Below are 113128 nucleotides of genomic sequence, written 5' to 3'. Positions count from 1 at the left end.
CCGGCGCTCGAACTCCTCGCCGTCACCGGAGCCCATCTGGACGCCTACTGCGAGATGGCCCGGACCGGCGCGCTCACCCGCACGCCGTCCCGGAGGCCGCTGGCGAGCAGGACGGTGGCCAGGAAACGTTCCGTCCTGCTGTCCTTCTACACCTTCGCCTGGCAGTGCGGCGTGGTACGGCACAACCAGGTCCCCGGCCGGCGGGTGACCACGGACCGCCGGCTCGCCGGCACGCGTACGCTCACCCGGGAAGAACGCCGGCAGCTGCGCCAAGGCGTCGCGCGCCTGGCCGCCGACGGCCGCACGGCCGAGGCCACCGCGGTCGCGCTGCTGGAGTCCACCGGCGCCACCGTCGACGCGCTGGCCGGCCTGACCCGGCAGGACGTCCGCAGCGTGGGCGAAGGCGCCGGCAGCCGGCCCGCTGTGATCATCGTGCATCATGGCCGGGACGACGTCGTCGCCTTCCCCGTCTCGCCGCTGGCCCGCCCGCTGCTGCGCGTGTTGTGCGCCAGCCGCCCCGCGGGCGAGCCGCTGATCAGGCGATCGGATGGCCGTCCTGTTGACCTCGACTGGCTTAGGGGCGCGCTCGCCGACGCCGCACTGGCCGGCGGGGTCCCGGAGCAGCGGGCCCGCGACCTGCACCCGCACATGCTGCGCGCCGCCGCCGTCACCGACCTCCTGGAAGACGCCGAGGCCATGCCGTCCCCGCGACCACGGCCCTGACCTGCGCCGCCCTGTCCTGACCGCACCCCACGCCGGAGCGGGTGGGGCGGTTACGGCGTGGACCCAGGTCGTCCCGGAGCCGAGCAGCAGAGCGACCTAACTGCGTGGGGCATTCGTTTCGTGGCTCGGGGGGTTGGAGCCATTTGCACGCTCTTGCAGCCATGCCGGAACGTTGATGGCCCCTTTGAGTTCGGTGTTCGTCAGGGAAACCTGGTCGGGTTTCGCCGCCACGACGATCGGACCTGAGTGCGGGCACGTTGGATAAGTTGGCATGGGTCAGAATCGCGTCGATCAGATTCGGCAGAAGGTCGTGCAGGCGTTGGACGAGGCCGGGATCTGGTACGCGGTCGATCACGGGTTCACCCCGCACATGACGCTCACCTACGGCCAGCCCGGCGACCCCATGCCCGCGCCTGTCGAGCCGACGCCGGTCACGTTCGGCGCGCTGACGCTCGCGGTGGAGGACGACCACGAGGACTTCCCCCTCACCGGCCCGGCCGCCGCGCCCGCCACCCCCGGCATGCCGGGGGTGCCCGACCTGGAGATGCCGGAGGACGGTGACGGCCTGGCCGTCAAGCACTCCCCCGCCCTGGAGGTGAAGGCGGGCCGCGTCCTATCCGACCGCAACCTGAGGCGCATGCAGCAGGCCGCAGACATCCTCAAGGAGATCATGCGGGAGGTAGGCGTCGACGTCCCGGACGAACACGACCCGACCCGCCGCCAGCCGCCGGAGCTGCCGCCCGAGCCGATGATCCACCCCGACTCGACCGCGCCCTCGGCGCTGCCCGAAGAGGTAAAGACGCTCACCGTCGAGCAGTTGCACGCGGGCAAGGCGATCCTCGACTTTCTCGCGGAGGCGGGGTGAAACGTGCTGCGGCTGGTGCCTGTGACGCGGGCGCAGGCGTGCTCGTTCGTGGACGGCGAGCACCGGCACCTGGGGCACCGACCCGAGCGGAGGGCCTAGATCTCTGCGAGATACGACCCAAGAGCGTCCCGCCGGCACGTGGCTAGGGAGCCTGGAGGGCCCGCCCGGCCCATGCCAGCGGAAAGCCGGTCGATCTAACCGGCCTCGCGGTTAACCAGCAAGGTGGCGATCGGAGCTGGCAACCGCGACGGCGGCCACCATCGCGGATGCGGGAGCCTTATACGGGACCACAGTCCGATGCCGTGTAGATTCCTCGGCCGCGGGGGGCTCCGGTGCCAGCGTATCGAAACGATTTGTAGAGGTCCGCGCCGGAGATCGTGAAGGGGCCTTTATCGGGCCAGTTGTTAATGTCCACGCAGAAGGTCTTGGACGTGGTGCAGGTGTTCTTCACCTCAACGTAGCGGCTCTGCTTTTCCGAATACCACTTCGAGACGGACAGGCCACAGGCGGCCGTGGCATTCGTCTCCGACGAGACCCCCGCAGATGCCAGGGCGGGGGTCGTTCCGCCCATGAGCGCAGCCGCTGCGATGAGCCCACCTGCCAAGGTGCCGATCTTACGTCCTAGCAACTTGTTTCTCCTGTTCCGAGGCGCCCAGTCGGTCGTCGCTGGGATGGATCATGAACCTCAGACTAGGGATCGGCGGTATAAAGCCGGTATGCCGCCCACGCCGCCGGCGCGGCCTCGTCGGCCTGCTGTTCTGGTGGATCACTCACCGCTTAAGCCGCACATCACCACGGATGGTCTGGACGCCCGCTACGGCCGTGCAGACCATCCGCACATCCGTGCACTCGACTTCGGAATCTGACCTTCAGGTCATCGGATCGTTCCAACCCCCGAGCTTGATCACCCTAGCGGCCACGGTCGGCGCCTTGATCACGGGGGTCCCGGTGCTGACCGGGCGCGGATCGCACACAACCGCACACCGATGTCAGCCAAACCGGGGGGTAAGGCAGATGACTGCCGTCGCAGAGGATGCGCGGATCAGGGAGCTCAAGGGACTCCTGGCCGAAGAGGGCTCGAAGATCGAGCGCATCGAGGGTTGGGCGGGCCCGGGATTGTCGGGGGCGACCGGTAGTGTTTCGGCACATGGATCGGCAACTCACCCTCATGGTCGTGCACGCCCACCCCGACGACGAGTGCCTCAGCACCGGCGGCATCCTGGCCCGCTACACCGAAGAGGGCATCCGCACGGTCCTGGTCACCTGTACCAACGGCGAGCAGGGCGATGACCAGGACGGCATCAAACCGGGCGAGGCGGGGCACGATGACGCGGCGGTGGCCGCGCGCCGGCTCGCCGAGCTGCGCGAGTCGGTCGCTCACCTGGGCATCGACCACCTGGAGCTGCTCGGCTACCGCGACTCGGGCATGGAAGGCTGGACGGCCAACAGCCATCCCGACGCGTTCGCCAACGTGCCCGTCGAGGAGGCCGCGGGCAGGCTCGCCGCGCTGATGGAGCACTACCGCCCCCAGGTGGTGGTGACCTACGACGAGACGGGCGGCGGCGGATATGGCCACCCGGACCACGTCCAGGCCCACCGCATCACGGCCGCGGCGGTGGAGTCGACCGGCATCCCCGACAAGTTCTACTACACGGCCATCCCCCGGGCCGCCATCAAGCGCATGTTCGAGATGATGCGCGAGCACGGGATCGACCTCGGCTTCGAGCCGTCCGACGACTTCGGCACGCCGGACGAGCGCGTCACGAGCGTCGTCGACGTCACGCCCTACATCGACCGCAAGCTCAAGGCGATCAAGGCCCACGAAAGCCAGGGGGAAAACATCTTCCTGTTCCGCATGCCGCAGGAGGCCCAGGAGCAGGCGTTCTCGCACGAGGCGTTCGAGCGGGTGCTGAGCAAGGTGAGCGTCCCCGACCACGAGGAGGACCTGTTCGCGGGCCTGCGTGACAGCTAGGCCGCAAGCGTCCCGAATATTCTGACCGGCGGCGCCGCTCGGTGTGGCGGGGGGCGTATCAGATCCAGCCGCGGCGGGTGGCCTCCATCGCGACCTGGAAGCGGGTTCGCGCTCCGAGGCGGCGCATCAGCTTGGTGATGTGCCGCTGCACCGTGCGCTCGCTCCACCCCAACGCCCGCCCGGCGGCCTTGTCGGTCGCCCCCGACGCCAGCAGCGTGAGCAGCCGCTCCTCCTCCCGTGACAACTCCCCGCCCTCGGGCGCCGACTCCGCGCCCGACCCGGTCAGCCGGACCGGCACGCTGCGCTCCCACACCGCCTCGAGCAACGCGACCAGCGCGTCGAGCAGCGGCGATGCGTGGATCAGGTACGACGCGGCGACCACGCTGTCCCCGGCCCGCGGCAACGGGATGATCGCCAGCCGGTCGTCGGAGATGGCCAGCTTCATCGGCAGGTCCGCGGCGATCCTGGCCTGTTCACCGTGCCGCATCCCGGCGGTGACGTCCTCCGCCCAGCCGGGCAGCTCCAGCACGCTGGTGTCGTACACCACGCGATACTTCACGCCCCGTTTGAGCAGGTTGAGCTCGATCGGGTTGGACTCGGTGTGCTCCTGCGGGTCGGCGTACGGCGGTCGGTCGAACCCGCGCATCTGGACCCGCGTGTCCTGCTGCAGTTGCACCCACCGGTGGTTGACCTCGTCGCGCCCCGAGATGGCCTCGAGGCTGCTGTCGGGCGAGACCGCGATGTAGCGCACGGGCCGCCCGGTCGAGCGGGTGGCCAGGCCGAGCTCGACCAGGGACTGCAGGGTGCGCCTGGCGGCCGAGGCGGGGAGATGGCAGTCGTGGACGATCTCCGTGACCGTGGCCTGGGTGCGGCGGACGAGCGCGTCGTACACCTCCTCGTCCTGCGGTCCGAGACCGATCGCCTCCAGCACAGCCGCCGTCCCCTTCGTGTCGGGTTTACGTCACATGACAGGAAGTCATCACCAACCGATCTTGTCAGGAAACAGCCGGAAATGTCAGCGGTCATGAGCAGCAGCCGCCGTCGATCAGCGACGTGTTCCCGCACGACCGGGTCGTCGGCCGCGGTCATGCGGTAAGGCCGCCGAGTCATCAGGGGCGCGGGTGGCACACCCGCCCTTCGGGGGTAGCTGACCAGTACGGGGGGGTGGACATGGACTACGAGCAGTTCGTCAAGATCGTGGGCCGGAGGATCGGGCAAAGCGCCGAGTCCGCCGACCGCGCCGTGGAGGCCACGCTCCAGACCCTGTCCGAGCGGCTGTCGAAGGAGCAGAGTCACGATTTGATGGGCGAGGTCCCGCCGGAAGCGATGCGGCTGCTCTCTACCGAGGACGCCCCGGAGCCCTTCGACGCCGACGAGTTCCTCCACCGCGTAGCAGGCCGCGAAGGCGTGGACCTCGAAACGGCTGACCGGCACGCGCGGGCCGTCTTCTGGGCACTCGGGCAGACCGTGAGCCCCGACGAGATCGCCTACCTGGCGGCCGACCTCTCCCCCGACTTCGCACCCCTGCTCGAGGAGGCCAGGCGGCGGCACATCGACATCGTCCCCGCCGGGCGGTTCCTAGACGCGGTGGCCAGACGCGCCGCCCTCGACCGCGCAGGCGCGCACCGCGCCACCGAGGCGGTGCTGGAGACCCTCGCGGAACGCATCACCCCCGGCGAGGTCGAAGACCTGATCAGCCGCCTGCCCGTCCAGCTGCACGCGCCGCTGAAACGCGGCGTGACGGCGCGGGCGACCCGCATGCCGGTGGAGGAGTTCGTCCGCCGGATCGCCGAGCGCGAGAACGTCCCTCCACAGGCGGCCCGCGAACACGCCCTGGCCGTCTTCACCACGTTGCGCGAGTCCATCCCCAGCGAAGAATTCTCCGACCTGACGGCCCTGCTGCCCAGCGAGTACGCATCCCTGCTCCCCCGCTCCTGACGACCGCGCATCAGGCCCGCCGGGCCGTCAGCCGCCCTCGGCGCCCCGGCGCCGACCCCTGACGAGACCGAACCCCATGATCAGGACGAGCACGACGACAGCCGCCCTCGCCACGATCCACCCCCAGCCCAGGCCTGCTCCGCCCACAGCGGCCGACGGCGGGGTCTCGGCGACAAGCCCGAAGAACGCGAGCAGCCGAAGAATCATGCCCCTACCACGTGCGGCCGCCCACGGAGGGTTCACGGTGGCAAGGACTCAACACCACCATCAAACGCCGGATCATGCACGGGCCGCCGGTGTGTACGACCGGTCAGAAGGCGAAGCCGCCGGGGCGGCCGTTGCGGTCGGCGATCAGGCCGGCCAGGGTGGCGAGGGCGATCTCGGGAGGAGTACGTGAGCCGATGTTGAGCCCGATGGGCCGGTGCACCCGGGCGATCTCCTCCGGCGGCACACCCAGGTCGGTCAGCGCCTGCACGTGTGGCCCGGTATGGCGGGGACTGCCCATGATGCCGATCCACCGGGCGGGCGACTTGAGCAGGTCGCGAAGAACGGGGCCGATCTCCTCGCGGTGATGGTCGGTGAGCACCACATCGGCCGTGGCGTCGACGTAGTCGCCGATCTCGGTCTCCGCCGTGAACCCGCCGAGGCGGCGCCCGGGATCGGGCTCGAAAAGAACCGTGCGGTAGCCGAGCTCGGCACCGAACCTCAGCAGACAGTCGGCCACCGGAGAGGCGAAGACGGCGACCAGCGTCCGCCCGGCCTCCTCCGCGGGAGCCTCACTGTGGGCCACCTCACACGCCGGGTCTTCGTCATGGGTGTGGGTCATAACCGCAGTCTGACACGAAGCGGCGCATCTGCGCCGTAGCGCGTGCCGGGAAACCCGGCAGCCACCGCCTCGAAACAAGGTCGAAACTCTCTCTTCCCCCGTGCCGGATTCTTCTTTATCCTCATCCTCAAGAAAATCTGTGAACGTTCACAGTGCGGCCCTTGCCGCCCGCAGCGCCACTACATGCTGGACCCCTTGGCGCGGTTGCCGAAGGTGCGCCGGATGGTCGAGGAGGAGAAGTTCTTCGTCGTGCACGCGCCGAGGCAGTCGGGGAAGACGACCACGATCAAGGCATATGCGGAAACGCTGAGCGCCGAGGGCGAGTACGCCGCGGTCTACGCCTCATGCGAGACCGCCTCGACCGCCCACCGCGGCGCCGCGCCCGCGGAGGATCGGATTCTCACGAGGCTCAGCCAGATGGCCGCGTTGGCCGGGCTACCGGAGGAGTGTCGGCCACCGTCGCCGTGGCCGGATGCACCGGAGGGCAATCGAGTGCTGCACGGGTTGAGCGAGTGGGCGCGGCGCTCACCACGTCCGATCGTGCTCTTCCTCGATGAGATCGACGCGCTGCAGGGTGACGATCTGGTGAACGTGCTACGGCAGCTGCGCGACGGGCACAACAGCCGTCCGGCGCCGTTCCCGCAGAGCGTCGCGGTGTGTGGGATGCGCGATGTGCGGGACTACAAGGCCGCGTCGGGCGGCAACCCCGAGCGGCTGGTCTCCTCCTCCTTCAACATCAAGGTGTCGATGCGGCTCGCGGACTTCACCTATGATCAAGTGGCCGAGCTGTACGGCCAGCACACCGAGGCCACCGGCCAGGAGTTCGAGCCGGCGGCGGTGGGGCGCGCGTTCGAGGCGAGCCAGGGACAGCCGTGGCTGGTCAACGCCCTCGCCTACGACATCATCAGTGATCGGGGGATCACCGGCCTGATCACCGATGAGCTGATGGACGAGGCGGTCGAACGGCTGATCCGGCAGCGGGCCACCCACCTGGACTCCTTGGCGGCCCAGCTGCACGAGCCGCGGGTCAAGCGCATCATCGAGCCGATGCTCGCGGGCCTGACCGTGGCGACCGAGAATGTGGCCGTCTACCACGACGACGTCTCCTACGTGCGCGACCTCGGCCTGATCACTCGAAGCAGGCCGCTGCAGATCGCCAACCCGATCTACCAGGAGGTCATCACCCGGGCGCTCGCGGCACAGGTCGAGGACCGGCTCGTCGTGGAGCCGCGCGGCTTCGTCACGCCGGACGGGCGGCTGGACATGGCCAGGCTGGTGGAGGAGTTCGCGGCGTTCTGGCGCAAGGATGGGGAGATCCTCACAGGCGGCCAGGCCTATACCGAGGCCGCCGCCCAGCTGGTCTTCATGGGATTCCTGCACCGGGTCGTCAACGGCGGCGGGATCATCGACCGCGAGTACGCCCTGGGGCGGGGGCGGATCGACCTGTGCGTCCGCTGGCCGTACCGCGACGGCGACGGCAAGCGCGTGTGGCAGTGGGAAGCCGCCGAGCTCAAGGTCGACCGGCCTGGCCGCCCCGACCCCGTCTCCGAGGGCCTGGCCCAGTTGGACCGGTATCTCGACCATCTCGACCTGGACACCGGTGTCCTGATTGTCTTCGACACCCGGCCGGATGCCCCGCCCGTGGCCGAACGTACGGTTGTCACGACCGCCGGCACTCCCTCCGGCCGGCAGGTCACCTTGATGCACGCCTGACTGCGGGTGCGGAGGGGGTGCCGCGGAGATCGTTTCCGTTGCGCCGTGGCGGAACCACACGTCCCTGTGGGGAGATTGCTCGCGATCCTGGCTCAACACCAGCAGGTAACAGGGCAGCCTACTGGGATGCGGGGACTTCGCCCGAGCCGCGGACGATCAGGCGGGTGGGGACCAAGGACCTGCGGGCCTTGGACTTGTCGCCGTCCAGCCTGGCCAGCACCAGCTCCGCCGCCACCACCCCCATCCCCGCCGGGTCCTGGGCCACCACGGTCAGCGGCGGGTCCAGGCATTCGGCCAGGGGCAGGTCGTCGAAGCCGACCAGGGCCACGTCCTTCCGCCCCGATCGGGATAGGGCCACCACCGCGCCCATCGACGCCAGGTTGTTGCCGGCGAACAGGGCGGTCGGCGGGTTGGGGAGGGACAGCAGGCGCAGGGCGGCGAACTGGGCGGCCTCCTGGTCATGGCCGGTTTCCACCAAGGCACGGTCGAAGGGCAGGCCGGCGTGGTCGAGGGCGTCGCGGTAGCCCTGGAAGCGTTCGCGGCGGGTGTAGAGGGTGGAGGGGAGGTCGCCGATGAAGCCGATTCTGCGGTGGCCGTGGGTGATGAGGTGCGCGACTCCGGCCCTGGCGCCCTCTCTGTTGGCGCTCACAACGCAGTCCGCCGTCAGGCCGACGGCGGGGCGGTCGAGGAAGACAATGGGCAGGCCGGCGACGCGTTCGGTACGCAGGTGGCGGTGGTCGCTGGCGGCCGAGGGCACGACCACGAGGGCGCTCACCCGCCGGGCCAGGAACGCCGCGATCAGCGACTGCTCCAGGTCGGGCGTCTCGCTGGAGGAGCCGACGATGAGGGTGAGGCCGCGGGCGCGTACGACGCTCTCGACGCCGCCCGCGACCGTGCCGAAGAACGGGTTGCCCATTTCGGGGATGACCAGGCCGATCGCGGCGTCTCGCGCGCCGACCCGCATGTTGCGGGCCATCAGGTTGGGCTGGTAGCCCAGTTTCCTGACGGCTTCCATGACGCGTTCGCGGGTCTCGACGGCGACGGGGCCGTCGTCGTTGAGCACCCGCGAGACGGTCTTCGCCGTGACCCCGACCTCGCGGGCCACGTCTGTCATCGTCGGACGCCGCATTTGAGCCATGCTAGTGGCCGCCGATCATCCGTCAGGACAAGCCGATCGCCTCCGCCGCGCCCTTGTCCGCCACCACGGCCTTGCCCTCCGACACCTGGAGCGCCCCGGTCATGATGGCCACCACCTCGGCCATGCTGTGGTCGCCCGGCTTGATCTGGGCGACCCTGCGGCCGAGGCGCTGGACGTGGATGCGGTCGGCGATCTCGAAAACGTGCGGCATGTTATGGCTGATCAGCACGACCGGCGTGCCGCCGTCGCGGACCCGCCTGATCATGTCGAGGACCTGCCCGGACTCCTTGACGCCGAGGGCCGCGGTGGGCTCGTCCATGACGACGACGTGGGTGGCCCACGCCACCGCCCTGGCCACTGCCACGCCCTGCCGCTGCCCGCCGGACAGCGACTCGACCGGCTGGGTGAGCGAGCGCAGCCCGATCTTGAGCGAGGCCATGTGCTTGGCGGACTCCTCGCGCATGCGCTTCTTGTCGAGCATGCGGAAGACGCTGCCGAGGATGCCCGGTTTGCGGAGTTCCCTGCCCAGGAACATGTTCGTCGCGATGTCGAGGGAGGCCGCGACCGCGAGGTCCTGGTAGACGGTCTCGATGCCGTGCCGGCGCGCGTCGATCGGGGATCGCAGGCGCACCGGCTTGCCGTCGAGCATGATCTCGCCGGAGTCGGGCTGGAGCGCGCCGGTCAGGGCCTTGATCAGGCTGGACTTGCCGGCACCGTTGTCGCCGATGACCGCGAGCACCTCGCCGGGCATCAGGTCGAAGTCGGCGCCGTCGAGCGCGGTCACGTGGCCGTATCGCTTGACCAGGCCGCGGGCCTGGAGCACCGGGGTGGTCATCGGGTCCTCCTGCGGGAGAGCTGGTCGACGGCGACGGCGAGGATCACCAGGACGCCGGTGATGAGCGTCTGGTAAATCGACGGTACGCCCATCAGTTGCAGGCCGTTGCGGAACACCCCGACGATGAGGGCGCCCACCAGCGTGCCGATCACCAGGCCGCGCCCGCCGAACAGGCTCGTCCCGCCGAGCACGACCGCGGTGATGCTGTCGAGGTTGTCGGTCTGGCCGGCCTGCGGGTCGCCGACGCCGGTACGGGAGACGAGCAGCAGGGCCGCGACGCCGTACACGAGACCGGCGAGGGTGTAGACGCCCACGGTCAGCCGCCGCGTCCTGATGCCGGTCAGCCGGGCCACCTCGGGGCTGTTGCCGAGCGCGTACACGTGCCGGCCCCACGCCGTGGACCCGAGCAGGTACGCGAACAGCAGGAACAGCAGGATCGTCAGCAGCGACCCGTAGGTGACGTTGGTCTGCCCGACCTGGATCGTCTGCCCCAGGAGCGTCAGCACCGGCGGCAGATCCGTGATCGTCTGCTCGTTGGAGTAGATGTGGGTGAGTGCGAAGACCACGTTCAGCATGCCCAGCGTCACGATGAACGGTGGCAACGAGATCTTCATCACCAGCAGCCCGTTGACCAGCCCGAACCCGGCGCACACGGCGAGCCCGGCGGCCACCGCGAGCAGCGGCGGCAGGCCGCTGTCGACGGCCAGCTTGGTCATCACGATCCCGCCGAACGCCATGATCGCGCCACAGGCCAGGTCGATGCCCGCGGTGAGGATGATCAGGGTCTGCCCGATGGCGAGCGTGCCGACCACCATGACCTGCTGGATGATCAGCGAGAAGTTGGGACCGGTGAGGAATTGAGGGCTGTTCAGCGCGAAGAACAGGCAGGCCAGCACGAGGGCGATCGCCGGGCCGGCGATCGGTGTCGAGATCAGGCGACGCGGCAGCGTCGCTTCCATGACGGCCATGTCAGCCCCAGCAGTTGGCCAGGCCGAAGGCCGTGTCCTTGGCCTCGACGCCGGTGACGGACTTGTCGGTGATCAGGGTGACGCCGGTGTCGGTGTAGCCGGAGGCCTTCTTGCCGGCCTTGGCGAACTCGGCCACCGCCTTCACGCCGTCCTCGGCCATCTTGAGCGGGTACTGCTGGCTGGTGGCGGCGATCTGGCCCGACTGCACGGCCTTGACGCCGGCGCAGCCGCCGTCCACGGAGACGATCAGCACGTCCTTCTCGCGGCCCTTGGCCTTCAACGCGGTGTACGCGCCCATCGCGGCGGGCTCGTTGATGGTGTAGACGAGGTTGATGTCAGGGGCCTTCTGCAGGCAGTTCTCCATCGCGGTCTGGCCCTTGGACTGGTCGCCCTGGGTGTCCTGGGAGCAGACGACGGACGGGTCGCCCGCCGGGACGCCGAACCCCTTGAGGAAGCCGTCGTGCCTGAGCTGGCCGACCGTGACGCCTGGCGCCAGGTCCAGCGTGGCGATCTTGGCTGGCTTGCCGGCCATGGCCGCCTTGGCGTACTGGCCGATCAGCTCGCCGGCCTTGAAGTTGTCTGTGGCGAAAAGCGCGTCCGTGGCGTCCTGCGGCTCGGTGGGTGTGTCGAGGGCGATCACCAGGACGCCGGCGTCGCGGGCCTTCTTGATCGCCGGGACGATGGCCTTGGTGTCGCTCGGCGTGATGAGAATGCCCTTCACGCCGGCGGCGACCATGTTCTCGATCGCCGTGATCTGAGAGGCGTTGTCACCGTCGAACTTGCCCGCGGCGCTCATCAGCTCCAGACCGTTGGCCTGGGCGGACTTCTGCGCGCCCTCCTTCATCTTGACGAAGAACGGGTTCGTCTCGGTCTTGGTGATCAAGCCGACCTTGGGGGTGGTGGTGGCGGCGGTCTCGGTGCCGCCTCCGCCTCCGCAGCCGGTGACGAGGAGGGAGGTGATGAGCAGACCGGCCGACAGTTTTGCATTCATGAGCGGGTTCCTATCTCGGGGGATGCAATGTCAACGATGACATATGTCAACGTTGACATCCGCCGTGCTGCGATGATGGACTCCCGTCCGAGAAACGTCAATGCCCCCATGCCGTAACAAATCGGCAACGCGCTGGAAAGGCGGGCCTATGAAGGCAGGCCAGATGATCGCTGTCCTGGGCGAATGCGTCGCCGACGGCTTCACCGAACGGCACTCCGCCGGCGCGGATCCGGGTGGGCTGGCGTTGCGCGTGCTTCCCGGCGGCGGGCCCGCCAACACGGCCGTGGCCCTGGCCCGTCTCGGCACCCCCACGCGGTTCCTCGGCCGGATCTCGGGGGACGTGTTCGGCGGGCTGTTCCGGGAGCACCTCGCCTCCTCCGGCGTCGACCTGTCGGCATCCGTCGACGCCAAGGAGCCCAGCACGCTCGCCGTCGCCGCGCTGGACGCCGGGGGGCAGGCCGAATACACCTTCTACGCGGAGGGGACCGCCGACTGGCAGTGGACGCCGTACGAGCTGGACTCCTCCCTGCTCGGCGCGGCGGCATGCCTGCACACCGGCTCGCTCGCCCTGGCCAGGGAGCCCGGGCGGGCGGCGATCGAGGAGTTCGCGCGGGCCGCCGCCGGGCACGCCACGATCTCCCTCGACCCGAACGTCCGCCCCACGCTCGCCTCCCGGGACGACTACCCGGTGGCCCGGTGGTGCGAGTGGGCCGACATCCTCAAGCTCAGCGACGACGACCTGGGATTCCTGGTGCCGGGCGTACCTCTGGCACGTGCCTGCGACGACTGGCACGAGGCCGGCGCACGGCTCATCGTGATCACCAAGGGCGCGGCCGGCGCAGTGGTGTCGCTGGACGGCGAGCGCACGACTGTCCCGGCTCCCGAGGTCGACGTCGTGGACACGGTCGGCGCGGGCGACTCCTTCACGGCCGGCCTGCTGCACAGCCTCGGCTCCAAAGGGCTGCTCGGCGGCCGTCTCGACGATCTCACGCTTGGTGCGGCGGTCGAGGCGGCGGAGTTCGCGGTTCAGGTGTCAGCGATGACGTGCTCGGTTCCGGGCGCGAACCCACCGTGGGCGGACCAGCTCGCCACTCTTTGAGCACGTCAGGCGAGGTCGTCGAGCAGCTGTTCCGCGACCAGTTCCTCCGGGACGGCGAGGCCACGTGATCGCATGGCAGGGGCCAGCCCAGAATCCCAGGGCGCGTCCGTCACCCGACCAGGTGACAGGGTGCTGCCCTCCCCCAGAGCTCTCAGGTAGTCAGCCGTGGACATGCGCCACGGCTCGGCGCCCGTCTTGGCCATGGTGTAGGCGGCGATCCGCAGCCCTTCGCCGTCGAAATCGCCGTGGTAGTGCAGCCTGGTGCCGGGCAGGGAGCGGAGCAGGCGGATGGCGGCGCTGTTGGGCCATCCGGAAGTGCACACCAGGGGCGGGCACGACGTGCCGAAGCGCTGCTGGGCGAGCGCCAGGACGGACGGGTTCTCCACTACCCACACGTCGCGTTCCCGCAGCTCCAAGACGCCCTGCCGGAGCTGGGCGAGGGTGATGACGCTGGCCTGGCCGTCCCAGATCCGCAGGACTCTGGCCAGGGCGGAGTCACCGGCGGGTCGTAAGCCGGCGACCAGGACCGTCGTGGACAGGGCGTCGCAGGCCACGCCCGCCCGCTCCCACAACGCCCGCCGGGCCTCGGCACCCTCTGGCGCGGGCACGTCGTAGAGCGTCGACAGGGCCTTCAGCACCAGAGAGGACAGCCTGGTGCCGTCGTCCAGGGCGTGCGGGTCGCCGGTCACGTCGGCCGCGAGCGCCGCCAGCGGCCGTCCCGAGGCAGGTAGTGCGGCGAGCACGGCGAGGGTCTGATGGAGGAGGTCGGGGCCGGCGCGGACGGCGGACAGGGCCAGCAGCGCCGGCTCGGCGGTGACCACCGGGTGGGTGGTGAACCAGTCCAGCAGTGCTTCGCGCTCCTGCCGCCGCTCCGCCCGCCGGCGTCTGCGGTCGTCGAGCGGGCCGATCAATGCCTCGGTGACGGCACGGACGTCGAGCCCGCCCAGCGCGGCCTCCAGCCGGGCCACGTCGATGGTGGTCGACGGGCCCGGGTAGCGGTCGAGGCCGAGCAGGTCGGCCACGGCGGCCTGCTGCTCGTCCTCCAGGCCGGTGACTTTGACGCGGCTGACCTGGTGGCCGGAGGAGAGCCGCTCGTGCAGGGCCGCCCAGACCGGCCGCAGCGCCGCCGCCCGCAGCCGCTCCGGGACGGCGGGCACATCATCGGGCAACCGGTCGGCCGCGGTCCGACCCAAGGCCGCCTCCCTGGCCCCCGGCAGATCCGATGCGGTCGAATCGGGCGCGACCAGGTCGGAGGCGATCGGGTCGGACACGGCCGGACCGGACACGGCTGGGCCGGAGGCGATCAGGTGGTACGCGATCGGGCCGGAGGCGGCCGGGCCGGAGGCGGCCGGGCCGGAGGCGGCCGGGCCGGAGGCGGCCGGGCCGGAGGCGGCCGGGCCGGAGGCGGCCGGGCCGGAGGCGGCCGGGCCGGAGGCGGTCATTCGGTCGCCACCGTACGGTAGCCGTTCCAGACGAAGCGGGCCGTCGTCACCGCGTCGTCGCCATCCCCCGTGATGAGCTGATGGATCGCGATCCCGTCCAGCTCACGGTATTCGCACCACTCGTGGTCGGACGTGAGCACGAGATCCAGCCCCAGATCCACCAGCAGCTCGAACACCTGCCCCCGATTCGTCCGGTCCACTCCCACGAAGACCTCATCCAGCAGGATGAACCGCGGGCACCCAGGATCGGTCTGATAATGCGCGGCGACCGCGGCGAACAGCGGCAGGTGCAGCGCGATCGCCTTCTCCCCACCCGACAGCGCCCCGTGCAGCTTCCTGGTGAGATCCTGCCACCCCTGCCCGTCCCCGCGATCGAGCTTGACCATGAACCGGTGCCAGGCCGTGTAGTCGAGCACCTTCATCAGCTGGTCCTCCCAGCTCGCCGCGGAGTTGTCGGCCCGCGCCTCCTCCACCCGATCCCTGAAGAAGACGTAGAGGGCCTCCTTGTCGGCCTCGTTCAGCCCGGCCGGGTCGCGGAGCAGCAGGTCGCGGGCGGCCCGGGTGCCGGCGGACTGGGCCGGGTCCACCTGCCACACCAGCCGCACCGCCACCCGGGAGGCGGTGCGGACGCGTTCGAGGCGCTGGTTCATGCCCTCGACCAGCGCGGTGGCCTGCCTGATCCGGTCGGCGAGATGCCGCCGCGTGTCCCCGGCCAGCGTGCGATCGAACAGGTCCCGCTCCGCCTCCGTGATGTCCGAGCGCCGCTCGTCGCGCTCTTTGCGCAGCGCCGTGCTCAGCGCGGCCGCCCCGGCCCGGACACCGCCGACGGTGGCCGTCAGGACCTGGACGTCGTCGTCGGGCGCCAGCTCCAGATCCGCCCGGTCGGCGAGTGTCTCCCTGGCGTGGTGGAAGGCGTCCTGCAGCCGGGCCTCGGCTTCCCTGACGTTCTTGTTCTCGTACGGCACCGCCGCCAGCCGCTCGGCCACGGCCCTGGCCGCCTCGAGCACCGCCCGCACCCCGGCGTCCGGGGCCAGCTCGACGGGCACCCGCGCGTCGTCGGGCAGGTGCCCGGCCGCCAGGCGGCGGAAACGTTCGGACACCGCCTCCCGTGCCAGGCCCGCCTCGGCGTGCTTGTCCTCGGCCGTGCCCAGCTCGCCTTTGAGCCGGCCGAGCCGGGCGTTGAGCTGGGCCAGGTCGTCGTGGATCGACTTGATGAGGCGGCGGCAGGCCTGGTGGGCGGTCTGGGTCGCCTGGAGCTGCTCGAGCACGTGCAGGTGCTCGACGCCGACCGTGGACTCGATGGCGGCCAGCCGCTCGGCCAGCACGACGGCGGCGGCCGCGGCCTCCTCGGCGCGTTCGACGGCCCTCACGGCGAGCTCCTGGTATTCGCCGGCGGTCTCGGCGGCGGCGTCGGCGCGGTCGCGGGCGGCCCGGGCGTCGCCGCGGCGGTCGTGCCAGACGGCGCCCGTCGTCTCGGCGGTGCGGAGCGCCTCCTCCAGGTTGTCCAGCGCGGGCAGCGCGGTCGGGAGAGCGTGTCCCGCCGCCAGCTCGGTGAGCCGCCGCAGCGACCTGCCGGCCTCCTTCTCGCGCTCGTGCAGCCGGCCTTCCTGCGCCCGCAGCTGGTCCTCCAGCAGCGCCACCTTCTTCACCGCGCCGTCGAGGACCTGGAGAGCCTCGGCGTAGGGTCTCCGGTCCGGCCTGCGGCGCAGCTCGGCGGCCAGCGTGTCGCGGTCGCCCGCGAGCACGGCGAGCAGGTGGTCGCAGTCGGCGATCAGGCCCGCGAGCTCGCTCAGCCGCTCGTCCAGCTCGGCGATGCGGCGGCGCCTGGCGCGTTCGCGGGCGGCGGCGCCGATGTAGGAGGGCTCGGGCTTGACCCAGCGACCGGCGGCGGGGCCGAGCCGCCAGGTGCCGTCCGCGCCGATGACGGCGGGATGGTCGACGCCCATCGCGGTGGGCGCGAACGCGATGCCGGACAACACGGTGTCGGCCGGCGCCGGGGAGTCGGGCTCGGGGATCAGCACGTGGGCCAGGCTGTAGGCGGGCGCGGGCCGCGACAACGCGGCCACGGCGAAGGCGTCGTGCTCGCCCGCGTCGAACCCGCCGTCGGGCAGCAGCCACAGGTCGAGCAGGCCTGCGGCCTCGAGTGCGGCCTCCACCCCGGCCTGGGCGACGAGGTCGATGCCGGATCTGAAGGCCACCGCCCGCCACAGCGGCGCGCCCGCGCGTCCGTCCCTCGCGGCGGGGGTACGGGTGTGCGGGGCAGGCGGCTCCAGCACTCCCTGCCCGTCGAGCCCCTCGCGTTCCCCGGCCAGCTCGGCGCGTTCGGCCATGAGCCCTTCGCGGAACGTCGTCAGCTCCTGCTCCCTGGCCGCCAGCCGGACGGCGGCCGTGGTGCGGGCCGTGCCGACCAGCTCGTCGGCCTGCTCGAACCGGTCCACCAGGCCGGCCAGCTCATCGGGGTCGAGCCGGAGCTGGGTGCAGCCGCTCGCCCAGTCGGCCAGGGCGGCGGCCAGGTCGCGGGCGCGCTCGTCGCGGAGGCGTTCGGCCTGGTCGTGGGCCTGCTGGGCGGTGGCGAGGCCGTCTCTGGCCCGGTCACGGTCCTGCTCGGCGGCGGTGCGGCGGTTGATGGCCTCCTCGTGGGTCAGGGCCGCGGCCCTGACCTCCCTGATCTGGGCGGCACGGCTGGTCACGGCGGCCCGCAACAGCTCCCGCGCGCGGCGCACGGCTTCCTCGCCGTCGCGCACGCTCTCCAGGGCGACAGACGGCGGGGCGACGCCGAGTCGGTCGTCGCCGCCCGCCCCGGCACCGTCGCCGGATCGAGGCCGGCGCGCGGCGTCGGCATGAGGGCTTTCGGTCCCGGACATGGATCTCCCGGCGCCACCGCCCCGGCCACCTTCGTCACGAGAGGCGCCCTGCGTGGCGCGCTGGCCGGGAGACGCGTGCAGGTCAGCGCCCTCGTCGGGAGACGCGGCCCGGCCTGCGCGCTCGCTCTCCTCATGAACCGCGAGCAGCCCCGCGCGTTCGGCCGCGTGGCGGGCTTCGGTGCGGGCTCGGTCGGCGAGCGCTGCGGCCGTGCGGGCGGCCGCCTCGGCGTGCGCCGCCGCCTCCTGCTTGCCGGTGGCGGACCGGGCCGCCGTCCCCGCCTGGTCGCGGAGCCCGGCCGCCCTCTCGTGGGCGCTTTGCGCTTCGGTGCGGAGCCGGTGCAGGTCGCTGCCTGCCTTGTAAGCCTCGCTCTCCTTCAGCCCGTCGATCTGTGCGGCCAGCGCCAGTTCCTGGGCCTCCTCCTCCCCCAGCCTCGCCGTGGCGGCCAGCAGCTCGTCCTCGGCCTCCTTCAGAGCCTCTCGCTTGGCCTTGGCCTCGGCGGCGAGCGAGTCCATGGTGTAGCCGGCCGAGGTCACGGCGGCCGCCGCGGCGCGCAGCACGCGCTGGGCGTATCCGCACTGCCGGGCGGCGAGCCGGTCGGCCTCCTCCACGTCCCGGTCGAGCAGGCGCAGCTCCTCGCGCTGCCGGTCGAGCCGCTCGAACCCCTCGGCGATCTCGTGGATCTCACCCTCGCCGAGCGGCGGCAAGGCGCTGGACAGCAGGTCGGACAGCAGGCCGGGATCAAGGCGTTCGGACAGCTTGGGGGTGCGGAGCTGGCGCAGGGCGGTGAGCAGCGAGTCGTAGCGCTGCTCGTTGAGCCCCCGGTAGAGCGTCTGGCGGACGACGGTGCGATAGGCGTCGGCGGAGTCGTGAACCTTGCCGGTCGTGCCGAGCTCCTCGACGAGCTGCGCCTTGGTCAGGGGCTGGCCGCCGTCGCCGCTGACACGGATGCCGTCCGGCGTGTCGATGCGGGCTTCAGTCGTGAAATAGGTGACGGTGACGTTTTTGGTGTGGATGGTGGCCTGGAGGCGGGCGCCGCAGGTGAACCAGCGCCCGTCGGAGTGGCGGAACTCCAGCCACACGTAGCCGACCCGGGTGGTGCCGGTGGCGCCGTCGCCCATGAGGTTCCAGTGCATGGTGCGCTCGGTGCCGCCGAACGTGGACAGCCGGCTCGGCTTGAGGCTGGCGTCGAGCACGTAAGGGAGCAGCAGCTCCAGCACCTTCGACTTGCCGCTGCCGTTGGGCCCGCGCAGCAGCAGCCGGCCCCGGTGGAACTCGAAGACCTCGTCGTAGTAGCGCCAGACGTTGAGGATCCCGGCGCGTACGGGCGTCCAGCGGCCCTCTCCCCCGTGCCCGGCCCGGGCGGAGGTGAGTTCGGTGACTGTCATTCGTCCTCCACGAGGTCCGTGCCGCGATCGACCCGGTAGCGTGCGGCGGCCGGCAGGGCGGCGACCTGGTCACCGGTGCGGCGGGCCAGCCCGAACAGCATGAGCGCCTCCAGCGCGTCGGCGGCCAGCCGCGGCCCGCCGCCGTCCGACTGGTAGGCCTTGGCCCATTGGGGGAAGCGGCGCAGCAGGCCGGCGGCCTCGGCGTCGAGCCGGGCCGCGGTCACGGGGCCGGCGGAGACCAGCAGATCGAGCAGGAGGAGGGCGGCGACCTTGGCGTGGCTGGAGTCGTCGGGGAACCTGGCGTCCGTGGCGGTGGAGTCGGAGTCGACGAGCAGGAAACCCTCCGCGCGTTCCTCCAGCACGAAACCCGCCTCCTCGGCGGCGCGGCGGATGATCTGGCGGCCGGTGAGCGAGGCCGCGTACGCGGACTGGGCGGGCGTCAGCTCCTCGCGGTAGACGACGGGCTCGTCGAGCAGGCGGCGGATGATCGAGTGCCTGGCCCACAGGTTGCGCTGGGTCTCGGTGGGCTCGTCGCCGCCGTAGCGGGTCTCCGCGGTGAGCGCGGCGAGGTCGGCGCCCTGTCCCGCCGCCGCGATCCGGGACGGGGGCACCGGCGCGGCCAGCAGCCTGATCACGCGGGTGGTGTCGACCCGGTAGAGCACTTTGGCGTCCTCGTCGTTCAGGTAGGAGTCGGTCGTCCCGTCCATCGCCGTGACCGCCCCGTAGTGCTCGAGCAGTTTGAGCGCGTCCACGAAAGCCGCCCTCTCCTCGCCCCTGACCGGGTCGAACGCCGGCACTTCCGGCTCGACCCCGGCCGCCTGCACCACGCGCTGGGCCAGCATCCCGATCGTGGTGACCGGTGAGGTGAGCAGCTCGGCCGCGCACAGGCACAGCAGCGTGTAGCGGCGGCGGTCGAACGGCGCCCGCGTCGTGCGGCGCCGCCGGGCGGGCCGGGTCGCGCTCGCCTCGGACCTGACCTTGACCAGGCGGGCATAGCCCTGACGCGGCTCCACGACCAGCCGCCACCCGCAGAAGTAGTCGAACCACTGGGTGAGCGGCTGCCGCCGTTTCCTGATCAGGTCGAACGCAGCCGGATCGTCGTGCAGGGACACCAGCGGCCGGCCGAGGAGCGTCCTGATCGCCCGCGCGATCTCCTCCTTCTCGGCCCGGACGAGCTGGTTGGCGAGAGTGCTCACGCGCCCACCGCCCCGGCACGCGCGCCCAGCCTGAGCGAGCGGATGTCGATGAGGTAGTCGGGCCCCCTGAACCATCCCTCCGAGGTGCGCACAACGGCGACCGCCCCGTCCTCCGGGGCCCGGAGCACGATCTCCACCCGCCCGTCCGAGGTCACGGCCCGCCGGAACCCGGTCGAGTCCGGCCGCTCGGCCAGGGCCCGCCCCAGCAGGTCGAGCAGCCGCCCGAAGGTGTCGTGGTCGAGCTCCCCCAGCTGCGACAGCCGCATCGCCCCGGTCGTGGCGAGCGCCGACCAGGCGGCCTCCAGCTCGGCCCGTTCCTTCTCCGCCCTGGCCCGCCGCTCGGCCCGCAACGCCACCACGTCACGCACTCTCCCCGTGCGGCCCATCCGCTCGGTGCGTCCCCGCGACCGCAGCAATGCCGACACCTCGACCGGCTCGGCCTCCGCCCACGGCACTCCGGCCGGGATGAGCTCGGCATCGGCGTGACCGAGATGCGCGTGCCTGGCCGGCCCGAGCCCGAAGGCCGCGTCCCACAGCCGGTGCGCGTCCTCCTCGCCGGCCGCCGTGGCGAACCAGCGGGCCAGGGTGCGGAAGTCGGCCGCGGCGCTGGAGGAGCGCCGGCGCGAGTCGGTGATCCGGTCGAGCACCTGCAGCAACGACACGATGGCCCGCCGCGCCACATGGTGCAGCTGCCGCACCCGCGGAACGCCGCCGTCTTCGGGGGCGAACCAGAGCCGCAGCCCCTCCCACCGCGCCGCCCGGACCGCCAGCCACGGCGTGGCGTGATCGACCCCTGGCATCGCCGGCAGGTCGGCCCCGTCGAGCGCCCGCGCGTGCACCACGCTTACTCCGTGCCGGGCGACCCCGCTCAATGCGGCGGCGATGACGTCCGCCCGCTGCTCCAGATTGGTCACGAACTCCTGCAGATAAGCCACCGTGGCGGCCTTGACCTCGTGGAATGTCGTGAGATCCGTCCCCTCGACGCGCAGCAGCCGCTGCAGCTCCCCGTTGAACTGCTTGGTGTTGGTGCGCAGCCCGTCCAGATGCGCCTCGAGCTCCTGCAGGCTGGTGAAGATGCGCCGGTTACGGCTCGGGTCGGGGTCCCCAAGCAGCTCTTCGAGCTCCCCCAGCCGGTCGGCGATGGCATCGAGCACCGCGGTCTGCAGCGCCCCCGCCGAGGCCAGCATCGCCATCGCGTGCTGCACTCCGGCGAACGCCGCCTCGCCGCGCTTGGTCAGCGAATATTGCAGGTTTTTCCGCTCGTACTCCTCGGCCGTGGCGAAGCTGCCGGCGTGATTGAAGATCACGTCCAGCAGCCGCCATCCCACGAGCTGCTTGAGCGTGCCGGCCAGATCCTGCTCAGTGATCGGCGCGTACCACCCCACGCTCCGCAGCCGCTCCCGCACCTCGTCAAGGGTGAGCGCCGTCTCCAGCCGCTCGTTGGCCTCCCCGAAGGCGTAGAGCACGGCGGTATGCAGATCCGCCCTCTCCGTGGTGGTGAACCGGAACATCTCCGGCGGCACTCGCGGCAGCTCGGCCATCGCTCTGCTCCCCTCCTCATGCTTTCCGCCACCGCAAACCGTAGCGGGGAACGCCGACAGGACGGCCGCGGTTTGCGTTCAGATCACACGGGTACGGCGCCACCATTGGCCCGGGCCGGGCGATGAGAAGGGGGACGGACGTGGCTGAGTTCGAGGCGACGCGCGGGATGCCGGCCACCAGCACGATCGTGTACGGCGTCGCGTCCGACGTCGCGGTCATGGACCGCTGGCTGCCGCGGGGCCTGCACGTCACCGACGCCGGCCCCGGCACGGTCGAGGCGGACGGCGACCTGGTGCCCGGCGAGGGAACGCACGAGGGGCTGTTCCGCGCCTCGGAGGACCAGCTGCGGGTGGAGTGGGGCGGCCGTGACCACCCCGACTACGCCGGCTGGCTGCAGGTGGCGGACTCGGCGAGCGGGACCAGCGAGGTGACCGTCCACATCTCCCTGCTCGACGAACCGGACTCGGGACCCCGGGCGGACGAGGTCCGCGAGCTGCTCGACCGCTCCCTCGACCGTCTGGCCGACGAGGTGGCCCACCGCGTCCAGGGAGCCGGCTGACGCGCCGGCCGATCGAGCGGGATTCGGTAAGCCCCCACCGCCGCTCGTCCTGATTCGGTACCGTCGTCCCGTGCTCACCGGATCACAGGACACGACCCTCATCGTCATCCGCGGCAACTCCGGTTCGGGCAAATCCACCGTGGCACACGCCGTGCGGGAGGCCTACGGCCGCCGGGGCATGGCCGTGATCAGCCAGGACGTGGTCCGTCGCGACATACTCCGCGAGCTGGACCGGCCGGGCGGTGTGAACATCGGTCTCCTGGACGTGATGTGCCGGCACGCCCTGGACGCCGGCTACCACGTGATCCTGGAAGGCATCCTCGCCGGCAGCCGTTACGGGCAGACGCTGCAGGAGTTGTGCCGCGACCACCGCGGCAGGACGCTCTGCTACTACCTCGACGTCTCCTGGGAGGAGACGCTGCGCCGGCACGAGACCCGGCCGCAGCGCGCCCGGGTCGGCCCGGAGGAGATGCTGCAGTGGTATGTCAAGGGGGACGTCCTGCCGGACGTGCACGAGACGATCATCGGCGAGAGCAGCCCGCTGGAGGAGATCGTCCAGCTGATCCTGCAGGAGGGCGGGCTGCTGGTGGATGAGACGGTCCGGTCGGCGTCCGCGCAGGCGATGGCCACGCCCCAGGAGGGCCTGCCGGATCGGCCGGCCATCGGCAGGATGACCACCATGGGCGAGCAGCGGCAGCAACCCTTGGTCGACGAGTCGATCGCGATCGTCGCGCCGGCACGGGACGTGTGGCAGGCGCTCGTCATCGCCGAGATCCGTGCCGGCTGGTGGGGTCACCTCGACCTCGACGCGACCGCCGGCGGACGGTTCGAGGAGCGCTGGACCGACGACGACGGGCGGCAGGCGCGCACGAGCGGAAAGGTGATCGAGGTCGTCTCCGATCATCTGCTGGTGTTGTCATGGGCGGACGAGGGCTGGCCCGCCGCGACCCGGGCCGAGATCCAGCTCACGGAGATCGGCGGCTCCACGATGGTCCGGATCCTGCACACGGGCTGGGGGGCGCTGCCGGACGGCGCGGCCCTGGCCGCGCAGCACCGCGAGGGCTGGCTGATGCATCTGGCCGACCTCCGCCGCTACGTCGAGGACAGCGCCGTCTTCTAGGCGTTCACGCAGGGGTCAGGGCTCCAGGGCCAGGGACAGGCGGCGCGCCAGGCCCGTGTTGCGGCGGTGGCCCACCCGGTGCACGGCCAGCTCCAGCGCCTCACGCTGCCCCACCAGCACCACCCAGGCCTTGGCCCGGGTCACCAGCGTGTAGAGGAGCTTGCGGCGCAGCATGATCCCGCCGGACTCGGCGACGATCGGCGCGACCACGAACGGGTATTCGCTGCCCTGCGAACGGTGCACGCTGATCGCGTAGGCGTGGGTCAGATCGTCGAGCTCGTCGAACCCGTAGTGCACGCTCTCCCCGTCATCGGTCCTGATGGTGATCGTGCGCTCGGCCGGCTCCACGTCCGTGACCGTCCCGGTCTCGCCGTTGAAGACGCCCTTGTCGTAGTTGTTGCGGATCGGCATGACCCGGTCGCCCACCCGGAACACGGTCGCCCCCGACCAGTGCTCGGGCTTGTCGTCGGCGGCCGGGTTGAGCTGGTCCTGGATGAGTCGCCCGAGTGCGGTGGCGCCCGTCTCGCCCTTGCGCATCGGGCACAGCACCTGCACCTGGCCGGGCTCGACGCCTTGTTTGCGCGGGATCGCGACCATGGCCAGGTGGGCGACGCGCCGGGCGACCTGCTCGGGATCGTCCAGCTCTTCGAACCAGAACCCGCCCCGTCCCGGCGTCACCGGCATGCGGCCGGCGCGGATGCGGTAGGCGGCGTCGATGATGCCGCTGCCGCCCGACTGGCGGAAGACGTGGGTGAGCTGGACCCGCGCGATCTCCGGCACCCGCAGCAGGTCGGCCAGCACGTCGCCGGCCCCGATGCTGGGCAGCTGGTCGCTGTCGCCGATGAGCAGCAGGTGGCTGCCCGCCGGGACGGCGGCGGCCAGCCGGGTGGCCAGGTGCAGGTCGAGCATGGACGCCTCGTCGACGACGATGAGGTCGGCCTGCGACGGCCGCTCGTCGAAGAGCGTCTCCGGGTCCGGGTCGGGCTGCTGGGCGAGCATGCGGTGCACGGTCATCGCCGGCAGCCCGGTCAGCTCGGAAAGGCGTTTGGCCGCCTTGCCGGTCGGGGCGGTGAGGGTGACCGTGCCGCCTCCCGCCCTGACGATGGTCGCGATGGCCTTCACCGTGTGGCTCTTGCCGCACCCGGGTCCGCCGGTGATGATCGAAACGGTGCTGGTCAGCGCCATGGTGACGGCCGCGCGCTGATCGTCGTGCAGCGTGGGGTCCTCGTGGAAGGCGCGCAGTGGCAGCGTCGAACGCGCCTGCGCGAGCCGTGCCAGCTGGGCGGCGAGCGCGCCCTCGCGGGCGTGCACGTGTTTGGCGTAGGCGACCATCTGTCCCGGCTGGGCCGGCGAGGTCTCGACGACCAGCCGGCGCTCGGCGACGAGCGCGTCCAGCATCGGCCGCACCAGGTCCTGCTCCTGCTCGATCAGCTCCGCCGCCTGAGCGACCAGCGTGGGCACCGGCAGGTAACAGTGCCCGTCGCGGGTGGCGGCCGCATCCAGCCGGTCCAGCAGCGCCGCCTTGACCCGCTGGGGGCTGCGCTCGGGCACGCCTGCCTGCAGCGCGATCCGGTCGGCGATGCGGAAGGCGATGCCCCTCACCCGCCCGATCAGCCGGTAGGGGTCCGTGGCGAGCACTTCGTCGGCGTCCTGCCCGAACGCCTGGTAGATCTTGGCCGCGAGCAGCGGGCTGACCCCGAGCCCCTGCAGCGTCACCATCAGCGCGGCGATCGCCTTCTGCTCGCGCCACGCCTCGACGATCTGCGCCTGCCGCAGCGGCCCGATGTTGACGACCTCGGTGAGCCGCTGCGGCTCGGTGTCGATGACCTTGAGCGTGGCCTCGCCGAAGTGGTCGACGATCGCGTACGCCAGCCGCGACCCGATCCCCCTGACCAGCCCCGACCCCAGGTAGATGCGGATCGCCCGCACCGACGACGGCGTCACCCGCTCACAGCCGGTGACCGCGAAGCGCCGGCCGTAACGCGGATGCCGGCTCCAGTCGCCGAAGATCCGCAGCGTCTCGCCCGGCTGCACCCCGGCCAGGGCCCGCCCCGTGGCCACGAAGTCGGCCATGCCGTCGGCGCTCATGCGCGCGACGGTGTATTCGTCCTCCCGGACGTAGACGAGCTGCTCGACCGACGCCTCCACAGCAGAGATCAAACCACCCGCGACCGACAAACGGCATCACATGGCGGTCGGATAGGTCTCCGGCTCGAGGTCGCCCCACGGTTCGCCGTGCAGCGGATGCAGCGCCTTGGTGTGGTCCAGCCAGATGAAGGCGTCATAGCGGCGGCCCACGACCGTCGGCACGTAGTTCGCCCAGCGCTCCCGCTCCGGGTGGTACACCACGCCGATGGCCCGGTGCCCCATGGGCTCGTCGTACCACATCGGCCTGGAGCCGGCGGGCACGACGAACAGCGCCCGGCCGTCGGGCAGGTCCGCCTCGTGCAGCAGCGCCTCCAGGGACGCCGGGCGCGCGGCCGGCACCGGCATGACGTGGTGCTGCGCGCCCCACCGGTCCGCGGCCACCACCGAACCCCGGTGGCTGCCGAAGCCCACGAGCACCACGGCGTCGCCGTGCCGTTCGCGGGCGAGCTGTCCCAGATTGGTCATCCCGGCAGCCGCCATGTCCGTGGCGCGGGCGTCGCCGACGTGCGTATTGTGCGCCCACACGATCCCCTTGGGGCCGCGCATGCTCGCCAGCCGGTCCAGGCTGTCGGCCATGTGCACGTCCCTGACGTTCCAGGACTCGGGGCCGCCGCGGACCATGGCCCGGTAGTAGCGTTCGGCGCCGGCCACGATCTCGGCGTTCTGCCGCACGCCGAGGTCTTCGGGCGCCGCCCTGCGCACCGCGGCGAGCAGGTTCACGACCTCGTCCTCGCAGGTGTCCGGCACCAGCCGGGTGGCCAGTCCGTACTGCTGCGGGTCGTGCCCGTAGGACTCGAAGCAGTGCAGGGCGTCCGTCACCGCCTCCAGTTGCGCGGGCAGGTGGGCGGCGGCGTAATGGCGTACGGCACGCAGGGAGTCCCACAGGCTGTAGACGTCGAGCCCGTAGAAGCCGCAGCGCTCGGGGTGCGGCAGTTTGGCATTCCAGAGCCGCAGCCAGCGGCAGAAGTCCACGACCTCGTGGTTGGCCCACATGAACGTCGGCCAGCGGGCGAAGCCGTACAGGGCCTCGAACGGGTCGGTGTCGGCGGTGACGGCCTGGTTGACCCGTTCGCAGTCGGGCCAGTCCCCTTCGACTCCGATGAAGGTGAACTCCTTCTCCTCGATCAGCCGGCGGGTCAGGTCGCACCGCCAGGCGTAGAAGTCGTGCGTTCCGTGGCTGGCCTCGCCGATCAGCACGAACCGGGCGTCGCCGATGCGTTCGAGCAGCGGGTCGAGGTCGTCGGTGCGGGTCAGCGGCAGAGCGGAGCTCCGCACCTCGTCGATGCTCGTCATTCCTCCTCCTCCGCGAGCACTTGGAGGCATTCGCGGGCGAGCTGGAGCTCCTCCCGCACCTGGACCACCATGACAGGGACGCCGTACGCGCTGACCGGGCCGTCCTCGTGGCGGTTGCCGCCGGCGGGCGGCTGGACGCCGAGCAGGCCGAGGCGGCGGCACACCGCCTCGCGCACCTCGGGCTGGTCCCAGCCGATCTCCCCGGTGAACACCAGCGCGTCGATACGGCTGAGCGACGTGGCCACGGCGGCGATCTCCCTGCTCACCCGGTGGGCGAACACGCTCAGCGCGAGCGCGGCCGCCTCGTCCCCGTCCCGCTCGGCGGCGACCAGGTCTCTGGTGTCCCCCGACCGCCCGTCCGACAGGCCCAGCAGCCCGGATCGCCGTTCCAGTCCTTCGCCCAGCTCCTCCAGCGACAGGTGGCCCTCGGACAACAACCACACCAGCATCCCGGGATCGACGCTGCCCGAGCGTTTGCTCATCGGCACGCCGTCCAGCGGCGTGAACCCCATCGAGGTGTCCAGGCTGCGCCCGCCCGAGACCGCGCACACCGAGCATCCGCCGCCCAGGTGCGCCAGCACCAGCTCCAGCTCGGCCACGGGCCGGCCGAGCAGCTCGGCCACCCGGTCGGCGGCCCACGCGTAGGACAGGCCGTGGAAGCCGTAACGACGCAGGCCGTGCCGCTCGCGCCACTCCCGCGGCAGGGCGTACGTGGCGGCCGCCGCCGGCAGGCCGGCGTGGAAAGCGGTGTCCGGGCACAACACGTGCGGCACGGCAGGCAGCTCCTCGCGGGCCGCCGCCAGCAGCGCCAGCGAGGGCGGCAGGTGCAGCGGCGCCAGACTCCTCACCTCACGCAGCGCCGTCACGGTCTCGTCGTCGGCCACCGTCGGGGTACGCACGATCTCGCCGCCGTGCACCAGCCGGTGCGCCACCGCCCGGATGTCGCGGTCGAAATGCCCGCCGAGGAAGGCCGACACCTCGTCCCTGGCCGTGGCGGGATCGACGGCGCGCTCGGCGTGGGCGCTGTCCAGCACGCTCCCGCCCTGCACCAGATCGAGGCGCAGGCTCGACGAACCGGCGTTGACGGTCAATATCGCCGCCGGCTCGGCCATCTGCTCCTCGATCGCCCCGCTCATGGGGCTCGGCTACCCGCCACTGCCACCACAAAACGGACGTATCCGGACGAATAGCCGATCTGCCTTTACCGCGGTCAGAGGTTGTCTCGTGAGGACGCCGGGTAGTCGAAGCGCCATGAACATCACCCTTCAGGTCAACGGCGTCCCGCGCGCGGTGGACGTGGACCCCCGGATGTCGCTGCTCGACCTGCTGCGCGAACGGCTGGGGCTGATCGGCGCGAAGAAAGGGTGTGACCACGGCCAGTGCGGGGCCTGCACGGTGCTCATCGACGGGCGGCGGGCCAACTCCTGCCTGGCGCTGGCGGTCGCGGTGGAGGGCTCGGAGATCACCACCGTCGAGGGCCTGGCCCGCGGTGACGAGCTGCATCCGCTGCAGGCGGCGTTCATCGAGCACGACGCGTTCCAGTGCGGTTACTGCACGCCGGGGCAGCTCTGCTCGGCGACCGGGATGCTCGGCGAGCCCGGGCCGAGCGCCGTCACCGAGGACGTCCTGGTCGACCCCGATCTGACGCCCGCGGAGATCAGGGAGCGGATGAGCGGCAATCTGTGCAGGTGCGGCGCCTACGTCAACATCGTCAGCGCGATCGCCGGCACGGTGACGGAGGCGGCGCGGTGAGGTCCTTCGAGTACGCCCGCGCCGACAGCCCGCCGGACGCGGTACGCCGGTTCCGGCCGGGCGCCATGTACCTGGGCGGCGGCACCAACCTGGTCGATCTCATGCGGCTCGGCGTGGCCGAGCCCGACCGCCTGGTGGACGTCAGCCGCCTGCCGCTCGACGCGATCGAGCAGATCCGCGACCGGCTGCGGATCGGCGCCGTGGTACGCAACAGCGATCTGGCGGCCGACCCGCTCGTCCACGCCCGCTATCCGATGCTGGCCCGCGCGGTGCTCAGCGGCGCCTCCGGCCAGGTACGCAACATGGCGACGGTGGCCGGCAACCTGCTGCAGCGCACCCGGTGCGCGTACTTCCAGGACGTGAGCAGGCCGTGCAACAAGCGCCGGCCCGGCTCCGGCTGCCCCGCCATCGAGGGCGACCACGCGAACCTGGCCGTGCTCGGCCGCTCGGACGCCTGCGTGGCGACCCACCCCTCCGACCTGGCCGTCGCGCTGGCTGCGCTGGAGGCCGAGGTCCACGTCACCGGGCCGGCAGGGGACCGCATCATCCCGATGCCCGGCCTGCACCGCCTGCCCGGCGACGCGCCCGAACAGGACACCGTCCTGGAGCCCGGCGACCTGATCACCGCCGTCGAGCTGCCCGCGCCGCCGCCCGGCGCCTCGGCCTACCGCAAGGTACGCGAGCGCGCGTCGTTCGCCTTCGCCCTCGTGTCCATCGCCGCCGTCATGGACGTCCGTGACGGGATCGTCGCCGGCTGCCGCATCGCGCTCGGCGGCGTCGCCCACGCGCCCTGGCGGGCCGAACGCGCCGAGGAGGCGATCATCGGCGGCCCGGCCACCGGCGCGGCGTTCCTGGCCGCCGCCGAGGCCGAGCTCGCCCAGGCCCGCCCGCTGCCGCGCAACGCCTTCAAGGTCCCCCTGGCGCGCAACCTCATCGTCAGCACGCTCGAGGAGCTCACGCCGTGAACCGCGTCGAGGGCCGCGTCAAGGTCACCGGGCTGGCCACGTACGCCGCCGAATACCCGGTCGAGGGCGTCACCTACGCCTATCCCGTGCAGTCGCGCATCGCCAAGGGCCGCATCACCCACGTGGACGCGAGCCGGGCGCTCGCCATGCCCGGCGTGCTGGGCGTGCTGTCCGTCGAGGAGCCGCCCGAGCTGGCCGAGGACGCCGACGCCGAGCTGGCCCTGTTCCAGAGCCGCGACGTCGCCTACCGCGGCCAGCTGATCGCCGCCGCGATCGCCGACACCTACGAGAACGCCCGCGCCGCCGCCGACGCCGTCCGCGTCGCCTACGAGCCCGCCGACCACGACGTCGGCCTGCGCGCCGACCACCCCGGCCTCTACCGGCCGGAGGTCGTCAACCCTGACTACCCCGCCGACACCGAGCAGGGCGACCTCGAGGCGGGCCTGGCCGAGGCCGCGGCCACGGTCGACGTGACGTACACGACCCCGGTCCTGCACAACAACCCGATGGAGCCGCACGCCGCCCTCGCCCTGTGGGCCGGCGACGGCAGGCTGCTGGTCTACGACTCGGCGCAGGGCGCCTCCATCGACCGCGACATCATCGCCAAGACGCTCGGCCTGCCGCCGAACCGCGTCCGCGTCGTCTCCAGGCACGTCGGCGGCGGCTTCGGCAGCAAGGGCACCACCCGGCCGCATGCCGTGCTCGCCGCCCTGGCCGCCAGGGCCGTGGGCCGGCCGGTCAAGGTCGCGCTGACCCGGCAGCAGATGTTCGACGTCACCGGCTACCGCACCCCCACGATCCAGCGGCTGCGCCTGGGCGCGGACGCCGACGGGCGGCTGACCGCGCTGGAGCACGTCGCGTACGAGCAGAGCTCCACGCTCGTGGAGTTCGCCGAGCAGACCGCGACCCCGGCCCGCGTCATGTACGCCGCGCCCGCGCTGCGGACCGCGCACCGGCTGGTCAGGCTGGACGTGGCCACCCCGTCCTGGATGCGCGCCCCCGGCGAGTGCCCCGGCATGTACGCGCTCGAATCCGCCATGGACGAGCTGGCCTACGCCGCCGGCCTCGACCCCGTCGAGCTGCGGATCCGCAACGACCCGCAGACCGAGCCGGACAGCGGCCTGCCCTTCAGCTCCCGCAACCTGGTCGCCTGCCTGCGCGAGGGCGCCCGCCGCTTCGGCTGGGACCGGCGCGACCCGGCGCCGGGCGTCCGGCGGGAAGGAGAGTGGCTGGTCGGGACCGGCGTGGCCGCCTCCACCTACCCGGCCAGGCGCATGCCGTCGCAGGCCCTGGCCACGATGCAGGACGGCGACTTCCTCATTCAGGTGGCCGCCACCGACATCGGCACCGGCGCGCGTACCGCGCTGACCAGGATCGCGGCCGAGACGCTCAGCGTCGCCCCCGACCGGGTGCACGTGGAGCTGGGCGACAGCGACCTGCCGGCCGCGCCGGTCGCCGGCGGCTCGATGGGCACGGCCTCGTGGGGGTCGGCCATCGTGCGCGCCTGCGAGGAGCTGATGAAGAACGGCAAGGAGGGCCGCGCCGACACCACCGGAGAGGTCGCCGCCGACACGCGGCTGGCCAGGCACGCCTTCGGCGCCCAGTTCGCCGAGGTCCGGGTCAGCGCGGTGACCGGTGAGGTACGCGTGTCACGCCTGCTCGGCGTGTTCGCCGCCGGGCACATCGTGGACGCCGAGCTGGCGAGGTCGCAGTTCATCGGCGGCATGACGATGGGCCTGGGCATGGCGCTGATGGAGGAAACGCAGACCGACGAGGAGTTCGGCGGCTTCCTCCGGCGCGACCTGGCGCAGTACCACGTGCCCGCCTGCGCCGACGTCGAGAGCATCGAGGCGGTCTGGCTGGAGGAGCAGGACGAGCGGCTCAACCCGATGGGGAGCAAGGGCATCGGCGAGATCGGCATCGTCGGCACCGCGGCCGCCATCGGCAACGCCGTCCACCACGCCACCGGCCACCGCGTCCGCGACCTCCCCATCACCCCGGCGAAGATTCTCATGCCACGGTTTTGACCCGGTTGGGAGGGAAGGCGGCGCTCAACCGGTCCGACGATCAGCCGTCCTCGGGCGGCAGCGCCGTGCCGTCCCCGTCCTCGGGCGGCGCCGCGGCGCCGTCGTCCCGCGACGACTGACGCGCGTAGGCGGCCCGCGCCACCATGTACGCCGCGACCGCCACGGTGACCACCTGAGCGGCCCCCACCAGCAGCAGCGGTCCCGCCGTCGCCCAGGTGGGCCGGTGCAGCCACATGGCGAGCAGCACCAGCAGCACCCCCGCCACCTGCGGCTTCGTGCCCGCGTGCATGCGGTCCAGGGTGGTGCGGAAGCGCACGAGCCCGGCGCCGGCCGACAGCGCCAGCAGCGCGCCGAGCAGCAGGCAGGCCGCGGCCGCCCCGTCGAGCGGGCTCACCGCGACTTCCCCGAGAAGAACCTGGCCAGCGACACCGACCCGACGAACCCCAGCAGCGACAGCACCAGCAGGATCGGCAGGTCCGCATAGTCGTCCGTGGCCACGGCGAACGCCCCCACCCCGCACATCGCCAGTGCCGTCATCGTGTCGAGCGCCACCGCCCGGTCCAGCATCGACGGGCCGCGCGCCGCCCGGTAGAGCGTGAGCGCCGCCGCGCATCCGAGCAGGACGAGCGTCACCACGTACACCGGCATCATCCCAGTTCCTCCCGATCCCGCGAGGTGCCGAACGCCGCCACGATGCGCGACTCCAGCGCGGCCACCTCGGCCCGGACGGCCTCGGCGGCGTCGCCGGGCAGGCCGAGCACGTGCACCATGAGGCACCGCTCCCCGACGTACGCCTCCACGATGAGGCTGCCGGGCACGTTCGCCAGCGCCGCCATGATCATCGTGATCATGGCGTCCGACGACGTGCGCAGCCGCACGCGGACCAACAGGGTCGGCGGCGGCCCCGGCCGGAACACCCACATCACCACCCGCGCGGTCGAGACGACCATGTCCCAGCCGAACCACACCAGGAAGCGCGCCAGCGCCACCGGGCGGACCCTGATGCCCGGGTCGAGCATGGGCAGCGGCAGCAGCCACGTCACCACGAGCGCGACCGCCACCCCGCCCAGCACGTTCCCGGCCGACACGTCGCCCCACAGGGTCACCCACACCAGCACCAGCCAGGCGATCAGCGCCAGCCGCGCCTTCACCGGTCCCTCCCCAGCACGGCCTCGATGTACGGGCCGCGCGCCAGCAGCTCCCCCGCCGCCCGCTGCGCCAGCGCCGACAGCGGCCCGGCCAGCACCGTGTACGACAGCCCGAGCGTCACCAGCGCCGCCACCGGCCCGGACAGCGCCACGGGCAGCGTCGTCGTGGTCACCGTCGGCTCCTGGCCGGTGTATTCCTCGCTCTCCACCACGGTGCCCGTCCTGGCCTCCCGCGGGGCGCGCCAGAACGCCTTGCCCCAGGTCTTGGCGACCGCGTACAGAGTGAGCAGGCTCGTCAGCAGCCCCGCGGTCACCAGCAGGCGGGCCAGCGCCCCGCCGTCGGCCAGGCCGGCCTGCACCAGCATGAGCTTGCCCAGGAAGCCTGACATCGGTGGGATGCCGGACAGGTTCATGGCGGGCACGAAGAACAACACGGCGATCAGCGGCGCCGTCTTCATCAGGCCGCCGAGCCCGGTCACGGACGTCGTGCCGGTACGCCGCTCGATCAGCCCGGTCACCAGGAACAACCCGGTCTGGACGGTGATGTGGTGCACCACGTAGAAGATCGCGCCGGCCATGCCCGCCACCGTGGCCAGCGCCACCCCGAACACCATGTACCCGATGTGGCTGACCAGGGTGAAGGACAACATCCGTTTGATGTCGGTCTGGGCGACCGCGCCGAGCACCCCCGTCAGCATCGTGGCCAGCGCCACCCACATCAGCAACGCCGAGACCGGCCCGCCGGGGAACAGCAGCGCCTCCAGCCTGATGAGCGAGTACACGCCGACCTTGGTGAGCAGCCCGGCGAACACGGCCGTGGCCGGGGCGGGCGCGGTCGGGTAGGAGTCCGGCAGCCACGCCGAGATGGGGAACATCGCCGCCTTGATCGCGAACACCAGCAGCAGCATGAGCTCCACCAGCAGCTTCACCTGCTCGGGCAGCATGGTGAACCGCAGCGCGAGCTGCGCCATCGACAGCGTCCCCGTGGCCGCGTACGTGATCGCCAGCGCCATGAGGAACACCATCGACGAGGCCAGCGCCATCAGCGTGTACGTGGCGCCCGCCCGGATCCTGGACTCGGTGCCGCCGAACGTGAGCAGCACGTACGAGCCACTCAGCAGCAGCTCGTACGCCACGAACAGGTTGAACAGGTCCCCCGACAGGAACGCGTCGGCCACCCCCGCCACCATCACCAGGAACGCCGGATGGAAGATCGCCATCGGTGCGTCGTGCTCCTGCACGTCGTAGGCGTTGGCCACCGAGTACACCATCACGCACAGCGTCACGGCCGACGACACCACCAGCAGCAGCGTCGACAGCCGGTCGGCGACCAGGCAGATCCCGACCGGCGACGGCCAGCCGCCCAGCTCGGTGACCAGCGGGCCGCCCGCGTCCACCGTCACCAGCAGCAGCGCCGACACCACGAGCGACACGCCGAGCGTGACGATGCTGATGAGCGCCTGCAGGTGCCGCAGCCGCCCGCCGATGGCCAGCTTCACCCCGGCCGCCAGCAGCGGCAGCACCACGGGCACGCAGACGAGGCTCTCGATCGTGTGCGCTGTCACGAGTCCTCGCCCTCCAGCTCCGGGTCCTGCGCCAGGGCCTGGCGCGTCCGCTCGTCCCTGATGGCCGCCCGCATCTGCCGCAGCGCCTCCCGCTGGCGCGTCCTGAGCCTGCGGCGCAGCTCCCGCTCCCTGGCCGCCTGCGCCTCGCGCCGGCGCGCGTGCTCCTCCCGCAGCTCCTCGATGCGCAGCACGTTGTCCGTGACGGCGGCCTCCTCGCGCTGCCCGGCCGCCTCCAGGTGATCCTGGATCTCCTCCTCCGACACCCCGAGCTGCCGGTGCTCGCGCATCCAGCGCTCCAGTTCCAAGTGCACGCGGGAGATCCGCCGCTCCAGGTCGGCCTCTTCCAGGCGCTCCCGCTCGGCCTGCTCGGCCTCCAGGTGCGCCAGCTCGGCCCGCTGCTCGGCGACCAGCCGCCGGTAGGCGTCCTGCCTGCGGCGCACGGCGTCGCTCAGCTCGCCGCGCCGGGCCCGCAGCCGCACCCGCCGGTCCTCGGTGTCGTCCTGGACCTCGTCGCTGCCGGTGAGCTGCCACGAGCGGTGCACCAGGGCCAGCAGGAACGCCGTCATGCCCAGGGTGATCACGATGGCGGTCAGCACCATGGCCTGCGGCAGCGGGTCGGCCATGCCCTGGGTCCCGGTGAAGGGCGGGCCGCCGGCGTCGCCGCCCGCGGTCACGATCAGCAGGTTCACCCCGTTGCCCAGCATGATCACGCCTGCCAGGACCCGTACCAGGCTGCGTTCGAGCAGCAGCGTCACCCCGGCCGCGAGCATCGCGCAGCACGCCGCCAGGGGCAGCAGCGACACGGTCACGTGTTCTCCCCGGCGTCGATCTGCCGGTCCAGCTCGGCGCCCAGGCCGCGCAGGATGTCCTGCACCATGCCGATCACCGACACGTACACGCCGAGGTCGAACAGCAGGCCCGTCGTCACGTGCACGTGCCCGATCAGCGGCACGCTCACGTCGGCGGCGAGCATGTCCAGAGCCGCCGAGCCGAACAGCAGGCCGGCCAGCGCCGTCCCCGCCGACAGCGTCAGCCCCACTCCCATCAGCACGCCCGCGTGCACCGGCACCGCCGTGGCCAGCTCGTTGCGGCCGCCCGCCAGGTACCGCACCATGATCGCCAGCCCGGCCACGATGCCGCCCGCGAACCCGCCGCCCACCGCGCTGTGCCCGATGAACAGCAGGTACACCGACAACACCAGCACCGTGTGGAACGTCAGCCGGGCCGTCACCTCGAACGCGATCACCCGCTGTCCCGGCGGCAGCGTGGCCGCCAGCCAGTGCGTGCGCTCGGCGGGCGGGTGCTCGCCCGGCTCGATGCGGTACGACCTGCGCCGCAGGAACACCATGCTGGTCAGGCCCAGGGTCAGCACGACCAGCACCGTGCTCTCGCCCAGGGTGTCCCAGGCGCGGATGTCGACGATCAGCGCGCCGGCGATGTTGCGCATGCCCGCCTGCTCCGCCGCCGCCTCCATCAGCGCGCCGACCGGCTCCGTGCCGCGCGCGTCCATCGCCAGCACGGCGGCGCCCGTGGCCATCACGCCCACGGCCAGTCCGATCGCCGCGCGCAGCGGCATCGGCAGCCTGCCCTTGACCGGCTCGATCGGCAGCCGCCGCAACACCAGCGCGAACAGGACCAGGGCGACCGTCTCGGCCAGGAACTGGGTGAGCGCCAGGTCGGGCGAGCCGTGCGCGAGGAACAGCAGCGCCGTGCCGTACCCGGTGAAGCCCACGATGACGGCCAGGAAGACGTACGCGCGGGCGAACAGCGCCAGCACCGCCGCCGCGATCGTCAGGACGGCCACGATCGGCTGCTCGGGCCGCTGCCAGCCGGTGATCGGCACGTCCACGCGCAGCACGCCGCCGTGCAGGAGGGAGAACACGCCGACGCCGACCATGGCCAGCAGCGTCAGCATCAGGTAGTCGGGCACGGAGCCGCGCTGGATGAGGCCGGTGAGCTGGAGGGCGAAGCGGTCCAGGCGGCGGATGAGCGCCCAGAACAGCTGACCGGTGTCGTACACGTGCAGCGCCGCGCCCGCCCTGGCCACCGGCTCCCTGGCGAGGAACAACGCCACGCCCGCGGCCAGCGCCCCCGCCGACAGCAGCAGAGGTGTCGCGTGCGCGCTCCACAGCGCCAGGTGGCCGCCGCCGTACCAGGTGCCGAACCGGGCGGCCAGCGGCGCCAGCACCAGGCCCAGCACCGCCGGCAACGCCGTGGGCGCGAACATGGCCGCGGGCACCGGGTGCACCGGCCGCTCCGCCACGCCCGGCTTGACGGCGAACGCCCCCCACAGGAAGCGCAGGGTGTACGCCGCCGTCAACGCCGACCCGGCCACCACGCCCGCCAGCACGATCGGGTCGTGCAGCAGCGCCTCCAGAGCGGCCTCCTTGCCGACGAAACCGGCCAGCGGCGGCAGCCCGGCCATGGACGCCCCCGCCAGCACCGCCACCGCGCACACCCACGGCATCGCCCGCCCCACCCCGCTGAGCTCGCCTGTCTCCCGGCTGCCCGCCGCATGATCGACGATGCCCACCACCAGGAACAACGCCGCCTTGAACAGCCCGTGCGCCGCCATCATGGCCGCCCCTGCCAGCGCGGCCCCCGAGCCGAAGAGCACGATGAGAAAGCCCAGCTGGCTGACCGTGCCGTAGGCCAGCAGCCGTTTGAGATCCGTCTCGCGCAGCGCCCGCCAGCCGCCCAGCAGCATCGTGAGCACGCCGAGCGGCACCGCCACCGCCCGCCACAGCGGCATGTCGCCGGCCACCGGGGCCAGCCTGGCCACCAGGTAGACGCCTGCCTTCACCATGGCGGCCGCGTGCAGGTACGCCGACACGGGGGTGGGCGCGGCCATGGCGGCCGGCAGCCACATGCTGAAGGGGAAGATCGCCGACTTCGCCAGCGCCCCCGTCAGGATCAGCACGGCGGCGACCGCGCCGAGGTCTCCCGGGGTCAGCGCGGAGATCCGGTACGTGCCCGCCGCCTGGCCGGTGAGCACGAGCCCGCCCAGCATGGCCAGGCCGCCGAACGTGGTGACGGTCAGCGCCTTCATCGCCGCCTGGCGGCTCATCCGGCTCTCCGGGTCGTACCCGATCAGCAGGTAGGAGAAGACGGTGGTCAGCTCCCAGAACACGTACAGGAGGAGCAGGTTGTCGGCCGTCACCAGCCCCAGCATCGATCCGGCGAAGGCCACCATGGCTGCGCCGTAGCGCCCGAGCCCGTCGTCGCCCTCGGGGAAGTAACGCGCGCTGTAGACCAGCACCAGCACGCCGACGCCGGTGACGAGCGTCATCATCAGCACCGCCAGCGCGTCGAACCGGAACGACAGCTCCATGCCCATCGCCCAGCTCGCGCCCTGGCTCTCCTGCGGCACGCTCGGGGTGTGGCCGGAGGCGGCCCCGGGGACGAGCCACAGGGTGTAGCCGAAGGCGGCCGCCGGAGCGAGGGCCAGCAGGGCCAAGGAGCCGCGGCCCATGCGGCGGGCCAGCCAGGGAGCGCAGATGGCCGCCCCCGCATGCAGGATGAGCAGCGACTCCAGCGGCTCCATGGGCTCCTCAGGCGGGACGTACTTTTTCCGGCTACGTCCGCCCAATCTCCATGCTTCGACCCCCGCCGCGACGCAGGCACGGCGGGGGTTGACCCGAATGTCACCAGTCCCAGGACTGGACGCGAAGGTCAGGTCTGAGCAGCGGCGGCGCAGGCTCCGGGGCGCGGCGCGCGGGTCGTGATCAGGTAGTGGTCGATCTGCCGCTCCAGGCAGGACGTGCCGCCCTGGTAGGCGAGGTGGCCGTCGGCGTCGTTCGTGAGCAGAACCCCGTGGTCCAGCTGCGCGGCCAGCCTCTTGGCCAGCTGGTACGGCGTCGCCGGGTCGCGGGTCGTGCCCACCACCACGATCGGCGGCGACCCCTTGGCCCGCACCTTCCTGGTGAACCTGGTGCCCTTGACCGGCCAGTACGGGCAGGCGGACTCGGGGTGGTCGACGCACATGATGGCCCTGTTCGCCTCCAGCAGGTTGCTGTACGTGCCGTCGGGCAGCCGGCCGTTGTAGGAGTCGGCCAGCCTCAGCAACAGCGTGCCGTCACCCTTGAAGGCCGCGCCCAGCGCCTGGCGCAGGAACGGCCAGTAGGCCTTCGAGTACATCGCCTGCATCACGGCAGTGCTGACCAGGGACTCGGTGACCTGCCTGCCGTCGTAGGTGTTGCGCAGCGGCGCCCGGTCGGCCCGCTTGAACAGCGCCCGCAGCCGCTTGTCCGCCGCGGCGACCGTGCGCTTCGTGAACGGGCAGTCCTTGGCCTTGAAGCAGTCGCGCAGGAACGACACCACGGCCACCTGGAAGCCGGCGGCCTGCGACCGGCCGAACTCCTCGCCGGTCTGGCTCGGGTCCTCGGCGCCGTCGAGCACCATGGCGCGGATCCTGGTCGGGAACAGGTCGGCGTATCTGGTGCCGAGGTAGGTGCCGTACGACCAGCCGAAGTACGTCAGGCGCTTCTCGCCCAGCGCGGAACGCATGACGTCCATGTCCCGTGCCGCCTCGCCGGTGCCTACGTGCTTGAGCAGTTGCTTGCCGGAGTTGACCTCGCAGCCCTTGGCGAACGCCTTCTCCCACTGCTTGACCTGCTTGATCTCCGCCTTGGTGTCAGGGGTCCCGTCGGCGGCGTGATAGGCGTCCATGGCGAGCGGCGGCAGGCAGCGCACGGGCGAGGACCGGCCGACGCCGCGCGGATCGAAGCTGACCACGTCGAAACGTTGCCGGACGGCCGCCGACACCGCCGATTTGTCGATTTTGAGATGGTCGACCCCCGAGTCGCCGGGACCGCCGAAGTTCAGCGCGATCGAGCCGATCTTTTTCCCGGTCGCCGGGAGCCGGATCATGCTGATCTTAATCTGCTTGCCACTGGGATTCGAATAGTCCAGTGGCACGCGTAATTTCGTGCATTCGAACCCGTCGCCACAGGAGGTCCAGCTCAAGCGTTGACCGTAGTAGCCGCCCGCTTTTTCGGCCGCGGCGGCCGGAGCCGTACCGGCGAGACCGGTGACGGCGATCAAGCCTGCGAGGGCAGGCGCAATGATTTTGATTGAGCGTCGCATGAACAAAAGGTGAAGGAGAATTCTTGCGAGCCCCTTTAAGCAAGCTGGAATAGATCACTTGCAAGCCGCGCGGACGCCCCTTACCTGGCGGGGCAGGGCAGCGGGCGAAACCAGGTGACGGGAAGCAGCGGGCGCGAGAGCATGGCGGGTGATGGATGAGCGGCGTGTGATACGCGTTTCGAAATATCTGGCCCGGCATCTGCGGCACGATCCGCAGCGCATCGGCATCACGCTCGACGCCAACGGCTGGGTGCCGGTCGAGGAGTTGCTGCGGGCCGCCGCCGAGCACGGGTTCCCGATCACGGCGGCTGAGTTGGCGCAGGTCGTCGAGTCCAACGACAAACGGCGTTACGCGCTCGAGGACGGCAGGATCCGGGCCAGTCAGGGACACTCCGTGCCGGTGGATCTCGACCTGCCCGCCGTCGAGCCGCCCGAGGTGCTCTATCACGGGACCGTGGCGCGGTTCGTGGGGGCGATCAAGAATGAGGGGCTGCGGCCGATGAGCCGCCATCACGTGCACCTGTCACCCGACCGGGAGACGGCGACGCGAGTGGGGGCGCGGCGGGGCGTCCCGGTCGTGCTGGTGGTGGGGGCCGGGGAGATGCACGCGGACGGGCACGTGTTCCGGCGCAGCGCGAACGGGGTGTGGCTGGTCGATCACGTGCCGCCCGGCTACCTGCGCTTCCCGTCGTGAAGCACGCCGCGGGCTGGTGGTCCCAGAAACACAGGCACGTGAGCGGCCGCCCGCCTCATCGGGCGGCGCGGCGGAGCCGGTCGGAGACCTCGCGGAGGACCGGCACCAGCTCAGGCGGGTCGAGGACCTCGAAGTCGAAGCCCTTGACCGCGATGTAGATCGCCAGTTCGTCGAGCGCGTTGGAGCCGGTGACGTACAGGCAGGTGTTCGCGTCCACCGCCTCCAGCCGCCCCGCGCCCGCCGAGGTCTGGGGCGCGACCGCTTCCAGGGGCGCGTAGAAGAGGATGCGGGCCTGGTAGCGGTACGGTGCGGACGTGATGGCCCTGGACACGTACGCGGCCACGTCCGGCGCGGGCGGCGTCCGCGGCTCGAACCGGGCCCCCGGCATCCCCAGCGGCCCGCCGATGCGGTCCACCCGGAACGTCCGCCAGTCCTCCTTGGCCACGTCCCAGGCCAGCAGATACCACCGCCGCGGCGTGTGGACCAGGCGGTGCGGCTCGACCTCCCGTTCGGACAGGCCCCCGCGTCCCTGGTAGCGCAGGCGCAGGCGGCGCCGGTCGCGGCAGGCGGCGGCGAGCCCGGTCAGCAGGTCGGCACTCACGGCGGGGGCGGCCGCGCCGGCCAGCGGCACCGTCGCGGCCTGGAACGCGCTCACCCGGTGCCGCAGCCGTGATGGCAGCACCTGCTGCAGCTTGGTCAGCGCGCGCAGCGCGCTCTCCTCCAGCCCGGCGACGCTGCCGGTGGCGGCGGTGTGCAGGCTGATCGCCACGGCCACGGCCTCCTCGTCGTCGAGCAGCAGCGGCGGCAGGGCCGCGCCCACGCCGAGCCGGTAGCCGCCGGCCACGCCGGGGGTGGCGTCCACCGGGTAACCGAGGTCACGCAGCCGGTCGATGTCGCGCCGCACGGTCCGCAGCCCCACCTCGAGCCGTTCGGCCAGCTCCGCGCCCGTCCAGTCGGCGCGCGCCTGGAGGAGGGAGAGCAGGCGGAGCAGCCGGGCCGACGTTTCCCACATGCATCCCATTCTGCTGCCACATTGGTGCCAGAAGCTGTCACCAATGCTTCCTACAGTCGGAGACATGACGAAGAGCGACATCACCCCTTTCCGCGTCGAGATCCCGCAGGCCGCCATCGACGATCTCCGCGACCGGCTCCGGCGTACGCGCTGGGCCCCCGAGCTGCCCGGCGTCGATTGGGAGCGCGGCGTGCCCACGAGCTACCTGCGCGACCTGGCCGGCTACTGGGCCGACGGCTTCGACTGGCGCGCCCAGGAGGCGGAGCTGAACGCGTACCCGCAGTTCATCACCACGATCGACGGCGCGGACGTGCACTTCCTGCACGTCCGCTCGGCCGAGCCGGACGCCACCCCGCTCCTGCTGCTGCACGGCTGGCCGGGCTCGGTCGTCGAGTTCCTCGACCTCATCGGCCCGCTCACCGACCCGGTCGCGCGCGGCGGCGCCGCCGCCGGCGCCTTCCACCTGGTGATCCCGTCACTGCCCGGCTACGGCTTCTCCGGCCCGCTGCGCGAGACCGGCTGGACGGACGGACGCACCGCCGCCGCGCTGGTCGAGCTGATGACCAGGCTCGGCTACGACCGGTACGGCGTGCAGGGAGGCGACGTCGGCGCCTTCATCGCACCCCTGATGGGCCGGCTCGCCCCGGACAACGTCATCGGGGTGCACGTCAACGGCCTGCTCACGTTCTCGACCGGCGACCCGGCGGTCATGGGGTCGCTGACGGAGGCCGAGCGGGGGCGGCTGGGCGGGATGGAGGAGTGGCAGCAGAAGCTGGGCGCGTACATGAACCTGCAGGGCACCCGGCCGCAGACCATCGCCGCCTCCCTGCACGACTCCCCCGCCGGGCAGCTGGCCTGGATCGTGGAGAAGTTCAAGGACTGGACCGACCCGGCGGCCAAGCTGCCCGAGGACGCCGTGGACCGGGACCGCATCCTCACCAACGTGAGCATCTACTGGTTCACCGAGACGGCGGGGTCGTCGGCGCACACGTACTTCGAGCGGTTCAACGACTTCAGCGCGTGGGGGCCGGTGGAGCGCGGGACCGTGCCGACGGCGGCGGCGGTGTTCCCGACCGACTACTCCGTGCGGCCGCTGGCCGAGCAGGTGCACAACGTGGTGCGGTGGTCGGAGTTCGACCACGGCGGCCACTTCGCCGCCCTGGAGACGCCCGGCGTGCTCATCGGCGATGTGCGGGAGTTCTTCCGGTCGCTCGCCTGAGCCCCCGGCGGCATGCGAAAGCCCGGCTTCCACGCGATGCCGGGCCTCGCCGTGGCGTCAAGGGGACGCCTGTGCTGGGGCGCTCCCCGGGGCTGTTACGTTAGTGCGCGGTGCGCCGGGAAGTCTGGTCGGCTTGGACTGCCGGCTGAGCTCTCTCGGGGGACGATTCCCACCATGCGTGACGTTGACCGCGGCGGCGATCGGTGATGGTCGCGACCGCGCCGCTCTTAGCGCGATTCCGGCATCCGGGCCAGGTCGTGGACACCGGTTTCGGCCTGGTCATCGGGATCGGCACGGCCCTGCTGTCCCTGCCGGTCGCCACCACGGAGGGCGAGTCGGCGGGCTGGGTGACGGCCTTGTTCACGGCGGCCTCGGCCGTGTGCGTGACCGGGCTGGCGTTGGTCCACTACGAACTACCGGAGGAGCGAGTCATCGTTGGCTGAGCAAACGAGCAACCCGGTGGTGGTCATCGGGCTGGGCCGGTTCGGCACCTCGCTGGCGCTGGAGCTGACCCGGCGCGGCACCGAGGTGCTGGCCATCGACAACCGGCCCAAGATCACGCAGGCGCTGGCGGGGCAGATCACCCAGATCGCGACCGCGGACGCCACCGACATGGAGGCGCTGCGGCAGCTGGGCGTGCCCGACTTCTACCGGGCGGTGGTGGCCGTCGGCGGCGACATCGAGGCCAGCATCCTGGCCACGTCGCTGCTGGCCGAGCTGGAGATCAACGACATCTGGGCCAAGGCCATCAGCACCCAGCACGGCCGCATCCTCAGCCGCATCGGCGCCCACCATGTCGTCTTCCCCGAGCACGACATGGGCGAGCGGGTGGCGCACCTGGTCAGCGGCCGCATGCTCGACTACATGCAGGTGGATGAGAACTTCGCGCTGGCCAAGACCAAACCGCCGAAGGATTACGTCGGCGTGCCGCTCGGGCGGTCGAACCTGCGCCGCAAGTACGGCGTCACGATCGTCGCGGTCAAGGCGCCGGGCGAGGAGTTCACCTACGCCGACGCCGAGACCGAGCTGTCCTATGGTGACGTCATCCTGGTCTCCGGACGTACCGAACAGGTCGAGCGCTTCGCGGAGCTCCCCTGAGTGGGCACGGTCTTGGCTAGTCTGGTGAGCGGAGGCCATTGATGCGCGCACGCGATCTCGCCGTCGAATTCCCGACGGTCACCATGGACACCCCGGCCCTCGAGGCGGCCAAGCTGCTGGCCGAGCAGGACCTTCCCGGTCTCATCATCGTCGACGACGGGCGGCCGCTCAGCATCCTGCCGGGCACGCAGGTGCTGCGGCTGGCGGTCCCGCCGTACTGCCAGGACGACCCCGCGCTGGCGCGGGTGGTGGACGAGGCCCATGCCGACCTGTTCCTGCGCAAGCTCGGCGGCAAGACCGTCCGCGAGTGCCTGCCGGAGCAGCCCCGGGAGTTGCCGTTGGCCGACCTGAAGGCGACCGTACTGGAGCTGGCGGCGCTCATGGCCCGCACGCGCAGCCCGGTGGCCGCGGTCGTCGACGGTGAGGGGCGGCTCGTGGGGGCGGTCACGCTGCAGTCGCTGCTGGACCACGCGCTGGAGCTGTGATCACTGGGGGAAGCCGACGGCGAAGGCGCGCCTGAGGTAGTCCCACGCGGCCGCGCTGAGGATGCCCTTCGTCGCGGCCTCGGGTCCTCGGGCGTCGATCCTGCCGTAGATGGCGGACATGACGCTCCTGTCCCCGCCGGCCAGGCCGGCCACCGCAGCGGTCCACCGGCGCGCGAGGTCCTGTACGGCGGGATCCGCCGGGTCCGTACCGCGCCCGGCGTGGGCCTCGGCCTCGGTGGCCAGGCCGGTCAGCTCCTGCAGCCGTTGCGCGAAGCCGTCCTGGCCCAGCTCTCGGTGGCGTTCTCCGAACCTGGCGAGCTGTTCGGGGGTGAAGTGTTCCGCCTGCATCATCGCCTCCATCGTGTCGATGAGCTGGTCGATCGACGGCTCCTGCGCGCTGCTCAGCGCCTCGGCGAGGCCGAGCAGCCGCCGGCGCAGGGCACGCTGGCCCGCCAGCCGGTCTTCCACCTGCTCCAGCTGCCGGGCGATGGTCTCGCGCAGGTCGGCGCCGTCGAGGGAGCGGGCGATCTCGGCGAGCGGCAGCCGCAGCTCCCGCAGTGCCAGGATCCGGTAGAGCCTGCGCACATCGTCACCGGTGTAGACCCGGTGCCCGGCGGCGGAGCGCTCGGCCGGGCGCAGCAGGCCGATCTGGTCGAAGTGCCGCAAGGTCCGTACGGTCACGCCCGTGGCGGCGGCGAGGTCGCCGATCTTCCAGCGTCGTGCGTTCACATCGCCGACGCTAAGGGCTGACGCGGCGTCCGATGCAAGCGTGTCGCCCAGCCTTCCTGGTGGATCATCGTAGGGTGGTCACATGGGGAAGACCGCGGCTCGACAGCCCGTACCCGCCCGGCGGGCCGACGCCGAACGTAACATCGCCGCGATCCTCGAGGCCGGGACCCGGCTGCTCAGCGCCGATCCGTCCGCCAGCGTGGCCGACATCGCCAAGGCCGCCGGAGTGGGCCGGGTCACGCTCTACGGGCATTTCCCCTCGCGGGAGGCGCTGGTGGACGCCGTGCTCGACCACACGGTCGGCGTGGCGGACGCCGTGCTGGAGGACCCGTCGCTCGACACGGCTCCGGCGCCCGAGGCCATGGGGAGGCTGCTGCAGTCGTCCTGGGAGATCCTCGATCGGCATCGCCGGTTGTTCGTGGCCGCGGACCGGGTCATGGCGACCGAGCGGATCAGGGAGCATCACGACCGGCCGTTGCGCCGGGTGGAGCGGCTGATCGCGCGTGGGCAGCGGGACGGGGACTTCCGTACGGACCTGCCGCTGCCGTGGCTGGTGACGACGTTCTTCTCGATCATTCACAGTGCCGCCCAGGAGCGGGAGGCGGGACGGCTGGCGCCTGAGGACGTGGAGCTGGTGCTGGTCACGACGATGTTGTCGCTGCTCACCTCCGGCGAACGGTCCGGGCGGTCGCGCCGCGGTGGTCACGGATGAGTGCGATCACGGTGTCGGCGGTGCGGTCGAGGTAGGTGCGTCCATCGGGCAGGTGCGCCTCCGGGCTGATGTAGCTGTGCCGCCCGATGTGGGTGGCCGGATCGAGCCGGTGTGCGGTGATCTTTCCGGCGCGGGCGGCTCGGTTCCATCCGCTGCGGCGCAACAGCCGCCAGCGCTGAGGGAAGATCCAGGTGCCGACCCGCTCGATCCAGTCGCTGTCGCTCGTGAGCTGATACAGGTGACGGGCGTGGGTGAGATCGTTGGCGCCGTTGTGGAACCCGCCGAGGAGGATCAGCAGGAGCGGGGCACGCAGCTGGGTGTGCAGTTCTTCCACCGCGCCGGTGGCGACCTGGGCGCCGCCGCTGTAGCTGAGCAGCACCACGGGGATGCCGCTGTCGGGCCGGTAGCCGGACAGGCGCAGGTGGTGGGCGATCTGGTTGCCCACGGCACGGTTGTACAGGGGACGGTAGCGGTGGTCGGCGGCGACGAAGATCTGCATGACGTTGTGCAGGAAGAGCAGGAGCCCGATGCGGCGGCGCAGCCACTCCCACACAGGCCGGTTGACGAGCGGGTCGGCCAGCGGCGAGTAGGGCTGCACCTGACCCAGCACCCGCAGCTCCGGCGCTTTGGCGATCAGGGCCTTGACCAGTTGGCCCCCATCCCGCGTGTCGGTGAAGCGGCGTTTCCCGATGCCGTCCAGATAGACCAGGTAGGCGTCCGGAGGACGGTCGGCCTCCGCACCCCGGGCGTAGGGCATGCCCTGGGGGAGCTCGGTGGTGGGAGCCCGCCAGCCGGCTGTGTAGGCCATCACCTCGTAGCGGGCGAGCAGAGCTTCGGCGAGCAGGACCGGGCCGAGCACCAGGACGAGGAGCGGGAACTCGATCATGTGAGCAACTCCTGTCCTCTCATGACGCTGATCTTCATGACCAGGCGCCGGACAAGATCGACGGCGGCGGCCAGCCCGACTCCGGCGATGGCCACGCAGCCCGCGGCGGCCCACCAGCCCGCCCCCGTCATCGCGGCGAGCGGGGCGACCAGGCCGGCCCCGACCCCCACGAAGAGCAGCAGGTGCAGCAGGGGCCCGAGCAGCGGGAACGCGAGGACAGCGGCGAGAAGCAACGGGGCGAGCAGCCCGGGTGTCCAGGTCAACGCGGCGACGCCGGACAGCGGAGGGGACAGCACCAGCTCGGCGAGGGTCCATGCGGTCAGTGGCCACAACGCGAACACCGCGCCCTCGACCACGGCGCCGAGCAGCACGAGCAGGACCGCATGGGACCGTGACCCGATGGGCCGGCGGGCTACCAGGGGCAGGATCCGCCCGGCGGCCTCGGACAGCCCGGCGAGCAGCAGCAGGACGACGACGGAGGGTGACATCTCTCAGCGCTCCAGTGGCGAGTCCGCCGGGACCGGCCTGCTGACGCGTCCGGCCCGGTGCAGGTAGTGCTCGAGTTCGTCGGCGGCGCGCAGGTAGCCGCCGGCCTCGCGCTGGGCGACCTGCAAGGTGGCCGCCGCGGCCCGGAAACGGGGATCGTCGAGCAGGCGTCGGGCGAGGGCCTGCACGGGTCCCGGGGCGGCGTCCTGAGTACGGATCGACAGGCCGGCGCCGAGCTCGGCCACCCGCCGGGCCACCAGCGGCTGATCGGCGCCCTGCGGGACCACCAGCATCGGAACCCCGGCGTGCAGGGCCTCGTTGACGCTGTTCATCCCGCCGTGCGTGACGAACAGCGCGGCGCGGGCCAGCACCTCGGTCTGTGGCACGAAGCGGCGGGCGAGCACGTTGGCCGACAGCGGATCCAGCGCGGCCGGATCGGTGGGTCCGGTGGAGATGACCACGGTGCCGCCCAGCGGTGCGAGCGCGGTGGCGAAGGTACGCAGCAGCTGCGGCCCGGCGTCGAACACCGTACCCAGCGAGGCGTACAGCACCGGGGTCCGGAGGCGATCGAGCGGGAACGCCGGGTCGGGTGGACGGGCGCCCAGGCTGGGGCCGACGAACTGGTATGACGCGTCGAAGGCGTCGACGCCGGGCTGGAAGGCGCGCGAGGTGAAGACCAGGTTGAGCGGCTGGCGTACGTTCGCCAGGTCGAGCAGGGGCAGCCCCCGGGTGTCGTAGCGGCGGGACAACCCCCACCGCGACCGCAGGTAGCCCTGGACATTGCGAGGCCGCCTCGCCGCCGCGGCCAGCAGCTCCCACGAGCCGCGGGTGGGGCTGGGCCCAGACCGGTTGAACGCGAACGTGGTGAACAACGCTGCCGCCGGCACCTGGAGTTCACGGGCGGCGACCGCGCCCCAGGGGCAGGCGGCGCCGTGGACGATCAGGTCAGGCCGGACGCCACGTAGATCGGAAAGCACGGCGGGCAGCACACCGACGGCGGTGCGGGCCAGCCCGTCCAGCATGGTGACCGGCATCGGCGGATCGGCGAACGGCCGGTCAACCTCGGGGTAGAGGCACACGGTGGCGCCGGTGGCCTCGATCTCCTTCGCGAACGCGGGCGAGGTGTGATAGGTGACGCAGTGGCCACGACGGACCAGCTCGGCCACGACCGGCAGCGTCGGATTGACGTGCCCGTGCATGGCGATGTTGAGGAACGCGATGGTGCTCATCGGCCGGCCTCCGAGATCGAAGCGGTCCGTGCCCTGCCCAGACCGGCCGATGTCGCAGGAGGGCCCTCGACCCGATACAGGCCGGGCCCGCTGATGCGCAGCCCGTCGAGAAAGCGGCCCGCCGCCAGGCAAGCAGTGTTGATCAGCCGCTGGGAGTGGCCGAAGTCCCAGGGGGCGGGCCAGGCTTCGATGCCGGTCGGCAGCACGACGGTCGGAATCCGGCGGGACACCTCGTGCAGGTCGCGCTCGATCTGAGCGTGCCACAGCAGCAGCCCCGCCCTGGCGGCGACCGCACCGGCCCGCCGGGGCGGGATGGCCGGGCGCAGCGGCCAGCTTGTCGGGCCGGTCGACAGCACCACCACACTGGCCGCCCCTGCCTGCAGGGCCGCCCGCACCGGGACAAGAGCGATCACCCCGCCGTCGACGAGCGTCCGGCCGTCCCGATCCACCGGGGGCAGGATCCCCGGAATGGCGGCGCTGGCCAGCAGCGCGGACTCGAGATCTCCGTGGTCGAGCAGCGCCTGAGCGCCCGTGGACAGATCCATGGCCACCGCGGTGAAGGGGACCTCCAGCTGTTCGATCCGCGGCGGCAGGCCGGCCCGGGCGATCAGCCTGCGCAGGCCGCGATCGGTGCAGATGCTGGCCCGCGTGGGCAGGTAGCCGAGCGGAAACACCTCACGGCGCCGCACACGGGTCCACACGACATCCAGCCACGGCGCGGCCTTGCCCGGGTGAGCGGCCGCGATCGCTCCGTTGAGAGCGCCCACCGACGTTCCGATGACCAGGTCCGGGACGAATCCGCGCTGCTCCAACGCGTACCCGATACCGACCTGCGCGGCCCCGAGCACTCCCCCGCCCCCCACCACCACCGCCACGGGACGGGGAAGAGCACGCAAGCCCTCGCCGACGCTGTGGAGAGCCGAGGAGGCGGATCTCCGGCGATATCTCACATTCATGGTCCGTCCTCTCTCAGCACGGCGCCGACTCGGAGTCGTTCCTCAGCTAGGACCGGGCGGCCACCTCATCTGTGACTCCGTCGGCCAACTTGTTCGTTGCAGTCGTCGCGATGATCGCTGGCATGGAGGGCCCTCTTCTTGCGGTTCAGGCGAGATCGGCGAGGTCCTCCCCGGTGAAGGTGATCGACCGGGCCGCCAGGTTCTCCTCCAGGTGAGCCGCGGAGCCAGTGCCCGGGATGGCCAGGGTGACCGGGGACAGTGCCAGCAGCCAGGCCAGGGCGATCTGCTGGGCGGTGGCGCCGTGCCGTTCGGCGACCTTGACCAGGCCGGGGTCGTTGATGTCGGCTCTGCCGCCGCCGAGGGGGAAGAAGGGGACGAAGGCGATGCCGGCCTGGGTGCAGGCGTCCAGGACGGCCGTCTCGTCACGGTTGGCGATGTGGAAGTTGTTCTGGACGGCCGTGACGGGGGCGATCGCGCGGGCCTCGGCGAGATGGCCGGCGTCGACGTTGCTGAGGCCCAGGTGGCGGATCAGGCCCTCCTCGCGCAGGGCGGCGAGCGCCTCGAAGCGTTCGGCGAGCGACTCGCCGTGCGGGGGCTCCATCACGCCGATGCGCAGGTAGACCAGGTCAAGGCGATCCACGCCCAGGCTTTCGAGGTTGGCTTCGACCTGGGGCCGGAGGTCGGCGGCAGTGCCCTGGCGGGGACCGCCGGGGCCGAAGACCGGGCCGACCTTGGTGGCGATGACCAGATCCTCCGGATAGGGGGACAGGGCCTCGCGGATCAGGGTGTTGGCGCGGACGGAGCCGTCCTGGCTGCGGTAGAAGTCGGCGGTGTCGATGTGGTTGACGCCGAGCTCGACGGCGCGGCGCAGGACGGCGCGGCCGGACTCAGGGTCGCGGGCGGGTCCGCCCGGGCCGGCCTGGGGCAGGCGCATGGCGCCGAAGCCGAGCCGGTCGATCGTCAGGTCGCCGCCGAGGCGGAAGTGGTTGGTCATGTCTTTCCTCGTGATGTGATGTGGTGCCTGCGAGACGGCGGCGACGACAGCCGCTCCAGGCGGGAGACGCCCCGGTCTCGCCGCAGGCGGTTGCAGGGACTGAGCCCTCGACGAACGTGACCGTCTCCTCGATCGGCGCGCGGCCCGTGCGGATGTAGTCGACCGTGACGTCCTCGAACCCGATCGACATGCCGCAGAAGAGGACGAGGCCGTCCGGAGGGTGCACGATGTCCGCGACGGTCTTGCGATAGACCGACCACGCCATCTGCGGGCAGCTGTGCAGCCCCTCGGCGCGCAGCAGCAGCATGACGGTCTGCAGATAGATGCCGAGGTCGGCCCATTGGGGCGGGCCCATGTCGCGGTCGATGTAGCAGAACAGGGCGGCGGGCGCACCGAAACAGTCCCAGTTCGCGGCAGCGGCCCTCTGGCGCGCCTCCCAGTCATCGCGCGTGATGCCGAGCGCGCCGTAGCGCTCCCGGCCGAAGGCGGATCGGCGCTCGCGGTAGGGGGACTTCAGTTCGGCCGGGTACATCTCGTATTCCCGCTCGTCCCAGGGGTCGCCCGTGGCCAGGCGCTCGCCGGCGCGCTTCTTGAGCTCGGCCAGCGGCTCGCCGGTCACCACGTAGACGTGCCAGGGCTGGAGGTTCGATCCGGACGGCGACCAGGCCGCTGCGGACAGCACACGCTCCAGCACCTCTCTCGGGACAGGCCGGTCGGTGAATCCGCGCACCGCGCGCCGGCTCGTGACCGCCTCGTAGACCTCCATGATCGCTACCCCCGTCCGCTCCACGTGTCTACTTTCGTTACATTCACTACGGTATCACGCGCGATAGTATCATTCAATACTATTTGGACGCAGTTGAGCCCCGCACATCATGAAGCTCGATCCCCGTCGGCGACGAAGCCCTGACCGGCGCGCGGCTCGCGCTTACGCCTCGCCGCCCGCGGGATAGGCGAACCGGGTCAGCAGATCCCGCAGCCGCTCGGCCTCGCCGGGCCCCAGGCCGGCGACCAGACGCTCAGCCAGCGGCTCCGCCGCCACATGGGCCGCGTCGAACAGCTCGACACCCTGAGGCGTGATCTCCACTGCCCGCGCCCGCCGGTCCCCCGGAACGCTCTTGCGTACGGCCAGCCCCTTACGCTCCAGATCGTCCACGACCCGCATGATCCCCGCCTTGTCCGACCCCGTCGCCGCCGCCAAGTCCCGCTGCACCGTGGGCCCGCGGTCGACGAGCACGATCAGCACGGCGAAATGCCGCAACTCGATGCCGAGCGGCCGAAGCGCCTCTGCCATCACCGTGGCCGCACGCCAGTGCGCCTGACGCAGCAGCAAGCCGAGAGCGAAAGGCGAGGCATCCCCGGGGCGGTCGGTCGCACGCGAGGCAGTGGTTTTGCGAGGCACATCAGCGGTCATGAGACCATATTACCCACTATCCTCTCATTCGATATGGTTTCATGTGAGAGTACATGCGATCGTGAAGCGGTCCGCATTGGTGTTCGCCCTGCCGAGCGTGCTGTGCGCCAGCATGGAACTTATCCGTTTTGTCCATTTAGGGCCGCGCGCACGCCAGGCTCGACGGCCGCGCGGAAGGCGGCGTCCAACTCGGCGGGTGAGGCGGCGCTCTCGCCGTCCACCCATGCCCGCAGCAGCCCCATGAACGCACCGACCACGCAGACCACCAGCAGGTCGAGCGCGGCCGACGCCCGCGCCCCCGCGGCCAGGAGCTCCTTCCTGACGACGGCCGCGAGCAACTGCTCGCCGCGCGCGTGCACCAGCCCGCCGCTGCGCCGTCCCATCAGCGCCCGCACGAGCCGGCGCTGCTCGTGCACGTGCTCGAACATCGGGAGGCTGAACGCGAACAGCTCCCCCGGCCCGTCCACCGGCGCGGGATGGAGGAAGGCGAGCCCGTCGAGGTTGCTGAACAACACGTCCTGCTTGTCGGTGAAATGCGCGTAGAAGGTGGACCGGCCCACGTCGGCCCGGTCGATGATGTCGGTGACGGTCACCGCGTCATAGCCCTTCTCCAGGATCAGCGCCACGAGCGCCTCCTGGATCATCCGCCGGCTACGCCGGACCCGCCGGTCTCCGGACAATTCCCGCCTCCTGTTCAGTACGGCACACCATGGCCGGCCTGCTCGTTGACCGAGCTCCAGTATGAACGCATCATTCATAACCGAACAGGTCGTTCGACAATGTCGGGAGGGCACTGCCATGGGTCTCGGAAAGCTGCTGCACCACCATGCCGAACACGCCGATGAGGGCGGCACCATCGACCGCCCGCGGGCGTACGAGATCTTCGCCTCGATCGGCTTCGTGGGCGGCCGCCGCGCCGCCTTCACCCGCCTGGCCACCGCGGCCCGCCCGCGGGCCGGCGACCGGATCCTGGACGTCGGCTGCGGCACCGGCTATCTCTCCCGGATCCTGGCCCGGGTCGCCGCGCCCGGCGGCCACGTCACCGGCCTGGACCCGTCCCCGGCGATGATCGAGTACGCCACCGGACGCGCTCCGGGCAACTGCACCTACGTGATCGGCCAAGGGCAGGACCTGCCGTTCCCCGATGGCTCCTTCGACCTGGTGGTCTCCAGCCTCGCCGTGCACCACATGCCCGCCGCCGCCCGGCCCGAGGCGATCCGGCAGATGTTCCGGGTGCTCCGGCCGGGCGGGCGGCTGCTCATCGGCGAGTTCCGCCCGCCGGCCAACCACCTGGCCAGGCGCCTCGTCGGCCTGCTGTCCGGCCCGGCCATGCAGCACGACCCGCGTGACCTGCTCGGCACCATGATCCCGGACGCCGGCTTCGTGGTGGAGTCCGAGGGCGACCTGCCGTACCTGCTGTACTACGTCCGAGCCACCCGGCCGGACGGGCAGGGGGAACGGCTCGCCTGACGCCGATGTCCATCGGCCCGTGAACTACGGCATTCTTGACCGGTGGAATTCCGTGACGCGGACCGACTTCTCGCCGACGCGCGCGCTCTGCTCGACGAGCACACCTCCGTCCACCGCCAGGCCAAGGACGCCCTCGACGCGCTCCGCATCGACCTGGCCAGGGCGGGGCTGGGCGAGATCTCCGTCTCGCGGCTGCGGGACGTGACCGACGGCCGGCTGCGCATCGCGACACTGGAGAAGGCCGGCTACACCACGGTCCGCCAGGTGCTGGAGGCCTCGCCGTACCAGCTGTAGTTGCTTCCGGGGATCGGCGCGCGCACGGCGGGGCAGATCCACGCCGCCGCCCGGCAGCTCGAGCAGGCCGCCGCCGAGGCCGCGAGCATCCGCATCGACGTCGAGCGGCGCGACCAGCCGACCACGGACCTGGTGATCGCCCTGCAGCGCCTGGTGAACGTCGGCCCGGATCTGCCCCGCGCCCTCGACGCCGCCCGCGACCTCGACCGGCGGCTCGCGCCGCTGCTGGCGCAGGCACGTCCGGCGCGCAGCCGGCTGCGGATGATGGTCACGCTGCCCAAGCGGCGCCGGCGCGCCCGCGAGGCGGTGGCGGCGATCGGCGAGCTGCTCGCCGGCGCCCGCGCGACCAGGCTGCTGCTCACCCAGGTCACCACGGATCTGCTGCGTCCCGCCGCACGGGACTTCGAGGCGTGGACGGACTTCGAGTCCCGCTCGCCTGAATACTTCGGCCTGCTCGCCGAGCTGGCCGGCGAGCCCGTCGGCACGGGCCAGGGCCTGCTGCCCGACGACCTGGCGGCCAAGGTCGCCGCCCAGCCGCTCGACGACACGCACCGCCGGGTGTCGCTGCGCGGCTACCAGGCGTTCGGCGCCAGGTTCGCGCTGGCGCAGGGCCGGGCGATCCTGGGCGACGAGATGGGGCTGGGCAAGTCGATCGAGGCCATCGCCGCGCTGGCCCACCTCAAGGCGCTCGGCATGACCCATTTCTTAGTGGTCTGCCCCACCAGCGTGCTGATCAACTGGGTGCGCGAGATCGAGTCGCGCAGCACCCTGCGGGCCTATCCGCTGCACGGCCAGGCGCGGCTCGCGGCCCAGCAGGATTGGGCACGCCGCGGCGGCGTCGCCGTGGCCACCCTCGACGGGCTGCACCGGCTGGAGGCGGGGGTCGAGGTCGGGATGCTGGTCGTGGACGAGGCCCACTACGTCAAGAACCCGGAGACCAAGCGCTCCAGGGCCGTCGCCGCCTTGTGCGCCCGCACCGAACGGGTGTTGTTCCTGACCGGCACGCCCATGGAGAACCGGGTGGAGGAGTTCCGCGTGCTGATCTCGTACCTGCGCCCCGACCTGGCCGCGGACCTGCGCACCAGCGACGTCGTGGCGGGGGCGCAGGCGTTCAGGAAGGCGGTGGCGCCGGTCTACCTGCGGCGCAACCAGGAGGACGTGCTCGCGGAGCTGCCCGACCGGGTGGAGGCCGATGAGTGGGTGGAGTTCAGCGGCGCCGACTTCGAGGCGTACCGGCAGGCGGTCGCGGCGGGCAACTTCATGGCCATGCGCCGCGCCGCCTATGCCGAGCCCGCCACCTCGGCCAAGCTCAAGCGCCTGCTCGAACTGGTCGAGGACGCCGCGGCCAACGGGCTGAAGGTGGTGGTGTTCTCCTATTTCCGCGCGGTGCTCACCGCCGTGGGGGCCGCGCTGGACGGGCGGGCGCACGGGCCGATCTCCGGCGGGCTGAGCGCGGTGCGGCGGCAGCAGGTGGTGGACGACTTCTCGGCGGCTCAGGGGCACGCGGTGCTGCTCAGCCAGGTGCAGGCGGGCGGCGTGGGGCTCAACCTGCAGGCCGCCTCGGTGGTGATCATCTGCGAGCCGCAGGTCAAGCCGAGCATGGAGACGCAGGCCATGGCACGGGCCCACCGGATGGGGCAGGTACGCAAGGTGCAGGTGCACCGGCTGCTCACGGTGGACTCCGTCGACCAGCGCATGCTGGCCATCCTGGACCGCAAGTCCGCGCTGTTCGACGCCTACGCCAGGCGCAGCGACCTGGCCGAGTCCGCGGCCGAGGCCGTGGACGTGTCGGAGAAGGAGCTGGCCCGGCTGGTGGTCGAGGAGGAGCAACGCCGCCTCCTGGCCCCTTCCCCCGCCGATACGCCCGACAGCTGATGGATCAGGCCGATGACGTCGCCGTCGGCGCCGCGGCACGCGGATCGCTCAGGCGCCGATGGGCGCGCACCATCGGGAGCGCTCAGGCGCCGATGGCCGCGCCCAGCATCGGAAGCGCTCGTTCCAGAGCGCGTTCCCAGTAGGGAAAAGTGTGGGTGCCCTCGCCGTAGAAGTCGGTGGTGATGCGTACGCCCGCCGCCCTGGCCCGCTCGGTGAAGGTCTGCGCCTGGGCCAGCAGCGCGCCCTCGTAGTCGCCCGTCGCGCCGGGCGGATCCAGCGGGCCGGGCCGGCCGTCGCCGCAGGACACGTAGAGCTGAACGTCCTTCAGCCGGGCCACGAGCGCGGTGGGATTGTGGGCCTCCCACACGTCCCTGTTCTTGTCCGGGTCTCCCCAGAGGCCGTCGGGGTCCTCGCCGTTGCGGCGCACGAGGGCACGCGTCTCGCTGCGGTCGCCGGTCGTGTCCAGGACGCCGGAGAACGACGCCGCCGCGCGGAACATGCCCGGGTTCCTGGCGGCGTACGCCATGGCGCCGAGCCCGCCCATCGACAAGCCGGCGATCGCCCGCTGCGGCCCCGCGCCGAACACGGCCTCGATCAGCGGGATGAGCTCCTTGATGTGGTAGGTCTCCCATTTCCTGCCGCGCAGCCAGTCGGAGTAGAACCCGACCTGGCCGCCGTCCGGAACGACCACGATCGCCCGTAAGCCGCTCGTGAGCCGCTGCGCGCCGCCCTCGTCGACCCACACGAGGTGGTTGGGGCTGCAGCAGCCGTGCAGCAGGTAGAGCACCGGCCACGGGCCGGAGCCCAGCCTCCAGCCCTGCGGCAGCAGCACGCGTACCGAGGTCGTCGTGCCGAGCGCCGGTGACCGCACGGTGAGATCCTGCGCGCGCTCGCCGACCTGCTCCCGCTCCACCACCCGCGCGCCGCCCGCCTGCTCGGGCGTGGCCGCGCGGCCGCGCAGCACCACGACGGCGACGACCACGACGGCTAAGACCACGATCGCGGCCACGGTCGCCCAGACCCAGCGCTTCCGCATGGGACGCTCACCCTTCGCGCATCGTCGGATCGACCCCCCGCAACATCATCCCCTGCCCGCGCGAGCGGTGCACCTCGCCGGCCGGGGCGTCCTCGGGGTCGCGGAACTGGATGAGCAGGGTCGTGCGGGCCTCGGCCGCCCGGTTCACCCCGGACCCGTGCACGGTGAGATACGTGAAGAACAGCACGTCCCCCGCCTCGGCCTCGACGGGGACGGCGGCCTCCAGCGGCCACTGCGACAGCGGCAGGTGCCAGCCGCCCTCCTCGATGTGGGGCAGCATCCCGTCGCGGTGGCTGCCCGGCACCACGCGTACGCACCCCTTCTCCTCCGGAGCGTCGTCGAAATGGAAGATGGCCGCGCCGACCGTGTGCCTGGTGTGCGGGAAATGCGCGGCGTCCTGGTGCATGGGGAACGGCGAGCCCTTCTCCGCCGGCTTGACGAAGATCTTGGTGTGGTGGAGTTGCACGTTCTCCGATCCCATCAGCGCGGCCGCGACGTCGGTGAAGCGCGGATCGACCATGAGCCGGGCGAACGCCGCCGCGTAGAACTGCGCGTCGTGGCAGTGACGCAGCTCCGTGGGGCGGCCGGCGAGCTCGCGTGCGCTGCCCCAGGTGGGGTCCATGCCCTGTAGGCGCGCCAGCACGGCATGACACTCCTCCCGGTACGCCGCCGCCTCCTGCCGGCTCAGCAGCCCTTTGACCAGCACATATCCGTTGTCCCGGTAGGACCGCACCATCGATGCATCACTCATGCCGCACTCCCGTTCGCCTGTGTGATGGTTCATGCCCCGCGGCGCGATGTACTCAGCATGGTCGGCATGTACTCCGAGGCTCACGAACTCCGGTTGCCGCACCCGGTGCGCAGGGGCGATCATTCGGTCATGACCACCGAGGCCCGGCGGGCCGACGTCCTACGCGTGGCCGGCTGGATCCTCGGAGTGCTGGGCGCGTTGCTCGGAGTCGCCGCCCTGCTGCTGGCCCTGCCCGATGGTCTCGCCGGCGTGGTATCGGCAGTGGGCGTGGCAGGCGGCTCCTGCGTCAGCGTCCTGTGCGCGATCATCATTGATCACAAGCCCACCAACCGGGCCGCCTGGGCGTTGCTGGCAGGCGGATGGCTGCTGGCCGCCGACAGCCTCGGCTACAGCTGGGCCGTCCTGCACACGCAGGAGGGCTCCTCCTCGCCGCTGGTCGCAGCCACGGCCTTCGCCGTGGACACCCTGGCCGGCGAGTCGCTGCCGCTGTTCTTGCTGCTGTTCCCCGATGGCCGCCTGCCGTCGAAGCGGTGGCGGCCGGTGCTGGCGCTGTACCTGACGGGCTGGGCGGCGACAGGAGCGGCCGCCGCGACGGCCGTCTGGCCCTCGGGTGAGCCGATCATCGCGCTGTACGTCGGAGGGCACGTCGAGGCACTGCCTGCGCGGCTGGGCGCCGCCGAGACCGTCACGGCCGCCACCGACCTGTTCGGCATGCTGTTCCTGCTGGTGGGCATCGCTGCTGTGGTGGTGCGCCTGCGCCGAGCCCGTGGGATCGAACGCACACAGCTGCTGTGGGCGGCCTGGGGACTCGGCGTCACGGTGGCGATCATGATCGCGGCCACGGCCGCGTCGGGAACCCTCAAGACCGTCCTGGCGGTGCTCGCGCCGCTGCCGTTCTACGCTGCCATCACCGTGGCCATGCGCCGCCATCAGCTGTTCGACGTGCAGCGACTGATCCGGCGCACCATCACCTACACCGCCATCTCCGCGTTCCTGCTAGGCCTGTACGCGGTGGTGGCCGTCGGCGTGGGCGCGATCGCCGGTCAGGTGGGCGCCGGTTCCTCGGTTGCCGTGGCGGCGGCGACCTTCGCGGTCGCGGCGGCTTTCCGTCCCGCGCTGCGGCTGGTGCGGGCTGTCGTCGACCGGCGCTTCGATCGCCGTACCTGGCTGGCCGTGCAGGCATTGGAGGCCTTCACGGGACGGCTGCGCGCGGGCACCGCAGCGCCGGCCGATCTGCTGGCCGCCTTACGCCAGGCGGTCGACGACCCGACCGCGCGCGTGGCCTATGTCGAGGACGGGCAGTCGATCGACCTGGACGGCAGCCCTGCCGATCTCGGCGACCCGCAGCCCGGGCGGCTGCGCCGGGAGGTGACGGCCGGTGGTTCGCCCGTGGCCGTGGTCGATCTGGATGCGCGGCTGGCCAAGGAGCCGCGCCTGGTTCAGGCCGCGCTGGCCGCCGCCGCGCTCCCGCTGGAGAACGCCGCCCTGCACGCCCGCGCCGCTGTGCGGCTGGCCGACGTACGGGCCTCGCGCAGCCGTATCGTGGCCGCCGAGGACTCCCAGCGGCGGCGCATCGAACGCGACCTGCACGACGGTGTCCAGCAGCGCCTGGTCGCGCTCGCCCTGCGGCTGCGCATCGCCGAGCGCGAGGTGACCCCCACCAGCCACCGCGCCGCCACCGTGCTCGGCGAGGCGGTGGAGGAGTTACGCGCCACTGTCGACGAGCTGCGCGAGCTCACCCGCGGCATCCTGCCCCCGGTCCTCACCGACGAAGGACTGGCCGTCGCACTGCGCACGGCCGCGGCACGACTGCCGCTGCCCATGACCCTCGACGTCACGACCGAGCGATTCCCACCCACGATCGAGGCCACCTGCTGGTACGTGGCAGGCGAGGCCATGGCCAACGCCGTCAAACACGCCGATGCCGCCACCGTGCGCCTGAGCGTGCACCGCACCGGCGACAGCGTCGTCCTGCAGGTCGACGACGACGGCGCGGGCGGCGCCGGCGTGGTCTCCGGTGGCGGGTTGCAGGGGCTCAGCGACCGGGTGGCGGCCGTGGGCGGCCGGTTCACCCTGACCAGCCCTTCCGGGGCAGGCACCCGGCTGACGGTGGAGCTGCCATGCGCGTCGTGATCGCGGACGACAGCGTCCTGCTGCGCGAAGGCATCGCCGGCCTGCTCGCCAACGCCGGTTTCCAGGTCGTGGCCAGCGTGGGCACCGCCGAGGCGCTCGTGGAAGCCGTCAGCGTCCATGAACCCGACATCGCCGTCATCGACATCAGAATGCCGCCCACGCATACCGATGAAGGGCTGCGCGCGGCCACCCGGCTGCGTGACAAGCAGCCGGGCCTGGCGATCTTGCTGCTGTCCCAATGGGTCCACGCCGGACGCGCGCTCGACCTGTTCCGCAACGGTGCGGGGCTCGGCTATCTGCTGAAAGACCGCGTCATCGACGTCGACGACTTCCTGGAAGCGCTGCGCCGCATCGCCAAGGGCGGCACCGTGCTCGATCCTGACGTCGTCGCCGCCCTGGTCGGCGCCCATCCCGGACAGAACGCGCTGAGCCGCCTCACCGACCGGGAGAGGCAGGTGCTCGCGCTCATGGCCGAGGGCCGCTCCAACAGCGCCATCGCCGAACGCCTCTTCCTCGGCCGCAAAACCATCGAAACACACGTCAACGCCATCTTCACCAAACTCGACCTCGGCCCGGCCGGCGACGACAACCGCCGCGTCCTGGCCGTCCTGACCTGGCTGCGCGCCCAGCAGTGAACACGCGCCGGATCCGGCGACCAAGCCTGCCAGGAGCCCGTACTCCGGGAAAACCCGGACCCGATCAACGGGCCACCACCCGTGAACGACCACCCCCGGCGAGGCCATCGTGGTGGCCATGAGCGCACACCACCCGATCCCCGCCGCCGACATCGCGGCCGCTCCCAGCCGCCGAGCCATGGGCTCCGTGCTGGCCGCCATCAGCCTCATCGCCGCCCCGGCACTGCTCGCCCTCGGCCTCGCCCTGTACACCAGCCCATGGCTCGACAGCGTCCCGGACTACGCGGCGATCGACACCGGCCACGCGCAGATGCTGCTGTCGACCAACCTCTCCCTGGCCGCCTTCCCGTTCCTGTACGGCTCGGCCGTCGCCGTCGCCATGGTGGCCCGCCGCGCGCGATGGCTGGCCGGCAGTGGACTGACCTGTTCTTTCCTCGGCCTGACCGCGATGCTCGTCAACGGTGTGGTCGATTTACCGCTGATCATGATGGCCGGCATCGGCGACAGGACAGGTTTCGCCGAACTGGCCACCAAACTCGACACGCAATTGCCGATCGTGTCCTACCTGTTCCCGCTCTACCTCCTCGGCACGATCTTGCTCGCCGCCGCCCTCTGGCGGACCAGGACGGTGCCCCGGTGGTCGGCCGTCTGCATCGGCGCCGGAGGCCTGTTCCCCCTCGCCATCATCACGGGGATCGGAGCGACCGCGCTGGTCGTCGCCGCCATCCGCATCGCGGGAGCCATCCCCCTGGTCAAGACGCTGTTGAGCAAGTAGCCGACCAGGCCCCTCGGATCGCGGACGATCCGAGGGGCACTGTGCTGAGTCCGAACCCGGTGGAGAAGGAGCTCGCCGGTCGGTAACGTGACCCCGTAAAACGTTTCATTACGGTCATCGGGGAAGGTCTTCCTTGGATTACGAACGCCAGCCATACCGCCGGTGCGGCCGCAGCGGACTGCTCCTGCCCGCCGTGTCGCTCGGCCTGTGGCACAACTTCGGTGAGGGCAAGCCGGTCGAGACCCAGCGCGCGATCCTGCACAAGGCGCTCGACCTGGGCATCACCCACTTCGACATCGCCGACCGCTACGGGCCCCCGTTCGGCGCCGCCGAGGCCGCTTTCGGCCGGATCTTCCCGAAGTCGCTGCGGGATGAGGTGGTGGTGACCACCAAGGGCTTCAACCCGATGTGGGACGGCCCCTACGGCTACGGCGGCTCCCGCAAGCACCTGCTGGCCACCCTCGACCGGTCGCTGGAACGGCTCGGCCTCGACTTCGTGGACATCTTCTACCTGCACCGGGACAACGAGGACACGCCACTGGAGGAGACGGCCGCCACGCTCGACCACATGGTCCGCACCGGCCGCGCCCTGTACGTCGGCGTCTCCAACTTCTCGCCCGAGCGGACCGCCGCGATCGCCGGTCTGCTGCGCGGTCTGGGCACGCCGCTGCTGGTGCATCAGCCGTCCTACTCGCTGCTCAACCGGGGCATCGAGGAGGCGCTGCTGGGCGTGCTGGAGCAGGAGGGCGTGGGCTGTGTGGTCTACTCGCCGCTGGCCCAGGGCCTGCTCACCGACCGCTACCTGAACGGCATCCCGGACGACTCGCGGGCCGCCGAGGGCCGTTTCCTCACGCCCGACCGGGTGACGCCGGAGGTGCTGTCGTTCGTGCGCGCGCTGTCCGAGGTCGCCGCCGCACGCGGCCAGACGGTCGCGCAGCTGGCGCTGGCCTGGGCGCTGCGCGACCCACGCATCACCTCCGTGCTCGTCGGCGCCTCCAGCCCCGAGCAACTGGAGGCCAATGTCGCCTGCGTGGACCGCCTCGACTTCACCGACGACGAGCTCACCGCCATCGACCAGGCCGCCAAGGAGGCCGGGATCAGCGCGTAATCGTCGGTGCCGGCGGCCGCACGGTCATGAGGGCAGCGACTCCGTCAGCGTCCTGGCCGCCTGCGTGACGAGTTTGCCGTACTCCGGTCTGCGGTCGTCCGGCATGCGGCTGGCCGGGGTCGAGATGCTGAGGCTGGCGACCGGCCCGTCGGGGCCCAGGACGGCGGAGGCGACGGCGGCGATGTCGGAGCGCCACTCGCCGCGGTTGTCCGCGTAGCCACGGGCGCGCACCTCGGCCAGCTCGGCGCGCAGCAGCTCAGGGTCGGTGATCGTGGTGCCGGTGTAGGCGGGCAGCTCGTCGATCGGCCGGTCCAGGTGCGCGAGCACGGCCTTGCCGTTGGCGGAGGCGTGCAGCGGCAGCCTGATGCCGAGCGGCAGCACGATGCGCAGCGGCTTGTCGGTCTCCAGCCGCTCGATGAGGACGACCGCGTCCCCCTCGGGAACCATGAGGTGGATGGTCTCGCCGGTGCGCTGGCGCAGCTCCTCCATGACCGGCAGCGCCACGTCCCGCAGCCCCAGCTCGGCCCGGCGCCCCACCTGCAGCGCCTTGCTGGTCACCTGCCAGCGGGTGACCGCGCCTCCGGCGGGCCTGATCCACCCGGCCTCGTGCAGCGTCCGCAGCGAGCGTTGCACGGTGCTCTTGGGCAGGCCCAGCCCGCGGGCCAGCTCACCGACGCCGGCCGGCTGGCGTACGGCGACCTCTTCGAGCACCCGGAGCGCGTTGATCACGTTCTGCATCCATTGACTCCTCTGCGGGCTGAAATCTAATGTTAATGAACCGCAACACGGCACGACGTGCCGTGACACGGCACAGAGGAGCGTTACCGACGTGGGCCGCCACTTCCTGCAGATCCCAGGTCCGACCAACGTCCCCGACCGGGTGCTGCGTGCCATCGCCCGGCCCACCATCGACCACCGCAGCCCTGCCTTCGCCGAGCTGGCGCGCGAGCTGCTCGACCGGCTCAAGCCGGTCTTCGGCACCCGCCACGACGTCGTCGTCTACCCGTCGTCGGGGACGGGGGCGTGGGAGGCGGCGCTGGTCAACACGCTGTCGCCGGGCGATCGGGTGCTGGCGTTCGAGACCGGGCACTTCTCGACGTTGTGGTGTGAGATGGCCGCCCGGCTGGGGCTGGTCGTCGACCTGGTGCCGGGCGACTGGCGGCGCGGCGCCGACCCCGCCGCGATCATCGATCTCCTCACCGCCGGCCATGCCGCGGTCATGGTGGTGCACAACGAGACCTCGACCGGGGCGCGCAGCCGCATCCCGGAGATCCGCGACGCCATGGACGCGACCGGGCATCCGGCGTTGCTGCTGGTGGACACGATCTCGTCGCTGGCCTCGATGGAGTACCAGCACGACGAGTGGGGCGTGGACGTCACCGTCGGCTGCTCGCAGAAGGGCCTCATGCTGCCGCCCGGCCTCGGCTTCAACGCCGTCGGCCCGAAGGCCCTGGCACGCCGGGGGCGGTTGCCGCGCTCGTACTGGGACTGGGATGCGATCATCGCCGCCAACCGGCAGGGCTTCTTTCCGTACACGCCGCCCACCAACTTGCTGTACGGGCTGCGCGAGGCGCTGATCATGCTGGAGGAGGAGGGCCTGCCGCAGGTGTTCGCCCGGCACGACCGGCACGCCGAGGCGACGCGGCGGGCCGTGCGGGCGTGGGGGCTGGAGGTGCTCTGCGCCGACGAGCGGGAGTATTCCAGCAGCCTGACGGCCGTGCTGCTGCCCGGCGGGCACGACGCCGACACGGTCAGGAGTCTCATCCTGGAGCGGTACGACATGTCGCTCGGCACCGGCCTCGGCCGGCTGGCCGGCCGCGTGTTCCGGATCGGTCACCTCGGGCACTTCAACGACCTGATGCTGGCGGGCACCCTCGGCGGGGTCGAGATGGGGCTGCTCGCCGCCGGGGTGCCGATCAAGGAGGGCGGGATGCGGGCGGCGCTGGCGTACCTGGAGGAGACCGGATGAGCCTGGCGGGGAAGTTGTCGCCGCTCATCGGCGGCGACGTCAGGGACGATCCCTACACCCGGCACCTCTACTCCTCCGACGCCAGCATGTACGCCATCGAGCCGCTCGCGGTCGCCTTCCCCAGGGACGCGGGCGACGTGCAGGCGCTGGTGGCGGCGTGCGGCGAGCTGGACGTGCCGGTGCTGCCGCGCGGGGCGGGCACCAGCCTGGCCGGGCAGACGGTCGGCGCGGCAGTGATCGTCGACTTCTCCCGGCACATGAACAAGATCCTCCAGATCGACGGCAGGACCGCGCGGGTGCAGCCGGGCGTCGTGCAGGACCAGCTCAACCGGGCGGCCCGCAAGCACGGGCTGATGTTCGGGCCCGACACCTCGACCAGCAACCGGGCCACGATCGGCGGGATGATCGGCAACAACTCGGCCGGCAGCCACTCGGTCCGGTACGGCTCCACGATCGACCACGTCGAGTCGGTGAGCGTGGTGCTCGCCGACGCCACCATGCCGGAGCTGGCCACCGATACCCGGCTGAAGGCGGCGGTGGCCGAGGTCCTGGGCGGAGTGGATCTGACCGGGTTCCCGCGTTTCTGGCGGCACTCGGGCGGCTACCGCCTGGACCGGGCCGCGGACGGGGATCTCACCAAGCTGATCGTCGGGTCGGAGGGCACGCTGGCCGTGGTGACCGAGGCGACGGTGGCCCTGGTGGACCGGCCGCGGGCCAAGGCCATCGCCGTCGGCCACTTCACCTCAACCCCGGCCGCGATCGCCGCCACCGCCGACGCCCTGGCCTTCGACGCCGCCTCGGTCGAGCTCATCGACAAGGCCATCCTCGACCTGTCCCGGCAGCGGGTGGACTACGCGGGGCTCGGCGGCATCCTCCAGGGCGACCCGGAGGCGCTGCTGTTCGTCGAGTTCTTCGGTGACACCCCGGCCGAGGTGGCCGACCGGGTGGACAAGCTGGCCGCCACGTGGAAGGCGAACGGCCATGGCTACCACACGCTCCGAGCCACGGCCGAGCGCGACCAGGCGGCGGTGCTGAAGGTCCGCAAGGCGGGGCTCGGCCTGCTGATGGCCTCCAGCGTGGGCAGCCGCAGGCCGCTGGCGTTCGTCGAGGACACGGCCGTCCCGCCGGAGCGGCTGCTGCCGTACGTCGGGGAGTTCGCCCGCATCCTCGACGCCCACGGGCTGCGGGCCGGGTTCTACGGCCACTGCTCGGTCGGCTGCCTGCACATCCGCCCGTTCGTGGACCTGCGCGCGCCCGGCGAGATCGGCAGAATGCGCGCGGTCGCCGAGGAGATCGCCGAGCTGGCCGCCCGGCACGGCGGCGTGAACTCCAGCGAGCACGGCGACGGGCTGGCCCGCTCGGAGTTCAACCGGCGGTTGTTCGGCGATGAGATCTACGAGGCCATGCGGCGGATCAAGCACGTCTTCGACCCGCGCGGGCTGCTGAACCCCGGCAAGATCGTGGATGCCCCGCCGATGACCGACCACCTGCGCGACCCGGCCGCGCCGGAGCCGCGTCCGCTGCCGACCACGCTGGCCTTCGCCGGCGGCATGCACGCCTCAGCCGACCGGTGCATGAACGTCGGCGTGTGCCGCAAGGACGACTCGGGCGTCATGTGCCCGTCGTACATGGCCACCCGCGAGGAGGAGCACTCCACCAGGGGCCGCGCCAACGCCCTGGTCAAGGCCCTGTCGTCGGCAGATCCCCGGCAGGCGATGGGAGACGACCGGCTGCACGGCATCCTCGACCTGTGCCTGGAGTGCAAGGCCTGCCAGTCGGAGTGCCCGCTCGGCGTCGACATGGCGGCCCTGAAGAGCGAGTTCCTGCACCAATACCAGCAGCAGCACGGCGTGCCCCTGCGGGCCCGGCTGTTCGGCGCGATCAGGACGCTCAACCGCCTGGGCTCGGCCACCGCCCCGCTGTCGAACTGGCTGGCCGGCCCCCTGCGCGGCCCGCTCGGCCTGAGCCGGCGCCGGCCGCTCCCCCGCTTCCGCCGCGACACCCTGCTGCGCTGGCACGCGCGCCGCCGCCCGCCCGCAGCCGGGCGAGAGGTGATCCTGCTCGCGGACTCCTTCACCACCTACACCGAGCCCGGCATCGGGCGGGCCGCCGTCGAGCTGCTGGAGCGCGCCGGCTACCGGGTACGGCTGGCCGCCGAGGGCTGTTGCGGCCGTTCCAGCATCTCCAAGGGCCTGCTCGACCGGGCCAGGTCGATGGCCGAGGCGATGGTCGACCGGTTGTCCGGCTCGCAGGCGCCCATCGTCGGCCTGGAGCCATCCTGCCTGCTGACGCTCAAGGACGAATACCGCGCGCTGCTGCCCCGCGATCCCCGCGTGGCGGCGATCGCGGCCCGCGCCAGGCTCGTCCCCGAGCTGCTCGTCGAGGCGATCGACGACGGCTCACTGGCGCTCGGCGACGCGCTGCGCGGGCGGAAGATCCTCCTGCACGGCCACTGCCACGAGAAGGCCGTCGTCAGCACCGACGCCACACGAGCGCTGCTGTCCAGAATCCCCGGAGCGGAGGTGGAAGAGATCGACGCCGGCTGCTGTGGCATGGCCGGCTCGTTCGGCTTCGAGAGCGAGCACTACGACCTGTCCATGAGGATCGGCGGCCTCCGGCTCTTCCCGGAGATCGCCGCGTCCTCGCCCGACACGCTGCTCGCGGCCACGGGGGTCTCGTGCCGCCAGCAGATCGCCCACGGCGCGGGCCGCACGGCGCGCCACCCGGTCGAGCTTCTCCACCAGGTGATCGACCAGCCATAACGTACGGGGGAGAACGGAGTACGCAGTTGTCCGCAGAGCTCCTGTCCATTCTCGCCCTGATCGTCATGTTCGTCGTGGCCACCCTCTTCCCGGTGAACCTGGGCGCCCTGGCCCTCGTCGGCGCGTTCCTCGTCGGAACGCTGGCCGCAGGCATGGAGACCGACGCCATCCTGGACGCGTTCCCCGGCAGCCTGTTCGTGATCCTCGTCGGGGTGACGCTGCTGTTCGCGATCGCCACCAACAACGGGACCGTCGATTGGCTCGTCCGCGCCGCCGTGCATCTGGTGCGCGGGCGGATCGCGGCCATCCCGCTGGTGGTGTTCGTCATCTCGGCGCTGCTCACGGCCGTGGGCGCGCCGGCTCCCGCGGTGGCGGCGATCCTGGCGCCCATCGCGTTCGGTTTCGCGGCCGACTACAAGATCCATCCGCTGCTCATCGGGCTCATGGTGGCGCACGGGACGCAGGCGGGGGCGTTCTCGCCGATCAGCGTGCTGGGCGGGATCGTCAACGGCGTGACCAGCGACGCGAACCTGCCCGGTAACAATGTGGTGCTGTTCCTGTCGAGCTTCGCGTTCAACGCCGCCGCCGCGCTGGTCGTCTTCTTCATCTTCGGCGGCCCCCACCTGGTACGGCGAGGCGCCGTGGCGGTGCCGGGCGCACCCGCCTCCGGCAACGCACCCGATGCCAGCGGCGCACCCGATACCGGCGGCGCCGCCCCGGCTTCCGCAGCGGCTTCCGCAGCGGCTTCGGCCACCGGGGCGGCGCACGCCACCGGGAGTGCCCGTGTTCCCGCAGGCGGCACCGCTTCCGAGACCGCCGACCCCGGCGCGGCGGCCACGTCGGTCACCACCGCACCCTCACCCGAATCCGGCACCGCAGCCGAACCCGGCACTCGCACGACGACCGAGCCCGAACCCGGCACCCGCACGACGACGGAGCCCGAGCCCGAACCCGGCTCCGTCGGCGGCGGCGGCGGCCTGCGGCTCACGCCGCACCAGGTGCTGACGCTGGCCGGCATCGTCGGGCTCTGCCTGGCCGTGCTGGTGTTCAAGCTCGACGTCGGCCTCACCGCCGTCACCGTGGCCGTCATCCTCTCCCTCGCCTCCCCCAAGGCGAACAAGGGCGCCGTGGAGAGGGTGGCCTGGCCGACCGTGCTGCTGATCTGCGGCGTCGTCACGTACGTCGGCGTCCTGCAGGAGATCGGCACCGTCGACTACGTCGGCACGTCCGTGGCCGCGATCGGCATCCCCCTGCTGGTGGCGCTGCTGATCTGCTACGTCGGCGGCGTCGTGTCGGCCTTCGCCTCGACCGTGGGCATCCTGGGGGCGCTGGTGCCCCTGGCCGTGCCGCTGCTCGGAACGGGCGCCCTGGGACCGGTCGCGATGATCGCGGCGCTGTCGGTGTCGTCGGCCATTGTGGATGTCAGCCCGTTCTCCACGACGGGCGCGCTGCTGGTGGCCAACGTCAGAGGCATGCCGCAGGACCTGTTCTACCGCCGGCTGCTCGCCTACGGCGCCGTCATCGTCGCGGTGGGCCCGCTCGCGGCCTGGGCCGTCCTGGTCGCCCCCGGCTGGCTGGGCTGATGTCGTCTCCCCTGGTCACATCGCGTAAAATCGTTTCACAGCATAGGGGACCTCATACGATATGATCACTTTGGTCCCGGTGCACGTCGCTCGTGCTCCGCGCACCAGACGAGGAACGATGTCGAGCATCAAAGAGGTTGCCCGGGTCGCCGGGGTCTCCGTCGGCACCGTGAGCAACGTGCTCAACCGGCCCGACATGGTGGCACCTGAGACCCGGCAGCGTGTGCAGGCCGCGATCGCGCAGCTCGGCTACGTACGCAACGGCTCCGCCCGCCAGTTGCGGGCGGGGCACAGCCGGACGATCGCCGTGGTGGCGCTCGACCTGGCCAACCCCTTCTTCATCGACGTGCTCAGCGGCGTGGAGACCGCCGCGCAGCGCGACGGCCTGACCGTGATGGTGTTCAACAGCAGCAAGGACGCCGAGCGCGAGGCCAGGTTGCTGGAGATGCTGGAGGAGCAGCGTCCCCTGGGCGTGCTCATCACCCCGGTGAACGACCGCGGCCAGGAGGAACGGCTGGACCGGCTGGTCTCCCGCGGCATCCCGGTGGTGTTGTTCGACAACTCCTCGCGGGTCGGCCACGGGTGCGCGGTGGCGGTCGACGACGTGCTCGGCGGCCGGCTGGCCGGGCTGCACTTGCGCGAGCGGGGGCACCGCCACATCGCCTTCGCAGGGGGGCCGTTCACCGTCCGGCAGGTGGAGGACCGCCGCGATGGGCTGGCGAGCGTGCTCACCCCGGCCGAGCAGCTGACCGTGATCCCGTTGCCCGACCTCAACGTCGCCACTGGGCGTACGACGGGCCAGGAGATCGCCGCCCTGCCCCGGTCGGCGCGGCCCACCGCGGTCTTCTGCGGCAACGACCTGGTCGCGCTGGGCCTGCTGCAGGAGCTGACGCTGCGCGGCCTGCGGGTTCCCGACGACGTGGCGATCCTCGGCTACGACGACATCGACTTCGCGGCGGCGGCCGCGGTGCCGCTGTCGTCGATCCGGCAGCCGCGCGAGCAGCTCGGCCACACCGCCGCGCTGATGGTGCTGGAGGAGGCCGACCAGTTGTCCGGCCACCAGCATCGTCACGTGATCTTCCAGCCTGAGCTGGTAGAACGCTCCTCCACCGCTCAGCTGCGCCCCTCCCGCGAGGCGGCGAACGCGGCCCGCTGACCGGCACTCAGGCCGGCCGGACCAGCGGACCGACCGGGCGGGCCGATCAGGCGGGCCGATCAGGCGGGGTCGTCGTCCGCGCGGTCGAGGCGCTGATACAGGCCGTAGACGAAGCGGGCGCGGTAACGCGTGCCCTCGTGGGTGAAGCCGACCGTCCAGTGCTGCGGGGCCGAGCCCTCGAGGTGGCAGGCTCCGGGGAACGCCTCGCCGACGTCGGCGACGACGCAGCTCCAAGGGACCAGATCAGCGAACGACAACGGCCTGGCGCCGCCCGGCCGCACGAACCACTGGTTCCACACCTCGCCTCCGGGGCCGAGCAGCACCTCGAACCTCAGCTCAGGCCAGGAGGGCAACCTCCAGTGAGCCACGTCGCAGGTCAGGCTGCCGACCTGGTGCACGCCCTCGTACGCGGGCGGGCCGAGCGCCATCCGGAACAGTGAACGTCCTTTCGGCGCCCTGCCGGAGTGGGCCATCGCCGTCCATTGGGTGTGCGCGGCACGCAGCTCCGCCCGGGTGGCGCCCATGACTTTGAGCGCGTCCTCGACCTTCGCGGCCTCCAGGTCGCGCATCCTGTGCATCAGGGCCAGCTCGAACTGGCGAACCCCGAATCTCACGGGCCCATCACCCCGGCGGCCATGATGTCACGGGTCTCGGCGCTCGCGCCGCCGCCTGCCTCAACAGCCATGGCGTCGCCGGTGGATTGACGCTTTCTGGACGAGCCTTGATACGTTGGGGACAGGTGTGCCGGGAAGTCTGGTCGGCGATTCTTTGTCCCGTTTGCCGGAAAGGACCCTTTGTGCACACCCGAGACGTGCTCGCCGACATCCCGATGATCGCGCCGTGAGCGTACTGTCCTGGATGAGCGTGGCGGTGTTCCTGGCCGCGTACACGCTCATCGCCACCGAGAAGATCCATCGGGTCGCGGCCGCGCTGGGCGGCGCGGGGATCATGCTGCTGATCCACGCCACCGGCGCGGAGGCCGCCTTCTTCTCCGAGCACGCCGGCATCGACTGGAACGTCATCTTCCTGCTGCTGGGCATGATGGTCATCGTCGGCGTGCTGAAGGAGACCGGCGTCTTCGAATACCTGGCCATCTGGGCCGCCAAACGCGCCAAGGGGCGGCCGTTCCGATTGATGGTGCTGCTGGTGCTCATCACGGCGGGCGCGTCGGCCCTGCTGGACAACGTGACCACGGTGCTGCTGATCGCGCCGGTGACGTTCCTGGTGTGCGAGCGGCTCGCGCTGCCGGCCGCCCCGTTCCTGATCGCCGAGGCGATGGCGTCCAACATCGGCGGCGCCGCCACGCTGGTCGGCGATCCGCCGAACATCATCATCGCCAGCCGTGCCGGACTGACCTTCAACGACTTCCTCATCCACATGGCGCCGCTGGTGATCGTCCTGATGGCGGTGTTCATCGGGTTGTGCTGGTGGATGTTCGGCCGCGGGTTCCGCTACGACGCGGACCGCGCTCAGGAGATCATGTCGCTGGACGAGCGGGAGGCGATCTCCGACCGGCGGCTGCTGTGGCAGTCGCTGGCCGTGCTGGCGCTGGTGATGGCGGCGTTCGTGCTGCATCCGGTGCTGCACTACGAGCCGTCGGTCGTGGCGCTGCTGGGCGCGGGAGTGCTGGTGGCGGTGACGAAGGTACGCACCGAGCAGGCCATCGCCGAAGTGGAGTGGCCCACGCTGGTGTTCTTCGCCGGACTGTTCGTCATGGTGGGCGCCCTGGTCGAGACCGGCGTCATCGGCGCGCTGTCCGAGGCCGCGGTCGCGGCGACCGCCGGGCGGCTGGAACTGGCCACGATAGGGCTGCTCGGCGCCTCGGCCGTGCTGTCGGCCATCGTGGACAACATCCCGTACGTCGCCACGATGAGCCCTATCGTCGAGGGGCTCGTCGAAGCGAACGGCGGCGACGACGTGTTGTGGTGGGCGCTGGCCTTCGGCGCCGACCTGGGCGGCAACGCCACCGCGGTCGGCGCCGCGGCCAACGTCGTGGTGCTCGGCATCGCCGCCCGCAACGGCACCCCGATCAGTTTCTGGCAGTTCACGAAGTACGGCCTGATCGTCACGGCGGTCACCGTCAGCCTGGTGGCGCCGTACCTGTGGTTCCGCTACCTCGTCTGACCGATGCGGGATTCGATGGGCGGGTTCAGGCGGGCGAAGCCCTCCTGGGTCCGGTACGGGTAGTAGGGGTAGGCGGCCGTGGTGGTGCTGGCGGCGTCGAGCCTGGCGACCTGTTCGCCGGTGAGGCTCCATCCGGAGGCGCCCAGGTTTTCGCGCAGTTGCTCCTCGTCACGCGCGCCGACGATGACGGAGGCGACGGTCGGCCGCTGGAGCAGCCAGTTCAGCGCGATCTGCGGGACGGTCCTGCCGGTCTCACCGGCGATCTCGTCGAGAACGTCGACCACCGCGTAGAGCCGCTCGTCGTCGACCGGCGGGCCGAAGGCGGCGGTCCGGTGTAGCCGGCTGCCCTCGGGAAGCGGGCGGCCGCGCCGGATCCTGCCGGTGAGGCGGCCCCAGCCGAGCGGGCTCCACACGAGCGCGCCGACGCCCTGGTCGAGGCCGAGCGGCATCAGCTCCCACTCGTAGTCGCGGCCCACCAGCGAGTAGTAGACCTGGTGGGCCACATAACGCGGGTGGCCGTGCCGCTCGGCGGCGGCGAGCGACTTCATCAGCTGCCAGCCGGAGAAGTTGGACACGCCGACGTAGCGGAGCTTGCCGGCCCGGACCAGGTCGCCGAGCGTGGAGAGCACCTCCTCGACCGGCGTTGCGGCGTCGAAGGCATGCAGCTGGAACACGTCGATGTGATCGGCGCCCAGGCGGCGCAGCGCGCCGTCCACCGCCTGGATCAGCCGGGGCCGTGAGGTGCCCGCCTCGTCCGGGCCGTCACCTGTGGGCAGCCCGGCTTTGGTGGAGATGAGCACGCGGTCCCGCCGACCCTTGATCGCCTGGCCGAGCACCTCCTCGGAGGCGCCGTCGGAGTAGACGTCGGCGGTGTCGAACATGGTGACGCCCGCGTCGAGTGCGATGTCCACGAGCCGCCTGGCCTGCGCCACGTCGGTGGTGCCCCAGGCGCCGAACAGCTCGCCCTTGCCGCCGAACGTCCCGGCTCCGAAGCTCAACGCCGGGACTTTGAGCCCCGACGCACCCAGCTGCCGATATTCCATGATTCCAGTCCATCCTCTTAACGGGTCAACGTTTCCGTTAAGAGAATAGCTCACTAACGGGATATCTGAACCATTAGTAAACGCGGCTCGCCTCGGTGCTGCGGGCCGTGCACACCAACGCCTACGCCTACGCCCGCCTGGCCGGGACCGACGACCAGGCCCGCGACTACGCCAAGGTGTTCGCCTCCACGGTGTTCGAGACCGAGCACCCGGTGGTGCGCGTGCACCCCGAGACCGGGGAGCGCTCGATTCTGCTGGGCGACTTCGCCAAGCGGCTGGTGGGTCTGTCCTCGTCCACGTCGGCCGCGCTCATCCGGCTGGTCCACGGGGCACGTCACCGAGGTGGAGAACACGGTGCGCCGGCGCTGGGCCACCGGTGACGTGGCGGTCTGGGACAACCGGGCCACCCAGCACCGGGTGGTGCACGACTTCGGCGACCGTCCACGCCGCCTGCACCGGGTCACGATCGCGAGCGATGTGCCGGTCGGTGTGGATGGCGGCCCAGCGTGGTGCTGGCGGGCGACGCCGCCGCGTACTCGCCGATCGCCGCCTGACCTCTTCCCGCCAGGGCGAGCCGGCCTCAGCCGACGTGGACGTGCGGGCGGCGTTCCAGGTCGGGCTCGGCCTGGCGGAGCACCTCCCGGGTCAGCGGCGGCACGTCGCCGCCGCCGAAGACCAGGTAACGCAGCATCGCCACGACCGGGTTGCCCTCGGTCCAGTGGAAGTAGATGTGCGGCACCGAGCCGGTGCGATCACGTAGGTACAGCAGGAGCGCGGCCAGCGTGTTGGGGACGGCGGAGCTCTCGATGGTGAGGATCTTGTGGCCGTACCGTTCCTCGCCCTTGACGTGCAGCTCGGTCTCGAACTCCGAGGCGTCCGGCACCGTCACCTCGATGAACAGCATCGGCTCGGAGCTGCGCAGCCGGTGATTGAGCCAGGTCTCGCGCAGCTTGTCGGTGTACTCGGTCTGGTCGCGGGTGTGCGGCTCGTTGGCGATCACGTGCACCTCGCCGCAGGCGTCGTTGACGAACTGTTCGGCCAGCGCGTCCAGGTGCACCTCGGTGACGCGCAGTTCGGTGGAGCGGGTGGCGCGGGAGATCAGCGAGGTGACGATGATGGCCGCGATGAAGAACGAGGCGATCTTGACGCCGTCCGGCCGCTCGATCACGTTGTCCACCAGCGTGTACGCCAGCACCGCCGTGATCGCCGCGTACGCGCCCGCCGCCTTGTGCTGGCCTTTCCTGCGGGCCGACAGCGTCACGGCGACGGCGGCCGAGAGCATGAGCACCAGCACGCCGGTGGCGTACGCGCCGCCCTGGGCGTCCACGTCGGCGTCGAAGATGATCGTGATGGCGAACGCGATCAGCGAGAACACGATCACCAGCGGCCGCACCGCGCCGGTCCACTCCGGCGCCATGCCGTAGCGCGGCAGGTACCGCGGCACCAGGTTGATCAGCCCGGCCATCGCCGACGCGCCGGCGAACCACAGGATCGCGATCGTGGAGACGTCGTAGGCGGTGCCGAACCAGTCGCCCAGGAAATTGTGCGCCAGGTAGGCCAGCGCCCGCCCGTTGGCCTTGCCGCCCTCCTCGAACTCCTGGTGCGGGATGAGCACCGTGGTGACGAAGCTGGAGAAGATCAGGAACACGCTCATGATCAGCGCCGCGACCGTGAGCAGCCGCCGGGTGCCCGCGATCCGCGCCGGGATGTCGCCCTTGACGACCGGCATCACCGCCACACCGGTCTCGAACCCGGACATGCCCAGCGCCAGCTTCGGCATCACCAGCAACGACAACCCGGTCATGGCCAGCGGGCTGCTGAAGTCCAGGCTCAGCGCCCGCTGCCAGTCCACCACGACCTGCGGCGCCTGCAACACGTGCACGATCGAGACCGCCACCACGACCGCGTTCAGCGCCAGATAGACGAACACCAGCAGCACGGCGATGCCGATCGCCTCGCTGAAGCCCAGCAGGAACACCCCGCCGAGCAGGGCCAACAGCACCAGCGTCACCAGCACCCGCTGCCCGGCCAGGGCCTCGGGCCAGAACGGGTTTTCCAGAATGTGCGCGGTCGCGTCGGCCGCCGACAACGTCATCGTGATCACGAAGTCGGTGGCCGCGAAGCCGAGCAGCGCCAGCACGAACAGCTTGCCCCACCACTGCGGGGCCAGCTTCTCCAGCATCGCGATCGAGCCCTGCCCGTACGGGCTCTCGGCCGCGACCCGCCGGTAGACCGGCAGCGCGCCCAGCAGCGTCAGCGCCACCAGCAACAGCGTGGCCAGCGGCGAGAGCAGCCCGGCGGCCAGCGCGGCGATACCCGGCTGGTAGCCCAGCGTGGAGAAGTAGTCCACGCCGGTCAGGCACATCACCCGCCACCAGGGGTGCTTGACGTGGGGACCGTGCTCGATCTGCTTACGGTCGGTCTGCAGGCCCTGGAGCAGCCAGGAGCGCAGCGTCCCTTCCGTGGCAGCTGGCCGTTTCGCCAGCACCATAACGGTCACCCTTCACCAAAACCCCACAAAGACGCATCGCACCCTATCCACGGCAGAGCGGAGTTTCATCAGGTCAGGGCGTCAAGAAAACGTATATATCCGCATCCGGGCGCGTTGAGTCGCCGCCCGGCTGGAACGCCACGTCCAGCGCGAACCCGTTTACTCGGCACGCTCCGCCGAGCCCGAGACGCCGTGCTCGGCGAGGGTGGGCTGCTCTCCCTCAACGACACCGTGCTCGGTCAGGGCGGGCTGCTCCCCCTCGGAGACGCGGTCCTTGGCGAGGGCAGGCTGCTCGATCTTCGGCTGGACCCGCTCGGCGTCGGCCGTGGCGGGCCCAACGGCGGGTTCAGTGGTGGGCTCAGTGGCGGGCTGCGCGGTCTCGGCCGGTGTGCCGGGTTGCGCCGCCCGGTCGAAGAAGCGCAGCAGCTCTACCGGCAGCGGCATGATCAGGGTGGAGTTCTTCTCGGCCGCCACCTCCACCACCGTCTGCAGCAACCGCAGCTGCAGCGCGCCCGGCGTCTTCGACATGATGCCCGAGGCGTCGGCGAGCTTGTGCGCGGCCAGCAGTTCGCCGTCCGCGACGATCACCCGGGACCGGCGCTCCCGTTCGGCCTCGGCCTGCCGGGCGATGGAGCGCTTCATGCCCTCGGGCAGCTGAACGTCCTTGATCTCCACCCGGTCGATGTGGATGCCCCAGCCGAGCGCGGGGCTGTCGATCATGAGCGCGAGGCCCTTGTTGAGCTCCTCGCGGTTGGTCAGCAGATCGTCCAGCTCGCTCTTGCCGATGATGGACCGCAGCGAGGTCTGCGCCACCTGCTCGACGGCGAACAGGTAGTTCTGCACCTCGACGGCGGCCCGCATGGGGTCCTGGACCTTGAAGTAGGCGACCGCGTCGACGCGTACGGAGACGTTGTCCCTGGTGATGCCCTCCTGCGTCGGTACGGGCATCGTGACGATCTGGACGTTGACCTTCCGCATGCTGTCCACGACGGGGATGAGGAATCTGAGGCCCGGTTGCCGGATCTGCGGCTGCGCCCTGCCGAAGCGGAAGACGATGCCGCGCTCGACCTGGTTGACCACCCTCACCCCGGTGACCGCGAGCAGGAAGAGCAAGAAGGCGATGACTCCGAGCACGATGTTGATGTCCATGGCCGTGTCCCTTCTTTATCGAGCCTAGTCCCGAATTCAGCTGGTACGGGTGGCGAGGACCGTAGCGATGGCGTGCTCCGTCGTGACGTACGTGGGCAGCCGGGCGTCCACCCCGGTGATGCGCAGCAGGCGAGCCGGGGCGCCCTTGGCGGCGGCCAGGTGCGCGTCGGCGCCCTCGTCGGCGCAGGTGCGGGCGCAGGCCAGAAGGACGTGCAGGCCGGAGCTGTCCAGGAAGGACAGCTCGGCCAAATCGAAGATCACATGGTCGCCGGGGCGGCGGATGCGTTCGATGTAGTCCGCGAGCTGGGCGCTGTTGGTCCGGTCGACCTCGCCGGCGAGGGCGATGACGCTCATGCCGGGAAGATGCTGATGAGTCAGGGTTAACGGGGCCATTCAGCGGGCCGGTTGCCTTTCCCTGCCCAAGTGCCCCAGGCTCCGGACACCCGTGGTGGGGTCACGGCGCAGGTGCAGGCTCAGCAGCGACCCGAGGCCGGTCTGCTCGAGGCCGACTCCGTCGCACAGGTGCTGGATCACCCACAGGCCGAACCCGTGCGCGCCTGTCGGGTCGATCCGGGCGGTGGCCAGGTGGTCGGCCGACAGCCGGCCGGCGATGTCGAGGATCTCCACGGTGATCCCCTCGTGGGTGCCGCGCGCGGTGACCAGCCCGACCGCTCCCCCGTGGTCGAGCACGTTGGTGACCGCCTCGTTGACGGCCAGCACCAGGTGATCAAGCCGCTCACCGGCGAGGCCCGCGTGCCGGCCGCTGACACGTACCAGGTCGCGGATGAAGACTAGGTCGTCGCTGACGGGACAGCGCAGCTCGAACTGCACGCTCATGATCGTCTCGCCCACCGGATTGTCGGGGATGGAAGGTGCGGGCGCTGTCCCTCTATCCCAGGGACAGATCGCCAAACGGGGCTCCTGGACAGCTCGTACTGTCGCCGTTCTCGGCTTTTGTGACGCAACTAACAGGACACCGTCTCTTTAACAAGAGCCCAGTGTCCTGTTAATGTCGTCATCGTGGGTGACAGCGGGAGCGTGCCCGACCAGGCGTTCGAACGCGCCCGGCGACCGGAGCACAAGCAGCAGCGGCGCGAGGCGATCCTCGCGGTGGCGCGCGAACTCGCCATCGAGTCAGGGGTGCGTGAGGTCAGTCTGCGCAGGGTCGCGGCAGAGGTGGGGCTGGCCAAGTCCAACGTGGTGCGATACTTCAGCACCAGGGAGGAGATCTTTCTCGAGCTGACCGTGGAGAGCTGGCGGGACTGGGCGGACGACGTCCTCGGACGCCTCCGGGCTGGCGACGACGTGATCGACGCGCTGACGGAACCACTCGCCGCGCGCCCGCTCTTCTGCGACCTGCTCAGCCAGCTGGGGACGGCCCTGGAACACAACCTCTCGGTCCCGGCGGCCCTGACCTTCAAGGTCACGGTCCTGGACATCACCGGCGAGCTCGGCGCGGCGATCGCACAGGCGCGCCCCGACCTGACGCAGGACGAGGCCGAGGAACTGGTGGCGCGGGCGACAGGCTGCGCGGGCACGTACTATCCCGCCGCCAACCCGCCCCCCACCTTGGTCGAGCTCTACCGGCAACGCCCCGACCTCGCCGCCACGTGCCCCAAGCTGCTGCCCACCCTGAAACGCACCCTGGCAGCGCTCGCCGCCGGTCTGCCCACCTTGCGTCCCTGACGCACCTTTCTAACCGATCGGAGTAATCATGTCCGCTTTGCCCGAGGCCGCAGAGCTTGCCCCCGACGACCACCCTGAGACCGAACCGGTGACCCCCTTGGTCGTCTTGGGCTCGGACACCGCCCCCGTGTGCACGGACGGAGTGTGCGTCCTGTGAGCACGCTGCGCATCGACATCTGGTCCGACGTCGTCTGCCCGTGGTGCTACATCGGCAAGCGACGCCTGGAGTCCGCTCTCGCCCGGTTCGAGCACGCCGACGAGGTGGAGATCCACTGGCACAGTTTCCAGCTCGACCCCTCCCACCCCAAGGGACACCGCGAACCGTCCTCCGACCGCCTGGCCGAGAAGTACGGCGCCTCACCCGCCCAGGTACGGGAGATGACCCAGCGGGTCACCGACCTGGCCGCCGCGGAAGGCCTGACGTACGCCCTGGACAAGGCCATCTCGGTCAACACGATCGACGCGCACCGGGTGAGCCATCTGGCGGCGCGGCACGGTCTCGGCGCGCGGATGCACGAGCGGCTGCTCAGCGCCCACCTGGTCGAGGGTGAGGTCGTCGACGACCCGGACACCCTGGTCCGCCTCGCCGCCGAGCTCGGCATCCCCGAGGACGAGACCCGGAAGGTCCTGGACGGCGACGCCTACGAGGACGCCGTGCAGGCCGACATCAGCGAAGCACGCAGCCTCGGCATCACCGGTGTGCCGTTCTTCGTGCTCAACCGCGCTTACGGCGTGTCCGGCGCGCAGCCGGCCGACGCCTTCCTGTCCGCTCTGCGCACCGCCCGCGAGCAGGCCGTCACGACGCGCTGAATCGCCCGGGTTCGAGTGTGGGCCGCGACCGACATGGTCGCGGCCCACACTCATGTCGTGCCCTGGATCACACACTGACGTCTTGCGTTGGGCGCGGATTAATTTTAGGTTAGCCTTACCTAAGTAAATCTTGGGTTCTGGGGGCATGCCCCTTCTCGTCTGTTCCCTCACAGGAAGAAGCCATGTCCATCCAGCTGCCGCCGTCCGCTGCGCCGCGCTCCGCCTACCCGGTGGACGTGCTCCCCCACTCCGTCCAGGACCGTCTCCTCGGCCTGGCGCGGTCCGGCACGCCGATCTCCGCCTACGTCTACGACGGCGAGGTGGCCGCCGAGCGGGCCCGCGAGTTACGCGCGGCGCTGCCCGAGTGGGCCGCCGTCTACTACGCGGTCAAGGCCAACTCCTTTCCCGGCGTCGTCGCGGCGCTGGCCCCCTACGTGGACGGGTTCGAGGTCGCCTCCGAGTCGGAGCTGGACCTCGCCCTCGGCCTCACCGGTACGGCACGGGTCGTGGCCGCGGGACCCGCCAAGTCCGTCCCCGTCCTCACCGCCCTGGTCAGAGCCGGCGTGGAGGCGATCAACGCGGAAAGCCTGCTCGAGCTCCACCGGATCAGCCGGATCGCGGTCGCCGAGGGCACCACGGCCAGGGTGGCGCTGCGCGTGAACCCGGCCGAGATCCCCGTCACGGGTTCCCTGCACATGGGCGGCGTCCCGTCCCAGTTCGGCGTGGCCGAGCCCGACGTGCCCGAGGTGTTGCGGGCCGCCGCCCGGCTCCCCGGTCTGGACCTGGTCGGCTTCCACGTCCACGCCGCCTCGGGCAACCTGGACGCCGAATCCCACGCCGCCTACCTGCGCTGGTGTCTGGACTGGAGCGTGCGCACCGCCGCGGGCAACGGCGTCGAGCTGCGCCACGTCGACATCGGCGGCGGCATCGGCGTCGCGTTCGAGGACGAGAAGCCCTTCGACGTCGCCCGCTTCGGCGAGCTGGCCGGGCAGGCCGAGCCGCCGCCCGGCGTGCGGGTGCTGCTGGAGCCCGGCCGTTTCCTGGTCGCCGACTGCGGCTGGTACGCCGCCGAAGTGACCGACGTCAAGACCTCCTACGGCAAGCGGTTCGTCGTCCTGCGCGGCGGCATCAACCACTTCCAGCTCCCCACGTCCTGGGACATCGTGCACAACATCGCGGTGCTGCCGATCGAGCGCTGGCCAGAGGGCTGCCCACGGCCCGCCGCCGAGGACGCCGAGGTCACGGTCGTCGGCGAGCTGTGCACACCGGAGGACACCCTGCTGCGCGACGTCCGCGTCGACCGGGTGCGGGCCGGTGACCTGGTCGTCTTTCCGAATGCGGGTTCCTACGGCTGGGAATTCGCCATGCATGCCTTCCTCGGTCACCCCGTGGCCGAGCGGCATCTGCTCTGAGCTCGTCCGGCCCGCCGGGCCGTACCGTCGTCCATCTCTGCCATCCGGAGCCTGAATGACTCTGCATCCGACCGACCTCGACCCCGCTGTCGGCATCGACGCCGTGCTGCGGCGGCAACGCGACCGGGAGTCCTCGGCGCGGACCTATGCCCGTTCGTTCCCGGTCGTCCCGGTACGCGCGCACGGCATGACGATCGAGGGCGCCGACGGCCGCCGCTACCTCGACTGCCTGTCCGGCGCGGGCACCCTCGCGCTCGGCCACAACCACCCGGTGGTGGTCGAGGCCATCAGGCGCACCGTGGACAGCGGGGCGCCGCTGCACGTGCTCGACCTGGCCACGCCGGAAAAGGACGAGTTCACCGAAGCGCTGTTCGCCACCCTTCCTCCCGCCTTCGCCGACCACGCGCGCGTGCACTTCTGCGGGCCCGCGGGAACGGACGCGGTGGAGGCGGCGCTGAAGCTCATGCAGACCGCCACCGGCCGCCGCGGGCTGCTCGCCTTCACCGGCGCCTACCACGGCATGACCGCGGGCGCCCTGGCCGTCACCGGCAGCGTCGCGGTCAAGGAGCCGGTGGCCGGGATCGCCGCGGACGTGACCCGCCTGCCGTACCCGTACTCCTACCGCTGCCCGTTCGGCGTCGGCGGGGAGTGGGGCGCGGAGCTGTCGGCGGCGTACACCGAACGGCTGCTCGACGACCCCTCCGGCGGTGTGGTGCCGCCGGCCGCGATGATCCTGGAGGCGGTGCAGGGAGAGGGCGGCGCGGTGCCCGCCCCGGACTCCTGGCTGCGCCAGATGCGCCGGATCACCGCCGAGCGCGGCATCCCGCTGATCGTGGACGAGGTGCAGACCGGCGTGGGGCGCACCGGCGCCTTCTGGGCGGTGGAGCACAGCGGGGTGCTTCCCGACGCGATGGTGCTGTCCAAGGCCATCGGCGGGAGCCTGCCGCTGGCCGTGGTGGTGTACCACGAGGACTACGACGGCTGGCGGCCCGGCGCGCACACCGGAACGTTCCGCGGCAACACGCTGGCCATGGCGGCCGGGACCGCGACCCTGCGGTACGTCGCCCGCGAAGGGCTGGCCGAGCGGGCCGCCGCGGTCGGCGCCCGGATGACGGCCCGGCTGGACGGGCTGCGCGGCGAGCTGCCCGTGATTGGCGACGTCCGCGGGCGCGGCCTGATGATCGGTGTCGAGCTCGTCGATCCCGAGGGCGAGCCCGACTCCTGCGGCGCCCGCCCGCCCGCGCCGCGTACGGCGGCCGAGGTTCGCGCCGCGTGCCTGGACCGCGGCCTCATCGTGGAGCTGGGCGGCCGTCACGACTCCACCGTCCGGCTGCTGCCGCCGCTGATCATCACGGACGAGCAGGCGGAGACCGTTCTGGACCGGCTGGCCGACGCGATCGCCGAGGTGACGGCTCCCCGCCTCACGGGGCAGCGGGCATGACCGCCGCCCTCGCGCCCGCGCTGTCCGGCGGCGTCTCCGGCGCCGCCGCCCTGGAGCCGATGGTGCGTACGGTGCTGGAGGCCCTGGCCGAGGGCGCGGCACGGCGTGGCGGGCCGATCCCCGCAGGCACCCCCCAGGAGCTCTTCGCACGAGTCGCCCGCGCCCTCACCGAGCCGAGCGGGCTCCGGGCCGGTCGTGCCTTCGCTGAGCCGGACGGCGGCGACGACGCCTTGCGCCGGTTGACCACGCTGGTGGCTGCGGGCAGCGCCGACCCGGCCGATCCGGCCTGCGCCGCGCACCTGCACTGCCCGCCGCTCGCCGTGGCGGTGGCCGCCGACCTGGCGATCTCCGCGCTCAACCCGTCACAGGACTCCTGGGACCAGGCTCCCGCCACCACCGCCCTGGAGACCCTGCTGCTGGGCGAGCTGGCCGAGCTGGTGGGATACCCGTCCACGGCCGCGGGCGTGCTCACCTCCGGCGGCACCGAGTCCAACCTCATGGGCCTGATGCTGGCCAGGGACCGGGTGCTGGGGCGCGCGAGCGGGCGCAGGATCGAGCGGACCGGTCTGCCCGCTGGCGCGCCGCAGGCGAGGATCTTCGCCTCCGCCGCCGCCCACTTCTCGGTACGGCGCGCCGCCGCCCTGCTGGGCCTGGGCGAGGACGCGGTCGTGACCATCCCCGTCAACCATGAGCTGCGGATGAGGCCCGAGGCGCTGGCGCAGGCGCTCCAGGAGTGCGTCCGGCAGGACGAGCTGCCCCTGGCCGTGGTCGCCACGGCCGGCACCACCGACACCGGCGCGATCGACCCGCTGAACGCCTGCGCGACCCTGGCCGCCGAGCACGGCGCCTGGACGCACGTGGACGCCGCCTACGGAGGCGGCGCGCTGCTCTCCGACCGGCTGGCCCCGCTGCTGGCGGGCCTGGAACGGGCCGACTCGGTGTCGCTGGACTGGCACAAGCTGGGCTGGCAACCCGCCGCGGCGGGGGTCTTCCTGGTGCGGCAGGCCGAGACGTACGCGTCGCTGGCCCGGCGCGCCGCCTACCTCAACCCGGCCGACGACGAGGGCGCCGGCTACTCCAGCCTGCTGGGGCTCTCCCTGCGCACCACCCGCCGCCCCGACGCCTTCAAGATCGCCGTCACGCTCGCCGCCCTGGGCAGGGACGGCCTGGGCCGCCTCGTGGACACCTGCCACGACCTGGCCCGCGCCGGGGCCGCGGCGGTGCGTACCCACCCCCGGCTGGAGCTGCACGCCGACCCCGTGCTGACGGCCTTCCTGTTCCGGTATCTCCCCGCTGATCCCGCCTCGGCGGACCGGGTGAACGCCGGGCTGCGGCGCCGCCTGCTCCGTGAGGGACGCGCCGTCGTCGGCCGTACCGAGCTGCCCGGAGAGGGGCCGGGCCGCGTCCGGCTCAAGCTCACCCTGCTCAACCCGCACGCGACGGCCACCGAGGTGGAGCGGCTCGTCCACCTGGTCGCCGCGGCCGGCGAGGCCGAGGAGGCGGCGCTGTGACCGATCTCGGGCGTCCCCATGGTGCGCCCCTTGGCCCGGACCCCCTCGACCATTCCGACCCCTTCCACGCGGGTGCGGCCGCGGCGATGGAGACGCTGCTGCGTGCCTACGTGCGCGAGACGGCGATCCCGGTCCCGGCGGCCGGCGGGGAGCTGGTGCTCGGCTTCCCCGCCAGCGGCGTGCGGCTGAGCGTCCCGGTGCGCTACCGGTCGGCGACGGGCTGGCACCGCTTCGGCGAGCCGCGCGTCATCGCCGAGCCGCCACCCGCCGGCGCCGCGCTCGTCGCCAGCGAACCAGTCTCCGCCGATCCGGTCGCCGGCGATCCAGTCTCCGGCGATCCGATCTCCGCCGATCCGATCTCCGCCGATGCCGCGCTCGTGGCCGCGGTCGCCATCCGTGAGGCGGTCGTGCGGCGGCGGTTGCCGCATCACCTCGGGTCTGACGCCGTCGCCCGGGTGCTGGACTCGGCCCGCCGTACCGGGACGTTCCTCGCGCGGCGGCGGGCCGAGGGCGGTGCGGCGCCGGCGCCGTTTCTCGAGGCCGAGCAGGCGCTGTTGCTGGGGCATCCGTTCCATCCGGCGCCCAAGAGCAGGCAGGAGGCGTCCGACGGGGAGCTGGAGGCATACTCGCCGGAGCTGCGCGGCGCGTTCCGGCTGCACTGGTTCGCCGCCGATCCGGCCGTCGTCGTGGGAGACAGCGCCGACGGGCGGTCCCCGGCCGAGCTGCTGCGCGGCCTCGCCGCCGGGCTGGAGCTCCCCGACGGCATGGTCCCCGTCCCCGCCCATCCGTGGCAGGCGCGCGAGGTGCTGCGCCGTCCCGAGGTGGCGGCGCTGGTCGAGGCGGGGCTGCTGCGACCGCTCGGGGCGGCGGGGCCGGCGTGGCAGCCGACCTCTTCGGTACGCACCGTGCATCGCCCGGACGCCGGCGTGATGCTCAAGCTCTCCCTCGGCATGCGGATCACCAACTCGCGCAGGAACAATCTGCGCGGCGAGCTGCGGCTCGGCGTCCGGGCCGCCCGCCTGCTGGCCGCCGGCCCGGGCGAGTGGCTGCGCGCCGAACATCCGGAGTTCATGATCCTGCGCGACTTCGCCTGGGTCTCGGCGGGCGTCGGCGGGCCGGAGACCGGGCTGGAGACCGCCATCCGCGACAACCCCTTCCGCGGCGGCCTCGGCGACGGTCAGTGCGTGGCCGGGCTGCTGGCCGAGCGCACGGGTCCGGGTGACGGCACACCGCCCCGGCACCGCGCGCTGCTGTCGGCCGCCACGGCACGCCTCGCCCGCGCGCACGGCGTCTCGATCGCCGAGGCGTCGGCCCGCTGGCTGGCCCGCTACCTCGACGTGCTGGCCGTGCCGCTGATCAGGCTGCACGCGCGGTACGGCATCGCGTTGGAGCCGCACCACCAGAACACGCTGGTGGCGCTGGACGGCGACGGCCTGCCGCGCGCGGGCTGGTACCGGGACAGCCAGGGCTACTACGTGGCCGCCTCCAGGGCGGAGGAGCTGGAGCGGCTGCTGCCCGAGCTGGCCGACGGCCTGGAGCTGGTCTTCGACGACGAGTTCGTGGACGAGCGGGTCGCCTACTACCTGGGGATCAACAACCTGCTCGGCCTGGTGGGCGCGTTCGGCGCGCTGGGGCTGGCCGACGAGGGCGACCTGCTGCGCGTGTTGCGTGCCGCGCTGGAGCGGCTGCGGGCGGCGGAGCCCGGCGCGAAGGGCCTGCTCGACCTGCTGCTCGACGCGCCTGCCCTGCGGTGCAAGGGCAACTTCCTGACCTGCGTGGACGGCCGTGACGAGCTCGTCGGGGACGTGCACACCCAGTCCGTTTACATCGACCTTCCCAACCCTCTCTCGGAGGTGCAGCGGTGACCACGTACGACCTGGTGGGAGTCGGCATCGGCCCGTTCAACCTGTCTCTGGCCGCGCTCTGCGACGGCGTGCCGGAGGTGCGCTCGCTGTTCCTGGACGGCAGGCGTGCCTTCTCCTGGCACCCGGGCCTGCTGATGGAGGGGACCGTGCTGCAGGTGCCGTTCCTCGCCGACCTGGTGACCATGGCGGATCCGACCAGCCCCTGGTCGTACCTGAACTACCTGCGGCACCACGACCGGATGTTCCCGTTCTTCTTCTCCGAGCGGTTCCACATTCCGCGCCGCGAGTACGACCACTACTGCCGCTGGGTCGCCGAGCGGCTGCCCTCCTGCCGCTTCGACGCCGGGGTGACCGGGCTGGAATGGGACGAGGCGGCCGAGGCCTTCGCGGTGACGTACCGGTCCGCTGCCGGGGCGGTCTCCCGCGTCCTGGCCAGGAAGGTCGTCCTGGGCGTCGGCACGGAGCCGGTCGTCCCCCCGGCGCTGCGCCCGCTCATGACCGAGGCGCACGCCGGTCGCGTGCTGCACAGCGCCGGCTACCGCGCCCACCGGGACCGGCTCGCCGCCGCGCCCGACGTCACGGTGATCGGCGCGGGCCAGTCAGGGGCGGAGGTGGTGCTCGACCTGCTGCGCTCCGGGGGGCCGTTCGTCCGCTGGCTGGCCCGTACGCCGGCGTTCGCCCCCATGGAGTACTCGAAGATCGGCCTCGAGCACTTCACCCCAGACTACATCCGGTACTTCCGCGGGCTCGAGGAGGCCGAACGGGAACGTCTCGTCCGCGAGCAATGGCAGCTGTACAAGGGGGTCAGCACGGAGACGCTGGCCGACATCCACGACGAGCTGTACGAGCGGACCATCGGCGGCGCCGAGCCGCCGGCCGCGCTGCACCCGGGTGCGGAGGTCCTGGCGGTCACCGCCACCACCACGGGCGACGCCGGCGGCTACACGCTGACCTGCCGGCACAGCCCCCAGGACGCGGTCTTCGAGATCCACACCTCGGCCGTAGTGGCGGCGACCGGCTACGCGGCGGCCCGCCCCGCGTTCCTGGAGCCGCTGTCCGACCTGGTCGACTGGGACGGCAAGGACCGTTACCAGGTCGACGGCGACTACCGGGTCGCGCTCGACCCGCGGGTGTCCGGCGAGCTCTACGTCCAGAACGCCGAGCTCCACACCCACGGTGTCGGGACGCCCGACCTCACGCTCGGCGCGTGGCGGGCCGCGACCATCCTCAACGCGGTGGCCGGGCGCACGGTGCTGCCCGTCCCCGATCGGGTGGCCTGGACGACCTTCGGCGCGCCCCGTGCTCCCGAGGCCGCCGGCCTGCCGGAGCCCGCGGCGCCACGTTCGGTGGGCTCGCTGCGGTGAGCCGTGCCAAGGTCGTGCTCATCTCGGTGATCGGCCTGCACCTGGTCGCCGAGACGTCTCTCACCCCTTTCCTGCCGCAGCTGTTCGAGCGGCTGTACGGCATCGACGAGCCCGGCGCCACCGGCCTCTACCTGTGGATCTGCCGCATCGTCGGGCTGGCCGCGCTGCCGCTGTGGGGGCTGGCGGCCCGGCGGTGGCCGCTGCACCGGCTGGTCCTGGCCGGGTTGTGCGGCTCCGCGGTGCTCGATCTGCTGCTCGGGCTCGCGCCCGGCTATGCCGCGTACACGGTGCTGTCGGCGGCCATCGTGACCACCAACAGCGCGCTGCTGCTGGCCTACCCGGCGTTCATCGCCGAGCACGACGCCGATCCGTCGGGCGGGGAGCGGGCCAGGCTGGCCGGGATCTGCTCGATCGTGGTGGTCTTCCACCTGTCGACCGTGGCCGCGACGCTGGTCGGGGCCGGGGTGCTCGCGCTGCCCGAGCCGCGGGTCGGCATCTCCGCCTTCGCCCTCCTGGACGTGCTCCTCGCCGTGCTCACCTACCGCGTGCTGGGCAAACGCGCCCCCATCGGCAGGGGTACGGCGGGCGGCGGAGGTGCTGCCGCCTGGAGGCGGTTCGGCGGGCTGGCGATGCTGGCGCAGGCGGCGCTGATCGGCGTGGCGTTCGACTTCTCGGTCAACGTGGCGCGGCCGTTCTTCACGGAGCTCGCCGGCGACCTGGGCAGCGGCTCCACCGGGTCCGCAGTGCTGTTCTTCCTGCCGAGCGTGGCCGCGCTCGCCGTGCTGCCCGTCGTGCGCCGCTGCCACGACCTGCTCGGTGACCGGCTGCTGCCGCTGGCCCTGGCGGTGGCCGCCGCCGGGCTGGCCTGGCAGGCGCTGTCGTCCTCGCTGCCCGGGCTGGCCGGCGGGCGACTGTTGTTCGGCGTCGGCCTGGGCGTCGGGCAGGTCGCCGTGGAGCTGTGGGCGTTCCGGGCCACCGGCACGGCGGGTCCGGCCTTCACCGCCGTGGAGACCGCCCGGTCGGCGGGCCTGCTGGCCGCGCCGGTGGCCGCCGCGGCCGCGGTCTCGTACGACCTCGCGCTGCCCCTTGCCGTCGCGGCGGCCGTCCACCTGCTCGCCACCGGCCTGTCTCTGCGACGTGTCCCCCTCCCCCGGCCGCAACCCGCTCTCATGTACTCCGAGGAGATCCGATGAACCGCCTCACCCGCGACACCTGGCAGCAGGCCGGCCGCCGCCTGCTCACCAAGGCCGTCGAGGAGTTCGCCTACGAGGAGCTGCTCCGCCCGGTGCCCGACCCCGCGGCCGGCCCCGACGCCTACCGGCTGGAGCTGGGCGACGGCGTCCGCTGGACGTTCCGCGCGGCCCGCGGCACGTTCGGGACCTGGCGGCTGGTGGACGGCACCGTGCGGCGCCACCCCGGCGACGGGGCGCCCGAGCCCGAGCGGCTGCTGCTCGACGCCAGGACGGTCCTCGGCTGGGACGGCCCCACCACCGCCGAGGTGCTGCGCGAGCTCACCGCGACCCGGCGGGCGGAGGCGGAGCTGCTCTCCCGCGCCCGGACCGCCGCCGAGCTCGCGGATCTGGACCACCTGGAGCTGGAGGCGTACCAGGACGGCCATCCCTGCATGCTGCTCAACAAGGGCAGACTGGGCTTCGCCGCCTCCGACGCCGCGGCCTACGCCCCCGAGTCGGCCGGCGCCGTCCGGCTGCTGTGGGCGGCCGTGCACCCCTCGCTGGCCGAATACTCCGGCGTGCCCGGGCTGGACGCCGAGACGCTGCTGGCCGAGGAGCTGGATGAGGAGACTCGCAAACGGTTCGAAGACCTGTTGCAGCACTCGGGCACGTCGGACGTGATGCCGGACCCATCCGCGTACGTCTGGCTGCCCGTTCACCCCTTCCACTGGGACGAGGCCGTCGAGACCCTCTTCGCCCCCTACCTGGCCGACGGCCGGATCGTCCTGCTCGGCGAGGGCCCCGACCGCTACCGGCCGCTGCAGTCCATCCGCACCCTGGCCAACCTGGACGATCCCGGGCGCAGGAACGTCAAGGTGCCGCTCGCCATCCGTAACACGCTGGTGTGGCGGGGGCTGTCCACCGAGCCGACCCGGGCCGCGCCCGACGTGACGGCCTGGCTGCACGCGCTGCGCGACGCGGACCCGTACCTGCGGGACGAGCTGCGCTTTCACCCGCTCGGCGAAGTGGCCTCCGTCGCCGTGCGCCACCCGCTGTACGACGCGGTCCACGACGCCCCCTACCGCTACCACGAGCTGCTCGGCGCGGTGTGGCGCGAGCCCGTGGCGGCGCTGCTGCGCGACGGCGAGCGGGCCAGGACCATGGCGGCCCTGCTGAAGGTCGGCTCGGACGGGCGCGCGCTGGCGGCCGAGCTCGTCACCCGCTCCGGGCTCGACGCCCGCGCGTGGCTCGCCAGGTTTTTCGCCGCCCTGCTGCCCGGCCTGCTGCACTACCTCTACCGGTACGGCGTGGCGTACTGCCCCCACGGCGAGAACACCGTGATCCTCTACGACGCCGCCGACATTCCCCTCGGCGTCGCGGTCAAGGACTTCGCCGAGGACGTCAACCTGCTGCCGGAGCAGCGTCCCGAGTACGCGGGGCTGTCCCCGCGCGCCGACGCGGTGCTGCTGCGCTGGCCCCCGGGCGAGCTGGCGCACTCGCTGCTCAGCGCGGTCTTCGCCGGCCATTTCCGGTTCTTCGCCCCGCTGGCCGAGGAGCACCTCGGCGTGCCGGAGGCGGAGTTCTGGGGCCTGGTCCGCGCCGAGATCGAGCGGTATCACGCCCGCTTCCCTGAGCTCGCGGACCGGTTCGAGGCGTTCGGGCTGTTCGCGCCCGAGTTCGATCGCGTGGCGCTCAACCGGGAGCAGCTGCTCGGCGGCGGCTTCCACGACCGCGCCGAGCGCGACGAGGGCTTCGACGTCGTCCATGGCACCGTGCCCAACCCGCTGTCGAAGGTGAGCTGACATGACCTACGAATGGTTGCGTGCCGAGGCCGAGGCAGGGCGGATCGAGGAGGTGATCGTCAGCGTTCCCGACCTGCAGGGCAGGCTGCAGGGAAGCCGCCTGGCCGTGCCGTACTTCCTGGACGAGGCGGCCCGGCAGGGTTTCGGCGCCTGCGTCTACCTGCTCGCCACCGACGTCGACATGGACACCGGGCCCGGCTACGCCATCGACGCGTGGAACACGGGCTTCGGCGACTTCGTCCTGCGTCCCGACCCCGCCACGCTCCGGCCCCTCCCGTGGGATCCCGGAACCGCGCTCGTCATCGCCGACGCCACCTGGCCGGGCGGTGAACCGGTCGAGGTGGCCCCGCGGCGGGTGCTGCGCACGCAACTCGACCGGCTGGCCGAGCGCGGGCTGGCCGCGTACGCCGGCACCGAGCTGGAGTTCCTGGTCTTCCGCGACAGTTACGAGGACGCCTGGGAGCGCCGCTACCACGGCCTGCGCACGGGCACCCGCTACAACGTCGACTACTCCCTCCAAGGGCTCGCCGGCATCGAGCCGGTCGTGCGCCGCGTCCGCCGCGAGATGATCCGCGCCGGGCTCACCATGGAGACCGCCCGGGCCGAGTGCCACGCGGGCCAGTACGAGATCGTCTTCCGGTACGACGAGGCCATGGCGACCTGCGACAAACACGTGTTCTTCAAGAACGGCGCCAAGCAGATCGCCGCCCAGGAAGGCGTCGCGCTCACCTTCATGCCCAAGTTCGACGAAGGCGAGGGCAACTCCTGCCACATCCACCTGTCGCTGCGCGCGAGCTCCGGCACGGACGACTCGTTCGTCTTCGCCGGTGACGACGACAACGGCATGTCGGAGCTGATGCGCCACTTCGTGGCCGGGCAACTCGCCTGCCTGCCCGATTTCGCGCTGCTCATGGCGCCGAACGTCAACTCGTACAAACGGCTGCGGCCGGGCGCGTTCGCCCCCACCGGCATCACCTGGGGCAGGGACAACCGCACCTGCCCGATCCGCGTGGTGGGCGCGGGCGGGTCGCTGCGCATCGAGCACCGCGTGCCCGGCGGGGACGCCAACCCCTACCTGGCCGTGGCCGCGGTGCTGGCCGCGGGACTGCACGGCATCGAGAACCGGCTGCCCCTGCCGCCCCCGCACGCCGCCAACGCGCTGGCCGACCCCGCGGTGCCGCGCCTGCCCACGACGCTGGCCGAGGCCCTGCACCGGTGGGAGACCAGCGAGATCGCGGCCAAGGCCTTCGGCGACGCGGTGCTCGGCCACTACGCCCAGGCGGCGCGGGCCGAGCTGGCGGCCTTCGAGACGGCGGTCACGGACTGGGAGCGCGTACGCGGATTCGAACGGCTGTAGGTGTTCCGGCGAACCCGGACCGCTGCACCGGCTCGCGCGGCGGAAAACCCGGCTCGCGAGGAGCCGGGTCTTCTCTGCCGGCCGCAGGACTAGAGACGCACCTTGACCGTCCCGGTGAACGTGCGCCCGTCGGTCAGGTGGCCGGTGATCGTGACCGACACCGTGCCAGCGTAGCCGGTGAGGGCGTCTCGGACGGCCTGGCCGTCGACGGCCAGTTCGCCGGTCTCCAGGGGGCGCGCCGGCAGGTCCACCAGCTTGCCGTCCGCGACGGCGCGGATCGTGCCGGGCAGCATCCGGCCGCTCACGTGCACGGCGAGCCGGTCGCCGTGCAGGGTGAGCTGGGCGGGGACGGGCGCTCCTGTGCTGAGGTAGGGAGCGGGCGGAGCGGCCATCCCGGTGCCGAGGAAGTAGCCGGTGTGCGGCGGCTGGTTGTAGCCGACGTTCTGCCAGGCGATGCCGAGCCGGTAGACCGGGTCGTGCATGAGCGCGGGGAAGCGGTGCTCGGTCGGGTACGGCGTCCCGTACATGCGCAGTGCCGTGGAGTCCTCGGTCCGCACGAGCACTTCTTCCCGCCAGTCGCCCAGCAGGTCGCCCTGGAGCGAGGGGTTGCCCTTGGTGGTGTTGCTGGAGTAGGTGCCGGTTGCGGTCAGCAGGTTGACCGTGGCCAGGGCCGCCGGGTCCCACTTGCCGATGGTGGGCACGCCCGCGGCCAGGTCGGCCGAGTAGGTGTGGTCGAGGATCTCGCGCGACAGGTCGCCGTCCCACCAGATGGTGTTGCTGATCGCCGGGGTCTTGGACGAGAGCGTCTGGCCGGTGGCCGTGTGCAGGCCGGCGCCGGTGGAGGCCCACACCTCCTCGCCCGGGTGGGCGGGGTCGATGTCGCCGGTCAGGCCGCGGCCGGTGTCCTGCCCCGTCCGCACGCCCCACAGGATCTCGCCGGTGTCGGCGTCGTGCATCTCCAGGCCGTAGGGCATGTTGGTGTGCTCGTGCACACCGACGATCTCCAAGCCGGGATGGCCGGGATCCAGGTCGCCGAGGTGCATGGCGTCGCCGTGCTCCAGGCGGGTGGTGTACAGCCCGGTGCCGTCGTCGTCCAGGGTCATCGCGCCATAGGCGATCTCGTCGCGCCCGTCGCCGTCGACGTCGGCGACCGACAGGTTGTGGTTGCCCTGGCCGCCGTAGCCGGGGTTGTCCGTGCTGTCGAAGATCCACCGCTTGGTCAGCTTGCCGTCCCGCCAGTCATAGGCGGCCAGCATGGACTTGGCGTAGTAGCCGCGGGTCATGACGATGCTGGGCAGCTCGCCGTCCAGGTAGGCCACTGCCGCCAGGAAGCGGTCGGAGCGGTTGGCGCTGCTGTCGCCCCAGTCGGCGATGTTGCCCCGGGCCGGTTGGAAGTCCTCGGTGTGCAGCGCCTTGCCGGTCAGCCCGTCGAAGACCGTGAGGTACTCAGGCCCGGACACGATCCGCCCGCTCGAGGTGCGGTAGTCGGCGGTCGCGTCGCCGATGACCGTGCCCGCGCCGTCCACGGTGCCGTCGCCAGTGCGCGCCACGAACTCGGCGCGGCCGTCCCCGTCGAAGTCGGCCACGAGGAAGGGGCTGTAGTGCGCGCCGGCGCGCACGTTGCGGCCCAGGGTGATCCGCCACAGGCGGGTGCCGTCCAGCTCGTACGCATCGAAGATCGTCTCACCGGTGTAGCCGCCCTGGGAGTTGTCCTTGGAGTTGGACGGATCCCACTTTAAAACGATTTCCAAGGCGCCGTCGCCGTCCAGGTCGGCGGCCGAGGCGTCGTTGGCCCGGTAGTCGTACGTCCCGCCGCTCGGCGTGACGCCGCCGGCCGGCTTGTCCAGGGGGATGTCCAGGTACGGCTGAGCCCACGGCCGCACCGGCGCGGACCTCGGCCCCTCCCGCCCGTCGACGACCGCCGCGACGCTGTAGGCGCCCTTGCCCGCGTCCACGTGGTTGGTCTTGTCCGTCTCGGCGATCAGCTCGCCGTCGCGATAGAGGCGGAAGCGCACCTGAGCCGGGTCGGTGCCCAGCAGCCGCCAGCTCACCAGGGTGCCCTCGCTGGTGGGCACCGCCACCAGCCCGCGATCCAGGCGCTCCATGCGGCGCAGCGGGTAGCGGGTGATCGGCGAGGTCAGCGTGGCCGAGGAGGCCGACAATCCGCCCGCCCCGGCGGCGAGGACCCGGTAGGCGTGCCGGTCGGCGGGCGGGTGCTCGTCCTCGAAGCCGGGCTCCCGTGTCACGCCCACGCGGACTCCGTCCCGATAGACGTGGTAGAGCAGCGCCCCCTCGCTCTCCTTCCACCGAAGGATCACCTTCTCGGTGGTCGCCGCGACCATGGCGAGCCCCTGGGTCGCGGCGGGCGCGGCCGCAGAAGGGTCTTTGACCTCGACCGCCAGTGGCGCGCCCAGCGTCCCGCCCGGCACCGCCACCGCGTACGTGTAGGTCAGGCCCAGCTCGGCGGTGGTATCGGTGTAGGTGGTCGCGGCGCCCGCGCTGGCACCCAGCCGCTGCCAGGGCCCCGCGGCTGTCTCGGCGCGGTAGACCTCGTAGCCCGCCGCTGCCCCGGCCGCGTTCCAGGCCAGCGTGACCGCCGGCGTCGCGCTCGCGGTGATGCCCGCCACCCGCAGCCCGGTGGGCGCGGTGGCCGGGCCGATGCGGACCGCGTTGACCCGGCCGTCGCGGCCGAAGGCCAGGTCGAGCCGGCCGTCGGCGACCGCGGCCGTGCCCGTGTAGGTGCTGTACGCGCCGGTGGCGGCGGTGATGACACCGCGACCGGCCCCCTCGATGGACAGCGAGGTGACGTTGGGCGCGATGGCGTCGCCGGAGACGACCGAGACCTCGTACTCGCCGTTGGGCACGTCCACGGCGAAGCCGTACTCGCCGGAGACGGTGAAGTCGCGGGTGAGCGGGTCGGCGGTGCCCCGGTCCCGGTAGCCGGCGGCGCGGTCGAGGCCGAAGCCGGTCTCGGCGCTGTAGAGGGTGGTGTGCGCGACGCGGGTGTACCCGTCGGCGAGAGGGCTGGTGGTCGAGCCGAAGTCGAACCTCAGGCCGTTCGCCGGGTCGAGCGGCGCCGCCAGGGCCGGCGTGGCCGACAGCGGCTGCGCCATGACGGATAAGGCCGTCACGGCGATCAAGATGAGCCTCACAGGCGTGCTCCTAGCCGAGTGATCGTATCGAAACGTTTTACCGGCTTGGGAAAGCGCTTGCCAAGCCTTTTTTTGGTTAGTCGTCTCAACTAATCTCTGCGGCCTTGTGCTTGCGGGAGCGGTAGTTCGCGACCTTGACCCGGTTGCCGCATTCCTCCATCCCGCACCATTGGCGGTTGCCGCCCCGGGAGCGGTCGATGAAGATGCGCGTGCACTCCTCCAGGGCGCACTCGCGGATGCGCAGCTCGCCGAGCTCGCCGAGCAGCTCGGCCGCCGCGCGGGCCACACTCGAGGCGACCGCGCCCGCGTCTCCGGAACGAACGAGCCCCGCCGGGGTCAGCCTCATCCGCGGCGGCGCTCCGGTGGCCTCCTGGTTGACGACGCGCAGATCGCCCTCGGGCCAGGGACGGCCGTCCATGGCCGTCGTCACGAGCCGGTAGGCGGCCTCCCGCAACGTGCGCAGCCGCCGAAGATCCGCGGCGTCGATGGCCGGCTCCTCGCTCGTCACCCCGGCCTCGACGGCCCATCGGCCGAGATCGGCGGGGGTGGCCAGGAGCTCCTCCGGCTCGGTGCGCCGCCATTTGAGCGTGCCCATGAAGTCGAGAGCGAGGTTGCCGCTGACGAAAATGAAGCTCACGACACCATCTTGACAGGTTACATATCGCTGCCGCAATCTTGCGTAACCTACTAAGCCGGTTACCGCACCCCCGATCTCGCGCAGGAGCCACATGTGATCACCGATGACGACTACCTCTACTACGTCGACCGCGCCCTGGACGGGATGGCCGGCATCGTCGCCGGTCTCGGCGACCGGCTCGCCAACACCAGGCCGCCGCTCCCCGGCGCCAACTCGCCGTACGCGCTGCTCACCCACTGTCTGGGAGTGGTGTCGTACTGGGCGGGGCAGCTCGTGGCCGGACGGGAGGTCGTCCGCGATCGCGACGCCGAGTTCGCCGCTACCGGCCCCGTCGGCCCGCTGCTGGACAGGGTGGCAGCGGTACGAGCCCGGCTCGCCGAGGACGTGCACGCCGCCGATCCCGCCGCACCGCTGCGCGGCACACCGCCCGCGGGCTTCCTCGGCCCGGACCGGGAGCTGACCCAAGGGGCGGCGCTGCTGCACGTCTATGAGGAGCTCGCGCAGCACCACGGCCAGATGGAGATCCTGCGCGACGCCATCCTCGCCGGGCGGCACACGGCGGTGACGTCGTGAACCGCCCGCCCGCCGACCTGTTCGAGGCCATCGACGTCGAACGGCTGCGCTCCGGGCACGGCGTCAAGTGGGGCTCCCTGCCCCACGGCACCATCGGGGCATGGGTGGCCGACATGGACTTCGGCGTCCCGCCCGCCGTCAGCGAGAGCATCCTGCAGGTCACGCGGCGCGCCGACTTCGGCTACCCGTACTGGCCGGATGCGGACCCGGTGATCGAGGCGTTCGAGGAGCGCATGATCACTCGCCACGGGTGGCGCCCGGAGCCCGGGCGGGCGCGGGTGTTCAGCGACCTGCTGCAGATTCTCCAGGTCATGGTCGAGTACGCCACAGAGCCGGGTGACGGCGTCGCCATCCACGTCCCCGCGTACCCGCCGTTCCTGGCGAGCATCGCCCGGGCAGGACGGCGCATCGTGCCGCTGCCCATGACGCGCGGCGAGACGGGGTGGCGCTTCCAGACCGACGGGCTCGCCGGGCACCTGCGGGAACAGGGCTGCCGCATGCTGGTGGTCGTCAACCCGCAGAATCCGACCGGCCGCGTCTTCACGCCCGCCGAGTTGGGTGCCCTGGCCACAGCGGCCGAGGACCTCGACCTGGTGGTGCTGGCCGACGAGATCCACGCCGATCTGGTGTTCGCCCCGCACCGGCACGTGCCGTTCGCCACGATCGGCACGGCCGCCGCGCGGACGGTCACGGCCACCTCGGCGACGAAGGCCTTCAACATCGCCGGGCTCCGCTGCGCCGTCGCACACATCGGCCCCGACCGGCTGCGCGACGCGCTGGACCGGGCCCCGCTCGACTTCTTCGGAACGCCGAGCACCCTCAGCCGGGTCTCCACCGTGGCCGCCTGGCGCCGCTCCGACGACTGGCTGGCCGCCCTGATGAGCACCCTGGAGCGCAACCGGCGCCTGGTCGAGGAGTGGGCGGCGACGCTGCCCTGGGATCCGCGCTATCACTCCCCGCAGGGCACCTACCTGAGCTGGCTCGACTTCACGGCAAGCCCGATCGGGACCGCCGCACCCGCCGAACACCTCGAACGCCTGGCGAGGGTCAAGCTCAGCGAGGGAGCCGAGTTCTCCCAGCACACCACGGTCGACACCGCCGCGTTCGCCCGGCTCAACTTCGCGACCAGCACGTCCAACCTCACGGAGATCCTCGACCGCGTCCTGACCGTCCCGTCCTGACCGTCTCGGACCACGCACAGAGCGGCGACGGCCGTTCTGGCGAATGCCGCGTCGTTCAAGCCTCGAGCGCTCAGGGCAAACGACACGACAGTCCCGAACGGGCGTACCGCAATTTTCATGGTCTCCCGCACGCCCACAGCAAGCCCGTCAATGCCGATACAGTTGAGCAAGCGTTGAATTCCCCTTCAACACAACCGATCTCATCGCCATTGACTTCGGGAGGGTTACCGCGTGACTTCAATCGCCGAGACCCCCGTTGGGCCGGAAGATTAGGGTGGATGACCACATCAGCGACCAGTATCTGTCCGGGCTCATGAATGCAGGCGTGAAGGGCTTTGCGGTCCAGGGCCAGTTCGTGGAGCTCATGATTCGAAGGCCAGGCTCCAGCCGATGCATAATGTACTGAAGGGCGCTACAGTACGTGCAACCATAACGTAATTGGAGCAACATCATGGTGAAGCGCATCGTGGAATCCTTTATCGATGACATCGACGGCAGCGACGCCGACGGAACCACAACGTTCGCTCTCGACGGGACGACCTACGAGATCGACCTGTCGGGTCAGAACAGGGAGAAGTTGGAGAAAGCCCTCGCCGTCTTCATCACCAAGGCACGCCCGGTCCGCGCCGACAGGGGCGTTCGCGGGCGACGTGGGGCAGCCGCCACCGGCCGGGCCATCAGCCGTGAGAAGTCCACTGAGATCAGGCGGTGGGCCAGGGAGCAAGGTCTGCCGGTGAGCGAGCGTGGCCGCATCGCCGCCAGCGTCGTGAAGCAGTACGAGGACGCCCACTGACCTAGCGACTCGCTCCGGCCGGCACCCCGGCGCGCAGCCGGGGTGCGAAGAACCGGGCATTTCAGCCAACCTTCCCCTGGCATGTGCAGCGTTCCGTGAACGATGTCTCCACCCGCGACGACACCCTGGCATGACTAGAGCCGGCTCGGGCACTAGCAGACACAGAACGTGCGGGAAGGAGAGACATGGCGTTGATGGGGCTGCGGGCACCGGCCCCAGTCTCTGGCGCGGTGGGTCTGGTCACCGGGGTGGCAGGCTGGCTGCTGGGTGGGGAGCGCGATGCGCGGGATGTGTGGGAGTGCCCCGGTCGCCTGCATATCGAGACGCACGGTGTGCACGGCCCGGGCGGCGCCCGCGTGGCGCGCCGGGTGGAGCGTACGCTGCAGGGGCATCCGGGGGTGCTGTGGGCTCGGGTGAACGCCCCGGCGTGCCGGGTGGTGGTCGCGTTGGCCGACCCGCCGCCGCCGCGCCGGGAGCTGGTGGCTCTGGTGGCGCAGGCCGAGTCCGCTCCGATCAACGTCGATGAGGAGATCGCCGAGGAGGAGCTGCACCACCCCGCCGAGGGCCCGGCGCGTACCCGCGCGCTGCCGAACCTGGCCGTCGACACGGCCGCGCTGGCCCTGTCCGGTCTCACCCGGCTGGCGCCGTGGGCGCCGCTGCCGACCGAGCTGGCCGGTCTCATCTCGGCGGCTTCGCTGCATCCAGGACTGCGTGAGGTGGCCGCCGACCACCTGCACGGGCAGGAGCGGGCGGAATCGCTGGTCTCCATGGCCGCCGGACTGACGCACGCCCTCGCGGCGGGCGGGTCGGGCGTGGTGCTGGACGTCGCCCAGCGGATCGGCCAGTGGCAGGAGGCCCGGGCCTCTCAGCAGGCGTGGCAGGAGGCCGAGCCACGGTTCATCCGCGGTCCCGAGCACGCCGGAGCCGATCCCGTGGTGGTCGAGCGCCCGTGCCGGCTGCCCGACGGCCCGGTGGAGCGTTACCAGCGGCGGGTGCTGGCCTTCGGCGCGGCCGCGGTGCCCGCGGCCACGCCGTTGGTGGGGTGGCGGCGGGCGGCGGCCGTGGGTCTTGCCACGCTGCCCAAGGCGACCGAGGCCGGACGGGCCGCGTTCGCCTCCCACCTGGGGACGGTGCTGGCACGGAGCGGCGCGCTGGTGATGGACCGGGCGGTGCTGCGTCTGCTGGGCCGCCTCGACACGCTCATGCTGGACGAAGTCGCCCTGCGCTCGAATCGGTGGGAGCTGACCGACCTGGTCCCGCTGGCCGGGGTGGACGCCGGCGAGGTGGCCGAGGCCGGTTTCGCGTTGTTCGCACCCGACGACGTCCGGACCGTCCGCCGTTCTGGCGAGTGGGTGCTGGGGCCGGTCGAGGAGCTGGAGCTGCGCGGCCGCACCGGGGCACGGGAGCGGCGGCGGCTGGCCAAGGGCCGGGCCGAGGTGGTCCTCGGCCTGGCCAGGGGCCGGCGGCTGGATGCCGTGATGGCGGCAGAGAGACAGACCGCGGCGGGCCTCGACGCGGTGATCGGCGCGGCACGCCGCGCCGGCCTCAGAATCGTGCTGGCCACCGACGACCAGCGGGCGCGGCCCGGCTACGCCGACGCCGTGGTGGAGCGCTCCCGTGGCCTGACCGCCGCGGTCCGCGAGCTCCAGGCCGACGGCGGAGCGGTCATGATGATCTCCGGCGATCGGCGGGCGCTGGGCGCCGCGGACTGCGGCATCGGCGTGCACCAGGACGGCTCCCCACCGCCGTGGGGCGCGCATGTGCTGGTCGGATCGGAGCTCGGGACAGTGGTTCTGCTGGTGGAGGCCGTGGCGGCGGCTCGCTGCGTGGACCGCGATTGCATCATGCTGGCGCAGGCGGCCACCGGCATCGGCGCGGTGGCCGCGCTGGAGGGCGGGCCGGCGCGGCCGGCCGCGCGGAGCATCGCGGCGGTCAACGCCGGCGCGGCGCTGAGCTTCTTCGACGGGGTCTGGCGCGCCCATCACCTGCACACGCGTACGCCCACGCGCGCCGCCGCCCGCCCGCCCTGGCACCTGATGCCGCCGGCGGCCGTTCTGCGCCGGCTCGACACCACCGACGGCGGGCTGACCGGCGACGAGGCACGACGGCGGTGGCGGGCCGGCGGTCGCCTGGAGCCGTTGGGCACCAGCCTGGGCACGGCGTTCATGGAAGAGCTGGCCAATCCGCTGACCCCTATCCTGGCCGGCGGGGCGGCGCTGAGCGCGGTCGTCGGATCGCTGGTGGACGCCGGGCTGGTGGCCGGGGTCACCGGGCTGTCCGCGCTGACCGGCGCCGTGCAGCGGGTACGCACCGACCGTGCCCTGGCCGACCTGATGGCGCGATCCGCGGTCGGGGCCACCGTCCGCCGCGACGGCATCCACCGTGTCGTCACCGCGGAGCAGCTTGTGCCGGGCGACGTGGTCCGGCTCGGTCCCGGCGACGTCGTCCCCGCCGACTGCCGGTTGCTGGAGGCGGAGGGGGTCGAGGCCGACGAGTCGTCGCTGACCGGGGAGTCGCTGCCGGTGGCGAAGGACCCGGCCCCGGTGGTCGCCGCGGAGGTCGCCGAGCGCCGCTCCATGCTGTACGAGGGCACGACGCTGGCGGCCGGCCGGGCCGTGGCGGTCGTCGTGGCGACCGGCGCGGACACCGAGGTGGGGCGCAGCATGGCGGCCGCCCGGCAGAGCGCGCCCACCACCGGCGTCGAGGTCCATCTGCGCCGGTTCACCCGCCGGAGTCTGCCGGTGGCGTTGGGGTCGGGGGCCGCGGTCGTCGGGGCGGGGCTGCTGCACGGCACGTCGGTCCGCGAGAGTCTGGGCGCGGCGGTGAACCTGGCGATCGCGTCGGTGCCCGAAGGGCTGCCGTTCCTGGTCAACGCCGCCCAGCTGGCCGCCGCCCGCCGGCTGGCCGACCTCGGCGCGCTGGTGCGTAACCCGCGAACCATCGAGGCTCTGGGGCGGGTGGACGTGTTGTGCTTCGACAAGACCGGCACCTTGACCGAAGGCCGGTTGGCGGTGCGCGAGGTTCACGACGGCGCCCACGGCTGCCCGCCGCAGTCGTTGGACGAGCCGTGCCGGGCCGTGGTCGCGGCGGCGCTGCGGGCCAGCCCGGACGCGCGGCATCCCCATGACCTGGCGCACCGGACCGATCGCGCCGTCGTGGAGTGCGCGCGCCGGGCCAGGATCCGGCCGGGAACCGGGCACCGCGGCTGGCACAAGGTCCTCGTGCTGCCGTTCGAGCCGTCGCGCGGCTTCCACGCCACCCTCGGCCGGTCGGGCAAGGACATCCTGCTCAGCGTCAAGGGCGCACCTGAGGTCGTGCTGTCCCGCTGCCGGCGGCGCCTGCTGGCCGGCTCCGAGCGAGACCTGACGGACGGTGAGCGCGCGGCCATGACGGAGCTGGCCGAGCGGCTCGCCGGAGCCGGCCACCGGGTGCTCGCCGTAGCCGAGCGCCGCATGGCGATCACGCCGGACGAGGTCGACGAGAACGCGATCCGCGACCTGGTGTTCCTCGGCTTCCTCGCGCTCGCCGACCCGGTGCGCACCAGCGCGGCCCCGGCGGTCGAGCACCTGCGCGAAGCCGGTGTGCAGACCGTCATGATCACCGGCGATCACCCGGCGACGGCCGACGCGATCGCGGCGACCATGAACCCCGGACACAAACCCAACCAGATCATCACCGGGGCGGAGATCGACCGGCTCGACGACGCCACGCTGGACCGGCGGCTGCCGGAGATCGACGTGATCGCCCGGTGCAGCCCGGCGCAGAAGGTCCGCATCATCCAGGCCTACCAGCGGCAGGGCAAGGTCGTCGCGATGACCGGCGACGGGGCCAACGACGCCGCCGCCATCAGGCTGGCCGACGTCGGCATCGCGCTCGGCCGCCGCGGCACCCCGGCCGCGCAGGCCGCCGCCGACCTCGTGGTCTCCGACGACCGGCTGGAAACGATCATCGAGGCGCTGGTGGAGGGCCGCGCCATGTGGTCGTCGGTACGGCACGCGCTGGGCATCCTGCTGGGCGGCAACCTCGGCGAGATCGCCTTCACCGTGCTCGGCACGGCCCTGACCGGCCGATCCCCGCTCAATGCCCGCCAGCTGCTGCTGGTCAACCTGCTCACCGACCTCGCGCCGGCGCTGGCGATCGCGCTGCGTCCGCCCAGCAGGTACGACGTCGCGCACCTGCTCCGCGAGGGCCCGGACATCTCCCTCGGCCAGCCGCTCACCCAGGAGATGACGACCCGGGCCCTGGCCACCACCGCCGGAGCAGGCGGCGCGTGGCTCGCCGCCCGCCTCACCGGCCGCTCCCGCCGCGCCTCCACCGTGGCACTCGCGGCCCTGGTCGGCACCCAGCTTGGCCAGACCCTGCTGACCGGCGGCCTGGACCGCAACGTCTTGACGGCCGGCCTGAGTTCGGCCGCCGTGCTCGCCGCCGTCATCCAAACGCCGATCGTGAGCCGCTTCTTCGGCTGCACCCCGCTCGGGCCGATCGGCTGGAGCATCGTCCTCGGCAGCGCCACTGCCGGGAGCGTCCTCGGCGCCGCGCTCAGCCGGTGGACACCCGCGTTCCTCATCGCTGAGCCCTCGACCGAAGCGCCCATCGAGGCATGAAGGCCCCTCAAGCGCATCGCCTCTCGTGAAAGTTTCACCTGCACAACCCGAGGACAGTCCTCCCTCTCTCAGCCGCCTTGCCACCCGTGACCTCGCCCGACTTGCCCGCTCCCGGCGGGGTCGGCGCGCCGTAGCGAGGAGGTCGCCGCATGACGCCTTTCCACGCCCGGTGGCGGGTGCTTAACTCTGCTCACCCCACGGAAAGCGCTTACCAGCCCCGGGTAGGCGCCTACGACGAGCCCCCACGGAGACGAACGATGCGCTTCAAAGCCGTCATCGCGTGCGCCGGCCTGTTAGCCGGCGTACTCGTCGCACTCTCACCCTCGGCCGCGCAGGCCGCCCCCACGCGCTATGAGGCCGAGACCTCGCCGGCGACCTGCACCGGCACCATCGACTCCAACTGGGCCGGCTACTCCGGCAGCGGCTTCTGCAACGGCAACAACGCCTCCGGCGCCTACGCCCAGTTCACCGTGAACGCCTCCGTCGCCGGCACCGCGACGCTGGGCATCCGGTTCGCCAACGGGACCACCACGGCGCGGCCCGCCGGCCTGATCGTCAACGGATCCACCGTGCAGACCCCGTCGTTCGAAGGCACCGGCGCGTGGTCGACCTGGGTCACCAAGACCGTGACCGTCTCGGTGAACGCCGGCGGCAACACCATCCGCTTGAACCCGACCACCGCCGCCGGCCTCCCCAACCTCGACTACCTTGATTTCGAGGCCGGCAGCCAGCCACCGCCCACCCCGGGCTGGCCGACGCCGACCGGGCAGGTCGGCGTGAACGGCACCGTCGAGGTGCCGGCCAGCGGCCTGGACGGCGGCATGCGCCGTTACTGCTGCATCGGCGACGGCAGCCAGGAGGAGAGCCAGGACCCGATGTTCCGGCTCGCCCCCGGTGCGACGCTCTCCAACGTCATCATCGGCGCGCCCGCCGGCGACGGCGTGCACTGCACCGGCCCCTGCACGCTGCGCAACGTGTGGTGGGAGGACGTCGGCGAGGACGCGGCCACGTTCCGCGGCAGCGGCTCGCCCGCCTTCCTCGTGGACGGTGGTGGCGCCCGGTCGGCCGGCGACAAGGTCTTCCAGCACAACGGCCCCGGAACGCTGACCGTCCAGAACTTCCAGGCCAGCAACTTCGGCACGTTCTACCGCTCGTGCGGCAATTGCTCGACCCAGTATCGGCGGAACGTAGTGATCCGGAACGTCACGCTGACCCGTCCGGGCAACACGGTGGCCGGCGTCAACGTCAACTACGGTGACACGGCCCGGTTCACCGGGATCACGATCGTCAACGACCCGAGCCGGGCCATGGTGATCTGCCGCAAGTACAACGGCAACAACACCGGCGACGAGCCCACCCAGGTGGGCACCGGAGCGGACGGCACCAACTGCATCTACTCCTCATCCGACCTCACCTACCGGTAGCCGGCGACGGCGGGCCGCCGTGCCCGCCGGCGTCAGTCGTCTCGCTGGCCCTCGATCAAGGCCTCGCCGATTTTCGTCCAGGAGTAGAAGACGGACCGGCCGATGCGGTGCCGCCGGACAAGGCGGGCATCCAGCAGGATCTTGAGATGGCGGCCCACTGACCCGAGCCCCTGGCCGGTCAGCGCCACGAGCTGGGTCGTGCTCTTGGGGCTGTCGAGAAGAACGAGCACGCCCGCCCGGGCCGGCCCCAGCAACCTGCCCAGGGCGTCAGGCACCGGCAACCGGTCCTGTTCGGCGAGGGCGCCCCTGCACGGGTACATCACGGCGTACCGGAGGGGCAGGTGCCAGCTGACCCACCCACAGCTCGGGGTCACCGGCACGAACAGCAGCTGAGCACCGGACAGCTCCCTGGGCGGGTTGTCGTGTGCGTTGATCTGCAGCCGGCCCTCGCCCAGCCAGCGCATCCCCGGTCGCATGTCATCCAGTGCCGCGGCCAGTAAGGCGAGATCGCCTGCCGCCATACCCACGCCAGGAGGTCGGCGGCACGTTCGGCCAGATCGGTGCGGTCCAGCGCGGCGGGAAGCGGCCCGCCCAGCGACACCGTCAGGTCCGTGTGGACGATCTTGCTGGGAGTCGTACGTATGTGCTCCGGTTCGTCCTCGAACGTCGCCTCTCCGTCGCCGGCGGGCGTGGGCACGAGGAAGTCGGCGATCCAGCGGTGGCCCAGCGCGGCACGCACGAGCAGCGCGCTGACCGGGTCGGCGGACAGCCGGCGCTGGTAGGCCGGCAGGTGGGCATCGAGCCACGCACGCTCTCCCGGATGCGCGGCCACGCCCTTCGCCAAGGTCAGCAAGCCGGCGGTGGTCTCGGCGAGAGGGGAGTTCACGCCGTTGTTCGCCGCCTCCGCCGTACAGACGATGGCCTCCACGGTGAGCGGGCTGGCTCTGGGCACGCTCGTCTACGCGGCGACCAGGTCGCCGCTCCTGTCGGCCCTGAGCATGTTCGGCGCTTCCTTCGCCCAGGTGATCGGCGCGACGGCGCTGATGTCGGCGGCCGATCGGCTGCCGCCGCGCGCCGCGTTGACCGCCCTGGCCGCGGCCTTCGGGGTCGGAACGGCCGTGATGGCGATCCCCGGCCTGCCGGTGTGGGCGCTCTTCGCCGTCCTGTTCGGCCTCGGGCTGGTCGCTTCGCTGGGTGGCGGGGTGCGCTTCGGGTTGCTGAACGAGATCCTTCCGCGGCAGGGCTACCTGCTCGGCCGATCCGTGCTCAACATGTCGGTGGGCATCACGCAGATCGTGGGGTTCGCCCTCGGCGGCCTGCTGGTCAACGCCCTGTCCCCGCAGGGCACGTTGCTCGCCGCGGCGATCCTCGACCTGGCCGCCGCGCTGATCGCGTCCATGGGGCTGGCCCGCCGGCCGGCACGCGCCTCCGGCCGCCCGTCCGTCGCCGCCACGTGGCGCAACAACGTCCGGCTGTGGTCATCGATCGGTGCCTCGCCGGTACGTCTACGTGGCCCTGTGGGTGCCGAACGGGCTGATCGTCGGCTGCGAGGCGCTCTTCGTGCCGTACGCGCCGGAGCACGCGGGCCTGCTGTTCGCCTTGGCCGCCTTCGGCATGCTGACCGGAGACGTGCTCATCGGCCGGTTCGTCCCGGCCCGGTGGCGGGAGCGGCTCGCCGCACCCCTGCGGCTGCTGCTGGCCGTTCCTTACCTGATCTTCATCCTGCGTCCCGGGCTGCCGATGGCGGCAGTGGCCATCACGCTGGCCTCCATCGGGTATGCGGCCAGCCTCCTGCTCCAGGAGCGGCTGGTCGCGCTCACTCCCGCCGACGTACGGGGACAAGCCTTGGGACTGCACTCCTCCGGCATGATGACCATGCAAGGCGTCGGAGCCGCTCTCGCCGGCGCCCTCGCTCAATACACCTCTCCCTCCCCCGCCATGTCCACGATGGCGGCGGCCTCGGTCCTGGTCACCGTGTGCCTGGCGCCTGGGCTTCGCCCCGACCGCAGCGGTGAGGAGGAGATCGCCACGTCGGCCGTACGCTGACCGACAGATGGGCATTCACCGGTCAAGAGTGCACAAATGTCTCTACCGACCGCGCAAAGATCATTCACATCATCGGCCGGGGAACGCATGATGATGGTGTGGCCTCCGAGGGGACCAGCCGGGGGCGGTGACTTGGGAGGGACGCCGTCCCCGGACAGTTGCCATCTCACGCGGGGGCGTACACCCGGTGGACGAACTCGGCGAGCTTGTTGTCGGGCAGTTCCTTGGCCAGGTCCGCTTCGCTGACCATGCCCACGATGCGGTGCTCGTCGATCACCGGCAGGCGCTTGATCTGGTGCTGCTCCAGCTTCTCCAGCGCCTCCTCCACGCTGCTGCGGGCCTCCACCCACACCAGGCCCCTGGCGAGCTCGATCGCCACGGTCCGGTCGAGGTCCTTGCCCTCGGCACAGCATTTGATCACGATGTCCCTGTCGGTGATGATGCCCTTCAGCCGGTCGTCGTCCCCGCAGATCGGCAGCGCGCCGACCCCCAGGTCGCGCATCATCTGCGACGCCCTGCGCAGGGACTCATGCGCGCCGATGCACTGCGCTCCCTCGTGCATCACGTCCCGGACGGTCTTGCCGATTCCCTGACCCATTGCGGCCTCCCAGTAGTGGATGGATCGTGTGGTCGCCGTCCCCCTACCCAGCAGGTCGCGCACTACCTCGATGCATGCAGTCTCAGCAATGGGATCCAGCCGCCGGCCAGGACCATGGCGCGCTGGCGGTGGGAGAGGCGGTGCCGGAGAACCACGCCGTTCACGGTCAGTTCGGTGCCGGTTTCGACCGCCTGGCGCAGGCCTTCGAAATGGAGTTCGCCGCCGATGGCGTCGTAGTCGGATTCGTCGGCGAATTCCAGCGGCAGCACGCCGAAGTTGGCCAGGTTCTGCCAGTGGATGCGGGCGAAGGACTTGGCGATGACGACGCGGAGTCCCAGGTAGCGGGGCACGATGGCGGCGTGCTCGCGTGAGGAGCCCTGGCCGTAGTTGCGGCCGGCGACGATGGCGTGCGGGCCCGCGTCGCGGGCCCGCCGCGGATAGTCCGGGTCGATCTGGGTGAAGGCGAAGTCGGCCAGCGCCGCGATGTTGCTGCGGTAGGGCAGCGCCCGGGCGCCGGCCGGCATGATCTCGTCGGTGGACAGGTCGTCGCCTGCCGTGAGCACGACCGGCAGGGTGAGGGAGTCGGGCAGCGGGTCGAGCTCGGGCAGCGAGCCGATGCTCGGGGCCTTGCTGAGCTCCACCTCGCGTGCCTGGTCGGCCGGCAGCGGCGGTTCGAGGAGGGCCATGCCGGCGCTGACCGTCCGCGGCAGGTGTACCCGTGGAGGGTCGAGGCCGAGGTCGCGTGGGTCGGTGATGGCGCCGGTCAGCGCCGCGGCGGCGGCGGTCTCGGGTGAGCAGAGCCAGACCGAGTCGTCGTGGGTGCCCGAGCGACCGGGGAAGTTGCGGGGGAAGGTGCGCAGGCTGTTGCGGCCCACGGCGGGCGCCTGGCCCATGCCGATGCAGCCCAGGCAGCCGGTCTGGTGAATGCGGGCACCGGCCTCGAGGAGCGCGGTGATGGCGCCCATTTTGGTGAGATCGGTGAGGATCTGCCGGGAGGTCGGGTTCACGTCCAGGGATACCTGGGGGTGCACCTGCCTGCCGCGCAGGATGTCGGCCACCACCGCGAAGTCGCGGAGGCCGGGGTTGGCCGAGGATCCCACGACGACCTGGTGGACCGGCTCGCCCGCGGCGTGCCGTACCGGGATGACGTTTCCCGGCGAGCCTGGGCGGGCGATCAGCGGCTCGAGCGTGGACAGGTCGATCTCGTCGTGCAGGTCGTAAGCGGCGCCGGGGTCGGCCAGGATTTCGGTGAAGTCGCCGGCCCTGCCTTGCGAGCGCAGGAACTCCAGGACCCGTTCGTCGGAGGGGAAGACCGTGGTGGTGGCGCCCAGCTCGGCGCCCATGTTGGCGATCACGTGCCGGTCCATCGCGGTCAGCGTGCCGAGCGCGGGCCCGTGGTATTCGATGATCCGGTGCACGCCGCCCCGTACGCCGTGGCGGCGCAACATTTCCAGGATCACGTCCTTGGCGCTCACCCACGGCGGCAGCGCGCCGGTGAGCCGTATGCCCCAGATCTCGGGCATCGTGACGAACAGCGGCTCGCCGGCCATGGCCATGGCCACCTCCAGGCCGCCGACGCCGATGGCCAGCATGCCGAGCGAGCCGGCCGCGCAGGTGTGCGAGTCGGACCCGGCGAGCGTCTTGCCCGGCACGCCGAAATGCTGCATGTGGGTGGGGTGGGACACGCCGTTGCCCGGGCGCGAGTGCCAGATGCCGAACCGGCGGCAGGCCGAGCGGAGGAACACGTGGTCGGCCATGTTGCGCTCGTCGGTCTGCAGCAGGTTGTGATCGACGTACTGGACGGCCACCTCGGTGCGTACCCGGTCCAGGGCGAGAGCCTCCAGTTCGAGCATCACCATCGTGCCGGTGGCGTCCTGGATCAGCGCCTGGTCGATCCGCAGCCCGATCTCCTCACCCGGCCGCAGCTCACCACTCGCCAGATGTGCGGCGATCAACTTCTCCGTCACGTTCAAGCTCACGAGGGACTCCTCTACCCCGATGGGGCGGGAGGAGTCGGCCGACGGCCGGCGACCAGATCGTTAGCGGTCCACGGGCTGGGGTAGCCGCGATCAGGAGGCGAGGAAGGGGGACGTCATGGCCACTCATGATCTCGATTCGGGCGTGGCCACCGCGGCGGGGCGCCCGTGGACCAGGACCGCGGGCATGATCGGCACCGGCGCCGCCGCCGGCGCCACCATCGAGTATCTGCTCGACCCTGACCGTGGGCGCAGCCGCCGGGCCAAGGTTCGCGATCAGGCCTCGCACGCCGTTCACGCACTCTCGCACGGTCTGGGCCGCGTGGGCCGCGATCTGCGGAACCGCTCACGCGGGATCGCCGGGGCGGCCCGCTTCAGGCTGACGGGCCGTTCCGCGGACGACCGGATCCTGCACGAACGCGTGCGAGCGGAGCTCGGCCGCTATCTGACCCATCCGCACGCCGTTCATGTGAGCGTGGAGAACCGCGTCGCGCGGCTTGAGGGCGACGTGCTCAGCCGCGAGGAGCGACCGGCGGAGCGCGCGATCCGTCGCATCCCCGGGGTGAAGGCCGTCGATGCGAGGTGGAAGGTGCACCGGGACCCGTCGAACGTGCCCCAGCTCCAGGGCCTGGGCCGGGCCCGGCCGCCCGCTCCCGAGTTGCTCCATCAGCACTGGGCGCCCTCGGCCAGGTTCGTCACCGGTACGGCCGCCGCCGCCCTGTGGGTCCTCGCCCGCCGATTCCGCCCGGCGATCGCCTGGCCCCTGCGCGGCGCAGGCGCCGTGCTCGCCGCCCGCGCCGCCACCAACCTCCCGCTCCGCAGGCTTACGGGCATCAACGCCGGCCGGCGCGCCATCGACGTCAACCGCGCCATCTCGATCGCGGCGAGCCCGGAGGAAATCTGGCCGCTGGTCAGCGACTACTCCATCTTCGCCACGGTCATGCCCGATGTCCGCGAGGTCCGGCGCTCGGCCGACGGCCTGCGCTCGCACTGGGAGATCACCGGCCCCGCCGGCCGGCTCATCAGGCTCGACGCCATCGAGACCAGTCGCGAGGAGGGCCGGCACATCGCGTGGAAGTCCGCCGACGGCCAGCTGATCGCCCACGCCGGGATGGTGCGGCTGACGCCCGAAGAGGACGGCAGGACGCGGGTGCAGGTGCGGCTGTCCTACAACCCGGTGGTGGGCGCGGCCGGCCATGCGGTCGCGCGACTGCTGGGCGCGGACCCGGCTACCAAGCTCAAGGAGGACCTGATGCGGCTCAAGTCGTACGTCGAGGGCCGGCGCCGACACGCGATCGGCCAGCCGTCGAGGTAGGCGCGTCTCCCCGTGGACGGTCACCGGGGCGGCGCGTCTCGGATCTCAGGTATTGGGGTGTGCGGCGCTGATGGCGGCCAGGGCGGAGTCGCGTTCCAGATCCAGGGCCAGGTCGCCCAGCGACAACACCCCGACCGGCCGGTCGTTGTCGAGCACCGGCAGCCGGCGGATCGCGTGCAGGCGCATCAACTCCACGGCGTACCACTCGCCATCGTCGGCAGAGACGGTCACCAGCGTCCGGCTGCAGATGTCACCGGCCGAAACGAGGTCGGGTGACAGGCCTTGCGCAACCGCCCGTACCACGATGTCCCGATCGGTCAACACCCCGACCAGCCGTCCGTCCTCCATGACGAAGACGTCTCCGATGTCGTAGGCGCGCATCTCCCGCGCCGCGGCCACCAGCGTGGAATCGACGCTCACCATCACGAGATCCTTCGTCATCACATCCCGAACGCGGCGTGTCATATCAGGTCCTCAGCAGCAGAAACACTCGCGGATGAGAGGCCGGCACAGCGGCCTCAGCGGGTCGGCGCGACCGCACCAGGCCCCTCGCCTCGACACGTGCCCGCACACCGGCACGAAAGTCACATCCGCCGGCGATTTTGCCGCCTCAAGCAGGTATCTCAACCCTCTGGAAGGCAAGGGTCGCGCGGGATCCGGCCGTCACGCGGTATTTCCGGCACGCCCCGCCGCCACCAGCCCCGCACCGAGGCCGAGCCACAGGCTGAAGACCGAAGCGGTGGCGCCGGTCAGCGAAAGCTTCAAGCCGAGCTCGACCAGCACCACCACGGCCGCCACCAGGAACAGCGCGCCCGCGGCGAGCACCAGCGGCGGGCGGCCCAGGCGCGCGGCCAGGCAGGCCACCAGGCCGAGCACCACGCCGACGGCCGCGGTCACAGGGGTCATCTCGACGAAGCGCCAGTCGCCGCGGGTGATCACGAACACGGCGCTGACCACCGAGGCGATGCCGAGCGCGAGCGCGTACCGATCCGGCGCCCAGCCGACGCGGCGCTCCGGGTCCCGCAGTCCGTCCGCCCCGTAGTAGCGTCCCGCCGCCGTCGCCAAGAGCGCGAGATGCACCATGATCATCAAGAAGTACGCCCAGTGCCACTCGTTCGGCGTGTTCAGCACCGACAGCGTGATCGCCAAGGTCTGCCCGATGCCGATCAGCGCCCACCACCTCGTGGCGAGCCCCACCAGCAGGAAGGCCCCCAGCCCCGCTTCGACCAGCAGCACCAGCCAGCCGAAGAACGTGAAGTTGGGCAGCACCAGGTGCTCGACCACCCACGAGTACGGCGGAAGCACCGGGTACTGCACGGCGTACCCCGTGAACAGGAACAGGCCGCGTGGCGGCGACGTCTGGCCGAACCCGTCGGCGGGCGTCTTCCAGCCCGAGTTCTGTATCCACAACAGCGCGGTGGCCACACGCACCACCGCCAGGGTGGCGGGAGCACCGCGCGAGAGGGTGGCGACGTCGGACATCGGCATACTCCTCGAAGAGAGCTTGTCCCCTACCCAACCTCGGGGCGGGGTTGTCAGATAGTGCCCGACCGGACACTGTACGGCTCACGCTCAACGGATGTTCAGCGCCACGTCCTCGCCGGCCGGCCGGTTCTCGACGAGGCGGAGCAGAGCACGGGCGGGCACCCCGAGCGGACGGGTGGTGCGCGTGATGAGCAGATCGGTGTCGACCACGCCGGCGGACACGGTGGGGCCGAACGGGCTCCAGAACGCCCCGTCCGTGGTGATGGTGAGCTCGGCGGGCAGGTCCTGCTGCCGGGCCGTCACGCCGAGATCGTGGTCGGCGGCGCGGCCTCGCCGGACGATCGGCCGGATGATGTGGTCCTCGTCGGGCACGCCGAGGTCGCGGTGGAGGGAGCACAGGCGGTCGAGTTCGGCGTCCTCGATCGACTCGACGGTGGTGGCGATGCGCACCTTGACGCCGCGCTCCACCAGTCGTGGGATCGCCTCGACGACCTTGCCGAAGTTCTCCGGGCCGCGCATCTCGTCGTTGGCGTCGGGGTCGGGGCGGTCCAGCGAGATCTGCATCGCCACCGGGCGCCCCAGGATCGGCTCGAGCCGATCGAGCCGCTTGGGCGTGAAGAGCGTGCCGTTGGTGAGCACCAGCACGGGCAGGTGCTCGGCCATGTCCGCCAGAGTCTTGGGCAATCCCATCACCAGAAACGGCTCGCCGCCGGTGACGCCGAGGTCGGTGAAACCCAGCTGTGCCGCCTCCGCGGCGATTTCGACCATGCGCTGGTGGCCGAGCTCGCGGCGCGCGACCTGCGGCGCGGATTCGGTCAGGCAGTAAGTGCAGGCGAGGTTGCAGTGGTAGTCGGCATACATCCAGACCCGGCCGGGAAGCCGTCCTTCGGCCACCGCCTCAGCGACTGTGCTCATCGGATCCCCTCATCTTCACAGCAGGTCCTCCAGCTTCAGCCTGGACAGCGTGTCGGGCGCGGTGGGCAGGTCGAGCGCCGTGGCCACGCGGTTGAGCATCAGGGTGGTCCCCGCGACCACGGTCAGCTCCACCATCTCGTGATCGGCGACATGCTCGCGGAGCCGGGCCCGCGCCTGGTCGGGCACCGGGCCGTGCCCTCCCGCGACGGCGTCCGACCAGGCGATCACCGCCTGCTCGGCGGCATCGGCGAACACCTCCCGATAGTCGCCGGACATGCGCAGCGCGAGGATCTCCTCGCGGGACAGGCCCGCATCCAGCGCGACCGCGGTGTGGGTCTGCACGCAGTAGCGGCATCCGGCAAGCGCCGAGACCCGCACGATCACCAGCTCCTTGGTCCGCCACGACAGGGCGGACGGGCCGAGGGCGGCCCCGATGAACGGCAGCGCCACCTCCAGCAGCTCGGGCACATGAGCCAGGGCGGTCACGATAGGCCCCGGATCGCCGTTCCCGTAGAAGGGGCGGGCCAGCAGCGGCGCCTGATCGGCCGTCAGCAATCGCACGGCACTCATGCGGCTCACGGTATGCCGAATGATCTCCACCGTCAGCGACGCCCCGCATGACGTCACAGCTTCGTAAGACACCGACCGGTTCGTCCGTGGTTCCGTACCGTTATGCGCCACTTCCTGCTCGCGCTGCTCCTGGCCACCTCGTTCATCACCGGGTGTGGAGGTGCGGGCGAGACCTCCGCGAACGAGCAGGGGATCCCTGACACGCTGCGTGTCGGGTTGATCCCCAACATCTCCCCCGAACAACAGCGCGCGAAGTACGAGCCGTTCGCGACGTTCCTGGAACGCCGGCTCGGCGTGCCGGTGGACCTGTTTGTGGCCTCCGACTACGCCGGGGTCGTCGCGGCGCTCGCCGCGGGCCGGATCGACCTCGCCTATCTCGGCGGGCTCAGCTACGTCCAAGCCGAGCAGCAGGTCCAGCTCACTCCCCTGGTCACCGAGGTCGACCACGCCACCGACACGCCGCAGTACGTCTCCGCGGTCGTGGTCCGCGCCGATGCGCCGTACCAGGATCTGCGGAAGGACATCGTCGCGGCCGGCCGGTCGTTCGCCTTCGGCGACGTCAGTTCCACCTCGGGCAGCCTCTACCCGCGGATCATGCTGACCGAGGCGGGTGCGACGTGCTCGCCGCGGCGCGTGGACGAGTGCCCGCCGCTGCGGAAGGTCACGTTCACGGGCGGGCACGACGCCACCGCGCAGGCGGTGCTGAGCGGGCAGGCCGACGCGGGCGGGATCGAGCTGCGCATCTTGCGGCGTCTGGAGAAAGAGGGCAAGATCCCGGCGGGGCAGCTGCGCGTGATCGCCGAGCGCCGGGTACAGGGCTATCCGTGGGTGATGCGCGCGGCGCTCGGAGAGCGCGCGCATGCCGTCCTGACCGAGGCCTTCACCTCGATCGAGGATCCGGCGCTGCTCGACCTGATGCGGGCCAAACGCTATGTGACGGTCACCGCCGCCGACTATGACGAGGTCCGTCGCGCCGCGGCCGACCTCGGGCTGCTCACGGTCAAGCAGTGAGCCTAGGGAACGGAGGCGGACATCGACGTCCAGACGCGACAGCTGAGCGTGGATTTTCCCGACCGGAGGCTCCGCGCGGTCGACCGGGTGACCTTGCGGATCGCGGAAGGTGACCAGGTGGCGCTGCTCGGGCCCTCGGGCGCGGGCAAGTCGACGCTCCTGCGGGCCCTGCTCGGCGCGGTTCCCATCACGGGCACGGTCCGGGTGGGCGGGTCGGACCCGTACGGCGGCGCCGCCGAGCGGCGGGCGATCCGGCGAGCCAGCGGGTTCGTCCGGCAGGGCGGAGATCTGGTGCCCGGGCTGTCGGCGCGGCTGAACGCCACCATGGGCACCAGCCCGTCCTGGACCCTGCGCGACTGGGTGAGGGTGCTCGGCGGCCGGGTGCCGGCGGCGCAGGAGGAACGGCTCGCGGCCCTCGCCGACCGGCATGGGATCACGGACTCGCTGCCCGCCCGCGTCCGGGAGCTGTCCGGCGGGCAGCGCCAGCGGGTGGCCGTCATCCGCGCCCTGCTCCCCCGGCCCCGGCTTTTACTGGCCGACGAGCCCACCAGCGGGCTGGATCCGGTCACCGCGGCGGCCGTGGTCGACGCCCTCTGCTCGCCGGCCGGATCGATGACGGTCATCGTCGCCACCCACGACCTGGCCGTGGCCCGGCGCTTCCCGCGCATCCTGGCCATGCGCGACGGCAGGCTCGTTCACGACGGGCCATCCCTCGACGAGACGACGGCTGCGGGCGTCTACGGCGATGGGGGGCGTCCCCGATGAGCCGGCGTCCGGGGTGGCCGCGCTGGGGGCATGCCCTGATGCTCGCCCTCGTGCTCGGCTGGGCCGTGCACGGCACCGGGCTGAGCATCGGCGCGCTCGCCGACGGAGCCGGAGGAGCCCTCCTGCTCCTCGAGGGCTTCCTGTCCCCCGACCTGTCCGGCGCGTTCCTGGCGGATGTGGCCGGCGCGCTCGTGGAGACCGTGCAGATCTCGCTGACCGGCCTGTTCTTCGCCGC

At 71.7% G+C, this 113128-nt stretch carries 100 protein-coding genes and 1 pseudogene (2 of these 101 only partly in view); 51 read left to right on the top strand and 50 right to left on the bottom strand.

Going from position 1 to position 113128, the window contains the following annotated elements; genetic code table 11:
• The 3 genes from ACTWQA_RS04470 to ACTWQA_RS04460 form a co-directional block, all read left to right on the top strand.
• A protein-coding gene (locus tag ACTWQA_RS04470; RefSeq protein ID WP_443158018.1) for a hypothetical protein crosses the window boundary here: on the top strand, positions 1-723 show its 3' portion. Its footprint begins 216 nt before the window's first position; only the last 723 of its 939 coding nucleotides appear in the window; its start codon lies off the left edge, out of view; it ends in the stop codon at positions 721-723.
• A 271-nt stretch (positions 724-994) separates the two neighbouring features.
• Positions 995-1588 (top strand): hypothetical protein, encoded by a 594-nt coding sequence (locus ACTWQA_RS04465; protein WP_443158017.1) that lies wholly within the window; start codon positions 995-997, stop codon positions 1586-1588.
• A gap of 1147 nt (positions 1589-2735) precedes the next feature.
• Positions 2736-3560: a PIG-L family deacetylase gene (locus tag ACTWQA_RS04460; RefSeq protein WP_443158016.1), complete on the top strand. Its 825-nt coding sequence runs from the start codon at positions 2736-2738 to the stop codon at positions 3558-3560.
• A gap of 58 nt (positions 3561-3618) precedes the next feature.
• On the opposite strand, the gene ACTWQA_RS04455 is transcribed toward ACTWQA_RS04460, so the two are convergent.
• On the bottom strand, positions 3619-4491 hold the full coding sequence (locus ACTWQA_RS04455; RefSeq protein ID WP_443158015.1) for a helix-turn-helix transcriptional regulator: 873 nt from the start codon (positions 4489-4491) through the stop codon (positions 3619-3621).
• A gap of 239 nt (positions 4492-4730) precedes the next feature.
• Between ACTWQA_RS04455 and ACTWQA_RS04450 the strand changes: the two genes are divergently transcribed.
• Complete coding sequence (locus ACTWQA_RS04450; protein ID WP_443158014.1) at positions 4731-5498, top strand: DUF2267 domain-containing protein; 768 nt, start codon at positions 4731-4733, stop codon at positions 5496-5498.
• Positions 5499-5525: 27 nt separating this feature from the next.
• Here ACTWQA_RS04450 and ACTWQA_RS04445 read toward each other — a convergent pair whose 3' ends face one another.
• Together ACTWQA_RS04445 and ACTWQA_RS04440 are read right to left on the bottom strand one after the other, a co-directional pair.
• Positions 5526-5705 carry a hypothetical protein gene (locus ACTWQA_RS04445; RefSeq protein WP_443158013.1) on the bottom strand — a complete coding sequence of 60 codons (180 nt, stop codon included), beginning with the start codon at positions 5703-5705 and terminating at the stop codon, positions 5526-5528.
• 103 nt (positions 5706-5808) lie between these two features.
• On the bottom strand, positions 5809-6324 hold the full coding sequence (locus tag ACTWQA_RS04440) for an XdhC family protein (RefSeq protein WP_443158012.1): 516 nt from the start codon (positions 6322-6324) through the stop codon (positions 5809-5811).
• A 183-nt stretch (positions 6325-6507) separates the two neighbouring features.
• Here ACTWQA_RS04440 and ACTWQA_RS04435 point away from each other — a divergent pair, with 183 nt between their 5' ends.
• Positions 6508-8037 (top strand): AAA family ATPase, encoded by a 1530-nt coding sequence (locus tag ACTWQA_RS04435; protein WP_443158011.1) that lies wholly within the window; start codon positions 6508-6510, stop codon positions 8035-8037.
• A 118-nt stretch (positions 8038-8155) separates the two neighbouring features.
• Here the strand turns inward: ACTWQA_RS04435 and ACTWQA_RS04430 are convergent, their stop codons facing one another.
• From ACTWQA_RS04430 to ACTWQA_RS04415, 4 genes are read right to left on the bottom strand one after another with little or no spacing between them, the layout of a single operon-like run.
• The gene (locus ACTWQA_RS04430; protein ID WP_443158010.1) at positions 8156-9166 is read right to left on the bottom strand and encodes a LacI family DNA-binding transcriptional regulator; all 1011 of its coding nucleotides are present in this window, start codon (positions 9164-9166) and stop codon (positions 8156-8158) included.
• 31 nt (positions 9167-9197) lie between these two features.
• On the bottom strand, positions 9198-10010 hold the full coding sequence (locus ACTWQA_RS04425; protein ID WP_443158009.1) for an ATP-binding cassette domain-containing protein: 813 nt from the start codon (positions 10008-10010) through the stop codon (positions 9198-9200).
• Entirely contained in the window at positions 10007-10969 is a 963-nt protein-coding gene (locus ACTWQA_RS04420; RefSeq protein WP_443158008.1) for an ABC transporter permease, read from the bottom strand. Before ACTWQA_RS04420 ends, ACTWQA_RS04425 begins: the two co-directional genes overlap by 4 nt.
• Before the next feature lie 10 nt (positions 10970-10979).
• Positions 10980-11969, bottom strand: a complete 990-nt coding sequence (locus ACTWQA_RS04415; protein ID WP_443158007.1) for a sugar ABC transporter substrate-binding protein — start codon at positions 11967-11969, stop codon at positions 10980-10982.
• Positions 11970-12132: 163 nt separating this feature from the next.
• On the opposite strand from ACTWQA_RS04415, the gene ACTWQA_RS04410 reads away from it, so the two are divergent.
• A complete protein-coding gene (locus ACTWQA_RS04410; protein ID WP_443158006.1) occupies positions 12133-13068 on the top strand; it encodes a carbohydrate kinase family protein in 936 nt (311 codons plus the stop codon).
• 5 nt (positions 13069-13073) lie between these two features.
• On the opposite strand, the gene ACTWQA_RS04405 is transcribed toward ACTWQA_RS04410, so the two are convergent.
• Genes ACTWQA_RS04405 through ACTWQA_RS04390 form a run of 4 tightly spaced genes read right to left on the bottom strand, consistent with a single transcriptional unit; the run spans position 13074 to position 21497 of the window.
• Positions 13074-14510, bottom strand: a complete 1437-nt coding sequence (locus tag ACTWQA_RS04405; RefSeq protein ID WP_443158005.1) for a TIGR02679 family protein — start codon at positions 14508-14510, stop codon at positions 13074-13076.
• Positions 14507-18760, bottom strand: a complete 4254-nt coding sequence (locus tag ACTWQA_RS04400) for a TIGR02680 family protein (protein WP_443158004.1) — start codon at positions 18758-18760, stop codon at positions 14507-14509. The genes ACTWQA_RS04405 and ACTWQA_RS04400 overlap by 4 nt, the downstream gene beginning before the upstream one ends.
• Positions 18757-19956 (bottom strand): TIGR02678 family protein, encoded by a 1200-nt coding sequence (locus tag ACTWQA_RS04395; protein WP_443158003.1) that lies wholly within the window; start codon positions 19954-19956, stop codon positions 18757-18759. Before ACTWQA_RS04395 ends, ACTWQA_RS04400 begins: the two co-directional genes overlap by 4 nt.
• A complete protein-coding gene (locus tag ACTWQA_RS04390; RefSeq protein ID WP_443158002.1) occupies positions 19953-21497 on the bottom strand; it encodes a TIGR02677 family protein in 1545 nt (514 codons plus the stop codon). The genes ACTWQA_RS04395 and ACTWQA_RS04390 overlap by 4 nt, the downstream gene beginning before the upstream one ends.
• 140 nt (positions 21498-21637) lie before the next feature.
• On the opposite strand from ACTWQA_RS04390, the gene ACTWQA_RS04385 reads away from it, so the two are divergent.
• Positions 21638-22057 carry an SRPBCC family protein gene (locus ACTWQA_RS04385; protein WP_327582520.1) on the top strand — a complete coding sequence of 140 codons (420 nt, stop codon included), beginning with the start codon at positions 21638-21640 and terminating at the stop codon, positions 22055-22057.
• A 70-nt stretch (positions 22058-22127) separates the two neighbouring features.
• Positions 22128-23177 carry an SRPBCC domain-containing protein gene (locus ACTWQA_RS04380; protein ID WP_443158001.1) on the top strand — a complete coding sequence of 350 codons (1050 nt, stop codon included), beginning with the start codon at positions 22128-22130 and terminating at the stop codon, positions 23175-23177.
• A 15-nt stretch (positions 23178-23192) separates the two neighbouring features.
• Here ACTWQA_RS04380 and recD2 read toward each other — a convergent pair whose 3' ends face one another.
• Genes recD2 through ACTWQA_RS04365 form a run of 3 tightly spaced genes read right to left on the bottom strand, consistent with a single transcriptional unit; the run spans position 23193 to position 27754 of the window.
• Positions 23193-25325, bottom strand: coding sequence for an SF1B family DNA helicase RecD2 (gene recD2 / locus ACTWQA_RS04375; RefSeq protein ID WP_443158000.1), 2133 nt, complete (start codon positions 25323-25325; stop codon positions 23193-23195).
• Positions 25326-25361: 36 nt separating this feature from the next.
• Positions 25362-26618 (bottom strand): erythromycin esterase family protein, encoded by a 1257-nt coding sequence (locus ACTWQA_RS04370; protein WP_443157999.1) that lies wholly within the window; start codon positions 26616-26618, stop codon positions 25362-25364.
• Positions 26615-27754, bottom strand: coding sequence for an acetate/propionate family kinase (locus ACTWQA_RS04365; RefSeq protein WP_443157998.1), 1140 nt, complete (start codon positions 27752-27754; stop codon positions 26615-26617). The genes ACTWQA_RS04370 and ACTWQA_RS04365 overlap by 4 nt, the downstream gene beginning before the upstream one ends.
• A 115-nt stretch (positions 27755-27869) precedes the next feature.
• Here ACTWQA_RS04365 and ACTWQA_RS04360 point away from each other — a divergent pair, with 115 nt between their 5' ends.
• The 3 genes from ACTWQA_RS04360 to ACTWQA_RS04350 are packed head-to-tail and all read left to right on the top strand — an operon-like array spanning position 27870 to position 31362.
• On the top strand, positions 27870-28370 hold the full coding sequence (locus ACTWQA_RS04360) for a (2Fe-2S)-binding protein (RefSeq protein ID WP_443157997.1): 501 nt from the start codon (positions 27870-27872) through the stop codon (positions 28368-28370).
• Positions 28367-29335: an FAD binding domain-containing protein gene (locus tag ACTWQA_RS04355; RefSeq protein ID WP_443157996.1), complete on the top strand. Its 969-nt coding sequence runs from the start codon at positions 28367-28369 to the stop codon at positions 29333-29335. The genes ACTWQA_RS04360 and ACTWQA_RS04355 overlap by 4 nt, the downstream gene beginning before the upstream one ends.
• On the top strand, positions 29332-31362 hold the full coding sequence (locus tag ACTWQA_RS04350) for a xanthine dehydrogenase family protein molybdopterin-binding subunit (RefSeq protein WP_443157995.1): 2031 nt from the start codon (positions 29332-29334) through the stop codon (positions 31360-31362). The genes ACTWQA_RS04355 and ACTWQA_RS04350 overlap by 4 nt, the downstream gene beginning before the upstream one ends.
• 40 nt (positions 31363-31402) lie before the next feature.
• On the opposite strand, the gene ACTWQA_RS04345 is transcribed toward ACTWQA_RS04350, so the two are convergent.
• The 7 genes from ACTWQA_RS04345 to ACTWQA_RS04315 form a co-directional block, all read right to left on the bottom strand.
• Positions 31403-31756, bottom strand: a complete 354-nt coding sequence (locus ACTWQA_RS04345) for a monovalent cation/H(+) antiporter subunit G (RefSeq protein ID WP_305920395.1) — start codon at positions 31754-31756, stop codon at positions 31403-31405.
• Complete coding sequence (locus ACTWQA_RS04340) at positions 31753-32013, bottom strand: monovalent cation/H+ antiporter complex subunit F (protein WP_305920394.1); 261 nt, start codon at positions 32011-32013, stop codon at positions 31753-31755. Before ACTWQA_RS04340 ends, ACTWQA_RS04345 begins: the two co-directional genes overlap by 4 nt.
• Positions 32010-32513 (bottom strand): Na+/H+ antiporter subunit E, encoded by a 504-nt coding sequence (locus ACTWQA_RS04335; RefSeq protein WP_443157994.1) that lies wholly within the window; start codon positions 32511-32513, stop codon positions 32010-32012. The genes ACTWQA_RS04340 and ACTWQA_RS04335 overlap by 4 nt, the downstream gene beginning before the upstream one ends.
• Positions 32510-34075, bottom strand: a complete 1566-nt coding sequence (locus tag ACTWQA_RS04330; protein ID WP_443157993.1) for a Na+/H+ antiporter subunit D — start codon at positions 34073-34075, stop codon at positions 32510-32512. Before ACTWQA_RS04330 ends, ACTWQA_RS04335 begins: the two co-directional genes overlap by 4 nt.
• A complete protein-coding gene (locus ACTWQA_RS04325; RefSeq protein ID WP_443157992.1) occupies positions 34072-34884 on the bottom strand; it encodes a Na(+)/H(+) antiporter subunit C in 813 nt (270 codons plus the stop codon). The genes ACTWQA_RS04330 and ACTWQA_RS04325 overlap by 4 nt, the downstream gene beginning before the upstream one ends.
• A complete protein-coding gene (locus ACTWQA_RS04320) occupies positions 34881-37619 on the bottom strand; it encodes a Na+/H+ antiporter subunit A (protein ID WP_443157991.1) in 2739 nt (912 codons plus the stop codon). Before ACTWQA_RS04320 ends, ACTWQA_RS04325 begins: the two co-directional genes overlap by 4 nt.
• Positions 37620-37747: 128 nt before the next feature.
• The gene (locus ACTWQA_RS04315; protein WP_443157990.1) at positions 37748-38944 is read right to left on the bottom strand and encodes an alpha/beta hydrolase; all 1197 of its coding nucleotides are present in this window, start codon (positions 38942-38944) and stop codon (positions 37748-37750) included.
• 367 nt (positions 38945-39311) lie between these two features.
• Between ACTWQA_RS04315 and ACTWQA_RS04310 the strand changes: the two genes are divergently transcribed.
• Positions 39312-39854 (top strand): RNA 2'-phosphotransferase, encoded by a 543-nt coding sequence (locus tag ACTWQA_RS04310; RefSeq protein WP_443157989.1) that lies wholly within the window; start codon positions 39312-39314, stop codon positions 39852-39854.
• A 55-nt stretch (positions 39855-39909) separates the two neighbouring features.
• On the opposite strand, the gene ACTWQA_RS04305 is transcribed toward ACTWQA_RS04310, so the two are convergent.
• Positions 39910-40866, bottom strand: a complete 957-nt coding sequence (locus tag ACTWQA_RS04305; RefSeq protein ID WP_443157988.1) for a helix-turn-helix transcriptional regulator — start codon at positions 40864-40866, stop codon at positions 39910-39912.
• Positions 40867-40930: 64 nt separating this feature from the next.
• Here ACTWQA_RS04305 and ACTWQA_RS04300 point away from each other — a divergent pair, with 64 nt between their 5' ends.
• The 4 genes from ACTWQA_RS04300 (at position 40931) to ACTWQA_RS04285 (ending at position 43668) form a co-directional block, all read left to right on the top strand.
• Entirely contained in the window at positions 40931-42085 is a 1155-nt protein-coding gene (locus tag ACTWQA_RS04300) for an epoxide hydrolase family protein (protein ID WP_443157987.1), read from the top strand.
• Between the two features lie 206 nt (positions 42086-42291).
• Positions 42292-42528 (top strand): hypothetical protein, encoded by a 237-nt coding sequence (locus ACTWQA_RS04295; RefSeq protein WP_443157986.1) that lies wholly within the window; start codon positions 42292-42294, stop codon positions 42526-42528.
• Positions 42521-43183 carry a potassium channel family protein gene (locus ACTWQA_RS04290; RefSeq protein WP_305920384.1) on the top strand — a complete coding sequence of 221 codons (663 nt, stop codon included), beginning with the start codon at positions 42521-42523 and terminating at the stop codon, positions 43181-43183. Before ACTWQA_RS04295 ends, ACTWQA_RS04290 begins: the two co-directional genes overlap by 8 nt.
• Positions 43184-43224: 41 nt before the next feature.
• Complete coding sequence (locus tag ACTWQA_RS04285; RefSeq protein WP_305920383.1) at positions 43225-43668, top strand: CBS domain-containing protein; 444 nt, start codon at positions 43225-43227, stop codon at positions 43666-43668.
• On the opposite strand, the gene ACTWQA_RS04280 is transcribed toward ACTWQA_RS04285, so the two are convergent.
• A complete protein-coding gene (locus tag ACTWQA_RS04280; protein ID WP_443157985.1) occupies positions 43669-44397 on the bottom strand; it encodes a MerR family transcriptional regulator in 729 nt (242 codons plus the stop codon). It lies immediately after the preceding gene.
• 82 nt (positions 44398-44479) lie between these two features.
• On the opposite strand from ACTWQA_RS04280, the gene ACTWQA_RS04275 reads away from it, so the two are divergent.
• Entirely contained in the window at positions 44480-45109 is a 630-nt protein-coding gene (locus tag ACTWQA_RS04275) for a TetR/AcrR family transcriptional regulator (RefSeq protein WP_443157984.1), read from the top strand.
• On the opposite strand, the gene ACTWQA_RS04270 is transcribed toward ACTWQA_RS04275, so the two are convergent.
• The 8 genes from ACTWQA_RS04270 to ACTWQA_RS04235 form a co-directional block, all read right to left on the bottom strand.
• Positions 45060-45995 carry a hypothetical protein gene (locus ACTWQA_RS04270; RefSeq protein WP_443157983.1) on the bottom strand — a complete coding sequence of 312 codons (936 nt, stop codon included), beginning with the start codon at positions 45993-45995 and terminating at the stop codon, positions 45060-45062. The genes ACTWQA_RS04275 and ACTWQA_RS04270 overlap by 50 nt on opposite strands.
• Positions 45992-46483, bottom strand: coding sequence for a hypothetical protein (locus ACTWQA_RS04265; RefSeq protein WP_443157982.1), 492 nt, complete (start codon positions 46481-46483; stop codon positions 45992-45994). The genes ACTWQA_RS04270 and ACTWQA_RS04265 overlap by 4 nt, the downstream gene beginning before the upstream one ends.
• Positions 46484-46486: 3 nt before the next feature.
• Entirely contained in the window at positions 46487-47710 is a 1224-nt protein-coding gene (locus ACTWQA_RS04260; RefSeq protein ID WP_443157981.1) for a macrolide family glycosyltransferase, read from the bottom strand.
• Complete coding sequence (locus ACTWQA_RS04255; protein WP_443157980.1) at positions 47707-48666, bottom strand: patatin-like phospholipase family protein; 960 nt, start codon at positions 48664-48666, stop codon at positions 47707-47709. Before ACTWQA_RS04255 ends, ACTWQA_RS04260 begins: the two co-directional genes overlap by 4 nt.
• A gap of 145 nt (positions 48667-48811) precedes the next feature.
• On the bottom strand, positions 48812-49660 hold the full coding sequence (locus ACTWQA_RS04250) for an aldo/keto reductase (protein WP_443157979.1): 849 nt from the start codon (positions 49658-49660) through the stop codon (positions 48812-48814).
• Entirely contained in the window at positions 49554-50426 is an 873-nt protein-coding gene (locus tag ACTWQA_RS04245) for a nitroreductase (RefSeq protein WP_443157978.1), read from the bottom strand. Before ACTWQA_RS04245 ends, ACTWQA_RS04250 begins: the two co-directional genes overlap by 107 nt.
• A gap of 162 nt (positions 50427-50588) precedes the next feature.
• On the bottom strand, positions 50589-51074 hold the full coding sequence (locus ACTWQA_RS04240; RefSeq protein WP_443157977.1) for a MarR family winged helix-turn-helix transcriptional regulator: 486 nt from the start codon (positions 51072-51074) through the stop codon (positions 50589-50591).
• 119 nt (positions 51075-51193) lie between these two features.
• Positions 51194-51754 (bottom strand): TetR/AcrR family transcriptional regulator, encoded by a 561-nt coding sequence (locus tag ACTWQA_RS04235; RefSeq protein WP_443157976.1) that lies wholly within the window; start codon positions 51752-51754, stop codon positions 51194-51196.
• A gap of 118 nt (positions 51755-51872) precedes the next feature.
• Here ACTWQA_RS04235 and ACTWQA_RS04230 point away from each other — a divergent pair, with 118 nt between their 5' ends.
• From ACTWQA_RS04230 to ACTWQA_RS04220, 3 genes are read left to right on the top strand one after another with little or no spacing between them, the layout of a single operon-like run.
• Positions 51873-52544: a class I SAM-dependent methyltransferase gene (locus ACTWQA_RS04230; protein ID WP_443157975.1), complete on the top strand. Its 672-nt coding sequence runs from the start codon at positions 51873-51875 to the stop codon at positions 52542-52544.
• 42 nt (positions 52545-52586) lie between these two features.
• Positions 52587-52838, top strand: coding sequence for a hypothetical protein (locus tag ACTWQA_RS04225; RefSeq protein WP_443157974.1), 252 nt, complete (start codon positions 52587-52589; stop codon positions 52836-52838).
• Positions 52839-54713 (top strand): DEAD/DEAH box helicase, encoded by a 1875-nt coding sequence (locus ACTWQA_RS04220; protein WP_443157973.1) that lies wholly within the window; start codon positions 52839-52841, stop codon positions 54711-54713.
• An 82-nt stretch (positions 54714-54795) separates the two neighbouring features.
• Here the strand turns inward: ACTWQA_RS04220 and ACTWQA_RS04215 are convergent, their stop codons facing one another.
• Positions 54796-55749, bottom strand: coding sequence for an alpha/beta hydrolase (locus tag ACTWQA_RS04215; RefSeq protein WP_443157972.1), 954 nt, complete (start codon positions 55747-55749; stop codon positions 54796-54798).
• A 7-nt stretch (positions 55750-55756) separates the two neighbouring features.
• Positions 55757-56500, bottom strand: coding sequence for a phytanoyl-CoA dioxygenase family protein (locus tag ACTWQA_RS04210; RefSeq protein ID WP_443157971.1), 744 nt, complete (start codon positions 56498-56500; stop codon positions 55757-55759).
• A 66-nt stretch (positions 56501-56566) separates the two neighbouring features.
• On the opposite strand from ACTWQA_RS04210, the gene ACTWQA_RS04205 reads away from it, so the two are divergent.
• From ACTWQA_RS04205 to ACTWQA_RS04190, 4 genes are all read left to right on the top strand, one after another.
• The gene (locus tag ACTWQA_RS04205) at positions 56567-58633 is read left to right on the top strand and encodes a sensor histidine kinase (protein WP_443157970.1); all 2067 of its coding nucleotides are present in this window, start codon (positions 56567-56569) and stop codon (positions 58631-58633) included.
• Positions 58621-59268: a response regulator gene (locus ACTWQA_RS04200; protein ID WP_443157969.1), complete on the top strand. Its 648-nt coding sequence runs from the start codon at positions 58621-58623 to the stop codon at positions 59266-59268. The genes ACTWQA_RS04205 and ACTWQA_RS04200 overlap by 13 nt, the downstream gene beginning before the upstream one ends.
• 118 nt (positions 59269-59386) lie before the next feature.
• Positions 59387-60043, top strand: a complete 657-nt coding sequence (locus ACTWQA_RS04195; protein ID WP_443157968.1) for a hypothetical protein — start codon at positions 59387-59389, stop codon at positions 60041-60043.
• A 133-nt stretch (positions 60044-60176) separates the two neighbouring features.
• Complete coding sequence (locus ACTWQA_RS04190; protein WP_443157967.1) at positions 60177-61151, top strand: aldo/keto reductase; 975 nt, start codon at positions 60177-60179, stop codon at positions 61149-61151.
• Between the two features lie 24 nt (positions 61152-61175).
• Here the strand turns inward: ACTWQA_RS04190 and ACTWQA_RS04185 are convergent, their stop codons facing one another.
• Positions 61176-61889, bottom strand: coding sequence for an IclR family transcriptional regulator (locus ACTWQA_RS04185; protein WP_443157966.1), 714 nt, complete (start codon positions 61887-61889; stop codon positions 61176-61178).
• Positions 61890-61980: 91 nt separating this feature from the next.
• Between ACTWQA_RS04185 and ACTWQA_RS04180 the strand changes: the two genes are divergently transcribed.
• From ACTWQA_RS04180 to ACTWQA_RS04165, 4 genes are all read left to right on the top strand, one after another.
• The gene (locus tag ACTWQA_RS04180; protein WP_443157965.1) at positions 61981-63120 is read left to right on the top strand and encodes a pyridoxal-phosphate-dependent aminotransferase family protein; all 1140 of its coding nucleotides are present in this window, start codon (positions 61981-61983) and stop codon (positions 63118-63120) included.
• Positions 63117-65882, top strand: coding sequence for an FAD-binding and (Fe-S)-binding domain-containing protein (locus ACTWQA_RS04175; RefSeq protein WP_443157964.1), 2766 nt, complete (start codon positions 63117-63119; stop codon positions 65880-65882). Before ACTWQA_RS04180 ends, ACTWQA_RS04175 begins: the two co-directional genes overlap by 4 nt.
• A gap of 26 nt (positions 65883-65908) precedes the next feature.
• Positions 65909-67465, top strand: coding sequence for an SLC13 family permease (locus ACTWQA_RS04170; protein WP_443157963.1), 1557 nt, complete (start codon positions 65909-65911; stop codon positions 67463-67465).
• Between the two features lie 118 nt (positions 67466-67583).
• Positions 67584-68621: a LacI family DNA-binding transcriptional regulator gene (locus tag ACTWQA_RS04165; protein WP_443157962.1), complete on the top strand. Its 1038-nt coding sequence runs from the start codon at positions 67584-67586 to the stop codon at positions 68619-68621.
• Between the two features lie 59 nt (positions 68622-68680).
• Here ACTWQA_RS04165 and ACTWQA_RS04160 read toward each other — a convergent pair whose 3' ends face one another.
• Entirely contained in the window at positions 68681-69235 is a 555-nt protein-coding gene (locus tag ACTWQA_RS04160) for a hypothetical protein (protein WP_443157961.1), read from the bottom strand.
• Between the two features lie 226 nt (positions 69236-69461).
• On the opposite strand from ACTWQA_RS04160, the gene ACTWQA_RS04155 reads away from it, so the two are divergent.
• Positions 69462-70745: an SLC13 family permease gene (locus tag ACTWQA_RS04155; RefSeq protein WP_443157960.1), complete on the top strand. Its 1284-nt coding sequence runs from the start codon at positions 69462-69464 to the stop codon at positions 70743-70745.
• Here ACTWQA_RS04155 and ACTWQA_RS04150 read toward each other — a convergent pair.
• On the bottom strand, positions 70733-71788 hold the full coding sequence (locus tag ACTWQA_RS04150) for an aldo/keto reductase (protein ID WP_327582559.1): 1056 nt from the start codon (positions 71786-71788) through the stop codon (positions 70733-70735). The genes ACTWQA_RS04155 and ACTWQA_RS04150 overlap by 13 nt on opposite strands.
• A 95-nt stretch (positions 71789-71883) precedes the next feature.
• On the opposite strand from ACTWQA_RS04150, the gene ACTWQA_RS04145 reads away from it, so the two are divergent.
• On the top strand, positions 71884-72168 hold the full coding sequence (locus tag ACTWQA_RS04145; protein ID WP_443157959.1) for a TauD/TfdA family dioxygenase: 285 nt from the start codon (positions 71884-71886) through the stop codon (positions 72166-72168).
• 200 nt (positions 72169-72368) lie between these two features.
• Here ACTWQA_RS04145 and ACTWQA_RS04140 read toward each other — a convergent pair whose 3' ends face one another.
• The 4 genes from ACTWQA_RS04140 to ACTWQA_RS04125 all read right to left on the bottom strand — a co-directional run bounded on the left by ACTWQA_RS04140 (position 72369) and on the right by ACTWQA_RS04125 (position 76265).
• Positions 72369-74279, bottom strand: a complete 1911-nt coding sequence (locus tag ACTWQA_RS04140) for an amino acid transporter (RefSeq protein WP_443157958.1) — start codon at positions 74277-74279, stop codon at positions 72369-72371.
• Positions 74280-74438: 159 nt separating this feature from the next.
• Positions 74439-75428, bottom strand: a complete 990-nt coding sequence (locus ACTWQA_RS04135) for a slipin family protein (protein WP_443157957.1) — start codon at positions 75426-75428, stop codon at positions 74439-74441.
• A 36-nt stretch (positions 75429-75464) separates the two neighbouring features.
• Positions 75465-75821: an STAS domain-containing protein gene (locus ACTWQA_RS04130; RefSeq protein ID WP_443157956.1), complete on the bottom strand. Its 357-nt coding sequence runs from the start codon at positions 75819-75821 to the stop codon at positions 75465-75467.
• Entirely contained in the window at positions 75822-76265 is a 444-nt protein-coding gene (locus ACTWQA_RS04125) for an ATP-binding protein (protein ID WP_443157955.1), read from the bottom strand. It lies immediately after the preceding gene.
• 183 nt (positions 76266-76448) lie between these two features.
• On the opposite strand from ACTWQA_RS04125, the gene ACTWQA_RS04120 reads away from it, so the two are divergent.
• From ACTWQA_RS04120 to ACTWQA_RS04075, 10 genes are all read left to right on the top strand, one after another.
• On the top strand, positions 76449-77114 hold the full coding sequence (locus ACTWQA_RS04120; RefSeq protein ID WP_443157954.1) for a TetR/AcrR family transcriptional regulator: 666 nt from the start codon (positions 76449-76451) through the stop codon (positions 77112-77114).
• 153 nt (positions 77115-77267) lie between these two features.
• Positions 77268-77924 (top strand): DsbA family oxidoreductase, encoded by a 657-nt coding sequence (locus tag ACTWQA_RS04115; RefSeq protein ID WP_443157953.1) that lies wholly within the window; start codon positions 77268-77270, stop codon positions 77922-77924.
• A 182-nt stretch (positions 77925-78106) separates the two neighbouring features.
• Positions 78107-79336 carry a hypothetical protein gene (locus ACTWQA_RS04110; protein WP_443157952.1) on the top strand — a complete coding sequence of 410 codons (1230 nt, stop codon included), beginning with the start codon at positions 78107-78109 and terminating at the stop codon, positions 79334-79336.
• A gap of 55 nt (positions 79337-79391) precedes the next feature.
• On the top strand, positions 79392-80777 hold the full coding sequence (locus ACTWQA_RS04105; RefSeq protein WP_443157951.1) for a diaminobutyrate--2-oxoglutarate transaminase: 1386 nt from the start codon (positions 79392-79394) through the stop codon (positions 80775-80777).
• On the top strand, positions 80774-82288 hold the full coding sequence (locus ACTWQA_RS04100; protein WP_443157950.1) for a pyridoxal phosphate-dependent decarboxylase family protein: 1515 nt from the start codon (positions 80774-80776) through the stop codon (positions 82286-82288). Before ACTWQA_RS04105 ends, ACTWQA_RS04100 begins: the two co-directional genes overlap by 4 nt.
• The gene (locus tag ACTWQA_RS04095) at positions 82285-84153 is read left to right on the top strand and encodes an IucA/IucC family protein (RefSeq protein WP_443157949.1); all 1869 of its coding nucleotides are present in this window, start codon (positions 82285-82287) and stop codon (positions 84151-84153) included. Before ACTWQA_RS04100 ends, ACTWQA_RS04095 begins: the two co-directional genes overlap by 4 nt.
• The gene (locus ACTWQA_RS04090) at positions 84150-85517 is read left to right on the top strand and encodes a lysine N(6)-hydroxylase/L-ornithine N(5)-oxygenase family protein (protein ID WP_443157948.1); all 1368 of its coding nucleotides are present in this window, start codon (positions 84150-84152) and stop codon (positions 85515-85517) included. Before ACTWQA_RS04095 ends, ACTWQA_RS04090 begins: the two co-directional genes overlap by 4 nt.
• Entirely contained in the window at positions 85514-86710 is a 1197-nt protein-coding gene (locus ACTWQA_RS04085; RefSeq protein WP_443157947.1) for a hypothetical protein, read from the top strand. The genes ACTWQA_RS04090 and ACTWQA_RS04085 overlap by 4 nt, the downstream gene beginning before the upstream one ends.
• A complete protein-coding gene (locus ACTWQA_RS04080; protein ID WP_443157946.1) occupies positions 86707-88491 on the top strand; it encodes an IucA/IucC family protein in 1785 nt (594 codons plus the stop codon). The genes ACTWQA_RS04085 and ACTWQA_RS04080 overlap by 4 nt, the downstream gene beginning before the upstream one ends.
• Position 88492: 1 nt before the next feature.
• Positions 88493-89848, top strand: a complete 1356-nt coding sequence (locus tag ACTWQA_RS04075; protein ID WP_443157945.1) for a glutamine synthetase family protein — start codon at positions 88493-88495, stop codon at positions 89846-89848.
• An 89-nt stretch (positions 89849-89937) separates the two neighbouring features.
• On the opposite strand, the gene ACTWQA_RS04070 is transcribed toward ACTWQA_RS04075, so the two are convergent.
• Both ACTWQA_RS04070 and ACTWQA_RS04065 read right to left on the bottom strand, forming a co-directional pair.
• On the bottom strand, positions 89938-93000 hold the full coding sequence (locus tag ACTWQA_RS04070; RefSeq protein WP_443157944.1) for a rhamnogalacturonan lyase family protein: 3063 nt from the start codon (positions 92998-93000) through the stop codon (positions 89938-89940).
• Between the two features lie 85 nt (positions 93001-93085).
• Entirely contained in the window at positions 93086-93637 is a 552-nt protein-coding gene (locus ACTWQA_RS04065) for a CGNR zinc finger domain-containing protein (RefSeq protein ID WP_443157943.1), read from the bottom strand.
• A gap of 93 nt (positions 93638-93730) precedes the next feature.
• Between ACTWQA_RS04065 and ACTWQA_RS04060 the strand changes: the two genes are divergently transcribed.
• The 5 genes from ACTWQA_RS04060 to ACTWQA_RS04040 all read left to right on the top strand — a co-directional run bounded on the left by ACTWQA_RS04060 (position 93731) and on the right by ACTWQA_RS04040 (position 102212).
• On the top strand, positions 93731-94210 hold the full coding sequence (locus tag ACTWQA_RS04060) for a mycothiol transferase (protein WP_443157942.1): 480 nt from the start codon (positions 93731-93733) through the stop codon (positions 94208-94210).
• Entirely contained in the window at positions 94207-95391 is a 1185-nt protein-coding gene (locus tag ACTWQA_RS04055; protein ID WP_443157941.1) for a MalY/PatB family protein, read from the top strand. Before ACTWQA_RS04060 ends, ACTWQA_RS04055 begins: the two co-directional genes overlap by 4 nt.
• A 451-nt stretch (positions 95392-95842) precedes the next feature.
• Complete coding sequence (locus ACTWQA_RS04050) at positions 95843-96184, top strand: histone-like nucleoid-structuring protein Lsr2 (RefSeq protein ID WP_443157940.1); 342 nt, start codon at positions 95843-95845, stop codon at positions 96182-96184.
• A 185-nt stretch (positions 96185-96369) separates the two neighbouring features.
• Entirely contained in the window at positions 96370-100788 is a 4419-nt protein-coding gene (locus ACTWQA_RS04045; protein ID WP_443157939.1) for an HAD-IC family P-type ATPase, read from the top strand.
• Between the two features lie 257 nt (positions 100789-101045).
• On the top strand, positions 101046-102212 hold the full coding sequence (locus ACTWQA_RS04040) for a pectate lyase (protein ID WP_443157938.1): 1167 nt from the start codon (positions 101046-101048) through the stop codon (positions 102210-102212).
• Between the two features lie 32 nt (positions 102213-102244).
• On the opposite strand, the gene ACTWQA_RS04035 is transcribed toward ACTWQA_RS04040, so the two are convergent.
• Positions 102245-102592, bottom strand: coding sequence for an ArsR/SmtB family transcription factor (locus ACTWQA_RS04035; RefSeq protein ID WP_443157937.1), 348 nt, complete (start codon positions 102590-102592; stop codon positions 102245-102247).
• A complete protein-coding gene (locus ACTWQA_RS04030) occupies positions 102583-103164 on the bottom strand; it encodes a hypothetical protein (protein WP_443157936.1) in 582 nt (193 codons plus the stop codon). The genes ACTWQA_RS04035 and ACTWQA_RS04030 overlap by 10 nt, the downstream gene beginning before the upstream one ends.
• On the opposite strand from ACTWQA_RS04030, the pseudogene ACTWQA_RS04025 reads away from it, so the two are divergent.
• Positions 103130-103654, top strand: a pseudogene (locus ACTWQA_RS04025) (MFS transporter); the annotation flags it as partial. The gene ACTWQA_RS04030 and the pseudogene ACTWQA_RS04025 overlap by 35 nt on opposite strands.
• A gap of 46 nt (positions 103655-103700) precedes the next feature.
• A complete protein-coding gene (locus tag ACTWQA_RS04020; RefSeq protein ID WP_443157935.1) occupies positions 103701-104258 on the top strand; it encodes an MFS transporter in 558 nt (185 codons plus the stop codon).
• Positions 104259-104424: 166 nt separating this feature from the next.
• Here ACTWQA_RS04020 and ACTWQA_RS04015 read toward each other — a convergent pair whose 3' ends face one another.
• Together ACTWQA_RS04015 and ACTWQA_RS04010 are read right to left on the bottom strand one after the other, a co-directional pair.
• Positions 104425-104856: a CBS domain-containing protein gene (locus ACTWQA_RS04015; protein WP_327582582.1), complete on the bottom strand. Its 432-nt coding sequence runs from the start codon at positions 104854-104856 to the stop codon at positions 104425-104427.
• A 62-nt stretch (positions 104857-104918) separates the two neighbouring features.
• Entirely contained in the window at positions 104919-106835 is a 1917-nt protein-coding gene (locus ACTWQA_RS04010; protein ID WP_443157934.1) for an aconitate hydratase, read from the bottom strand.
• A 115-nt stretch (positions 106836-106950) separates the two neighbouring features.
• Here ACTWQA_RS04010 and ACTWQA_RS04005 point away from each other — a divergent pair, with 115 nt between their 5' ends.
• The gene (locus ACTWQA_RS04005; RefSeq protein WP_443157933.1) at positions 106951-108147 is read left to right on the top strand and encodes an SRPBCC family protein; all 1197 of its coding nucleotides are present in this window, start codon (positions 106951-106953) and stop codon (positions 108145-108147) included.
• 45 nt (positions 108148-108192) lie between these two features.
• Here ACTWQA_RS04005 and ACTWQA_RS04000 read toward each other — a convergent pair whose 3' ends face one another.
• From ACTWQA_RS04000 to ACTWQA_RS03985, 4 genes are all read right to left on the bottom strand, one after another.
• Positions 108193-108588: a CBS domain-containing protein gene (locus tag ACTWQA_RS04000; protein WP_443157932.1), complete on the bottom strand. Its 396-nt coding sequence runs from the start codon at positions 108586-108588 to the stop codon at positions 108193-108195.
• 222 nt (positions 108589-108810) lie between these two features.
• A complete protein-coding gene (locus ACTWQA_RS03995; RefSeq protein ID WP_443157931.1) occupies positions 108811-109629 on the bottom strand; it encodes an Rv1678 family membrane protein in 819 nt (272 codons plus the stop codon).
• Between the two features lie 90 nt (positions 109630-109719).
• Complete coding sequence (locus tag ACTWQA_RS03990) at positions 109720-110547, bottom strand: radical SAM protein (RefSeq protein WP_443157930.1); 828 nt, start codon at positions 110545-110547, stop codon at positions 109720-109722.
• Positions 110548-110562: 15 nt separating this feature from the next.
• Positions 110563-111117: a carboxymuconolactone decarboxylase family protein gene (locus tag ACTWQA_RS03985; RefSeq protein WP_443157929.1), complete on the bottom strand. Its 555-nt coding sequence runs from the start codon at positions 111115-111117 to the stop codon at positions 110563-110565.
• Positions 111118-111219: 102 nt separating this feature from the next.
• Here ACTWQA_RS03985 and phnD point away from each other — a divergent pair, with 102 nt between their 5' ends.
• The 3 genes from phnD to phnE all read left to right on the top strand — a co-directional run.
• Complete coding sequence (gene phnD, locus ACTWQA_RS03980) at positions 111220-112128, top strand: phosphate/phosphite/phosphonate ABC transporter substrate-binding protein (RefSeq protein WP_443157928.1); 909 nt, start codon at positions 111220-111222, stop codon at positions 112126-112128.
• Positions 112129-112215: 87 nt separating this feature from the next.
• Positions 112216-112893 carry an ATP-binding cassette domain-containing protein gene (locus ACTWQA_RS03975; protein WP_443157927.1) on the top strand — a complete coding sequence of 226 codons (678 nt, stop codon included), beginning with the start codon at positions 112216-112218 and terminating at the stop codon, positions 112891-112893.
• A protein-coding gene (gene phnE, locus ACTWQA_RS03970) for a phosphonate ABC transporter, permease protein PhnE (RefSeq protein WP_327582591.1) crosses the window boundary here: on the top strand, positions 112890-113128 show its 5' portion. It continues 541 nt past the right edge of the window; only the first 239 of its 780 coding nucleotides appear in the window; its start codon is at positions 112890-112892; its stop codon lies off the right edge, out of view. The genes ACTWQA_RS03975 and phnE overlap by 4 nt, the downstream gene beginning before the upstream one ends.

Source organism: Nonomuraea sp. 10N515B (assembly GCF_052245915.1).
GTDB lineage: Bacteria > Actinomycetota > Actinomycetes > Streptosporangiales > Streptosporangiaceae > Nonomuraea.
This window is presented reverse-complemented; position numbering and strand designations above follow the sequence as displayed.

Excerpts from the sequence above, each read along its gene's own strand:
- ACTWQA_RS04465 (WP_443158017.1), top strand. The coding sequence starts at position 995 with ATGGGTCAGAATCGCGTCGATCAGATTCGGCAGAAGGTCGTGCAGGCG.
- ACTWQA_RS04460 (WP_443158016.1), top strand. The coding sequence starts at position 2,736 with ATGGATCGGCAACTCACCCTCATGGTCGTGCACGCCCACCCCGACGAC.
- ACTWQA_RS04450 (WP_443158014.1), top strand. The coding sequence starts at position 4,731 with ATGGACTACGAGCAGTTCGTCAAGATCGTGGGCCGGAGGATCGGGCAA.
- ACTWQA_RS04445 (WP_443158013.1), bottom strand. The coding sequence starts at position 5,705 with ATGATTCTTCGGCTGCTCGCGTTCTTCGGGCTTGTCGCCGAGACCCCG.
- ACTWQA_RS04440 (WP_443158012.1), bottom strand. The coding sequence starts at position 6,324 with ATGACCCACACCCATGACGAAGACCCGGCGTGTGAGGTGGCCCACAGT.
- ACTWQA_RS04435 (WP_443158011.1), top strand. The coding sequence starts at position 6,508 with ATGCTGGACCCCTTGGCGCGGTTGCCGAAGGTGCGCCGGATGGTCGAG.
- ACTWQA_RS04430 (WP_443158010.1), bottom strand. The coding sequence starts at position 9,166 with ATGCGGCGTCCGACGATGACAGACGTGGCCCGCGAGGTCGGGGTCACG.
- ACTWQA_RS04425 (WP_443158009.1), bottom strand. The coding sequence starts at position 10,010 with ATGACCACCCCGGTGCTCCAGGCCCGCGGCCTGGTCAAGCGATACGGC.
- ACTWQA_RS04420 (WP_443158008.1), bottom strand. The coding sequence starts at position 10,969 with ATGGAAGCGACGCTGCCGCGTCGCCTGATCTCGACACCGATCGCCGGC.
- ACTWQA_RS04415 (WP_443158007.1), bottom strand. The coding sequence starts at position 11,969 with ATGAATGCAAAACTGTCGGCCGGTCTGCTCATCACCTCCCTCCTCGTC.
- ACTWQA_RS04410 (WP_443158006.1), top strand. The coding sequence starts at position 12,133 with ATGATCGCTGTCCTGGGCGAATGCGTCGCCGACGGCTTCACCGAACGG.
- ACTWQA_RS04405 (WP_443158005.1), bottom strand. The coding sequence starts at position 14,510 with ATGACCGCCTCCGGCCCGGCCGCCTCCGGCCCGGCCGCCTCCGGCCCG.
- ACTWQA_RS04400 (WP_443158004.1), bottom strand. The coding sequence starts at position 18,760 with ATGACAGTCACCGAACTCACCTCCGCCCGGGCCGGGCACGGGGGAGAG.
- ACTWQA_RS04390 (WP_443158002.1), bottom strand. The coding sequence starts at position 21,497 with ATGGCCGAGCTGCCGCGAGTGCCGCCGGAGATGTTCCGGTTCACCACC.
- ACTWQA_RS04370 (WP_443157999.1), bottom strand. The coding sequence starts at position 26,618 with ATGACGAGCATCGACGAGGTGCGGAGCTCCGCTCTGCCGCTGACCCGC.
- ACTWQA_RS04365 (WP_443157998.1), bottom strand. The coding sequence starts at position 27,754 with ATGAGCGGGGCGATCGAGGAGCAGATGGCCGAGCCGGCGGCGATATTG.
- ACTWQA_RS04360 (WP_443157997.1), top strand. The coding sequence starts at position 27,870 with ATGAACATCACCCTTCAGGTCAACGGCGTCCCGCGCGCGGTGGACGTG.
- ACTWQA_RS04340 (WP_305920394.1), bottom strand. The coding sequence starts at position 32,013 with ATGATGCCGGTGTACGTGGTGACGCTCGTCCTGCTCGGATGCGCGGCG.
- ACTWQA_RS04320 (WP_443157991.1), bottom strand. The coding sequence starts at position 37,619 with ATGGAGCCGCTGGAGTCGCTGCTCATCCTGCATGCGGGGGCGGCCATC.
- ACTWQA_RS04315 (WP_443157990.1), bottom strand. The coding sequence starts at position 38,944 with ATGATCCGGCTCCCGGCGACCGGGAAAAAGATCGGCTCGATCGCGCTG.
- ACTWQA_RS04310 (WP_443157989.1), top strand. The coding sequence starts at position 39,312 with ATGGATGAGCGGCGTGTGATACGCGTTTCGAAATATCTGGCCCGGCAT.
- ACTWQA_RS04305 (WP_443157988.1), bottom strand. The coding sequence starts at position 40,866 with ATGTGGGAAACGTCGGCCCGGCTGCTCCGCCTGCTCTCCCTCCTCCAG.
- ACTWQA_RS04300 (WP_443157987.1), top strand. The coding sequence starts at position 40,931 with ATGACGAAGAGCGACATCACCCCTTTCCGCGTCGAGATCCCGCAGGCC.
- ACTWQA_RS04295 (WP_443157986.1), top strand. The coding sequence starts at position 42,292 with ATGGTCGCGACCGCGCCGCTCTTAGCGCGATTCCGGCATCCGGGCCAG.
- ACTWQA_RS04285 (WP_305920383.1), top strand. The coding sequence starts at position 43,225 with ATGCGCGCACGCGATCTCGCCGTCGAATTCCCGACGGTCACCATGGAC.
- ACTWQA_RS04275 (WP_443157984.1), top strand. The coding sequence starts at position 44,480 with ATGGGGAAGACCGCGGCTCGACAGCCCGTACCCGCCCGGCGGGCCGAC.
- ACTWQA_RS04270 (WP_443157983.1), bottom strand. The coding sequence starts at position 45,995 with ATGATCGAGTTCCCGCTCCTCGTCCTGGTGCTCGGCCCGGTCCTGCTC.
- ACTWQA_RS04265 (WP_443157982.1), bottom strand. The coding sequence starts at position 46,483 with ATGTCACCCTCCGTCGTCGTCCTGCTGCTGCTCGCCGGGCTGTCCGAG.
- ACTWQA_RS04260 (WP_443157981.1), bottom strand. The coding sequence starts at position 47,710 with ATGAGCACCATCGCGTTCCTCAACATCGCCATGCACGGGCACGTCAAT.
- ACTWQA_RS04255 (WP_443157980.1), bottom strand. The coding sequence starts at position 48,666 with ATGAATGTGAGATATCGCCGGAGATCCGCCTCCTCGGCTCTCCACAGC.
- ACTWQA_RS04250 (WP_443157979.1), bottom strand. The coding sequence starts at position 49,660 with ATGACCAACCACTTCCGCCTCGGCGGCGACCTGACGATCGACCGGCTC.
- ACTWQA_RS04245 (WP_443157978.1), bottom strand. The coding sequence starts at position 50,426 with ATGGAGGTCTACGAGGCGGTCACGAGCCGGCGCGCGGTGCGCGGATTC.
- ACTWQA_RS04240 (WP_443157977.1), bottom strand. The coding sequence starts at position 51,074 with ATGACCGCTGATGTGCCTCGCAAAACCACTGCCTCGCGTGCGACCGAC.
- ACTWQA_RS04230 (WP_443157975.1), top strand. The coding sequence starts at position 51,873 with ATGGGTCTCGGAAAGCTGCTGCACCACCATGCCGAACACGCCGATGAG.
- ACTWQA_RS04215 (WP_443157972.1), bottom strand. The coding sequence starts at position 55,749 with ATGCGGAAGCGCTGGGTCTGGGCGACCGTGGCCGCGATCGTGGTCTTA.
- ACTWQA_RS04210 (WP_443157971.1), bottom strand. The coding sequence starts at position 56,500 with ATGAGTGATGCATCGATGGTGCGGTCCTACCGGGACAACGGATATGTG.
- ACTWQA_RS04205 (WP_443157970.1), top strand. The coding sequence starts at position 56,567 with ATGTACTCCGAGGCTCACGAACTCCGGTTGCCGCACCCGGTGCGCAGG.
- ACTWQA_RS04200 (WP_443157969.1), top strand. The coding sequence starts at position 58,621 with ATGCGCGTCGTGATCGCGGACGACAGCGTCCTGCTGCGCGAAGGCATC.
- ACTWQA_RS04195 (WP_443157968.1), top strand. The coding sequence starts at position 59,387 with ATGAGCGCACACCACCCGATCCCCGCCGCCGACATCGCGGCCGCTCCC.
- ACTWQA_RS04185 (WP_443157966.1), bottom strand. The coding sequence starts at position 61,889 with ATGCAGAACGTGATCAACGCGCTCCGGGTGCTCGAAGAGGTCGCCGTA.
- ACTWQA_RS04175 (WP_443157964.1), top strand. The coding sequence starts at position 63,117 with ATGAGCCTGGCGGGGAAGTTGTCGCCGCTCATCGGCGGCGACGTCAGG.
- ACTWQA_RS04165 (WP_443157962.1), top strand. The coding sequence starts at position 67,584 with ATGTCGAGCATCAAAGAGGTTGCCCGGGTCGCCGGGGTCTCCGTCGGC.
- ACTWQA_RS04150 (WP_327582559.1), bottom strand. The coding sequence starts at position 71,788 with ATGGAATATCGGCAGCTGGGTGCGTCGGGGCTCAAAGTCCCGGCGTTG.
- ACTWQA_RS04140 (WP_443157958.1), bottom strand. The coding sequence starts at position 74,279 with ATGGTGCTGGCGAAACGGCCAGCTGCCACGGAAGGGACGCTGCGCTCC.
- ACTWQA_RS04135 (WP_443157957.1), bottom strand. The coding sequence starts at position 75,428 with ATGGACATCAACATCGTGCTCGGAGTCATCGCCTTCTTGCTCTTCCTG.
- ACTWQA_RS04130 (WP_443157956.1), bottom strand. The coding sequence starts at position 75,821 with ATGGCCCCGTTAACCCTGACTCATCAGCATCTTCCCGGCATGAGCGTC.
- ACTWQA_RS04125 (WP_443157955.1), bottom strand. The coding sequence starts at position 76,265 with ATGAGCGTGCAGTTCGAGCTGCGCTGTCCCGTCAGCGACGACCTAGTC.
- ACTWQA_RS04110 (WP_443157952.1), top strand. The coding sequence starts at position 78,107 with ATGTCCATCCAGCTGCCGCCGTCCGCTGCGCCGCGCTCCGCCTACCCG.
- ACTWQA_RS04105 (WP_443157951.1), top strand. The coding sequence starts at position 79,392 with ATGACTCTGCATCCGACCGACCTCGACCCCGCTGTCGGCATCGACGCC.
- ACTWQA_RS04100 (WP_443157950.1), top strand. The coding sequence starts at position 80,774 with ATGACCGCCGCCCTCGCGCCCGCGCTGTCCGGCGGCGTCTCCGGCGCC.
- ACTWQA_RS04080 (WP_443157946.1), top strand. The coding sequence starts at position 86,707 with ATGAACCGCCTCACCCGCGACACCTGGCAGCAGGCCGGCCGCCGCCTG.
- ACTWQA_RS04075 (WP_443157945.1), top strand. The coding sequence starts at position 88,493 with ATGACCTACGAATGGTTGCGTGCCGAGGCCGAGGCAGGGCGGATCGAG.
- ACTWQA_RS04050 (WP_443157940.1), top strand. The coding sequence starts at position 95,843 with ATGGTGAAGCGCATCGTGGAATCCTTTATCGATGACATCGACGGCAGC.
- ACTWQA_RS04045 (WP_443157939.1), top strand. The coding sequence starts at position 96,370 with ATGGCGTTGATGGGGCTGCGGGCACCGGCCCCAGTCTCTGGCGCGGTG.
- ACTWQA_RS04040 (WP_443157938.1), top strand. The coding sequence starts at position 101,046 with ATGCGCTTCAAAGCCGTCATCGCGTGCGCCGGCCTGTTAGCCGGCGTA.
- ACTWQA_RS04015 (WP_327582582.1), bottom strand. The coding sequence starts at position 104,856 with ATGGGTCAGGGAATCGGCAAGACCGTCCGGGACGTGATGCACGAGGGA.
- ACTWQA_RS04005 (WP_443157933.1), top strand. The coding sequence starts at position 106,951 with ATGGCCACTCATGATCTCGATTCGGGCGTGGCCACCGCGGCGGGGCGC.
- ACTWQA_RS04000 (WP_443157932.1), bottom strand. The coding sequence starts at position 108,588 with ATGACGAAGGATCTCGTGATGGTGAGCGTCGATTCCACGCTGGTGGCC.
- ACTWQA_RS03995 (WP_443157931.1), bottom strand. The coding sequence starts at position 109,629 with ATGTCCGACGTCGCCACCCTCTCGCGCGGTGCTCCCGCCACCCTGGCG.
- ACTWQA_RS03990 (WP_443157930.1), bottom strand. The coding sequence starts at position 110,547 with ATGAGCACAGTCGCTGAGGCGGTGGCCGAAGGACGGCTTCCCGGCCGG.
- ACTWQA_RS03985 (WP_443157929.1), bottom strand. The coding sequence starts at position 111,117 with ATGAGTGCCGTGCGATTGCTGACGGCCGATCAGGCGCCGCTGCTGGCC.
- phnD (WP_443157928.1), top strand. The coding sequence starts at position 111,220 with ATGCGCCACTTCCTGCTCGCGCTGCTCCTGGCCACCTCGTTCATCACC.